This is a genomic window from Pseudomonas brassicacearum, assembly GCF_918698105.1.
GTDB classification, from domain to species: domain Bacteria; phylum Pseudomonadota; class Gammaproteobacteria; order Pseudomonadales; family Pseudomonadaceae; genus Aquipseudomonas; species Aquipseudomonas brassicacearum_F.
In genome coordinates, this window is the sequence record NZ_CAKKMI010000001.1 from 56,542 (window position 1) to 171,884 (window position 115,343).

The 115,343-nt window shown below is 60.0% G+C and carries 102 protein-coding genes (2 of these 102 only partly in view); 63 read left to right on the plus strand and 39 right to left on the minus strand.

What is annotated here, in order from left to right; translation table 11 throughout:
* The 3 genes from LQ215_RS00260 to LQ215_RS00270 form a co-directional block, all read left to right on the plus strand.
* A protein-coding gene (locus LQ215_RS00260; RefSeq protein WP_230146892.1) for a hypothetical protein crosses the window boundary here: on the plus strand, nt 1–140 show its 3' end. It extends 172 nt beyond the left edge of the window; 140 of the gene's 312 nt are visible here — the last part of the coding sequence; its start codon lies off the left edge, out of view; the stop codon is at nt 138–140.
* A gap of 465 nt (nt 141–605) precedes the next feature.
* Complete coding sequence (locus LQ215_RS00265; protein WP_230146893.1) at nt 606–1,025, plus strand: organic hydroperoxide resistance protein; 420 nt, start codon at nt 606–608, stop codon at nt 1,023–1,025.
* A gap of 49 nt (nt 1,026–1,074) precedes the next feature.
* A complete protein-coding gene (locus LQ215_RS00270; protein WP_230146894.1) occupies nt 1,075–1,365 on the plus strand; it encodes a hypothetical protein in 291 nt (96 codons plus the stop codon).
* Between the two features lie 116 nt (nt 1,366–1,481).
* Here LQ215_RS00270 and LQ215_RS00275 read toward each other — a convergent pair whose 3' ends face one another.
* The 6 genes from LQ215_RS00275 to LQ215_RS00300 all read right to left on the minus strand — a co-directional run bounded on the left by LQ215_RS00275 (nt 1,482) and on the right by LQ215_RS00300 (nt 8,402).
* The gene (locus LQ215_RS00275; protein WP_230146895.1) at nt 1,482–2,270 is read right to left on the minus strand and encodes an SDR family NAD(P)-dependent oxidoreductase; all 789 of its coding nucleotides are present in this window, start codon (nt 2,268–2,270) and stop codon (nt 1,482–1,484) included.
* Between the two features lie 164 nt (nt 2,271–2,434).
* Nucleotides 2,435–2,788, minus strand: coding sequence for a VOC family protein (locus LQ215_RS00280; RefSeq protein WP_230146896.1), 354 nt, complete (start codon nt 2,786–2,788; stop codon nt 2,435–2,437).
* Nucleotides 2,789–2,963: 175 nt separating this feature from the next.
* Nucleotides 2,964–4,520, minus strand: a complete 1,557-nt coding sequence (locus LQ215_RS00285; protein WP_230146897.1) for a methyl-accepting chemotaxis protein — start codon at nt 4,518–4,520, stop codon at nt 2,964–2,966.
* A 993-nt stretch (nt 4,521–5,513) separates the two neighbouring features.
* Nucleotides 5,514–6,560: an NAD(P)/FAD-dependent oxidoreductase gene (locus LQ215_RS00290; protein ID WP_230146898.1), complete on the minus strand. Its 1,047-nt coding sequence runs from the start codon at nt 6,558–6,560 to the stop codon at nt 5,514–5,516.
* A gap of 353 nt (nt 6,561–6,913) precedes the next feature.
* Nucleotides 6,914–7,801: a lysophospholipid acyltransferase gene (locus LQ215_RS00295; protein ID WP_003196168.1), complete on the minus strand. Its 888-nt coding sequence runs from the start codon at nt 7,799–7,801 to the stop codon at nt 6,914–6,916.
* Nucleotides 7,802–7,844: 43 nt separating this feature from the next.
* Nucleotides 7,845–8,402 (minus strand): DNA-3-methyladenine glycosylase I, encoded by a 558-nt coding sequence (locus tag LQ215_RS00300; RefSeq protein WP_030139014.1) that lies wholly within the window; start codon nt 8,400–8,402, stop codon nt 7,845–7,847.
* Between the two features lie 81 nt (nt 8,403–8,483).
* On the opposite strand from LQ215_RS00300, the gene glyQ reads away from it, so the two are divergent.
* From glyQ to LQ215_RS00320, 4 genes are all read left to right on the plus strand, one after another.
* Complete coding sequence (glyQ, locus tag LQ215_RS00305; protein WP_003177094.1) at nt 8,484–9,437, plus strand: glycine--tRNA ligase subunit alpha; 954 nt, start codon at nt 8,484–8,486, stop codon at nt 9,435–9,437.
* On the plus strand, nt 9,434–11,485 hold the full coding sequence (gene glyS, locus LQ215_RS00310) for a glycine--tRNA ligase subunit beta (RefSeq protein WP_230146899.1): 2,052 nt from the start codon (nt 9,434–9,436) through the stop codon (nt 11,483–11,485). Before glyQ ends, glyS begins: the two co-directional genes overlap by 4 nt.
* Before the next feature lie 4 nt (nt 11,486–11,489).
* Nucleotides 11,490–12,029 carry a D-glycero-beta-D-manno-heptose 1,7-bisphosphate 7-phosphatase gene (gene gmhB, locus LQ215_RS00315; RefSeq protein WP_230147013.1) on the plus strand — a complete coding sequence of 180 codons (540 nt, stop codon included), beginning with the start codon at nt 11,490–11,492 and terminating at the stop codon, nt 12,027–12,029.
* A gap of 80 nt (nt 12,030–12,109) precedes the next feature.
* The gene (locus tag LQ215_RS00320) at nt 12,110–12,889 is read left to right on the plus strand and encodes a lysophospholipid acyltransferase family protein (RefSeq protein ID WP_230146900.1); all 780 of its coding nucleotides are present in this window, start codon (nt 12,110–12,112) and stop codon (nt 12,887–12,889) included.
* Between the two features lie 201 nt (nt 12,890–13,090).
* On the opposite strand, the gene LQ215_RS29575 is transcribed toward LQ215_RS00320, so the two are convergent.
* Nucleotides 13,091–14,608, minus strand: coding sequence for an ATP-binding protein (locus tag LQ215_RS29575; RefSeq protein ID WP_436839551.1), 1,518 nt, complete (start codon nt 14,606–14,608; stop codon nt 13,091–13,093).
* A 208-nt stretch (nt 14,609–14,816) separates the two neighbouring features.
* Between LQ215_RS29575 and LQ215_RS00335 the strand changes: the two genes are divergently transcribed.
* Complete coding sequence (locus LQ215_RS00335; RefSeq protein ID WP_230146901.1) at nt 14,817–15,551, plus strand: response regulator transcription factor; 735 nt, start codon at nt 14,817–14,819, stop codon at nt 15,549–15,551.
* A 53-nt stretch (nt 15,552–15,604) separates the two neighbouring features.
* Here the strand turns inward: LQ215_RS00335 and gabP are convergent, their stop codons facing one another.
* From gabP to dnaA, 5 genes are all read right to left on the minus strand, one after another.
* The gene (gabP, locus tag LQ215_RS00340; RefSeq protein ID WP_230146902.1) at nt 15,605–16,999 is read right to left on the minus strand and encodes a GABA permease; all 1,395 of its coding nucleotides are present in this window, start codon (nt 16,997–16,999) and stop codon (nt 15,605–15,607) included.
* 301 nt (nt 17,000–17,300) lie between these two features.
* Nucleotides 17,301–19,718 (minus strand): DNA topoisomerase (ATP-hydrolyzing) subunit B, encoded by a 2,418-nt coding sequence (gene gyrB / locus LQ215_RS00345; RefSeq protein ID WP_230146903.1) that lies wholly within the window; start codon nt 19,716–19,718, stop codon nt 17,301–17,303.
* Between the two features lie 5 nt (nt 19,719–19,723).
* Nucleotides 19,724–20,827 carry a DNA replication/repair protein RecF gene (gene recF / locus LQ215_RS00350; RefSeq protein ID WP_003196148.1) on the minus strand — a complete coding sequence of 368 codons (1,104 nt, stop codon included), beginning with the start codon at nt 20,825–20,827 and terminating at the stop codon, nt 19,724–19,726.
* 9 nt (nt 20,828–20,836) lie between these two features.
* On the minus strand, nt 20,837–21,940 hold the full coding sequence (gene dnaN, locus LQ215_RS00355; RefSeq protein WP_003196145.1) for a DNA polymerase III subunit beta: 1,104 nt from the start codon (nt 21,938–21,940) through the stop codon (nt 20,837–20,839).
* Between the two features lie 39 nt (nt 21,941–21,979).
* On the minus strand, nt 21,980–23,506 hold the full coding sequence (gene dnaA / locus LQ215_RS00360) for a chromosomal replication initiator protein DnaA (protein WP_003196144.1): 1,527 nt from the start codon (nt 23,504–23,506) through the stop codon (nt 21,980–21,982).
* 566 nt (nt 23,507–24,072) lie between these two features.
* On the opposite strand from dnaA, the gene rpmH reads away from it, so the two are divergent.
* The 27 genes from rpmH to LQ215_RS00495 all read left to right on the plus strand — a co-directional run bounded on the left by rpmH (nt 24,073) and on the right by LQ215_RS00495 (nt 52,135).
* The gene (gene rpmH, locus LQ215_RS00365; RefSeq protein ID WP_003213577.1) at nt 24,073–24,207 is read left to right on the plus strand and encodes a 50S ribosomal protein L34; all 135 of its coding nucleotides are present in this window, start codon (nt 24,073–24,075) and stop codon (nt 24,205–24,207) included.
* 16 nt (nt 24,208–24,223) lie between these two features.
* Nucleotides 24,224–24,625: a ribonuclease P protein component gene (gene rnpA, locus LQ215_RS00370; protein WP_212800718.1), complete on the plus strand. Its 402-nt coding sequence runs from the start codon at nt 24,224–24,226 to the stop codon at nt 24,623–24,625.
* Entirely contained in the window at nt 24,618–24,863 is a 246-nt protein-coding gene (yidD, locus tag LQ215_RS00375) for a membrane protein insertion efficiency factor YidD (protein ID WP_010465488.1), read from the plus strand. Before rnpA ends, yidD begins: the two co-directional genes overlap by 8 nt.
* Nucleotides 24,864–24,865: 2 nt before the next feature.
* Nucleotides 24,866–26,548, plus strand: coding sequence for a membrane protein insertase YidC (gene yidC, locus LQ215_RS00380; protein WP_230146904.1), 1,683 nt, complete (start codon nt 24,866–24,868; stop codon nt 26,546–26,548).
* A gap of 79 nt (nt 26,549–26,627) precedes the next feature.
* Nucleotides 26,628–27,998 carry a tRNA uridine-5-carboxymethylaminomethyl(34) synthesis GTPase MnmE gene (gene mnmE / locus LQ215_RS00385; RefSeq protein ID WP_230146905.1) on the plus strand — a complete coding sequence of 457 codons (1,371 nt, stop codon included), beginning with the start codon at nt 26,628–26,630 and terminating at the stop codon, nt 27,996–27,998.
* Between the two features lie 564 nt (nt 27,999–28,562).
* Complete coding sequence (gene mnmG / locus LQ215_RS00390) at nt 28,563–30,461, plus strand: tRNA uridine-5-carboxymethylaminomethyl(34) synthesis enzyme MnmG (protein WP_122567681.1); 1,899 nt, start codon at nt 28,563–28,565, stop codon at nt 30,459–30,461.
* A gap of 5 nt (nt 30,462–30,466) precedes the next feature.
* Nucleotides 30,467–31,102 carry a 16S rRNA (guanine(527)-N(7))-methyltransferase RsmG gene (gene rsmG / locus LQ215_RS00395; protein ID WP_230147015.1) on the plus strand — a complete coding sequence of 212 codons (636 nt, stop codon included), beginning with the start codon at nt 30,467–30,469 and terminating at the stop codon, nt 31,100–31,102.
* 18 nt (nt 31,103–31,120) lie between these two features.
* Nucleotides 31,121–31,918 carry a ParA family protein gene (locus tag LQ215_RS00400; RefSeq protein WP_003207100.1) on the plus strand — a complete coding sequence of 266 codons (798 nt, stop codon included), beginning with the start codon at nt 31,121–31,123 and terminating at the stop codon, nt 31,916–31,918.
* A gap of 9 nt (nt 31,919–31,927) precedes the next feature.
* The gene (locus LQ215_RS00405) at nt 31,928–32,800 is read left to right on the plus strand and encodes a ParB/RepB/Spo0J family partition protein (RefSeq protein ID WP_003207098.1); all 873 of its coding nucleotides are present in this window, start codon (nt 31,928–31,930) and stop codon (nt 32,798–32,800) included.
* A gap of 148 nt (nt 32,801–32,948) precedes the next feature.
* Nucleotides 32,949–33,356, plus strand: a complete 408-nt coding sequence (locus tag LQ215_RS00410) for a F0F1 ATP synthase subunit I (protein WP_013694636.1) — start codon at nt 32,949–32,951, stop codon at nt 33,354–33,356.
* A 16-nt stretch (nt 33,357–33,372) separates the two neighbouring features.
* Nucleotides 33,373–34,242 carry a F0F1 ATP synthase subunit A gene (gene atpB / locus LQ215_RS00415; protein WP_003207096.1) on the plus strand — a complete coding sequence of 290 codons (870 nt, stop codon included), beginning with the start codon at nt 33,373–33,375 and terminating at the stop codon, nt 34,240–34,242.
* 131 nt (nt 34,243–34,373) lie between these two features.
* Nucleotides 34,374–34,631: a F0F1 ATP synthase subunit C gene (gene atpE / locus LQ215_RS00420; RefSeq protein ID WP_003097235.1), complete on the plus strand. Its 258-nt coding sequence runs from the start codon at nt 34,374–34,376 to the stop codon at nt 34,629–34,631.
* Nucleotides 34,632–34,689: 58 nt separating this feature from the next.
* A complete protein-coding gene (locus LQ215_RS00425; protein WP_003187193.1) occupies nt 34,690–35,160 on the plus strand; it encodes a F0F1 ATP synthase subunit B in 471 nt (156 codons plus the stop codon).
* A 12-nt stretch (nt 35,161–35,172) separates the two neighbouring features.
* Nucleotides 35,173–35,709 (plus strand): F0F1 ATP synthase subunit delta, encoded by a 537-nt coding sequence (locus tag LQ215_RS00430; protein ID WP_003207094.1) that lies wholly within the window; start codon nt 35,173–35,175, stop codon nt 35,707–35,709.
* Nucleotides 35,710–35,730: 21 nt separating this feature from the next.
* Nucleotides 35,731–37,275, plus strand: a complete 1,545-nt coding sequence (gene atpA / locus LQ215_RS00435; protein WP_003207093.1) for a F0F1 ATP synthase subunit alpha — start codon at nt 35,731–35,733, stop codon at nt 37,273–37,275.
* A gap of 50 nt (nt 37,276–37,325) precedes the next feature.
* The gene (gene atpG / locus LQ215_RS00440; protein ID WP_186611299.1) at nt 37,326–38,186 is read left to right on the plus strand and encodes a F0F1 ATP synthase subunit gamma; all 861 of its coding nucleotides are present in this window, start codon (nt 37,326–37,328) and stop codon (nt 38,184–38,186) included.
* Between the two features lie 27 nt (nt 38,187–38,213).
* Nucleotides 38,214–39,590 (plus strand): F0F1 ATP synthase subunit beta, encoded by a 1,377-nt coding sequence (gene atpD / locus LQ215_RS00445; RefSeq protein ID WP_003207089.1) that lies wholly within the window; start codon nt 38,214–38,216, stop codon nt 39,588–39,590.
* A gap of 45 nt (nt 39,591–39,635) precedes the next feature.
* A complete protein-coding gene (locus tag LQ215_RS00450) occupies nt 39,636–40,061 on the plus strand; it encodes a F0F1 ATP synthase subunit epsilon (RefSeq protein ID WP_157714416.1) in 426 nt (141 codons plus the stop codon).
* Nucleotides 40,062–40,176: 115 nt separating this feature from the next.
* The gene (gene glmU / locus LQ215_RS00455; RefSeq protein WP_230146906.1) at nt 40,177–41,544 is read left to right on the plus strand and encodes a bifunctional UDP-N-acetylglucosamine diphosphorylase/glucosamine-1-phosphate N-acetyltransferase GlmU; all 1,368 of its coding nucleotides are present in this window, start codon (nt 40,177–40,179) and stop codon (nt 41,542–41,544) included.
* A 209-nt stretch (nt 41,545–41,753) separates the two neighbouring features.
* On the plus strand, nt 41,754–42,530 hold the full coding sequence (locus tag LQ215_RS00460; RefSeq protein WP_058542459.1) for a DeoR/GlpR family DNA-binding transcription regulator: 777 nt from the start codon (nt 41,754–41,756) through the stop codon (nt 42,528–42,530).
* A 1-nt stretch (nt 42,531) separates the two neighbouring features.
* Nucleotides 42,532–44,364 carry a glutamine--fructose-6-phosphate transaminase (isomerizing) gene (gene glmS, locus LQ215_RS00465; protein ID WP_230146907.1) on the plus strand — a complete coding sequence of 611 codons (1,833 nt, stop codon included), beginning with the start codon at nt 42,532–42,534 and terminating at the stop codon, nt 44,362–44,364.
* Nucleotides 44,365–44,883: 519 nt separating this feature from the next.
* Complete coding sequence (locus LQ215_RS00470; protein WP_230146908.1) at nt 44,884–45,855, plus strand: tripartite tricarboxylate transporter substrate binding protein; 972 nt, start codon at nt 44,884–44,886, stop codon at nt 45,853–45,855.
* Between the two features lie 76 nt (nt 45,856–45,931).
* Nucleotides 45,932–46,405, plus strand: coding sequence for a tripartite tricarboxylate transporter TctB family protein (locus LQ215_RS00475; protein ID WP_230146909.1), 474 nt, complete (start codon nt 45,932–45,934; stop codon nt 46,403–46,405).
* A 9-nt stretch (nt 46,406–46,414) separates the two neighbouring features.
* Entirely contained in the window at nt 46,415–47,935 is a 1,521-nt protein-coding gene (locus LQ215_RS00480; protein ID WP_057449322.1) for a tripartite tricarboxylate transporter permease, read from the plus strand.
* Nucleotides 47,936–48,013: 78 nt separating this feature from the next.
* Complete coding sequence (locus LQ215_RS00485; RefSeq protein ID WP_230146910.1) at nt 48,014–49,171, plus strand: L-talarate/galactarate dehydratase; 1,158 nt, start codon at nt 48,014–48,016, stop codon at nt 49,169–49,171.
* Between the two features lie 9 nt (nt 49,172–49,180).
* Nucleotides 49,181–50,617 (plus strand): FAD-binding oxidoreductase, encoded by a 1,437-nt coding sequence (locus tag LQ215_RS00490; protein WP_230146911.1) that lies wholly within the window; start codon nt 49,181–49,183, stop codon nt 50,615–50,617.
* A gap of 360 nt (nt 50,618–50,977) precedes the next feature.
* Complete coding sequence (locus LQ215_RS00495) at nt 50,978–52,135, plus strand: ATP-binding protein (RefSeq protein ID WP_230146912.1); 1,158 nt, start codon at nt 50,978–50,980, stop codon at nt 52,133–52,135.
* A gap of 75 nt (nt 52,136–52,210) precedes the next feature.
* On the opposite strand, the gene LQ215_RS00500 is transcribed toward LQ215_RS00495, so the two are convergent.
* Both LQ215_RS00500 and LQ215_RS00505 read right to left on the minus strand, forming a co-directional pair.
* The gene (locus tag LQ215_RS00500; protein ID WP_230146913.1) at nt 52,211–52,918 is read right to left on the minus strand and encodes an NUDIX hydrolase; all 708 of its coding nucleotides are present in this window, start codon (nt 52,916–52,918) and stop codon (nt 52,211–52,213) included.
* Nucleotides 52,908–53,465: an adenylyltransferase/cytidyltransferase family protein gene (locus tag LQ215_RS00505; protein WP_230146914.1), complete on the minus strand. Its 558-nt coding sequence runs from the start codon at nt 53,463–53,465 to the stop codon at nt 52,908–52,910. The genes LQ215_RS00500 and LQ215_RS00505 overlap by 11 nt, the downstream gene beginning before the upstream one ends.
* A 182-nt stretch (nt 53,466–53,647) precedes the next feature.
* On the opposite strand from LQ215_RS00505, the gene LQ215_RS00510 reads away from it, so the two are divergent.
* The 4 genes from LQ215_RS00510 to nudK are packed head-to-tail and all read left to right on the plus strand — an operon-like array spanning nt 53,648 to nt 57,008.
* Complete coding sequence (locus LQ215_RS00510; RefSeq protein ID WP_230146915.1) at nt 53,648–54,295, plus strand: nicotinamidase; 648 nt, start codon at nt 53,648–53,650, stop codon at nt 54,293–54,295.
* 9 nt (nt 54,296–54,304) lie between these two features.
* A complete protein-coding gene (gene pncB, locus LQ215_RS00515) occupies nt 54,305–55,534 on the plus strand; it encodes a nicotinate phosphoribosyltransferase (RefSeq protein ID WP_230146916.1) in 1,230 nt (409 codons plus the stop codon).
* Between the two features lies 1 nt (nt 55,535).
* Nucleotides 55,536–56,369 carry an ammonia-dependent NAD(+) synthetase gene (gene nadE, locus LQ215_RS00520; protein WP_230146917.1) on the plus strand — a complete coding sequence of 278 codons (834 nt, stop codon included), beginning with the start codon at nt 55,536–55,538 and terminating at the stop codon, nt 56,367–56,369.
* Between the two features lie 42 nt (nt 56,370–56,411).
* Nucleotides 56,412–57,008: a GDP-mannose pyrophosphatase NudK gene (gene nudK, locus LQ215_RS00525; RefSeq protein ID WP_207963629.1), complete on the plus strand. Its 597-nt coding sequence runs from the start codon at nt 56,412–56,414 to the stop codon at nt 57,006–57,008.
* Nucleotides 57,009–57,021: 13 nt separating this feature from the next.
* Here nudK and LQ215_RS00530 read toward each other — a convergent pair whose 3' ends face one another.
* Entirely contained in the window at nt 57,022–59,235 is a 2,214-nt protein-coding gene (locus tag LQ215_RS00530; protein ID WP_230146918.1) for an LTA synthase family protein, read from the minus strand.
* Nucleotides 59,236–59,566: 331 nt separating this feature from the next.
* Here LQ215_RS00530 and LQ215_RS00535 point away from each other — a divergent pair, with 331 nt between their 5' ends.
* Nucleotides 59,567–60,469, plus strand: coding sequence for a LysR family transcriptional regulator (locus tag LQ215_RS00535; RefSeq protein ID WP_230146919.1), 903 nt, complete (start codon nt 59,567–59,569; stop codon nt 60,467–60,469).
* A 125-nt stretch (nt 60,470–60,594) separates the two neighbouring features.
* Entirely contained in the window at nt 60,595–61,221 is a 627-nt protein-coding gene (locus LQ215_RS00540; protein ID WP_230146920.1) for a glutathione S-transferase family protein, read from the plus strand.
* A gap of 129 nt (nt 61,222–61,350) precedes the next feature.
* Here LQ215_RS00540 and LQ215_RS00545 read toward each other — a convergent pair whose 3' ends face one another.
* Genes LQ215_RS00545 through LQ215_RS00580 form a run of 8 tightly spaced genes read right to left on the minus strand, consistent with a single transcriptional unit; the run spans nt 61,351 to nt 70,354 of the window.
* Nucleotides 61,351–62,481 (minus strand): glycosyltransferase family 4 protein, encoded by a 1,131-nt coding sequence (locus tag LQ215_RS00545; protein WP_230146921.1) that lies wholly within the window; start codon nt 62,479–62,481, stop codon nt 61,351–61,353.
* Nucleotides 62,482–63,612: a glycosyltransferase family 4 protein gene (locus LQ215_RS00550; protein ID WP_230146922.1), complete on the minus strand. Its 1,131-nt coding sequence runs from the start codon at nt 63,610–63,612 to the stop codon at nt 62,482–62,484.
* Nucleotides 63,603–64,970 carry a glycosyltransferase family 4 protein gene (locus tag LQ215_RS00555; RefSeq protein ID WP_230146923.1) on the minus strand — a complete coding sequence of 456 codons (1,368 nt, stop codon included), beginning with the start codon at nt 64,968–64,970 and terminating at the stop codon, nt 63,603–63,605. The genes LQ215_RS00550 and LQ215_RS00555 overlap by 10 nt, the downstream gene beginning before the upstream one ends.
* Nucleotides 64,967–66,232: an ABC transporter ATP-binding protein gene (locus LQ215_RS00560; RefSeq protein ID WP_230146924.1), complete on the minus strand. Its 1,266-nt coding sequence runs from the start codon at nt 66,230–66,232 to the stop codon at nt 64,967–64,969. Before LQ215_RS00560 ends, LQ215_RS00555 begins: the two co-directional genes overlap by 4 nt.
* Nucleotides 66,232–67,029, minus strand: a complete 798-nt coding sequence (locus tag LQ215_RS00565) for an ABC transporter permease (RefSeq protein WP_230146925.1) — start codon at nt 67,027–67,029, stop codon at nt 66,232–66,234. Before LQ215_RS00565 ends, LQ215_RS00560 begins: the two co-directional genes overlap by 1 nt.
* Nucleotides 67,029–68,471, minus strand: coding sequence for a mannose-1-phosphate guanylyltransferase/mannose-6-phosphate isomerase (locus LQ215_RS00570; RefSeq protein ID WP_230146926.1), 1,443 nt, complete (start codon nt 68,469–68,471; stop codon nt 67,029–67,031). Before LQ215_RS00570 ends, LQ215_RS00565 begins: the two co-directional genes overlap by 1 nt.
* Nucleotides 68,472–68,474: 3 nt before the next feature.
* Complete coding sequence (gene gmd, locus LQ215_RS00575) at nt 68,475–69,443, minus strand: GDP-mannose 4,6-dehydratase (protein WP_230146927.1); 969 nt, start codon at nt 69,441–69,443, stop codon at nt 68,475–68,477.
* Nucleotides 69,440–70,354, minus strand: a complete 915-nt coding sequence (locus LQ215_RS00580; protein WP_230146928.1) for a GDP-mannose 4,6-dehydratase — start codon at nt 70,352–70,354, stop codon at nt 69,440–69,442. Before LQ215_RS00580 ends, gmd begins: the two co-directional genes overlap by 4 nt.
* Nucleotides 70,355–70,782: 428 nt before the next feature.
* Between LQ215_RS00580 and LQ215_RS00585 the strand changes: the two genes are divergently transcribed.
* From LQ215_RS00585 to LQ215_RS00610, 6 genes are all read left to right on the plus strand, one after another.
* Complete coding sequence (locus tag LQ215_RS00585; RefSeq protein WP_230146929.1) at nt 70,783–72,357, plus strand: glycosyltransferase; 1,575 nt, start codon at nt 70,783–70,785, stop codon at nt 72,355–72,357.
* On the plus strand, nt 72,357–73,649 hold the full coding sequence (locus LQ215_RS00590; RefSeq protein WP_230146930.1) for a glycosyltransferase: 1,293 nt from the start codon (nt 72,357–72,359) through the stop codon (nt 73,647–73,649). Before LQ215_RS00585 ends, LQ215_RS00590 begins: the two co-directional genes overlap by 1 nt.
* Complete coding sequence (locus tag LQ215_RS00595; protein WP_230146931.1) at nt 73,646–74,506, plus strand: class I SAM-dependent methyltransferase; 861 nt, start codon at nt 73,646–73,648, stop codon at nt 74,504–74,506. Before LQ215_RS00590 ends, LQ215_RS00595 begins: the two co-directional genes overlap by 4 nt.
* A 178-nt stretch (nt 74,507–74,684) precedes the next feature.
* The gene (locus LQ215_RS00600) at nt 74,685–75,497 is read left to right on the plus strand and encodes a class I SAM-dependent methyltransferase (RefSeq protein WP_436839552.1); all 813 of its coding nucleotides are present in this window, start codon (nt 74,685–74,687) and stop codon (nt 75,495–75,497) included.
* Between the two features lie 161 nt (nt 75,498–75,658).
* Nucleotides 75,659–76,852 carry a DUF3142 domain-containing protein gene (locus LQ215_RS00605; RefSeq protein ID WP_230146932.1) on the plus strand — a complete coding sequence of 398 codons (1,194 nt, stop codon included), beginning with the start codon at nt 75,659–75,661 and terminating at the stop codon, nt 76,850–76,852.
* On the plus strand, nt 76,839–78,989 hold the full coding sequence (locus tag LQ215_RS00610; protein WP_230146933.1) for a hypothetical protein: 2,151 nt from the start codon (nt 76,839–76,841) through the stop codon (nt 78,987–78,989). Before LQ215_RS00605 ends, LQ215_RS00610 begins: the two co-directional genes overlap by 14 nt.
* Nucleotides 78,990–79,119: 130 nt before the next feature.
* Here LQ215_RS00610 and lpdA read toward each other — a convergent pair whose 3' ends face one another.
* Nucleotides 79,120–80,520 (minus strand): dihydrolipoyl dehydrogenase, encoded by a 1,401-nt coding sequence (lpdA, locus tag LQ215_RS00615; RefSeq protein ID WP_230146934.1) that lies wholly within the window; start codon nt 80,518–80,520, stop codon nt 79,120–79,122.
* A 222-nt stretch (nt 80,521–80,742) separates the two neighbouring features.
* Between lpdA and LQ215_RS00620 the strand changes: the two genes are divergently transcribed.
* The 5 genes from LQ215_RS00620 (at nt 80,743) to cfaB (ending at nt 88,079) form a co-directional block, all read left to right on the plus strand.
* Nucleotides 80,743–82,704: a protease modulator HflK gene (locus LQ215_RS00620; protein WP_230146935.1), complete on the plus strand. Its 1,962-nt coding sequence runs from the start codon at nt 80,743–80,745 to the stop codon at nt 82,702–82,704.
* Entirely contained in the window at nt 82,701–83,741 is a 1,041-nt protein-coding gene (hflC, locus tag LQ215_RS00625) for a protease modulator HflC (RefSeq protein WP_230146936.1), read from the plus strand. The genes LQ215_RS00620 and hflC overlap by 4 nt, the downstream gene beginning before the upstream one ends.
* Nucleotides 83,738–84,790 (plus strand): protease modulator HflK, encoded by a 1,053-nt coding sequence (gene hflK / locus LQ215_RS00630; RefSeq protein ID WP_230146937.1) that lies wholly within the window; start codon nt 83,738–83,740, stop codon nt 84,788–84,790. Before hflC ends, hflK begins: the two co-directional genes overlap by 4 nt.
* On the plus strand, nt 84,787–86,706 hold the full coding sequence (locus LQ215_RS00635; protein ID WP_230146938.1) for a heavy metal translocating P-type ATPase: 1,920 nt from the start codon (nt 84,787–84,789) through the stop codon (nt 86,704–86,706). The genes hflK and LQ215_RS00635 overlap by 4 nt, the downstream gene beginning before the upstream one ends.
* 185 nt (nt 86,707–86,891) lie before the next feature.
* On the plus strand, nt 86,892–88,079 hold the full coding sequence (gene cfaB, locus LQ215_RS00640) for a C17 cyclopropane fatty acid synthase CfaB (RefSeq protein ID WP_230146939.1): 1,188 nt from the start codon (nt 86,892–86,894) through the stop codon (nt 88,077–88,079).
* Here the strand turns inward: cfaB and cls are convergent.
* Nucleotides 88,076–89,515 (minus strand): cardiolipin synthase, encoded by a 1,440-nt coding sequence (gene cls / locus LQ215_RS00645; RefSeq protein WP_230146940.1) that lies wholly within the window; start codon nt 89,513–89,515, stop codon nt 88,076–88,078. The two genes, cfaB and cls, sit on opposite strands and share 4 nt — an antisense overlap.
* 141 nt (nt 89,516–89,656) lie before the next feature.
* Here cls and LQ215_RS00650 point away from each other — a divergent pair, with 141 nt between their 5' ends.
* Nucleotides 89,657–90,178, plus strand: a complete 522-nt coding sequence (locus LQ215_RS00650) for a DUF3617 domain-containing protein (RefSeq protein WP_230146941.1) — start codon at nt 89,657–89,659, stop codon at nt 90,176–90,178.
* A 157-nt stretch (nt 90,179–90,335) separates the two neighbouring features.
* Here the strand turns inward: LQ215_RS00650 and LQ215_RS00655 are convergent, their stop codons facing one another.
* The 5 genes from LQ215_RS00655 to LQ215_RS00675 all read right to left on the minus strand — a co-directional run bounded on the left by LQ215_RS00655 (nt 90,336) and on the right by LQ215_RS00675 (nt 94,157).
* Entirely contained in the window at nt 90,336–91,211 is an 876-nt protein-coding gene (locus tag LQ215_RS00655; RefSeq protein ID WP_230146942.1) for a metal ABC transporter substrate-binding protein, read from the minus strand.
* A gap of 11 nt (nt 91,212–91,222) precedes the next feature.
* The gene (locus LQ215_RS00660) at nt 91,223–92,089 is read right to left on the minus strand and encodes a metal ABC transporter permease (protein WP_230146943.1); all 867 of its coding nucleotides are present in this window, start codon (nt 92,087–92,089) and stop codon (nt 91,223–91,225) included.
* Nucleotides 92,089–92,757, minus strand: coding sequence for a metal ABC transporter ATP-binding protein (locus LQ215_RS00665; protein WP_230146944.1), 669 nt, complete (start codon nt 92,755–92,757; stop codon nt 92,089–92,091). The genes LQ215_RS00660 and LQ215_RS00665 overlap by 1 nt, the downstream gene beginning before the upstream one ends.
* Nucleotides 92,754–93,650, minus strand: a complete 897-nt coding sequence (gene folE2 / locus LQ215_RS00670) for a GTP cyclohydrolase FolE2 (protein WP_230147017.1) — start codon at nt 93,648–93,650, stop codon at nt 92,754–92,756. Before folE2 ends, LQ215_RS00665 begins: the two co-directional genes overlap by 4 nt.
* A 114-nt stretch (nt 93,651–93,764) precedes the next feature.
* Nucleotides 93,765–94,157 carry a glutamine synthetase gene (locus LQ215_RS00675; RefSeq protein ID WP_230146945.1) on the minus strand — a complete coding sequence of 131 codons (393 nt, stop codon included), beginning with the start codon at nt 94,155–94,157 and terminating at the stop codon, nt 93,765–93,767.
* A gap of 145 nt (nt 94,158–94,302) precedes the next feature.
* Between LQ215_RS00675 and zigA the strand changes: the two genes are divergently transcribed.
* Nucleotides 94,303–95,511, plus strand: coding sequence for a zinc metallochaperone GTPase ZigA (gene zigA, locus LQ215_RS00680; protein WP_230146946.1), 1,209 nt, complete (start codon nt 94,303–94,305; stop codon nt 95,509–95,511).
* Nucleotides 95,511–96,161 (plus strand): DUF1826 domain-containing protein, encoded by a 651-nt coding sequence (locus LQ215_RS00685; protein ID WP_230146947.1) that lies wholly within the window; start codon nt 95,511–95,513, stop codon nt 96,159–96,161. The genes zigA and LQ215_RS00685 overlap by 1 nt, the downstream gene beginning before the upstream one ends.
* Here LQ215_RS00685 and LQ215_RS00690 read toward each other — a convergent pair.
* Nucleotides 96,158–96,511, minus strand: a complete 354-nt coding sequence (locus tag LQ215_RS00690) for an NADH:ubiquinone oxidoreductase (RefSeq protein WP_230146948.1) — start codon at nt 96,509–96,511, stop codon at nt 96,158–96,160. The genes LQ215_RS00685 and LQ215_RS00690 overlap by 4 nt on opposite strands.
* A gap of 27 nt (nt 96,512–96,538) precedes the next feature.
* On the opposite strand from LQ215_RS00690, the gene LQ215_RS00695 reads away from it, so the two are divergent.
* Nucleotides 96,539–97,504 (plus strand): CobW family GTP-binding protein, encoded by a 966-nt coding sequence (locus LQ215_RS00695; protein WP_230146949.1) that lies wholly within the window; start codon nt 96,539–96,541, stop codon nt 97,502–97,504.
* A gap of 12 nt (nt 97,505–97,516) precedes the next feature.
* On the opposite strand, the gene LQ215_RS00700 is transcribed toward LQ215_RS00695, so the two are convergent.
* Entirely contained in the window at nt 97,517–97,939 is a 423-nt protein-coding gene (locus tag LQ215_RS00700; RefSeq protein WP_230146950.1) for a DUF3301 domain-containing protein, read from the minus strand.
* Nucleotides 97,940–98,058: 119 nt separating this feature from the next.
* On the opposite strand from LQ215_RS00700, the gene pdxY reads away from it, so the two are divergent.
* Entirely contained in the window at nt 98,059–98,931 is an 873-nt protein-coding gene (gene pdxY, locus LQ215_RS00705; RefSeq protein ID WP_230146951.1) for a pyridoxal kinase PdxY, read from the plus strand.
* A 138-nt stretch (nt 98,932–99,069) separates the two neighbouring features.
* On the opposite strand, the gene LQ215_RS00710 is transcribed toward pdxY, so the two are convergent.
* A complete protein-coding gene (locus LQ215_RS00710; RefSeq protein WP_116643559.1) occupies nt 99,070–99,555 on the minus strand; it encodes an acyl-CoA thioesterase in 486 nt (161 codons plus the stop codon).
* A gap of 279 nt (nt 99,556–99,834) precedes the next feature.
* On the opposite strand from LQ215_RS00710, the gene LQ215_RS00715 reads away from it, so the two are divergent.
* On the plus strand, nt 99,835–101,598 hold the full coding sequence (locus LQ215_RS00715; RefSeq protein ID WP_230146952.1) for a cation:proton antiporter: 1,764 nt from the start codon (nt 99,835–99,837) through the stop codon (nt 101,596–101,598).
* Between the two features lie 12 nt (nt 101,599–101,610).
* Here LQ215_RS00715 and LQ215_RS00720 read toward each other — a convergent pair whose 3' ends face one another.
* From LQ215_RS00720 to uvrD, 3 genes are all read right to left on the minus strand, one after another.
* A complete protein-coding gene (locus LQ215_RS00720) occupies nt 101,611–102,018 on the minus strand; it encodes an SMI1/KNR4 family protein (RefSeq protein WP_042731763.1) in 408 nt (135 codons plus the stop codon).
* Nucleotides 102,019–102,159: 141 nt separating this feature from the next.
* Complete coding sequence (locus LQ215_RS00725) at nt 102,160–103,035, minus strand: Tim44 domain-containing protein (RefSeq protein ID WP_230146953.1); 876 nt, start codon at nt 103,033–103,035, stop codon at nt 102,160–102,162.
* Nucleotides 103,036–103,349: 314 nt separating this feature from the next.
* Entirely contained in the window at nt 103,350–105,533 is a 2,184-nt protein-coding gene (gene uvrD, locus LQ215_RS00730) for a DNA helicase II (RefSeq protein ID WP_230146954.1), read from the minus strand.
* Between the two features lie 261 nt (nt 105,534–105,794).
* On the opposite strand from uvrD, the gene LQ215_RS00735 reads away from it, so the two are divergent.
* Nucleotides 105,795–108,671 (plus strand): putative bifunctional diguanylate cyclase/phosphodiesterase, encoded by a 2,877-nt coding sequence (locus LQ215_RS00735; RefSeq protein WP_230146955.1) that lies wholly within the window; start codon nt 105,795–105,797, stop codon nt 108,669–108,671.
* Nucleotides 108,672–108,725: 54 nt separating this feature from the next.
* Here LQ215_RS00735 and LQ215_RS00740 read toward each other — a convergent pair whose 3' ends face one another.
* Nucleotides 108,726–109,040 carry a hypothetical protein gene (locus LQ215_RS00740; RefSeq protein ID WP_230146956.1) on the minus strand — a complete coding sequence of 105 codons (315 nt, stop codon included), beginning with the start codon at nt 109,038–109,040 and terminating at the stop codon, nt 108,726–108,728.
* Between the two features lie 439 nt (nt 109,041–109,479).
* Here LQ215_RS00740 and hexR point away from each other — a divergent pair, with 439 nt between their 5' ends.
* Both hexR and LQ215_RS00750 read left to right on the plus strand, forming a co-directional pair.
* On the plus strand, nt 109,480–110,346 hold the full coding sequence (gene hexR / locus LQ215_RS00745) for a transcriptional regulator HexR (protein ID WP_003187110.1): 867 nt from the start codon (nt 109,480–109,482) through the stop codon (nt 110,344–110,346).
* 270 nt (nt 110,347–110,616) lie between these two features.
* Entirely contained in the window at nt 110,617–110,826 is a 210-nt protein-coding gene (locus tag LQ215_RS00750; protein ID WP_230146957.1) for a PA3496 family putative envelope integrity protein, read from the plus strand.
* Here LQ215_RS00750 and LQ215_RS00755 read toward each other — a convergent pair.
* On the minus strand, nt 110,768–111,730 hold the full coding sequence (locus LQ215_RS00755; protein WP_013694598.1) for a LysR family transcriptional regulator: 963 nt from the start codon (nt 111,728–111,730) through the stop codon (nt 110,768–110,770). The two genes, LQ215_RS00750 and LQ215_RS00755, sit on opposite strands and share 59 nt — an antisense overlap.
* A gap of 187 nt (nt 111,731–111,917) precedes the next feature.
* On the opposite strand from LQ215_RS00755, the gene LQ215_RS00760 reads away from it, so the two are divergent.
* Nucleotides 111,918–113,333 (plus strand): acetyl-CoA carboxylase biotin carboxylase subunit, encoded by a 1,416-nt coding sequence (locus LQ215_RS00760; RefSeq protein ID WP_003187105.1) that lies wholly within the window; start codon nt 111,918–111,920, stop codon nt 113,331–113,333.
* 12 nt (nt 113,334–113,345) lie between these two features.
* Nucleotides 113,346–115,154, plus strand: a complete 1,809-nt coding sequence (oadA, locus tag LQ215_RS00765; RefSeq protein WP_230146958.1) for a sodium-extruding oxaloacetate decarboxylase subunit alpha — start codon at nt 113,346–113,348, stop codon at nt 115,152–115,154.
* A 63-nt stretch (nt 115,155–115,217) separates the two neighbouring features.
* Here oadA and LQ215_RS00770 read toward each other — a convergent pair whose 3' ends face one another.
* A protein-coding gene (locus tag LQ215_RS00770) for an autotransporter outer membrane beta-barrel domain-containing protein (RefSeq protein WP_230146959.1) crosses the window boundary here: on the minus strand, nt 115,218–115,343 show its 3' end. The gene runs 2,010 nt beyond the window's last position; 126 of the gene's 2,136 nt are visible here — the last part of the coding sequence; the start codon falls outside the window, past its right edge; it ends in the stop codon at nt 115,218–115,220.

Below are 115,343 nucleotides of genomic sequence, written 5' to 3' on the forward strand. Positions count from 1 at the left end.
CAAGCGAGCGATCCGAGAACATCGTCCTCGGCTTGTCGATCTCCGCGGCGGCAGTTACTTTTCTGTGGAATCGGGTCATGACGAATGCGTGGTACAAAGCTTGGGGGAAGCGAATGCAAGAGACTGCTCCACGAGATTAGGCCCCACCGAAAGTATGCATGTTGACCTTGCACAGCCCTCATTGATCGTTCCCACGCTCTGCGTGGGCATGCATCCCGTGACGCTCTGCGTCACACCCCACAAGCGGAACGCGGAGCGTCCCTGGCGGCATTCCCACGCAGGAGCGTGGGAATGATCGAGAAGCCCATCATTCTGCTTTGAACTCCCTGTCTCCGAAGGGCCTGCAATTGCGCTGGCCCCCTGCTGATACCCCCCTAGCATCTCCTTCCCCTTGGCTCGCCTCGCGGCCCACACAAGCTGGCGACACTGCGAGCCCTAGAAATAAATTTCTTTTTAGATCAATTAGTTAATTCTGAATTAGCAATTTTTTAAAAATTTATCTTGCGCGCTAATTATTCATCAGTTAACTTTATCGCAACTGGTTAGCGCACAAACATTTAGCGCAGCCAATCTCGATCCAACCCATCAGCAATAGAGGAAACACCATGAACGTTCTCTACACCGCAGTCGCAACCTCCACCGGTGGCCGTGATGGCCGTGCTGTTTCCAGCGACAAGATTCTCGACGTGAAACTGGCCACTCCAAAAGCCTTGGGCGGCGCGGGTGGTGAAGCCACCAACCCCGAGCAGTTGTTCGCTGCCGGCTACTCCGCCTGCTTCATTGGCGCATTGAAGTTTGTCGCCAGCCAAAGCAAACGCAGCATTCCTGCTGATGCATCGATCACGGCACATGTCGGCATCGGCCAGATCCCTGGCGGTTTCGGCCTGGACATCGACCTGCACATCAACCTGCCGGGCCTGGATCAAGCCGATGCTCAAGCGCTGGTCGATGCGGCTCACCAGGTTTGCCCGTACTCCAACGCGACACGCGGCAATGTCGATGTCCGTTTGCACGTCACCGCCTAACTCACTAACTCACTAACTCACTTTATCTACGTATAAAAAGGATCAGAACATGAACACTCTCGGCAAAATTCTCGTTGGCTCGCTTCTGGCACTGTCGCTCGGCAATGCGTTCGCGACTTCTTCTGTTCAACCTACGTTCGCCGAAGGTGGTTCGGATCGCCTGATCGAAAGCCGTGTGGCTGAAGGCGGCTCCGATCGACTCATCGAAAACCGTGTGGCTGAAGGCGGCTCCGATCGCCTGATCGGAAACCGTGTGGCTGAAGGCGGCTCCGATCGACTGATCGAGAACCGTGTAGCCGAAGGCGGCTCGGATCGCCTGATGGAAAACAGAGTGGGCTGAACATCCCTTCACCACTCCAAAAGCCGGTCGAATCAACCCATGTTGCTTCCAAAACAAAAAACGCCGCTTATCTCTCATGAGCAAGCGGCGTTTTTTTTGCAACGTGTCATGGGATCCTAAACGATGCTATCCACCACCCCACCATCAACACGCAACGCCGCGCCAGTAGTGGCCGAGGCCTGTTCCGAGCTGGCGTAGATGATCATGTTGGCGACTTCCTCGACGCGTGCCGCGCGCTGGATGATCGAGGTACTGCGGTGCTCTTTGACGAAGTCTGCCGCGACCTTTTCCAGGCTTTCCCCGCTGCGATCGACGTCCGCCTGGAGCATCTGGGCAACGCCTTCGGAAAGCGTCGGTCCAGGCAACACCGAGTTCACCGTCACGCCCGTGCCAGCAAGGCGCTTGGCCAGGCCGCGAGCGATTGAGAGTTGGGCGGTCTTGGTGAAGCCGTAATGGATCATGTCCGCGGGAATGTTCACGCCCGATTCCGACGAGACAAACACAATCCGCCCCCAACCGCGCTCGACCATGCCCGGTGCGTAGGCCCTGGAAACACGCACGCCCGACATCACATTGGTCTCGAAGAAGCGCTGCCATTCGCTGTCCGGCGTCTCGAAAAAGTCTTCCAGTTTGAAAATGCCCAGGTTGTTGATGACGATATCGAAGCGTGGGTATTTGGCGATCAGTGCCTGGCAGCCCGGCGCGTTGCTCAGATCGCCAACAAAGCCATCGGCCCTTGAAGCGAGGGCGCCCAAGCGCTGCAACGCATCCTCCACGCTGCTTGCGCTGCGACCGTTGATAACCACTTGGGCGCCGGCTTCCAGAAAGCCTTTGGCTGTCGCGAACCCAATACCGCTGGTGGACCCAGTGACCAACACGTGACGGCCGGTGAAGTCGATGTTCATGAGGGGGACTCCTTGATTAATGAACCAGAGGAAGTGCGATATTTCTGACTGGACGGTAGTCCGACGGATTTAGAGATGGCTGTGCATCCCAACGTCGCCGATATCGCAGGCCCTTAATCATGGACACGATTGAGGCTTTGCGCCTCCTCGTGATCAATCAACCATCAGGAAGCCGACCACACCGCCAGCTCATAACCATCCGGATCGATAAAGTGGAAACGTCGGCCCCCCGGGAAAGCGAACACTTCACGGCTGATGGTCGCTCCTGTGGCCTTGAGCCTGAGTTGGGTAGCCTCAAGGTCATCCGCATACAAGATGATCAACGGGCCGCCCGGGCACACCGGTTCACCGGTCGTGAAGCCACCGGTCAGGCGACCGTCGCTGAATTCGGTATAAGTCGGGCCGTAGTCGACGAAACTCCAGCCGAACACGCTTGCATAGAAGGCTTTGCTGCGGGCGATGTCGCTGACATTGAACTCGATGTTATCGATCTGACGGTCTTTACCTTGAATGCCCATTGACGCTTCCTTGGCTGATTTGGGAGTAAGCGAGCTTAGGCCATTTCCCCCTCACCGAGCTTGGAAAAATCGATCCGGACGACAGGAGTTGAGGGCAGAGAAGGAACACAGCTGGCGCCGGTACCCGTGAAACCTGAGGCATTGCGGGTGCAATACGGCGCCATCTCTGCCACGTCTACACTTTAAAGCGTCCTACCAGTCTTTCCAGTTCATGACCCAGCCGGGCGAGTTCGGTACTTGAAGAAGCAGTTTCCTCGCAGGTGCTTGCCGTCTGCTCGGAGATGTCGCGAACGTTGATGACACTGCGGTTGATTTCCTCGGCGACTGCGCTTTGCTGCTCCGCTGCGGTGGCGATTTGCTGATTCATGGCCTGGATGATCGATACTTTACTCGTGATGTTTTCCAGGGCGATCACCGCGCGATGGGTAAATTCGACGCTGCTCTCGCCCAACAGTTGGCTGCTTTCCATGCCTGAGGCAACGGCATGAGTACCACTCTGTACACCGGCCACCAGACTTTCAATTTCTTCAGTTGAACGCTGGGTGCGTAAGGCAAGACTGCGCACCTCGTCTGCTACCACCGCAAAGCCACGGCCAGCCTCGCCGGCGCGTGCGGCTTCAATGGCCGCGTTCAGCGCCAGCAGATTGGTTTGCTGGGCCACCGCCTTTATCACATCGAGTACCCCACCGATTTTTTCACTTTGTTCCTGGAGATGACGTACAGCATCGGCCGACTGATTGAGTTCTTCGGCCAAGCGCTTGATCTGCGCTATGGCCTCATTCACGATTTGCTCTCCCTCAGAGGCTTGCTGATCCGCGGCGGACGCGGCAGTTGAGGCCTCTTCAGCATCGCGAGCGACGTTTTGCACCGTTGCGGTCATTTCGCTCATCGCGGTGGCGACATGATCCGTTTCGGTTTTCTGATTATTGACGCCCGCATTGGTTTGCTCGGTGACCGCCGACAGTTGTTCGGCAGCACTGGCAACCTGAATGACGCCGGATCGAATGCCCTCGATCAGTTCATGAAGGTTGAGCATCATCTGCTGAAGACCTGATTGCAGCTGACCCAACTCATCACGCCGGTTGACCTGCACAGGCTCACTCAAATCCCCCCTGGCAATACGATTCACGGCCTGCAGCGTGTACTGCAGTGGGTTAACGATTTGTTGGGTAATGATCCACGCAGCAAGTGCGCCCAGCAGCAACGTCAAGGCAGCGACAAGCCCCAGCAAAACCTTGGCAGACGCAGCGTCGGCATCGCGCTTGGTATTCTGCGAATCGATGAGTTTTTGCGTCGTATCGAGCAACAGATCACCGAGTTGCCCCATGCGTTTATAAATGGACACTTGGTCAGCATTGGGTTTGGCCAGATCAAGCAGCAGTTGGCCGTACTCTTTGACGGATGTGTGCTGTTGTTGAATCAGCTCCCGGTCAATCGGGGCAGTGAACTGGGTGTTGATGTTTTGCAAATGGGCTGCCAGGTTGTCCAGAATTTTCTGCAGCGGTTGATAGGCATCGGGTTGAGGGTTTGCACCTAGACGTAAACGACTGATTCGCAGGTCTTTGGTGTAATCGCTGATCTGAGCAATTTTCTCGATTTTAACGCCGCGGTCGGTCAACGTCGCAATGGCATACCAACCCGTGGAAGCGAGTAACAGCGCAAGCCCTAGTACCAGGCCGAAGCCCAAGCTTAATTTCGCGCTGACACGGATGTTGCTGATCCAGCCAAACATAGAGACTCCAGTCGTAACTCAGATTGATTGAACATGGCATTCGGAGTGTCGACCATGAGCCTGAATGCTTTAGTTTTAGAGCGGCAGAAAAAATACGCTGGAGGGCAAGTTAGCCTCATATGTAAAAAATATACTGTTGTCGAGGGCGACTCGATTAAGAGCTAGCTGAAAGGATACAGCGCCCAGCCTGCCGCCTGTTCCGGGAGAGGTCCACTCAGAAACTAAGGTGTCATTTCAAACACCCATAAACTGTCTAGTTCTTTAGTCGAATGTTCATGATCGTTCGGTTCTGCTGGGCCCATATTTATAGTGCAAGCACGAAAACAGTGCAGTGTGTGACGGAAGCTTTAAACCTCGATGGCTTGCTTCAGGTAAAAAAATAGCCGGTCTTGGCAGGCTCTGTATCGGGCTTCGAGGCCCTCGACCTCCCACATTCGAGCAATCCATACCTCATCACATGACGCGTCAATATCATTGACGGCGACGCTCCATACAACCTGAGCGTGTTGTGTGGCCCGTAGCAATTGCAATAACTCCTCAGTGATTGGAAGCGCTTTAGTCTTGACTTTTTTTAGCGACATAAACCATCCGTGATTAATTCAAGGTCGAGATTGTTTTTGCGTCGCGCACTATAAAGCTCAGTTTATGAAGGCTGTATTCGACTTATGGCTAGCAAGGCAGCGCAGAAATAGACTGCTCTTGGCAGTAGTTATTCATTGGGTTTATGACGCTTTAATTACTGACTGCTTTATGGTGAGGGGAGGGTATGGCGGGTCTGCATTTAAGGTCCGGTCGTCGACGATACCTATAATCTTTCAAGAAGAGCTAGCAGCTATAGCGGGAATACACCGAACTTACGTGAGTCCAATGGAACGCGAACTAAAGTACCTCAATGATGCCCAGTCTAATGAACGAAAGGTTTTGGTCAACGCGTTCAGGAGTATGACGCCTCCTTGGCTGATTTGGGAGTAAGCGAACTTAGGCCAACCCTCACTAAGCTTGGAAAAAACGATCCGGACGGCAGGGGTTGAGGGCAGAGCAAGCCTTGTCGCCGACGATCTCTTCACTGGCAAGACGACCCACAATCGCGGCCAAGGTAACGCCGGGGTGCATGACGCACACGTAGACGCCGCCGACCTGCGGAAGATAACCAATGATGGGGATGTCATCGGCAGGCATTGGTCTGTATCCGACACGAGCCGATTGCAGATCAAGGGTGACAACGCCGTGGAGCTCGCTTTTGACGGCGTTGGCGGTGCGCATCGCGATCTCCGATGGTTGGTTTTCCAAGGCGTTGTCCAGGTAGTCTTCGGCCGCCAGCAACGCACCCTCCGGGGTTTGCCTCACTTCCATTTCAGGGCTGGAGATGAGGGTGCGTACCAGGTTGGGTGGCGAGGTGTAGCGGATGAAAATTGCCGGGGAGGCGTCTATGGGCAGGCAGACTTCAAGCAGGTCGGTCAACTTCGTGATGCCTGTCCCGGCTGCCAATACGACGATATCGGCTTCGATGACGCCCGCGGCGGTTTCAACGCCCCACACGCTGGAACCCAGGGTTTTAAAGCCGAGAACCGGCGTTTGAGTGAGCACTTTCGCGCCGTTGGCCTGGGCGCCAGCGATCAGCGCATGGGTTGCTGCTACGGCGTCCAGCGCTCCTTCTTCTGCCGCATACGAAGCGTGTTGAGGAGGGTTCTTGAGGTTTGGCTCAAGTTCACGAATCTGTGATCGGGATATCCGGTTTGCCGAAGCTGTTGAACTCGGGCCGTAAGAGAGGGCGCCAGTCCATTGGATCTTCAGGCCGGGCAGTTGCGTTTCGAGTCGGCGGTATTCCTCGATGGCAGCGCCGCGCAATGGCGCAATGGGGTCGGGTTCGCCATGAGAGCTGTTGATCCAGGCGAATGAGCTGCCGGTCACGCCTGACGCGATGCCTTCGGCCTCGACCACCGTGACTTTCGCGCCATGGGTCGCCAGATGGTAGGCCAGGGATGCGCCGACGATGCCGGCACCGATGACGATGACGTGCTTGCCTGGAGCGTTATCCATTCGGCCTCCGTTGGGTTTGCCTGGGGGAATACGTTAGCCCGGTTGGGGCTGCTGCGCAGCCCGGCGGGAGCAAGCTCCCTCGCCACTGGAGGGTCGGGTCAGTTAGTTAGGCTGCGGCTGTCAGGGCGCTATCGCGAGCAGGCTCGCTCCCACAGGGATTTGTGGTGGATGCAGGGTCTGTGAACAATCCGAAAAAACTGTGGGAGCGAGCTTGCTCGCGATAGCGGTGGGTCTGCTTGCATCGATGTCGAGTGTGCCGCCGTCATCGCGAGCAAGCTCGCTCCCACAGGGGTTCTTGGGTGTTCACAGATCCTGCATTCACCACAATCCCACTCATAGGAGGCAACAGGCCTTCAGTACCACCGCGCCTCGCCCGGCGGGCGTTTCTTGAAGCGTTTCATGCTCCACATGTACTGGCTCGGGTAGGCCCGCACGTAGCGCTCCACCACTTGGCTCATGGCCGCGCAGGCGGTTTCGGTGTCGGTGCTGTACATCGCCTCCGGCGCGGCTTCGAGGATGACTTTGTAGCCGGAGCCGTCCGGCAGGCGCAGGGCGTGGAGGAAGACGCCGACCGCTTTGCCACCGGCGAGCATGTTCGGTACGAACTTGCTGGTCAGGGCCTGGGTGGCAAAGAAAGGCACGAAGATACCGGCGGATTCGGCCGGTTCCGGGTCGGCGGGGATGCCCACCTGGCCGCCCTTGCGCACTTCCTTGATGACGCTGAGGATGCCTTCCTTGGTGGATGCGGCGACTTTGTTGCCCAGTTGCACGCGCTGCTTGCGCAGCAGTTCATCCACCGCCTTGAGTTTGGGCGGGCGGTAGAAAATGATCGGTTTGCACTGGCTGCAATAGAAGTGGTTGAGCACTTCCCAGTTGCCCAGGTGGCTGGTGATGCCCACCACGCCTTTACCGGAGGCCAGCGCTTCTTTCAGCACCTCCAGACCTTCGACTTCACGCACCAGGTCGATGGAGCGTTGGGCCGGCCAGATCCAGGCGCAGGCGCTTTCGGTCAGGGACTTGCCGATGTCCTTGAGGCTCTGGCCCACCAGGCGTTCGCGCTCGGCCGGGTCCATCTCGGGAAAACATTTGGCGAGGTTGATCCGCACCACGTCGCGGGAGCGGTTGGGCAGCTTCCACATGAACCAGCCAATGGCCGAGCCCACCGCTTGCACCGCCCGCCAGGGCAGCAGCGCAAACAACCGCAGAGCGCCGACCAGCAAGGCGCCTTTCAACTTATCCACAGGTCACTCCTGAATGTATGGGCCGTGTTGCGAGCCGGCTATTCTAACCGCCGTTTACCAACTCGGCGTAGCGGTCGCAATCCTGGGTGTGGTCCATAACCATGCCCGAGGCCTGCATCAGCGCATAACAAATAGTCGGCCCGACGAAGGTAAACCCGGCTTTTTTCAAACCTTTGCTCATCGCCAGCGCCTCGGGCGTAATGGCCGGCACTTCGGTGCGGTCCTTGAAATGGTTGATGATGGGTTTGTCGCCCACGAACGACCAGAGAAACGCCACCGGGTCTTCCAACGCCAGCCAGGCCTGGGCGTTGCGGCGGGCCGCCTTGAGCTTGAGGCGGTTGCGGATGATGCCGGGGTCGAGCATCAGTTCATCGATTTCGGCGTCGCTCATCTGCGCCACCCGCTGCACATCGAAGCCATACAGCACCTCCCGGTAGCGCTCGCGTTTGCGCAAAACGGTGATCCAGGACAACCCGGCCTGGAACCCTTCGAGCAAAAGCAACTCGAACAAACCCTGCGCATCGCGCAGCGGCGTGCCCCACTCCTGATCGTGATAAGCCATGTACAACGGATCGTCAGAACACCAAAAGCAGCGTGGCATAAGGCTCCAGGGGGCGTGCGCACGAACGAATCGGGTATACTCCCGCTCTTTAAATCGCAGCCCAAGAAACAGGTGAATTTCGTGAGCCAGCCTACGCCAGCCGTGCGTACCTTCCAAGACTTGATCCTCGCCCTCCAGCAATACTGGGCCGAGCAAGGTTGCGTGGTACTTCAGCCCTACGATATGGAAGTAGGCGCCGGCACTTTCCACACTGCCACGTTTCTGCGTGCCATCGGCCCGGAAACCTGGAACGCCGCTTATGTGCAGCCCAGCCGCCGCCCGACTGACGGCCGCTACGGCGAAAACCCGAACCGTCTGCAGCACTACTACCAGTTCCAGGTCGTGCTGAAGCCGAACCCGGAAAACTTCCAGGAACTGTACCTGGGCTCGCTCAAGCACGTGGGCCTCGACCCGCTGGTGCATGACATTCGTTTCGTCGAAGACAACTGGGAATCGCCAACCCTGGGCGCCTGGGGCCTGGGCTGGGAAGTCTGGCTCAACGGCATGGAAGTGACCCAGTTCACCTACTTCCAGCAAGCGGGCGGCATCGAGTGCTACCCGGTCACCGGCGAAATCACCTACGGCCTGGAACGCCTGGCCATGTACCTGCAGGGTGTGGACTCGGTCTACGACCTGGTGTGGGCCGACGGCCCGTTCGGCAAAGTGACCTATGGCGATGTGTTCCACCAGAACGAAGTGGAGCAGTCGACCTACAACTTCGAACACGCCAACGTCGAGAAGCTGTTCGAGCTGTTCGATTTCTATGAAAGCGAAGCCAAGCGCCTGATCGAGCTGGACCAGCCGCTGCCGTTGCCGAGCTATGAAATGGTGTTGAAGGCGTCCCATACCTTCAACCTGCTGGACGCACGCCGGGCGATTTCCGTGACCGCGCGCCAGCAATACATCCTGCGTGTACGCACCCTGGCGCGTTCCGTTGCGCAAGCCTACCTGCTGGCCCGTGCCAAGCTGGGCTTCCCGATGGCGACCCCGGACCTGCGTGATGAAGTGTTGGCTAAGCTGGAGGCTGCACAATGAGTGCTCAAGATTTTCTGGTTGAACTGGGCACCGAAGAACTGCCACCCAAAGCCCTGAACACCCTGGCCGATGCGTTCCTGGCCGGTATCGACAAAGGCCTGCAAGCCGCCGGCCTGAGCTACGAAGCCAAACAGGTGTACGCCGCGCCGCGCCGCCTGGCCGTGCTGATTACCGCCCTGGCGACCCAGCAGCCAGACCGCAGCATCAACCTCGACGGCCCGCCACGCCAGGCCGCGTTCGATGCCGACGGCAACCCGACCCAAGCTGCCCTGGGCTTCGCCAAGAAGTGCGGCGTGGACCTGAGCGAAATCGACCAGAGCGGCCCGAAGCTGCGCTATAGCCAGAGCATCAAGGGCAAGCCGACCGCCAGCCTGTTGCCGACCATCGTCGAAGACTCCCTCAATGACTTGCCGATCCCCAAGCGCATGCGCTGGGCCGCGCGCAAGGAAGAGTTCGTGCGCCCGACCCAATGGCTGGTGATGTTGCTCGGTGACCAGGTCATCGATTGCACGATCCTGGCCCAGAAGGCCGGTCGCGATTCCCGCGGCCACCGCTTCCATCATCCGCAAAGCGTGCGCATCACCTCGCCGGCCAACTACCTGGCCGACCTGCGTGCCGCCTACGTGCTGGCCGACGCCAACGAGCGCCGCGAACTGATCAGCAAGCGCACCAAAGAGCTGGCCACCCTGCAGGAAGGCACCGCCATCGTGCCGGCCAACCTGCTGGACGAAGTGACCGCGCTGGTGGAATGGCCGGTGCCGCTGGTGTGCTCGTTCGAGGAACGTTTCCTTGAAGTGCCGCAGGAAGCGCTGATCACCACCATGCAGGACAACCAGAAGTACTTCTGCCTGCTGGACGCCGAAGGCAAGTTGCTGCCGCGCTTCATCACGGTCGCCAACATCGAAAGCAAGGACCCGCAGCAGATCATCGCCGGTAACGAAAAAGTCGTTCGCCCGCGCCTGACCGATGCCGAATTCTTCTTCAAGCAAGACAAGAAACAACCCCTGGAAAGCTTCAACGAGCGCCTGCGCAACGTGGTGTTCCAGGAAAAACTCGGCAGCGTCTACGACAAGGCCGAGCGCGTGTCGAAACTGGCGGCGTTCATCGCCCCACGCATCGGCGGCGACGCCCAGCGCGCGGCCCGTGCCGGTATCCTGTCCAAGTGCGACCTGTCCACCGAGATGGTCGGTGAGTTCCCGGAGATGCAAGGCGTCGCCGGTTACTACTACGCCCTCAACGATGGCGAGCCGCAAGACGTGGCCCTGGCCCTGAACGAGCAGTACATGCCGCGCGGTGCGGGCGCTGAGCTGCCGACCACCCTGACCGGTGCGGCCGTGGCGATCGCTGACAAGCTCGACACCCTGGTCGGCATCTTCGGTATCGGCATGCTGCCCACCGGCAGCAAAGACCCTTATGCCTTGCGTCGCGCGGCGCTGGGTGTGTTGCGGATCCTGATCGACAAGCAGCTGGACCTGGACCTGAACGACGCCGTGGCGTTCGCCGTCAATGCGTTCGGCAGCAAGGTCAAGGCTGCCGGCCTGGCCGATGCGGTGCTGGAATTCATCTTCGACCGCCTGCGTGCGCGTTATGAAGACGAAGGCGTCGACGTTGCGACCTACCTGTCGGTGCGTGCCCTGAAACCAGGTTCGGCCCTGGACTTCGACCAGCGCGTACAAGCGGTGCAGGCGTTCCGCAAATTGCCGGAAGCGGCAGCGTTGGCGTCGGTGAACAAGCGTGTGTCGAACCTGCTGAGCAAGGCCGAGCCTTCCGTCAAAGCCGTTGAAGCCCGTTACTTTGATAATGCCGCCGAGTTTTCGCTCAACTCGGCGATTCAACAGGCGTATGCGTCGGTGCAACCGCTGATGGAAAAACGCGAGTATGCCGAAGCACTGGCACGCCTGGCGGCACTGCGTGAGCCGGTCGATGCGTTCTTTGAAGCCGTGATGGTGAATGCGGACAACGAAGACGTTCGCAAGAATCGTTATGCATTGCTGGCACGCCTGCGCAGCCTGTTCCTCAATATTGCCGATATTTCCGTGCTGGGTTGAGGAGCTGCTGTTGAAACTGCTGATTCTCGATCGGGACGGGGTGATCAATCACGACTCCGACGCTTACATCAAATCGGTGGAGGAGTGGTTGCCGCTGCCCGGTTCGATCGAAGCCATCGCGCAGTTGAGCAAGGCCGGCTGGACGGTGGCGGTTGCCACCAACCAGTCGGGCATTGCCCGCGGTTACTATGACCTCGCCGTGCTCGAAGCCATGCACGAGCACCTGCGTGCATTGGTGGCGGAGCAGGGCGGGGAAGTCGGGCTGATCGTCTATTGCCCGCACGGTCCGGATGACGGTTGCGAATGCCGCAAGCCCAAGCCGGGCATGTTGAAAACCATTGCCGCGCATTACGATGTGGCATTGGCGGGGGTGTGGTTCGTCGGCGACAGCCTCGGTGACCTGGAGGCGGCCAAGGCCGTCGATTGTCAGCCAGTTTTGGTAAAGACCGGGAAAGGCGAAAAGACTCTGGGCAAGACCCTACCGGTGGGCACCTTGATTTTTGACGACTTGGCGGCGATTGCCGCTGAACTTATCCACAATTAGAGCTCCCAAGACAACCTGATCAAGGATTGTTCGGGAAGCGCTTGAACAGGCGGGCATTGCCCGCAACGGTAAATGCCGCTATGTCGATATTGCAGGCCATCAGAGCCTTTCTCTTTTACCTGCTGTTGGGCACCAGTTCCTTGCTGTGGTGCTCCCTGAGTTTTTTCATCGCGCCGTTCTTGCCATTTAAGGCGCGCTACCGATTCATCAATGTGTACTGGTGCCGCTGCGCACTGTGGTTGAGCAAGGTGTTCCTTGGCATCAGCTATGAAGTCAAAGGTGCCGAGAACGTGCCTGACCGGCCCTGCGTGATCCAGTCCAACCACCAGAGCACCTGGGAGACGTTCTTTCTCTCGGCCTATTTCGAACCGCTGAGCCAAGTGCTCAAGCGTGAACTGTTGTTCGTGCCGTTCTTCGGCTGGGCCATGGCGATGCTGCGCCCGATTGCCATCGACCGCGACAACCCCAAGGCGGCCCTCAAGCAGGTCGCGAAGAAGGGCGACGAACTGCTCAGAGATAACGTTTGGGTGCTGATCTTCCCCGAGGGCACCCGTGTTCCTTATGGAACCGTCGGCAAATTTTCCCGCAGCGGTTCGGCATTGGCCGTGAACGCCGATCTTCCCGTGCTGCCGATTGCACACAATGCCGGCAAATTCTGGCCCAAGGCTGGCTGGATCAGGAAACCGGGCGTCATTACCGTGGTGATCGGCGCACCGATGTATGCCGAAGGCACTGGGCCCCGCGCCATCGCCGAGCTCAATGACCGCGTACAAGCCTGGAATGAACAGACGCAACGGGAAATGGGCTCGCTGCCTCCTGGCCCTGTCACGGAAGTCCCCACGGAACAAGCCGCTATTTGAGATCTGTGGATAACCTGTGTACCGTTTTTTCGAAATTCGTTGCTTTTATGCTGTATGTCTTTGTTTTTAATACATATTTCCTAAACACATAAAACCGACAGTTAGGTGCATAAGTTTTTATAGCACCAAAAGATCGCAGCCTTCGGCAGCTCCTACAGGGATTGGTTTACGTCTGTAGGAGCTGCCGAAGGCTGCGATCTTTTATTCTTCCAGTAACGGGAAGCGCAGGCTGAACGTCGTGCCTTTACCCACTACGCTATGGCACTCGATCTGCCCCTCGTGATGATCAACCACGGCCTTGACCATCGATAATCCCAAGCCAATGCCATCGACACCCTGGGCCGACGAAAACCGTCGGTACTGCCTGAACAGGTCTGGCAGTTCTTCGGCGCTGATGCCCTTGCCCTGGTCGGCGATATTGCAGATCAGCCAGCCCGGAGGGCAATGAACCTGCAGCGAAATGCAGGTGTCGGGCGCGCTGTACTTGATGGCATTTTCCAGCAGATTGAACAGGGCACGGGTCAGCAACGGCTGATCCGTCCTCACCATCGCCTCTTCATCCTCTATTTCATGAATCAACTGGATGCGCTTGGCCTGGGCGATGGGCAGCGCCTGGTCGAGTACATCCAGCACCAGCATGGCGAACAGCGTCGGCTGGAATTGATACGCCTCGGATTCGGCCTTGGCCAGTTGCACGAAGCCCTCGGTCAGCTCCAGGGCGCGACGTACCTGGCGCTCGATCTGGTCGAACAATGGATTATCCCCAGCGACCTGGTGCCGCTGCACATCGAGCAATGCCAGGATCGCCGAGTGCGGGGCGCGCAAGTCGTGGGAGAGAAAACGCAGCATGACGCTGCGCTGTTCTTCAGCCTCACGTTCGGCGCTCAGGTCCGTGAGGCTCAACAACCAGCCAATCGGCGCATCGCCATCAACCGGCAACAAAGCCGCCCGTTCCAGGCGCAAGCTGCGCTCGCGAATGTCGCGAAACTCCACCAAGGGCAATGTGGATAACCGGTGACGCCCCCCATGCTCCAACCCTGGATAACCCAATCGCCCGAGATGCTCGAGCACGTCGCCGCCCGCCAAATCATGGCCGAACAGCTCGCGCGCCTTGCGATTGCCGAGCAACAGCATGCCTTGAGGATCGCTGATCATGGTTGCCACGGGCAGGTATTCCAGGCCATCGGCAATGAAGCGCCGGGTGTCGCGGGTTCGGCTCATGGCTTGTTCCAGGGCCATGATCTGACCCTGCAAACGGTCGCTGCCGGTGTAGGAGGCGCGGCGACGTTCCGGGAAGACCTTGGGCTCCGCATCCAGGCGTGCCAGCTCCCAGCCGAAATAGGCCAGCACCACGCTCAAGCGCCGCCAATTCCAGATCAGGTAGCCGAACATGATGCCCAGCACACTTGCCATGGGCGACCACCACCAGCCTCGCGCGCCCAGCATGGCACTGATCAACAAGGCCAAGCTCATGCCGCCCACTGTTGTCCACAGGGCCAGGCGCGGGCGCAGCAGCAACAAGCCCAATACACTGCCCACCAGGCCCACCGACAACAACGCGGCGCCCGAACGGTTGCCCGTTATTTGGCTGCTCAATGACAGCAAGGCCGTCAGCGGCAACAGCAACAGACTTATCCACAACCATTCCCGCACCAACTGACGAAACAACCGCTGGACCTGGGTCGGCTCACGACTTTCACGGCGACGCTGGTTACTCATAGGCCTCCTGGCCAACCTCAAGGACTGGGGATTTCTTCACAGGCCTGCAAAGCCCACGACTATAACGGACTCGATGGGTGGCGTACTGCTGCCTTTCCCTCTGTGCCGCGAGCCGGTATTGTCGCAGCCAGCGACAGGTCAATGACAACGAATCAGCCATTGCCACCTGAAGATGTCCGTTACTCTCGAGATCAAGGAATCGCATTTCATGCGTGTCGCCATACTGGACGATGAACCGGCCGAGCTGCGCCGGGTAGAACAGACCCTGCAACAGATCCCTGGCAGGGGCGAGCAAGCCTGGACCTTGCACAGCTTTGAGCGAGGCGAGGACTTGCTGCGGCAACTGCGCCGGGAAACCTTCGACCTGCTGATCCTCGACTGGCAACTGCCAGACTTCAGCGGGCTTTCGCTGCTGCGCTGGACCCGCGAACACATGGACTCGCCACCGGCGGCCATCATGCTGACCAGCCGTGACGGCGAGCACGATATCGTCCAGGCCCTCAACGCTGGTGCTGACGACTATGTGAGTAAACCCTTCCGGCCCAACGAGCTCAAGGCCCGGGTCACCGCTGTGCTGCGCCGTCACAACCTGCAGCGCGCGCCCGCCAGCGACGTGCTGGTGTTCAACGACCTGGCGTTCGACGACGCCGAGCTGACCATCACCCGCGCCGGCATTCCCATCAGCCTGACCGAGCGGGAATACCGCCTGGCCCGGTGCCTGTTCGCCAACCTGGGCCGGCCGCTGTCCCGGGAGTATTTCTACGAACGCTTCTGGACCCACGAGGAAATGACCTCGTCCCGCCCGCTCGACACCCACATCTATCGCCTGCGCAACAAGCTCGGCCTGACGGCAGACCGGGGTTGGCAACTGCTGACGATTTATGGGTATGGGTATCGGTTGGAAAGTGTGGCGGCGGGGAGCGAAGCGTCTGTGGCGAGCTAGGTGTTTGATTACATCCGTGGCGAGGGGATTTATCCCCTCGCCACAAATAGATATCAACCGATCGTCCGCACCAAGCTTCCTGCTCTTGCGAGCCGACGGCGTTGCACCAGCAACCCGGACGCGACGACCAGTACGCTGAGCAGCCCCGTCGCGAGAATTTCCACACGGTGGGCTTCCTGGAACAGCATGATGGTCAAGGCCCCGACGATGAAGACGATCACCGCGTAGGTCAGGCCGGGGAACAGCCACATGCTGAAGGCGACCTTTTCACCACGGGCCATGCGTTGTTTGCGCATACGCAGCTGCGAAATCGCGATGACCAGGTACACCAGCAACGCAATGGCGCCGGAGCTGGCCAGCAGGAATTCGAAGACCGCGGCCGGCGCCACATAGTTGGCGAACACGGCGAGGAAGGCCGCCCCGGTCGACAGCATCACCGCCCAGTAAGGCGTACCGCTCTTGTTGGTGCGCTGGGAAACGGCCGGCGCATCACCGCGCTTGCCCAACGAGAACATCATCCGCGAAGCCGTATACAGCGCCGAGTTCAGGCAGCTGGTGACCGCCACCAGGACCACGATGTCGACGATCAGCTTGGCATTGGGAATGCCCATGCGCTCCAGCACCGTCTGGTAGGAACCGACGCTGGCCAGGAGCGGATCGTTCCAAGGCACCAGGGCAACAACGATGAAGATGGACACGAGATAGAACAAGCCAATCCGCCAAATGACCGAGTTGGTCGCCTTGGAAATCTGCTGGCCCGGGTTCTTCGATTCGGCCGCCGCGATGGTCACGATCTCGGTGCCCATGAACGAAAACATGGTGGTCAGGATCGCCCCCAACACCGCGCCCATACCGTTGGGCAGGAAGCCCTGGGTGTCGAACAGGTGCGAAACACCGCTGACCTGGCTAGTCGGCAGCAAGCCGAAGATCGCCATCACACCCAGGCCGATGAAGCCGATGATCGCCACCACCTTGACCAAGGCGAACCAGAACTCGAACTCACCGTAATTCTTCACGCTGAACAGGTTGGTGACGGTCAGCAGCAGGGTGATGACCAAGGTGAAGGCCCAGATCGCCACATTCGGAAACCAGGCATGCAGGATCGTCGCGGCGGCGTTGGCCTCCAGCGGAATCACCAGGACCCAGAACCACCAGTAGAGCCAGCCGATGGTGAAACCGGCCCAATGACCAATCGCACGGTCAGCATAGGTCGAGAAGGAGCCAGTGTCCGGCGACGCCACCGCCATTTCGCCCAGCATCCGCATCACCAGCACCACCAGGGCACCCGCAGCAGCGTAAGCCAACAGAACGGCCGGACCAGCCGCTGCGATAGCGTGGCCGGAGCCCACGAAAAGACCAGCGCCGATGACTCCGGCGATGGATAGCATCGTCACATGCCGGGGTTTGAGCCCTTGCTCCAGATGATTGGAAGTTTGCGTACCGCTCATTGAGACTACCCTTGGAATTGGATTTATTCGTGTCACCTCGTACCCACCGCTTCCCTGTCAATTTAATGAAACGGAGTGTAAGTTATTTAACACGCAAGTTTTGCGCCAGAAAATCCGAGACCCCTGTTATCCGGGGCTCTCATCCAATTCCTAACCTATTGAACATGAAGGCTTTGTGCCAAGGTGTTACCGAGTTACACCACTTTTACCCACAGGCCTGAAAATGGTGCAGGTTTTTCAAACGTAAAAAAAAACCAACGCATGAGCGTTGGCTTTTTTTGGAGCAGACGTTGCTGAAGGATCAGAAATCCAGGTTGGACACCGCCAAGGCATTGCTCTCGATGAAGTCACGACGAGGCTCGACCGCATCACCCATCAGGGTGTTGAAGATCTGGTCCGCGCCAATGGCGTCTTCGATGGTGACTTTCAGCATCCGGCGCGAGCTTGGGTCCATGGTGGTTTCCCACAGCTGATCCGGGTTCATCTCGCCCAGACCTTTGTATCGCTGGATGGTGTGGCGCTTGGTGCTTTCGGCCATCAACCATTCAAGGGCTTCCTTGAACTCGGTCACGGCCTTCTTGCGTTCACCGCGTTGGATGTACGCACCTTCGTCCAGCAGCGTGCTCAGTTGCGCGCCCAGGGATACGACGGTCTTGTAGTCGTTGCTGCCGAAGAAGTCGCGGTTGAAGGTGACGTAGTTCGACAGGCCGTGGGAGATCAATTCGACCTCCGGCAGCCAGACGTTACGTTCACGGTCTTCGCGCAGGCTGGCTTTGTAGACCAGGCCGGATTTTTCGACGGTACGCAGGCGTACTTCGTACTGGGCCAGCCAATCTTGCATCGCTGCGTGATCGGACAGTTGCTCCAGGCTCACGGCCGGTAGGTAGATGAAGTGCTCGGTCAGTTCCTGCGGGTACAGGCGCGACAGACGCTTGAGGGTCTTCATCACCAGGCGGAAGTCATTCACCAGGCGCTCAAGGGCTTCACCGGAAATGCCTGGGGCATCTTCGTTCAGGTGCAGGCTCGCGTCTTCCAGGGCCGACTGCGTCATGTACTCTTCCATGGCGTCGTCGTCTTTGATGTATTGCTCTTGCTTGCCTTTCTTGACCTTGTACAGCGGCGGCTGGGCGATGTAGATGTAGCCGCGCTCGATCAACTCCGGCAGCTGACGGAAGAAGAAGGTCAGCAGCAGGGTACGGATGTGCGAACCGTCGACGTCAGCATCGGTCATGATGATGATGTTGTGATAGCGCAGCTTGTCGATGTTGTACTCTTCGCGGCCAATGCCGCAGCCCAACGCCGTGATCAAGGTGCCGACTTCCTGGGAGGAAATCATCTTGTCGAAGCGTGCCTTCTCGACGTTCAGGATCTTGCCCTTGAGCGGCAGGATGGCCTGGGTGCGGCGGTTGCGACCCTGCTTGGCGGAACCGCCAGCAGAGTCACCTTCCACCAGGTACAGCTCGGACAGGGCAGGGTCCTTTTCCTGGCAGTCGGCCAGTTTGCCCGGTAAGCCGGCGATGTCCAGCGCGCCTTTGCGGCGGGTCATCTCACGGGCCTTGCGCGCCGCTTCACGGGCACGGGCGGCGTCGATCATCTTGCCGACCACCAGCTTGGCTTCGTTCGGGTTTTCCAGCAGGAAGTCGGAGAAGTACTTGCCCATCTCCTGTTCAACTGCGGTCTTCACTTCGGAAGACACCAGCTTGTCCTTGGTCTGGGAGCTGAACTTCGGATCCGGCACCTTCACCGAAATGATCGCGGTCAGGCCTTCACGGGCATCGTCACCGGTGGTGGCGACTTTATGCTTCTTCGCCAGCCCTTCCTGTTCGATGTAGTTGTTCAGGTTACGAGTCAGCGCCGAACGGAAGCCCACCAGGTGGGTACCGCCGTCGCGCTGCGGGATGTTGTTGGTGAAGCACAACAGGTTCTCGTTGAAGCTGTCGTTCCACTGCAGGGCGATTTCCACGCCGATGCCGTCTTCACGCTGGACGTTAAAGTGGAACACCTGGTTGACCGGGGTCTTGTTGGTGTTCAGGTACTCAACGAACGCACGCAGGCCGCCTTCGTACTTGAACAGCTCTTCCTTGCCGCTGCGCTCGTCCTTGAGGACGATGCCGACACCGGAGTTGAGGAAGGACAGTTCACGAATCCGCTTGGCCAGGATGTCCCAGCTGAAGTGGATATTCTTGAAGGTGTCGCTCGACGCCTTGAAGTGGATCTGGGTGCCGGTGGACTCGCTGTCGCCAACGATCGCCATCGGTGCCTGAGGCACGCCGTGGACGTAGGTCTGTTCCCAGATTTTGCCGCTACGGCGAACAGTAAGGACCAGCTGTTCGGACAGGGCGTTCACCACCGATACACCTACGCCGTGCAGACCGCCGGATACCTTGTAGGAGTTGTCGTCAAACTTACCGCCTGCGTGGAGGACGGTCATGATGACCTCGGCGGCGGAAACGCCTTCCTCTTTATGCACGTCTACCGGGATGCCACGGCCGTTGTCGCGAACGGTGATGGACTCATCCGGGTGGATGATGATGCTGATGTCGTCGCAATGGCCGGCGAGGGCTTCGTCGATGGAGTTGTCGACCACCTCGAACACCATGTGGTGCAGGCCGCTACCATCGTCGGTGTCACCAATGTACATACCGGGACGTTTGCGTACGGCATCCAGGCCTTTCAGCACTTTAATGCTCGTTGAGTCGTACGTATTTTCTTCGCTCAATGCCTTCACTCCCGATGGTCGTGGGTCTGGGTGATACGGCCCTGTTCCACGTGGAACAGAGCGACTGGCGTTTCCGTCTGCCAGCCTTCCCTCAATAATTCGTGGTCTACACAAGTGATGAACACCTGGCAGCGTAAGTCTTCCAGCAAGCGGCATAGCGCGCGGCGGTGGGCTTCGTCCAGCTCGGACGGCAAGTCATCCACCAGATAAATACACTGACCGCGGCGGGCCTGGCTGACCAGATGCCCCTGGGCTATGCGCAAGGCACAGACCACCAACTTTTGCTGCCCCCGGGACAAGATGTCCGCGGCGTTATGTGCGCCCAATCTGAGACGCAAGTCAGCACGTTGTGGTCCGGCCTGGGTATGGCCCATCTGCTGGTCCCGCTGCAGCGAGCCAGCCAACACGGTGCTCAGTTCCCGGTCCTTGTCCCAGCCTCGGTAATAGCTGAGCGTCAGGCCCTCAAGCTCAACCAGCTCGCTCAAGGTCTGCTCGAAGACCGGTTTCAAGGCTTTGATGTAAGCGCGGCGGTATTCATCGATTTCAGCGCTGGCCTGGCACAGTTCCCTATCCCAAACCGCTTGCGAAACGGCGTCAAGTGTACCATGTCGCAGCCAAGAGTTTCGCTGGCGCAGCGCCTTCTGCAGGCGTTGCCAAGTGGTCATGAACCGCGGTTCCACGTGGAACACGCCCCAGTCGAGAAATTGTCGACGAATCTTCGGCGCGCCTTCCAACAGACGGAAGCTGTCCGGGTTGATCAACTGCAATGGCAGGATCTCGGCCAGCTGTGCCGCGCTGCGAGCGTTCTGCCCATCGATGCGGATCTGGAACTCGCCTTGCCGGTCCCGCGATATCCCCAGGGCGCTATGGCCGCCTTCTGCCAGTTCCACCTGCCCAAACACCGTACATGCCAGTTGATCGTACTGGATGACCGGTAACAGGCGGGTGCTGCGAAACGAACGGGCAAGCCCGAGCAGGTGCACGGCCTCCAGGACGCTGGTTTTGCCGCTGCCGTTGGCGCCGTAAAGGATATTGATGCGGGGGGAAGGGGAGAAGGTCACCGGGTGCAGATTGCGCACCGCGGTGACCGAGACGCGACTTAAGGACATCTAGTTTGATTACAGACGCATCGGCATGACAACGTAAGCCGAATCGTCGTTATCGGACTCTTGCACCAGCGCACTGCTGTTGGAGTCGGACAGGATCAGACGCACTTGCTCGGTGGTCATCACGCCCAGCACGTCGAGCAGGTAGCTGACGTTGAAGCCGATTTCCAGGGAGCCGCCGTTGTACTCAACGCCTACTTCTTCTTCCGCTTCTTCCTGCTCCGGGTTGTTCGCCTGGATCTTGAGCTGACCATTGGCCAGTTGCAGGCGGATACCACGGTACTTCTCGTTGGAGAGAATCGCGGTACGGCTGAAAGCTTCGCGCAGCGCCTGGCGATCGCCCAGGACCAGCTTGTCGCCGCCTTTTGGCAGTACGCGCTCGTAGTCCGGGAATTTGCCGTCTACCAGCTTCGACGTGAAGGTGAACTCGCCGGTGGTGGCGCGGATGTGGTGCTGGCCCAGCACGATGCTGACGTTGCCGTCCGGCTCGGTCAGCAGGCGGGCCAGTTCCAGGATACCTTTGCGCGGCACGATCACCTGGTGGCGATCCGGCTGACCGATATCGGCCTGCATCGAGCACATGGCCAGGCGGTGGCCGTCGGTGGCGACGGCGCGGATGACGCCGGCAGACACTTCCAGGAGCATGCCGTTGAGGTAATAACGCACGTCCTGCTGGGCCATGGCGAAACTGGTGCGTTCGATCAGGCGACGCAATTTGCTCTGGTCCAGGCTGCAGGTCAGCGAACCCGGGCCTTCTTCCACGGTCGGGAAATCATTGGCTGGCAGCGTGGACAAGGTGAAGCGGCTGCGACCGGCCTTGACCACGAGCTTCTGCTCATCGACCTTGATGTCGATCAGCGCGTCGTTGGGCAGGCTCTTGCAGATGTCCATCAGCTTGCGCGCCGGCACGGTGATGGAACCCGGATCGGCCGGTTCTTCAAGTTGCACACGACCGACCAGCTCGACTTCCAGGTCGGTACCGGTCAGCGACAATTGCTGGCCTTCGACAACCAGCAGCACGTTGGAAAGTACCGGCAAGGTCTGGCGGCGTTCGACGACGCCTGCGACCAGTTGCAGGGGTTTCAACAGGGCTTCGCGTTGAATGGTGAAATGCATGGTCTAGTCCCTTGCCTTAATAAGCTGCGCTGGTGGTCATCAAGTGGTCAGTGTACGCAGCAGGTTCTTGTAGTCCTCGCGGATGTCCGCGTCGGATTCCTTAAGTTCGTTGATCTTGCGGCAGGCGTGCAGCACGGTGGTGTGGTCGCGTCCGCCAAACACATCGCCAATTTCCGGCAGGCTGTGGTTGGTCAGTTCCTTGGACAGCGCCATCGCCACCTGACGCGGACGTGCCACCGAACGCGAACGGCGTTTGGACAGCAGGTCGGAAATCTTGATTTTGTAGTATTCCGCAACGGTTCGCTGAATGTTATCCACAGAAACCAATTTGTCCTGAAGTGCCAACAGGTCCTTCAACGACTCACGAATCAACTCGATGGTGATGTCGCGGCCCATGAAGTGCGAGTGAGCGATCACCCGCTTGAGGGCACCTTCGAGCTCACGCACGTTGGAGCGGATACGCTGGGCGATAAAGAACGCGGCGTCGTGAGGCAGCTCGACCTTGGCCTGGTCGGCTTTCTTCATCAGGATCGCGACCCGGGTTTCCAGCTCCGGCGGCTCGACGGCCACCGTCAGGCCCCAGCCGAAACGCGACTTGAGGCGCTCTTCAAGGCCTTCGATTTCTTTCGGGTAGCGGTCACTGGTGAGAATGACCTGCTGCCCGCCTTCAAGCAATGCGTTGAAGGTGTGGAAAAACTCTTCCTGGGAACGTTCCTTGCGGGCAAAGAACTGAATATCGTCGATCAGCAAGGCGTCCACCGAACGGTAGAAACGCTTGAACTCGTTGATCGCGTTCAGCTGCAGCGCCTTGACCATGTCGGCCACGAAACGCTCGGAATGCAGGTACACGACCTTGGCATTCGGATTCTTCTTTAATAGATGGTTGCCCACTGCGTGCATCAAGTGGGTCTTACCCAAGCCTACGCCGCCATAAAGGAACAGCGGGTTGTAGCCGTGCTTGGGATTGTCCGCGACCTGCCAGGCGGCCGCGCGGGCCAATTGGTTGGATTTACCTTCGACGAAATTCTCGAAGGTAAAGGTCCGGTTCAGGTAGCTGGTGTGCTTGAGCGCGCCTTCGACCTGGACGGTGCGCTGTTCGGCACGCACCGGCGCCTGCTGGGAGCTGGCACCGGCCATCGGGTCGAAGCTGTCCCGGGAGGGTTCTTCGCTGACCTCGGCGACCTTTTGTGCGTTGCGTTTGCTCGGGGCTGGCGCGGGTGCGGGGGCTGCGTGGTTGTTAACCGGCGCGGTTGCAGCCTGCTGAGCCTGTGACGCTGCGGCGGCCAGCGGCGCATTGGGCGCTGCACGCGGTGCCGAGCTGCGCTTGCTGCCTATTAATAAGGACAACGCAGGCGCCATGCCATTGCCATGCTCGTCGAGCAGTTCCATGACCCGGCCCAGGTACTTTTCATTGACCCAGTCGAGAACGAAACGGTTCGGTGCATAGACACGCAACTCGTCGCCTTCGGCTTCGACCTGTAGTGGACGGATCCAAGTGTTGAATTGTTGGGCAGGCAGCTCATCGCGCAAAAGCTCCACGCACTGCTGCCAAAGTTCCACTGACACGGATATCCCCTAAGTTGAAAGCCGGTGAGGCAAAAACAAGCGGCCATTGTAGCGATCAGACGCCCACTTATCCACATGCAGCTTGCTGATCGCCCATGATTTATCAATGCGTTAAGTGCAAAAAAGACGACGGGCGGTCGGTGGATAAGCTCTGTGGATAACCGGGCCTGAGGTCGTTGCACAAGTGGGGGCGAAAGTCGGTGGATAACCGGCCTGTGGATAACCACGCATTCCACACACAGCTTATCCGACAGCGCAGCACAGGCTAGCCACTGCTTTCCCCTGTAGTTGTCATTCTCTGTACATGGCGGATTACAAGGCCTTAGCATGGTTATCCACAGGCAGGCGACGGCCTTGCTTTTATAAGCTTTACAGAAAAGCTTTAAATAATTCCCTTCTTTATTTCTATATCTAGCGTCGTGTGTTGAATCCGCCCAAGCGCCTGGATATCTATTTAAAGGAAACGCTGGTTGGAAATTGACCTAGAGGCTTGCTTTCTCTAGAATCCCCGGTCTCTTAAAACGGGGGCCATTCCGGCCCGTTGTGGACGAACCAGGTAACACGACATGAAACGTACTTTCCAACCAAGCACTATCAAACGCGCTCGTACCCACGGTTTCCGTGCTCGCATGGCTACCAAGAACGGTCGTGCCGTCCTGTCGCGTCGTCGCGCCAAAGGTCGTGCGCGTCTGGCAGTTTGATAATCCGGCACTGGAGGTGAGTCAGGACTTCAGTCGGGAAAAGCGTCTGCTTACACCCCGGCATTTCAAGGCAGTCTTTGACTCCCCTACCGGCAAGGTTCCGGGGAAAAATCTCCTGCTCCTTGCGCGCAGTAACGATCTCGATCACCCCCGACTAGGGCTGGTTATCGGGAAAAAGAGCGTCAAGCTCTCTGTTCAGCGCAATCGCCTCAAACGTCTGATGCGCGAATCGTTTCGCCTGAACCAGGATTCACTGGTTGGATGGGACATTGTTATCGTCGCGCGCAAAGGTTTGGGTGACGTAGAAAGCCCCGAATTGATTCAGCATTTCGGCAAGCTCTGGAAGCGTCTGGCACGCAACAAGCCAGTACCAGCAGTCAACACCGAAACTGTAGGGGTAGACAGTCCTGATGCGTAAACTGGCACTCGTTCCGATCCAGTTTTACCGCTATGCCATTAGTCCTTTGATGGCCAGTCACTGTCGTTTCTACCCCAGTTGTTCCTGCTACGCGTACGAAGCCATAGAAAATCATGGCCTACTGCGCGGTGGCTGGCTGACCTTTCGTCGTTTAGGTCGCTGTCATCCGTGGAATCCCGGCGGTTATGACCCGGTTCCGCCTATCCCTACCTCCCGTTCTTCTTCGATGGCCGAGTAATCATGGATATCAAACGCACGATCCTGATCGTCGCCCTGGCAATCGTGTCCTACGTCATGGTCCTTAAATGGAACCAGGACTATGGCCAGGCTGCCCTGCCGACTCAGAATGTTGCAGCCAGCAATACCGCACCGAGCCTGCCGGATGCCCCAGTTGGCAACAACGCTGCCAGCAATGACGACATCCCGCGCGCGGCAAGCGATACCAGCGCTCCCGCCGAAGCCCCCGTGGCCGTAAGCAAGGATCTCATCCAGATCAAAACGGACGTGCTCGAGCTGGCAATCGATCCACAAGGTGGTGACGTCGCTCAGCTGAAGCTGCCGCTGTACCCGCGTCGCCAGGATCATCCGGAAATCCCGTTCCAGTTGTTCGACAACGGTAACGAGCGCACCTATCTGGCCCAAAGTGGCCTGATCGGTACCAACGGCCCGGATTCGAACCCGGCCGGTCGCCCGGTCTACTCCGCCGAGAAGAAGACTTATCAACTGGCTGATGGTCAGGACCAATTGGTCGTGGACCTGAAGTTCAGCAAGGATGGTGTCAACTACATCAAGCGTTTCACCTTGAAACGTGGCCTGTATGACGTAACCGTCTCTTACCTGATCGACAACCAGAGCGCACAGCCCTGGTCCGGTGCGATGTTCGCGCAATTGAAGCGCGACGCCAGCTCCGATCCTTCTTCGAGCACTGCCACCGGCACCGCGACTTACCTGGGCGCCGCCCTGTGGACAAGTTCGGAGCCGTACAAGAAAGTGTCGATGAAGGACATGGACAAGGGCCCGCTCAAGGAAACCGTCCAAGGTGGCTGGGTTGCCTGGCTGCAGCACTATTTTGTAACAGCCTGGATCCCGCAGAAAGGCGACAGCAACGTCGTCCAGACGCGTAAAGACAGCAAAGGCAACTTCATCATCGGTTACACCGGCCCGACATTGACTGCCGCGCCAGGGGCTAAAGCCGAAACCAGCGCCATTCTGTATGCCGGTCCTAAAAGCCAGGCCGTGCTGAAAGAGTTGTCCCCAGGCCTGGAACTGACCGTGGACTACGGTTTCCTGTGGTTCATTGCCCAGCCGATCTTCTGGCTGCTGCAACATATCCACAGCATCGTCGGTAACTGGGGCTGGTCGATCATTTTCCTGACCATGCTGATCAAGGGCCTGTTCTTCCCATTGTCGGCCGCCAGCTACAAATCCATGGCTCGCATGCGCGCTGTGGCCCCGAAACTGGCCGCGCTGAAAGAGCAACATGGCGATGACCGGCAGAAAATGTCCCAGTCCATGATGGAGTTGTACAAGAAAGAGAAGATCAACCCGCTGGGTGGATGCTTGCCGATTCTTGTACAGATGCCCGTGTTCCTGTCGCTCTACTGGGTGTTGCTGGAAAGCGTGGAGATGCGCCAGGCGCCATTCATGCTGTGGATTACCGACCTGTCGATCAAGGATCCGTTCTTCATCCTGCCGATCATCATGGGCGCGACCATGTTCATCCAGCAGCAGCTGAACCCAACGCCTCCGGATCCGATGCAGGCGAAGGTCATGAAAATGATGCCAATCATCTTCACCTTCTTCTTCCTGTGGTTCCCGGCTGGTCTTGTGCTGTACTGGGTTGTGAACAACGTGTTGTCCATCACTCAGCAGTGGTACATCACGCGTAAGATCGAAGCGGCTGCGAAAAAAGCCGAGGCGTAACTTGCTCTGTGGATAACCACACAAAACGCCCCCTAGTGGGGCGTTTTGCTATCTGCCACTTTTGTCTGGATACCGGTTTATGAGCGCTCCGCGTGAAACCATCGCCGCCGTTGCCACCGCCCAAGGTCGCGGTGGTGTCGGCATCGTCCGTATTTCGGGGCCCTTGGCCAGCGTCGCGGCCAAGGCTATCAGCGGTCGTGAACTCAAGCCGCGGTTTGCTCATTTCGGCCCGTTTTTCAGTGATGACCAGCAGGTGCTCGACGAGGGGCTGGCATTGTATTTCCCGGGGCCGAATTCGTTCACTGGCGAAGACGTACTGGAACTGCAAGGGCACGGCGGCCCCGTAGTGCTGGACATGCTGCTCAAGCGTTGCCTGGAACTGGGCTGTCGCCTGGCCCGGCCGGGTGAGTTCAGTGAACGGGCATTCCTCAACGACAAGCTCGACCTGGCCCAGGCCGAGGCGATCGCCGATTTGATCGAAGCCAGTTCGGCACAGGCGGCACGCAACGCGTTGCGGTCCTTGCAGGGCGCATTTTCCCAGCGTGTGCATAACCTCACCGAACAATTGATCGGCCTGCGGATCTACGTCGAGGCCGCGATTGATTTCCCGGAAGAGGAAATCGACTTCCTAGCCGATGGCCACGTGCTGAGCCTGCTGGATAAAGTGCGCGATGAGTTATCCACAGTACTGCGCGAAGCCGGGCAGGGTGCCTTGTTGCGCGATGGGATGACCGTGGTGATTGCTGGGCGGCCGAATGCCGGCAAGTCCAGTCTGTTGAATGCCCTGGCCGGTCGCGAGGCGGCGATTGTCACCGAGATCGCCGGCACCACCCGGGACATCCTGCGTGAACATATCCACATCGACGGCATGCCACTGCACGTAGTGGATACCGCCGGTTTGCGCGACACCGATGACCAGGTGGAAAAAATCGGCGTTGAACGGGCGCTCAAGGCCATCGGTGAAGCCGATCGGGTGCTGCTGGTGGTGGATGCCACCGCACCGGAGGCGGACGATCCATTTGCCTTGTGGCCTGAATTCCTCGAAGTCCGCCCGGATCCGGCAAAAGTCACCTTGATCCGCAACAAGGCCGACCTGACCGGGGAAGCGATTGTCCTTGAGGTCAGCAACGACGGTCATGTGACCATCAGCCTGAGCGCGAAGTCGGCGGGCGAAGGCCTGGAGTTGCTGCGTGAACATCTCAAGGCCTGCATGGGTTATGAGCAGACCGCGGAAAGCAGCTTCAGCGCCCGCCGGCGGCATCTTGAAGCCTTGCGCCATGCCAGCGCCGCCCTGGAACACGGTCGCGCGCAGCTGACCTTGGCGGGGGCGGGTGAGTTGTTGGCCGAAGACCTTCGCCAGGCCCAACATGCCCTTGGGGAAATTACTGGGGCCTTCAGTTCCGATGACCTGTTGGGGCGGATCTTCTCCAGCTTCTGCATCGGTAAATAACCCCGCTTTTCAAACCGGGTTTGCCCTCGAAGCCTCTCGAGTCCAACGCAAACCCGGTTCCTCTCCTCTGTTTTTGACATGATTGCCCTTGATGGCGGCTTGCCTGTGGACGCTGCGGCGGTCCATCGCGGCGGTTTTCTGTGGATTAAGCCCTGTGAATAACTGCCATTGAGGTCGGTTGATAAACCCCCTTCAAATCTGAAGATAATCGCCCCTGTGGATAACAGGCCCATTCATCCACAGGCTTACACCGGTTATCCAAGCCCCTCATTGCCACATGACCACAGGGTTTCGAATCTCTGTACACATTGAAAATAAAGGTCTGCGTAACGTTATCCACAGAAAGGTGGCTCAGTAAGAATAAACATAAAAACAAAGGTTTTATAAATTTCTTTCTTTTTAATTTCTTTAACCGCAGGTTTTCCACAGCTGGTTAAATTTTGTGCAAAGGGTTCTTTAGGAAAGGGGAAGTCCCTATACTTGCCGACCTGGCTCGAAAAACGCTCTGGCCAGGCTCAAGACCTATTTCCGAATTACCTGAATTAAGCAGGCACGAGGTGCGTGGTGGATTTCCCTTCCCGTTTTGAAGTGATCGTCATCGGCGGCGGTCATGCCGGTACCGAGGCAGCACTTGCATCAGCACGCATGGGCGCAAAAACCCTGTTGCTGACGCATAACGTGGAAACCCTCGGTGCCATGAGTTGCAACCCTGCCATTGGTGGGATCGGCAAAAGCCACCTGGTCAAGGAAATCGATGCACTAGGCGGCGCGATGGCCATGGCCACCGATAAAGGTGGTATCCAGTTTCGCGTATTGAACAGCCGCAAGGGCCCAGCCGTGCGCGCTACTCGCGCCCAGGCGGACCGAGTCCTGTACAAGGCCGCTGTCCGTGAAATCCTGGAAAACCAGCCGAACCTGTGGATATTTCAACAAGCGGCCGATGACCTGATCGTCGAGCAGGACCAGGTCCGTGGTGTCGTCACCCAAATGGGCCTGCGGTTCTTCGCCGATTCCGTGGTGTTGACCACCGGGACCTTCCTCGGCGGACTTATCCACATCGGTTTGCAGAATTTCTCCGGCGGTCGCGCCGGTGATCCGCCGTCGATTGCTCTGGCTCACCGTCTGCGTGAGTTGCCATTGCGTGTCGGGCGCCTGAAAACCGGTACGCCACCTCGCATCGACGGCAAGTCCGTGGATTTCTCGGTGATGACCGAGCAGCCTGGCGATACGCCGATCCCGGTAATGTCGTTCATGGGCAACAAGGAACAGCATCCACGGCAAGTCAGTTGCTGGATCACCCACACCAACGCCCGCACCCACGAAATCATCGCGGCGAACCTCGATCGTTCGCCGATGTATTCCGCTGCCGGTGAAATCGAAGGTGTCGGCCCGCGTTATTGCCCGTCGATCGAAGACAAGATCCATCGTTTTGCCGACAAGGAAAGCCATCAGGTGTTCATCGAACCGGAAGGTTTGACCACCCATGAGTTGTATCCGAACGGGATATCCACAAGTCTGCCGTTCGACGTGCAATTGCAGATCGTGCAATCGATCCGTGGCATGGAGAACGCGCACATCGTGCGTCCGGGTTATGCGATTGAGTACGACTACTTCGATCCGCGCGATTTGAAGTACAGCCTGGAAACCAAAGCTATCGGCGGTCTGTTCTTCGCCGGGCAGATCAACGGCACCACCGGCTACGAAGAGGCCGGCGCCCAGGGTTTGCTCGCAGGAGCCAACGCCGCACTGCTCGCCAAGGGCAAAGAAGCCTGGTGCCCGCGTCGCGATGAGGCATACATCGGTGTGCTAGTGGACGACCTGATTACCCTGGGAACCCAGGAACCGTATCGGATGTTCACCTCCCGGGCCGAATATCGCCTGATCCTGCGTGAAGACAACGCCGACCTGCGCTTGACCGAAAAAGGTCGCGAACTGGGGTTGGTGGATGACGTGCGCTGGGCTGCGTTCTGCAAGAAACGCGAGAGCATCGAGCTGGAAGAGCAGCGCCTGAAAAGCACCTGGGTTCGTCCCGGTACCGAGCAGGGCGATGCCATTGCGGCGAAATTCGGCACGCCGCTGACCCACGAATACAACCTGCTCAACCTCTTGAGCCGTCCGGAAATCGACTATGCCGGGCTGGTGGAAGTGACCGGCCAGGGCGCGGAAGATCCACAGGTGGCCGAACAGGTCGAGATCAAGACCAAATACGCCGGTTACATCGACCGCCAGCAGGACGAAATCGCCCGTCTGCGCGCCAGCGAAGACACCAAGCTGCCTGTGGATATCGATTACACCGGCATTTCCGGGTTGTCGAAAGAAATCCAGAGCAAGCTCGGTGCGACCCGTCCAGAGACCCTGGGCCAGGCGTCGCGCATCCCTGGCGTGACCCCAGCGGCAATTTCCCTGTTGATGATTCATTTGAAAAAACGCGGCGCCGGCCGCCAGTTGGAGCAAAGCGCTTGAGTTCGATGGTCACCTCGCAACACGCTGAAGAGTTATCCACAGGTGCCCGTCAGCTCGGCGTCAGCCTGACTGAAGCCCAGCATGCGCAATTGCTGGGTTATCTGGCGTTGTTGATCAAATGGAACAAGGCCTACAACCTGACCGCCGTGCGCGATCCGGACGAAATGGTCTCGCGCCATTTGCTCGACAGCCTCAGCGTCATGTCTTTTATCGAAAACGGTCGCTGGCTGGACGTTGGCAGTGGCGGCGGCATGCCGGGAATCCCGCTGGCGATCCTGTTTCCCGCCTCGCAAGTGACCTGCCTGGACAGCAATGGCAAAAAAACCCGCTTCCTGACCCAGGTCAAACTCGAACTCAAACTGGATAACTTGCAAGTTATCCACAGCCGCGTCGAAGCGTTCCAACCTGCCGAGCCGTTCAACGGGATCATCTCCCGAGCGTTCAGCAGCATGGAGAACTTCACTAACTGGACTCGCCACCTGGGCGACGCCGATACGCGCTGGCTGGCAATGAAGGGCGTTCATCCGGCCGATGAGCTGGTAGCATTGCCGGCAGACTTCCACCTCGATAGCGAACACGCCTTGGCCGTACCCGGTTGCCAAGGCCAACGCCATCTGCTGATACTGCGCCGCACGGCATGATTGGGAACACAAGCAAGAATGGCTAAGGTATTCGCGATAGCGAACCAGAAGGGTGGTGTGGGCAAGACCACCACCTGTATCAACCTCGCAGCATCCCTGGTCGCGACCAAGCGTCGGGTGCTGTTGATCGATCTCGATCCACAGGGCAACGCCACCATGGGTAGCGGTGTGGATAAACATGGCCTGGAAAACTCCATCTACGACGTCCTGATCGGCGAATGCGATCTGGGCCAGGCCATGCACTTCTCCGAGCACGGCGGTTATCAACTGCTGCCAGCCAACCGTGACCTGACGGCGGCCGAAGTGGTGCTGTTGGAAATGCAGATGAAGGAAAGCCGTCTGCGCAGCGCCTTGGCGCCGATCCGGGAAAACTACGATTACATCCTGATCGATTGCCCGCCGTCGCTGTCGATGCTGACCCTCAACGCCCTGGTGGCGGCCGATGGGGTCATTATCCCCATGCAGTGCGAATATTTCGCATTGGAAGGGTTGAGCGACCTTGTGGATAACATCAAGCGCATCGCCGAACTGCTGAACCCGGACCTGAAGGTCGAAGGCCTGTTGCGGACCATGTACGACCCGCGCCTGAGCCTGATGAACGACGTTTCGGCCCAGCTCAAGGAACACTTCGGCGAGCAGCTCTACGACACCGTCATCCCGCGTAATATCCGCCTGGCCGAAGCGCCGAGCTACGGGATGCCGGCCCTGGCCTACGACAAACAATCCCGTGGTGCGCTGGCTTACCTGGCCCTGGCGGGCGAGATGGTTCGCCGTCAGCGCCGCAACCCTCGCACCGCTGCAGCCCAGCCAACTTAAGGAAACCCCATGGCCGTCAAGAAACGAGGTCTCGGACGTGGACTGGATGCACTGCTCAGCGGTCCCACTGTCAGCTCGCTGGAAGAACAGGCCGTCCAGGTCGATCAGCGTGAGTTGCAGCACTTGCCGCTGGATCTGATCCAGCGCGGCAAATACCAGCCGCGCCGGGACATGGATCCACAGGCGCTGGAAGAACTGGCCCAGTCGATCAAGAGCCAGGGCGTGATGCAGCCGATCGTGGTCCGGCCGATCGCCAATGGACGCTTCGAGATCATTGCCGGTGAACGTCGCTGGCGCGCCAGCCAGCAGGCCGGCCAGGAAACCATCCCGGCAATGGTCCGCGATGTGCCGGATGAAACGGCCATCGCCATGGCGCTGATCGAGAACATCCAGCGTGAAGACCTCAACCCGATCGAGGAAGCCGTGGCCCTGCAGCGCTTGCAGCAGGAATTCCAGCTGACCCAGCAACAAGTTGCCGAGGCGGTGGGCAAGTCCCGTGTGACCGTGGCCAACCTGCTGCGCCTGATCGCATTGCCGGAAGTCATCAAGACCATGCTGTCCCATGGCGACCTGGAAATGGGTCATGCCCGTGCGTTGCTCGGTTTGCCGGAAAATCAACAGGTTGAAGGGGCGCGACATGTTGTCGCACGAGGCCTGACTGTGCGCCAAACCGAAGCACTGGTTCGCCAGTGGCTGAGCGGCAAACCGGCCCCTGTCGAAGCCCCCAAAACCGATCCTGATATCGCTCGCCTGGAACAGCGCCTGGCCGAGCGCCTGGGCTCTGCGGTGCAGATTCGCCACGGTAAGAAGGGCAAAGGGCAATTGGTGATCGGTTATAACTCCCTCGATGAGCTGCAAGGTGTCCTTGCACACATTCGCTGAAACAATTGCTCTTGTAGCGCGCAGTCGGAAATCACTACCTGGCAGTTGAATAGGGGCAGAACCGCCCCTATACTCTGCGCGCATTTTGTCGGCACAAATTATGCCAAGTTATTGAATTATGGCGGCCGACCATTGGAGAGCAAAAGCGATGGAAACCCGCACGCCAAACCGCTTGCCGTTCCATCGTCTGGCAGTTTTCCCGGTTTTGATGGCTCAATTCACCGTTGTACTGATCGCCGCATTGGCGCTCTGGCAATGGAAAGGAGTCGTCGCCGGATACTCAGGGCTTTGCGGAGGCCTGATAGCCTTGCTTCCCAATATTTACTTCGCTCACAGGGCCTTTCGGTTTTCCGGCGCCCGAGCAGCCCAGGCTATCGTCCGGTCTTTTTATGCCGGCGAGGCGGGGAAACTGATTTTGACGGCAGTGCTGTTTGCATTGACGTTCGCAGGTGTGAAGCCACTGGCGCCGCTGGCTGTATTCAGCGTCTTCGTGCTGACCCAACTGGTTAGCTGGTTCGCTCCCCTGCTAATGAGAACAAGACTTTCGAGACCTTAGGGCGTTTGAGGCAACCATGGCAGAGACAACCGCTTCGGGCTATATCCAGCACCACTTGCAGAACCTGACCTTCGGTCAGCTACCCAACGGCGGCTGGGGCTTTGCCCACACCGCAGCAGAAGCCAAGGAAATGGGCTTCTGGGCTTTCCACGTCGATACCCTCGGCTGGTCGGTCGCATTGGGTCTGATCTTCGTTCTTCTTTTCCGCATGGCGGCTAAGAAGGCGACTTCCGGTCAGCCTGGTGCACTGCAAAACTTCGTTGAAGTATTGGTCGAATTCGTCGATGGCAGCGTGAAAGACAGCTTCCATGGCCGTAGCCCGGTGATTGCACCGCTGGCACTGACCATCTTCGTCTGGGTGTTCCTGATGAACGCCGTAGACCTGGTGCCGGTCGACTGGATTCCTCAACTGGCCATCCTGATCTCCGGTGACCACCACATCCCATTCCGCGCGGTGTCGACCACTGACCCGAACGCGACCCTGGGCATGGCCTTCTCGGTCTTCGCACTGATCATTTTCTATAGCATCAAGGTCAAGGGCATCGGCGGCTTCATCGGCGAACTGACCCTGCACCCGTTCGGCAGCAAGAACATCCTGGTTCAAGCCCTGCTGATCCCGGTGAACTTCCTGCTCGAATTCGTGACCCTGATCGCCAAACCGATTTCTCTGGCACTGCGTCTGTTCGGCAACATGTATGCCGGCGAACTGGTGTTCATCCTGATCGCTGTGATGTTCGGCAGCGGCCTGCTGTGGCTCAGCGGCCTGGGTGTAGTCCTGCAATGGGCGTGGGCTGTGTTCCACATCCTGATCATCACCCTGCAGGCGTTCATCTTCATGATGCTGACCATCGTCTACCTGTCGATGGCGCACGAAGAAAACCATTAAGGCCAGTCTCGACTAGTCTGATGTCCTTCCCGGTCAAACGGGAAGGAGCCCGAACCGGGCTGAGAAACGATTTGTTTTACCGCTTTAATCTAAAAAACCTAAACCATACGACGTAAAAGTCGGGAGGAAAGATGGAAACTGTAGTTGGTCTAACCGCTATCGCTGTTGCACTGTTGATCGGCCTGGGCGCACTGGGTACCGCAATTGGTTTCGGCCTGTTGGGCGGCAAGTTCCTGGAAGGCGCAGCGCGTCAGCCAGAAATGGTTCCAATGCTGCAAGTCAAAATGTTCATCGTGGCCGGTCTGCTCGACGCCGTGACCATGATCGGTGTTGGTATCGCGCTGTTCTTCACCTTTGCGAACCCGTTCGTTGGTCAAATCGCTGGCTAATTACTCGGATGTCTCGAGTAGATTGGTGTGATGGACAACGTAACTGCGAGGTGTTGGCGTGAACATTAATGCGACCCTGATTGGCCAGTCCGTTGCGTTCCTGATTTTTGTACTGTTCTGCATGAAGTTCGTATGGCCTCCGGTCATTGCGGCATTGCACGAACGTCAAAAGAAGATCGCTGATGGTCTGGACGCTGCCAGCCGTGCAGCTCGCGACCTGGAGTTGGCCCATGAGAAAGTGGGTCAGCAACTGCGCGAAGCGAAAGCTCAGGCAGCTGAAATCATCGAGCAAGCCAAGAAACGCGGTACCCAGATTGTCGACGAAGCCCGTGAACAGGCTCGCGTCGAAGCTGACCGTGTGAAGGCTCAGGCTCAAGCCGAGATCGAACAGGAACTCAACAGTGTCAAAGACGCGCTGCGTGCCCAAGTGGGTGCCCTGGCCGTTGGCGGTGCTTCGAAGATCCTGGGTGCCACAATCGATCAAAACGCGCACGCAGAGCTGGTTAACCAACTGGCTGCTGAAATCTAAGCGAGGGCGATCATGGCAGAACTGACCACGTTGGCCCGACCTTACGCTAAGGCGGCCTTCGAGCACGCTCAGGCCCACCAGCAACTGGCCAATTGGTCAGCCATGCTCGGCCTGGCTGCAGCGGTGTCGCAAGACGACACCATGCAGCGCGTGCTCAAGGCCCCGCGACTGACGAGCGCAGAAAAGGCCGCCACGTTCATTGACGTGTGCGGCGACAAGTTCGATGCCAAGGCACAGAATTTCATTCATGTCGTTGCCGAAAACGACCGTCTCCTGCTTCTGCCGGAGATCGCCACTCTTTTCGACCTGTACAAGGCCGAGCAAGAGAAGTCGGTAGACGTGGAAGTGACCAGTGCTTTCGCATTGAACCAAGAACAGCAAGACAAACTCGCCAAGGTTCTCAGTGCACGACTCAACCGGGAAGTGCGCCTGCAAGTCGAGGAAGACAAGTCCCTGATAGGGGGCGTTGTAATCCGCGCCGGCGACCTGGTTATCGATGGCTCGATTCGCGGCAAAATCGCGAAACTTGCCGAAGCATTGAAATCTTGAGTTTGAAGGGGCAGCAGAGCAATGCAGCAACTCAATCCTTCCGAAATAAGTGAAATTATCAAGGGCCGCATCGACAAGCTCGATGTGACCTCCCAAGCCCGTAACGAAGGCACTGTCGTCAGCGTATCTGACGGTATCGTGCGGATTCACGGTCTGGCCGACGTCATGTACGGCGAGATGATCGAGTTTCCGGGCGGCGTCTACGGTATGGCCCTCAACCTGGAGCAAGACTCCGTAGGTGCCGTTGTACTGGGTTCCTACCAGTCGCTGGCCGAAGGCATGAGCGCCAAGTGCACCGGCCGCATCCTCGAAGTTCCGGTTGGTAAGGAACTGCTGGGTCGCGTTGTCGACGCACTGGGTAACCCTGTTGACGGCAAAGGTCCGCTGAACAACACCGAGACCGACGCGGTCGAGAAAGTTGCTCCTGGCGTGATCTGGCGTAAGTCGGTAGACCAGCCTGTACAGACTGGCTACAAGGCTGTCGATGCCATGATCCCAGTCGGCCGTGGCCAGCGTGAGCTGATCATCGGTGACCGTCAGATCGGTAAGACCGCTCTGGCGATCGACGCGATCATCAACCAGAAGAACAGCGGCATTTTCTGCGTCTACGTCGCCATCGGTCAGAAGCAATCGACCATTGCCAACGTGGTTCGCAAGCTGGAAGAAAACGGCGCCCTGGCCAACACGATCATCGTGGCGGCCAGTGCTTCGGAATCTCCTGCGCTGCAGTTCCTGGCACCGTACTCCGGTTGCACCATGGGCGAATACTTCCGCGACCGCGGTGAAGACGCGCTGATCGTTTATGACGATCTGTCCAAGCAGGCAGTGGCTTACCGCCAGATCTCCCTGCTGCTGCGCCGTCCACCAGGTCGTGAAGCCTACCCAGGCGACGTGTTCTATCTCCACTCCCGTCTGCTGGAGCGCGCATCCCGCGTTTCGGAAGAGTACGTAGAGAAGTTCACCAACGGCGCAGTGACCGGCAAGACCGGCTCCCTGACCGCTCTGCCGATCATCGAAACCCAGGCTGGCGACGTTTCCGCGTTCGTTCCGACCAACGTGATTTCCATCACCGACGGTCAGATCTTCCTGGAATCGGCCATGTTCAACTCCGGGATCCGTCCTGCTGTGAACGCCGGTGTTTCGGTATCCCGTGTGGGTGGTGCCGCTCAGACCAAGATCATCAAGAAGCTGTCCGGTGGTATCCGTACCGCCCTGGCCCAGTACCGTGAACTGGCGGCATTCGCCCAGTTCGCTTCTGACCTGGACGAAGCGACCCGTAAGCAACTTGAGCATGGTCAGCGCGTTACCGAGCTGATGAAGCAGAAGCAATACGCACCAATGTCGATCGCTGACATGGCGCTGTCGCTGTATGCCGCTGAGCGTGGGTTCCTGACTGACGTTGAAATCGCCAAGGTCGGCAGCTTTGAACAAGCGCTGATTGCTTACTTCAACCGCGATCACGCCGACTTGTTGGCCAAGATCAACGTGAAGGGTGACTTCAATGACGAAATCGACGCTGGCATGAAAGCCGGTATCGAGAAGTTCAAGGCCACCCAAACCTGGTAAGCCGCAGCGGGAGTCGCAAGGCTCCCGCTTGCTAACCTGATAGGTGTTACATGGCAGGCGCAAAAGAGATTCGCAGTAAGATTGCGAGCATCAAAAGCACGCAAAAGATTACCAGCGCCATGGAAAAAGTGGCGGTCAGCAAAATGCGCAAGGCACAAATGCGCATGGCTGCTAGCCGCCCTTATGCGGAGCGCATCCGCCAGGTGATTGGTCATCTGGCCAACGCCAACCCGGAATACCGCCACCCATTCATGATCGACCGCGCCGTCAAGCGCGTCGGTTACGTTGTGGTGAGCAGTGACCGTGGTCTGTGCGGTGGCTTGAACACCAACCTGTTCAAGGCCCTGGTCAAGGACATGGCTGTAAACCGCGAACAAGGCGTCGAGATCGATCTGTGCGTGATTGGTAGCAAGGGTGCGGCTTTCTTCCGCAACTTCGGCGGCAACGTCGTCGCTGCTATCAGCCACCTGGGTGAAGAGCCGTCGATCAATGACCTGATCGGCAGCGTCAAGGTGATGCTGGATGCTTACCTGGAAGGCCGGATTGACCGCCTGTCCGTGGTATCCAACAAGTTCATCAACACCATGACGCAACAGCCAACCGTGGAGCAATTGATCCCACTGGTGGCGACCCCGGAACAGGAACTCAAGCACCACTGGGACTATCTCTACGAACCGGATGCCAAGGAGCTGCTTGACGGCTTGATGGTCCGCTACGTGGAGTCGCAGGTCTACCAGGCGGTGGTCGAGAACAACGCAGCTGAACAAGCGGCGCGGATGATCGCGATGAAGAACGCTACCGACAACGCCGGTGATTTGATCAGCGATTTGCAGCTGATCTACAACAAGGCGCGTCAGGCTGCGATCACCCAAGAGATCTCGGAAATCGTCGGCGGCGCTGCCGCGGTTTAACGGTTCAAATATTCAGAGGATCCAGCTATGAGTAGCGGACGTATCGTTCAAATCATCGGCGCCGTTATCGACGTGGAATTTCCACGCGACAGCGTACCGAGCATCTACAACGCGCTGAAAGTACAAGGCGCGGAAACTACCCTGGAAGTTCAGCAGCAGCTGGGCGACGGCATCGTTCGTACCATTGCGATGGGTTCTACCGAAGGCTTGAAGCGCGGTCTGGACGTTATCGACTCTGGCGCTGCCATCTCCGTACCGGTCGGTAAAGCGACCCTGGGCCGGATCATGGACGTACTGGGCAACCCGATCGATGAAGCTGGCCCGATCGACACCGAAGAGCGCTGGGGCATTCACCGTCCTGCGCCATCCTTCGCTGAACAGGCGGGCGGCAACGACCTGCTGGAAACCGGCATCAAGGTTATCGACCTGGTTTGCCCGTTCGCCAAGGGCGGTAAAGTCGGTCTGTTCGGTGGTGCCGGTGTGGGCAAGACCGTAAACATGATGGAACTGATCCGTAACATCGCCATCGAGCACAGCGGTTATTCCGTGTTCGCCGGTGTGGGTGAGCGTACTCGTGAGGGTAACGACTTCTACCACGAGATGAAGGATTCCAACGTTCTGGACAAAGTGGCACTGGTCTACGGCCAGATGAACGAGCCGCCGGGAAACCGTCTGCGCGTAGCCCTGACCGGCCTGACCATGGCCGAGAAGTTCCGTGACGAAGGTAACGACGTTCTGCTGTTCGTCGACAACATCTACCGTTACACCCTGGCCGGTACCGAAGTATCCGCACTGCTGGGCCGTATGCCTTCGGCAGTAGGTTACCAGCCGACCCTGGCTGAAGAGATGGGCGTTCTGCAAGAACGTATCACTTCGACCAAGGAAGGTTCGATCACTTCGATCCAAGCGGTATACGTACCTGCGGATGACTTGACCGACCCGTCGCCAGCGACCACCTTTGCCCACTTGGACGCCACCGTCGTTCTGTCCCGTGACATCGCTTCCCTGGGTATCTACCCAGCGGTTGACCCACTGGACTCGACTTCGCGCCAGCTGGACCCGAACGTGATCGGCCAGGAGCACTACGACACCGCTCGCGGCGTCCAGTACGTGCTGCAGCGCTACAAAGAGCTGAAGGACATCATTGCGATCCTGGGTATGGACGAGCTGTCGGAAGCCGACAAGCAGTTGGTATCCCGCGCTCGTAAGATCCAGCGCTTCTTGTCGCAGCCGTTCTTCGTGGCTGAAGTCTTCACCGGTGCCTCGGGTAAATACGTTTCCCTGAAAGACACCATTGCTGGCTTCAAAGGCATCCTCAACGGTGACTACGACCACCTGCCAGAACAAGCGTTCTACATGGTCGGCGGCATCGAAGAAGCGATCGAGAAAGCCAAGAAACTGTAATCCCGGCGCCCGGCAACGGGCGCTAATTTAGGTTGAGGCAATCAGATGGCTATGACAGTCCATTGCGATATCGTCAGTGCGGAAGGGGAAATCTTCTCCGGTCTGGTCGAGATGGTGATTGCGCACGGTGCACTGGGTGATCTTGGTATCGCTCTGGGTCACGCGCCGTTGATCACTAATCTGAAACCAGGTCCGATCCGCTTGATCAAGCAGGGCGGGGAAGCCGAGGTGTTTTACATCTCGGGTGGTTTCCTCGAGGTTCAGCCGAACATGGTCAAGGTCCTTGCCGACACCGTGCAACGTGCTGCCGACCTGGACGAAGCCTCCGCTCAGGAAGCCGTCAAGGCTGCCGAGAAGGCCCTGCACGAGCGCGGCGCGGAGTTCGATTACGGTTCTGCTGCTGCACGTCTGGCCGAGGCTGCAGCCCAGCTGCGCACCGTCCAGCAGATCCGCAAGAAGTTCGGCGGTTAAGCCGTCTGCTTTCTGTGCGATTGATTAAAAAGGGTAGCCTCGGCTACCCTTTTTTCTTTTCCCGACACTCATCATCTGGTCGCAGCCGCTGACCACCCAGGATTGGTAGCCAGTCATGTCTCTCGAAATCGTTATCCTCGCGGCCGGCCAAGGCACCCGCATGCGTTCGGCGCTGCCCAAGGTCTTGCACCCGGTAGCCGGCAATTCCATGCTCGGCCATGTTATCCACAGCGCCCGGCAACTTGATCCACAGCGCATTCACGTGGTGATCGGCCACGGCGCCGATGCGGTGCGCGAACGCCTGGCCGCCGATGACCTGAATTTCGTCCTGCAGGACAAACAACTGGGCACCGGCCATGCAGTGGCCCAGGCCGTGCCGTTCGTCACGGCCGATACGGTGCTGATTCTCTACGGCGATGTGCCGCTGATCGAAGTCGACACCTTGCAACGCCTGCTCAAGCACGTCGCCCCACAGCAGTTGGGCCTGTTGACCGTCGAGCTGGACGACCCCACCGGTTATGGCCGCATCGTGCGTAACGACGACGGCCAAGTGATCGCCATCGTCGAGCAGAAGGACGCCAACCAAGCCCAGCGCGCGATCACTGAAGGCAACACCGGGATCCTGGCCGTACCGGCCGAGCGCCTGGGTGACTGGATGAGCCGCTTGTCGAACAACAATGCCCAGGGCGAGTACTACCTGACCGACGTGATTGCCATGGCCGTCAGCGACGGGCTGGTGGTCGCCACCGAGCAGCCGTTGGACGCCATGGAAGTGCAGGGCGCCAACGATCGCCGGCAACTGGCTGAGCTGGAGCGCCACTATCAATTGCGCGCCGCCCGCCGCCTGATGGCCCAAGGCGTGACCTTGCGCGATCCGGCCCGTTTCGACGTGCGTGGTGAAGTCAGCGTGGGCCGCGATGTGGTCATCGACATCAACGTCATCCTCGAAGGCAAGGTTGTCATCGAAGACGACGTGGTCATCGGCCCGAACTGCGTGATCAAGGACAGCACCCTGCGCAAAGGCGTGGTGATCAAAGCCAACAGCCATCTCGACGGTGCGGTCATGGGGGAGGGCAGCGACGCCGGCCCGTTTGCCCGCCTGCGTCCAGGCTCGGTGCTGGAAGCCCATGCCCATGTGGGTAACTTCGTTGAACTGAAGAATGCTCACCTGGGCGAAGGCGCCAAGGCCGGGCACCTGACCTACCTCGGTGACGCTGAAATCGGCGCCCGCACCAACATTGGCGCCGGGACCATCACCTGCAACTACGATGGCGCCAACAAGTACCGGACGACCATTGGAGAAGACGTGTTCATCGGCTCCAACAACTCGCTGGTCGCTCCAGTGACTATTGGTGATGGTTCAAACACCGCCGCAGGTTCAACGATCAATCAGGATGTGGATAAGTCCCAACTGGCTGTGGCTCGCGCCCGGCAGCGCAATATTGATGGCTGGAAGCGCCCGGAGAAAATCAAGAAGCCCTGAAGTTATCCACAACCCCCTGTGGGAGCGAGCTTGCTCGCGATAGCGGTGTATCAGGTAAAGCAGCATTGCCTGACCTGGCCCCTTCGCGAGCAAGCTCGCTCCCACATTGATTTAGGGGATTTCTGAATTTTTCTTCTCCTGCCTTGACGACATCCCTTCAATAGGTTTTGATTAGTTACGTTATCTTTCGAATCGAAACTTATCCCGCCATGTCGAAACGCAACACACCACAACGCCGTCACAATATCCTTGCCTTGCTCCAAGAGCAGGGCGAGGTCAGTGTGGATGCGCTGGCCAAGCGCTTCGAAACCTCGGAAGTTACGATTCGCAAGGATCTCGCCGCCCTGGAAACCAACGGCCTGCTGCTGCGTCGCTACGGTGGCGCGGTCCCGATGCCGCAGGAGTTGGTGGCTGATAACGGGCAAAGCGTCTCCAAGTACAAACTGGCCATTGCCCGGGCCGCGGTGAAGCGGATCCGCGAACACGCGCGCATCATCATCGACAGCGGCAGCACCACGGCGGCCATGATTCCGCAACTCGGCCAACAACCGGGCCTGGTGGTGATGACCAATTCCCTGCACGTCGCCAATGCCTTGAGCGAACTGGAGCACGAGCCGGTGCTGTTGATGACCGGCGGCACCTGGGACCCTCACTCCGAGTCGTTCCAAGGCCAGGTGGCCGAGCAGGTCCTGCGTTCCTATGACTTCGACCAGCTGTTCATCGGCGCCGACGGCATCGATCTGGTTCGAGGTACCACCACCTTCAACGAACTGTTGGGCTTGAGCCGCGTGATGGCTGAGGTTGCCCGGGAAGTGATCGTGATGGTGGAGGCCGACAAGATCGGCCGCAAGATCCCCAACCTGGAGCTGCCGTGGAGCAGCGTCCATACCCTCATTACCGATGATCGCCTGCCCGTAGAGGCCCGCGATCAGATTCAGGCCCGCGGCATCACCGTGATCTGCGCGCCTGTCAGCCAGGAGAAATAGTATGTGTGGAATTGTCGGCGCCGTTGCTGAACGCAACATCACTGCAATCTTGCTCGAAGGCCTCAAGCGCCTGGAATACCGCGGCTACGACAGCGCCGGTGTGGCGGTGTTTACCAACGACGGGAAGCTTGAGCGGATGCGTCGTCCCGGCAAGGTCAGCGAGCTGGAACGCGCCCTGGACGCTGAACCGCTGATCGGTCGCCTGGGCATTTCCCACACCCGTTGGGCCACCCATGGCGCACCGTGCGAGCGCAACGCCCATCCCCATTTCTCCGGCGATCTGGCGGTAGTGCACAACGGCATCATCGAGAACTATGAAGCCTTGCGCGAACAGCTCAAGGCGCTCGGCTACGTGTTCACCTCGGACACCGACACTGAAGTCATCGCCCATCTGCTCAATCACAAGCTCAAGGACCTGGTGGACCTGACCGTCGCCCTCAAGGCCACCGTCAAGGAACTGCACGGGGCTTATGGGCTGGCGGTCATCAGCACGAAACAACCGGATCGCCTGGTGGCGGCCCGCAGCGGCAGCCCATTGGTCATTGGCCTGGGCCTGGGGGAAAACTTCCTGGCGTCCGATCAGTTGGCGCTGCGCCAGGTCACTGACCGCTTCATGTACCTTGAAGAGGGCGATATCGCCGAAATTCGCCGCGACAGCGTGCAGATCTGGGACCTCGATGGCAAAGACGTGGTACGTGAAACCGTCCAGTACCGCGACGGTGCCGAAGCCGCCGACAAGGGCGAGTTCCGCCACTTCATGCTCAAGGAAATCCACGAACAACCGGCCGTGGTGCAACGCACCCTGGAAGGCCGCATGAGCCAGAGCCAAGTGCTGGTCCAGGCGTTCGGTCCACAGGCGGCCGAGTTGTTCGCCAAGGTCCGCAACGTACAGATCGTGGCCTGCGGCACCAGTTATCACGCCGGCATGGTCGCCCGTTACTGGCTGGAAGAACTGGCCGGTATTCCGTGCCAGGTCGAAGTCGCCAGCGAGTTCCGCTATCGCAAAGTGGTGGTGCAACCCGATTCGCTGTTCGTCACGATCTCCCAATCCGGCGAAACCGCCGACACCCTGGCTGCCCTGCGTAACGCCAAGGAATTGGGTTTCCTCGCCAGCCTGGCGATCTGCAACGTCGGCATCAGCTCGCTGGTGCGCGAATCCGACCTGACCCTGCTGACCCAGGCCGGTCGTGAGATCGGCGTGGCGTCGACCAAGGCGTTCACCACGCAACTGGTGGGACTGCTGTTGCTGACGCTGGCCCTGGGCCAAGTGCGCGGCACGCTGGGCAAGGGTGTCGAGGCCGAACTGGTGGAAGAACTGCGCCGCCTGCCGGCTCGCCTGGGCGAAGCCTTGGCAATGGACAGCACCGTGGAAAAAATCGCCGAGCTGTTCGCCGAGAAGAACCACACCCTGTTCCTGGGCCGTGGCGCGCAATTCCCGGTGGCGATGGAAGGCGCCTTGAAGCTCAAGGAGATTTCCTACATCCACGCCGAGGCCTATCCGGCCGGCGAGCTCAAGCACGGCCCGCTGGCGCTTGTGGATAACGATATGCCGGTGGTCACCGTCGCGCCGAACAACGAGCTGCTGGAAAAGCTCAAGTCCAACCTGCAGGAAGTGCGCGCCCGTGGCGGCCAGTTGATTGTCTTTGCCGACGAAAAGGCTGGCATGACCAATGGCGAAGGCACCCACGTGGTGCACATGCCGCACATCCACGACATCCTGTCGCCGATTCTCTACACCATCCCCTTGCAGTTGTTGTCGTACTACGTCGCTGTGCTCAAGGGCACCGATGTGGACCAGCCGCGTAACCTGGCGAAATCGGTAACAGTTGAGTAAAGGATGTAGCGCGGGCAACGGATCCAGCCTGCCAGCTTGGACCCGAAACGCTCACCGAAACCAACCCCCTGATTCAGGGGGTTTTTTTTTAGGGGCGCCTAGACTTCATACCGGTTCAGGCGGGAGACGAACGCCAGTTGCGCCTTGGTCGGCCAGCCCTGTTCGTCGTATTCAGGCCAGGCCGCCAAACAACTGCATTGACAACACGGGACATAGGTGATGATATCAAGTCATACGACAACGTATGACATAGAAAATAATAAAAACGAAAGGCGCAGTCATGTCTTCTACATCTACCGCCCAGCGATTTTGCAGGTCACCGGCCCCACGCGTCATCGCAGGGCGCCAGTTACCTTCCTCTCTTTGCGAAAAGCCCCGTGCGGGCTCGCAACTGCAATCCAATTCCTCGATTCCAACGTTCAGGCCCGCGCGTCTGCCTCATCAGGCGTCAGCGCTGGGCATGCTCGTTCTTTGCGCAACTTCAATCCCACAATGAATGGCTGCACCCGGAGAACAATAATGAAGAAAACACTCTGCGCCTCTTTGATCGCCTCTTTTCTGAGCCTGACCGCAGGCACGGCGATGGCCGCCGACGCCAGCGACTGGCCAAATCGTCCGGTGCAGGTGGTGGTGATCGCCAACGCCGGCGGTGACACCGATTTCAACGCACGGATGATGGCCAAGTACTTCACCAAGCTCACCGGAAAATCCATGGTGGTGACCAATATGGCCGGTGGGGGCGGGACGATTGCCGCCGATGCGGTCAAGAGCGCGGCGCCGGACGGCAATACCATCCTGTTCACTCACACCGGCCAGTTGATCGTCAACGAAGTCGCGGGGCTGTCGGAGGACCGTTTTGATGCGTTCGATATCTCCTGCATTGCCGGCGTCGACAAAGGCGCGGTGTTCGTCTCGGCGAAAAGCTCGGGCATCGACAGCCTCGACCAACTGATTGAAAAAGCCAAGGCCAAGCCCGGCACTATCACCTACGGCACCGAGATGGGCAACTTCTCTCACTTGCAGGGCCTGATGTTCGAGAAGCTCGCCGGCGTGAAACTGAAGATGGTCGACAGCGGCACGGTGTCCGAAAAAATCGTTGCCTTGCTGGGCAAGCGCATTGACCTCGGCGCCATCAGTTATGGTTCGGTCCAGGATTACATCAGCAGCGGCAAGATGACTGCCTTGGGCCAACCCAACGCTGAGCGCAACGCGCTGCTGGGCGACGTCAAGACCTTCAAGGAGCAAGGTGTGGACTTGATCCTGGACAAGCCTTACGTCGTCGCTTTCCCGAAAGGCACTGACCCGGCCATCGTCAAGAAAATGGCCGACACCATGAAGAAGATCACCGAACAGCCGGAATACGCCGAAGAGCTGAAAAAGTCCTTCAAGCAGCCGGTCAGCTTCCAGGGCACCGAAGAAGCGGTCGCTACCTTGAGCAAAACCCGCGACAGCTTCATGCAGTTCAAGGACGAGATGCGTAAAGCCAAATAATTTTACGTAACGGCTCGGGTGTGCGCCGCGTTGGCAAGCACCCGATCGCCAGTCCTTTCCAGCAAGAGGAGCCTGTATGGATTCCTATAAAAGAAACGAGCTGATTGCCGGCCTGGCCATGCTCGGCGCCGGCGTCGCTTATCTGGTATTGACCATGAACCTGCCGCGTCGCGGGACGGTCGATGCCGCTTTTGTGCCCTGGGTGCTCGCCGTCGCGTTGTGCCTGTTGGGCGCGTTGCAATTGTGGGCGTGGCGAAAGCTGCCGGACAAAAGTGCCGAGCCTGCGGAAAAGCCCGAGGCGATCGATTACCCAACGGTCATCAAATCCCTGGCATTGGTGCTGCTTTATACGGCGCTGATGGAGCCGATCGGTTTTCTAGTCATGACTGCGCTTTATCTCTATGCCCAGTTCATCGTGTTGACCCCTGCGGATGAAAAGGTCAAGCACCTGCGATACGCGCTGATCGCCGTCGTTTCGGCTGTCTTGATCTTTTACATCTTTCGCCATGGCTTCGACTTGCTCCTGCCAGTCGGTTTATTGGATTTCTAGGGGACGGCCATGATTGAACTCATGCAAACAGGCTTCGCGGCCGTACTGACACCCTACGTCTTTCTGCTGATCACCCTCGGCGTTGCGGTGGGGATCGTTTTTGGTGCGGTGCCCGGCCTCTCGGCCACCATGGCGATCGCACTGTGCTTGCCGCTGACGTACTCGATGGGGCCGGGCCCGGGCCTGGCGCTGCTGGTCGCGCTGTTCGTCGGCGCCACCTCGGGAGGGCTGATATCGGCGATATTGCTCAACATACCGGGAACGCCGGCCTCCATCGCCACGACGTTCGATGGTTGGCCGCTGATGAAACAAGGCCATGGCGTCAAGGCCCTTGGCATTGGCGTGGTGTTCTCGTTTCTTGGCACGATTTTCAGTATCGCCGCGCTGATGTTCATCGCCCCGATCCTGGCGGAACTGGCCCTGAGCTTTGGCCCGCACGAATACTTTTCCATCGCGATTTTCTCGCTGACGCTGATCGCTACGCTATCTACCGGCTCGCTGGTCAAAGGCTTGTTTGCCGGTGCTCTGGGCTTTGCCTTTTCCACCGTGGGGATTGCGCCGGTCGAGGCCATCCGTCGCTTTACCTTTGACCTGCCGAGCCTCAATGGCGGTTTCGCCATGCTGACGGTCATGATCGGTATGTTTGCGGTCGCCGAAGTACTGAAGTTTGCTGAGAGTGCGCGCCTGAGCCATCGGGCCAAACCCCAGCACGTCAGCATGAAAGGCGTGAAGGGTTTCGGTTTTTCGATGAAGGAATTTGTCGGCCAGTTGCCCAACGCCACTCGTTCCTCCCTGATCGGCCTGGGCATCGGTATCTTGCCTGGCATCGGTGCCGGTACGTCGAACATCGTCTCCTACATCGTGGCGAAGAAACGCTCCAAGACTCCTGAGGAGTTCGGCAAAGGGAAGATTGACGGCGTGGTGGCCAGCGAGACGGCCAACAATGCCGGCATCGGTGGTGCGATGATTCCATTGCTGACACTGGGCATTCCCGGCGATACCACCACGGCAGTGATGCTCGGTGGCTTCATGATCCACGGCATCCAGCCCGGGCCCCTGCTGTTCATCAGCCAGGCACCGCTGGTCTACACGATTTTCGCCGCGCTGATCCTCGCTTCGGTCCTGATGCTGGTGCTCGAGTTCTACGGCCTGCGCATGTTCATCAAGTTGCTGGCGGTACCCAAGCACATCTTGCTGCCCATCATCCTGGTGCTCTGTGTGGTTGGCGCCTTCGGCCTGAACAGCCGGATCTTCGATGTCTGGGCGGTGTTGCTGTTTGGCTTGCTGGGATACGGGTTCGTCAAAGCCGGTTTGCCGATTGCGCCGTTCATCATCGGTTTCATCCTCGGCCCCATGGCTGAAACCAACTTGCGCCGTGGCTTGATGCTGTCTGATGGCAACTTCGGCGGCTTCCTGACCAATCCCATCTCAGCCGGCTTTCTCATCCTGGCCGCCGCGTCCATCTCCTGGCACTTGGTCACGGTTATTCGCCACAGGAAAAGTGCGGCTATTGAATTGATGCGCAGCTAGCCCGCTGCTTTCGTCCGCATTCGCTGCTGCAACGCCACCCCGATTGCAGCAGCCGACCCAAACGTACGGAGCATAGCCATGCAAGACGCGCCTCAACTGTCTTCCGCCGACGACGACCGCATTGCCTGGGTGCGCGTGGCCTCGGTTTTCCTGCCGTTGGCCAACCCCATCAGCGATGCCAAGGTGCTGACCGGTCGGCAAAAGCCCATGACCGAAATCGCCATGTTGTTCGTGGAAATTGAAACCAGGGATGGCCACCGTGGCCTGGGGTTCAGCTATTCCAAGCGCGCCGGTGGCCCCGGGCAATTTGCCCACGCCCGGGAAGTTGCCCCCAGCCTCATCGGCGAAAACCCCAGCGACATTTCAAAACTGTGGGACAAGCTCTGCTGGGCGGGTGCCTCGGTGGGGCGCAGCGGCCTGGCAACCCAGGCGATCGGTGCGTTCGATGTCGCCCTGTGGGATCTGAAAGCCAAGCGGGCCAATCTTTCCCTGGCTCGCTTGCTCGGCGCCCATCGCGATTCGGTCCAGTGCTACAACACCTCCGGCGGGTTCCTGCACACGCCGCTTGATCAATTAATGATCAATACCGACCTCTCTCGGAACAAGGGCATTGGTGGTATCAAGCTCAAAGTGGGCCAGCCTGACCAGGCACTGGACCTGCACCGGGTCAGCACTATCCGCAAACACTTGGGCGATGACTTCCCATTGATGGTCGATGCCAACCAGCAATGGGACCGACCCACGGCGCAGCGCATGTGCCGCCAGCTGGAACAGTACAACCTGGTCTGGATCGAGGAACCGCTCGATTGCTATGACGCCGAAGGTCATGCCGCGCTGGCGCTGCAATTCGATACACCGATCGCGACCGGTGAAATGCTCACCAGCGTTGCCGAGCACTGGGAGTTCATCAAGCTGCGCGCGGCCGATTACCTGATGCCCGACGCGCCCCGTGTCGGTGGCATTACCCCTTACCTCAAGGTCCAGGCATTGGCCGAGCAAGCGGGGCTGATGATTGCGCCGCACTTTGCCATGGAACTGCACATTCATCTGGCCGCTACGTATAGCCGTGAGCCCTGGGTGGAACATTTCGAATGGCTGGAGCCGCTGTTCAACGAGCGCATGCAAACCCGGGACGGACGCATGCTCGTGCCGACCCGGCCAGGGCTTGGCCTGTCGCTCAGCGACCAAGTTGCCGGTTGGACTGCGCAACAAGTCGAGATTGGCCAGCGTGCTTGAGGAGTTACGATGTCGTCGCTGTTGAGTCATGAGTTGATCGAAAACATCGAGCGTTTGGTCGGTCCCGCCGGGCTGGTGCGCGATCCCGAACTCATGCAGGGCTACCTGACCGATTGGCGCAACGCTTATCAAGGCTTGGCCGCGTTGGTGGTGCGCCCTGGCAGCACCGAGGAAGTAGCGGCGGTGGTGCGCCTCTGCCATGACGCCGGGGTGGCGCTGGTACCCCAAGGAGGCAACACCGGGTTGTGCGGCGGTTCGATCCCGGACGCTTCCGGTCGACAGGTGGTGCTGTCCTTGACCCGGATGAAGCGCATCCGTGAAATCGACTTGGCCAATGAAACCATCACGGTCGAGGCCGGGGTGATCCTGCAGCAGTTGCAGGACGCCGCCACTCAGGTCGATCGTCTGTTCCCGCTGTCGCTGGGGGCGGAGGGCAGCTGCACGGTGGGCGGCAATCTGGCGACCAATGCCGGCGGGACCGCGGTGCTGCGTTACGGCAACATGCGTGAATTGACCCTCGGCCTGGAAGTGGTGCTGCCTGACGGACGCATCTGGAATGGCTTGCGGGGATTGCGTAAAGACAACACCGGCTACGACCTCAAGCATTTATTCATTGGCTCGGAGGGCACGCTGGGCATCATCACCGCGGCGGTGCTCAAACTGTTCCCGGCGACCCACAGCACGGCGACAGCCTGGGTCGCGCTGCCTTCGCCGCAGGCGGCGGTGGACTTGATCGGCCATGTTCGCAGCCTGTGCGCCGACCGCCTGACGGGCTTCGAGATGATGTCGCGCCAGAGCCTGGACTTTGTCCTGGACCATGTGGCCGGTTGCAGTGATCCGCTGGAAGCGAAGCACCCTTGGTACGCCTTGATCGAGCTGCGCGACACGGTGCCCGACGCGCCCTTGACGCTGCTGCTTGAAAACGGCCTGGCCCACGCCTTCGAGCACGGCTGGGTCATCGATGCGGTACTCGCCAGCAACCAGGCACAGGCGGCGGCGCTGTGGGCATTGCGTGAAGGTATTTCCGAGGCGCAAAACCATGAAGGCCCCAGCCTCAAGCACGACATCAGCGTGCCCGTGAGTCGGATACCGGAATTCATTGAGCGCACCGACAAAGCCCTGCAACAGGACTTCCCGGGCGTGCGCATCGTTTCCTATGGCCACATGGGCGACGGCAACCTGCACTACAACATCAGCAAGCCGGTCGGCGATGCGGACGCTTCGTTCAAGGCCCGCGAACACGCGATCATGCAAGTCATCTACCGGATGACGAGCACCTTCAACGGCAGCATCAGTGCCGAACATGGTCTGGGACAAGCCAAACCCGACGCGGCGGTGCGTTTCAAGGACCCTCTGGAGATCGAGTTGATGCGCGCCATCAAACGCACGCTGGACCCGGCCGGGCTGATGAACCCCGGCAAGGTTTTCACCGCCGGGTTGGAGTGACTGGAGGTATTTCTCGATTATTCTCGCAATTATGAAAAAATATTTTCATATGATGATCTGACCGACATTCACCGAAAGCTGGAAACCGCTAGAAAACAACAGCATTCATTGCAACGGGTGGCTGATGGCTGGCAGCGTTACCAAGCCTTGCAAGAGCAATTACATGAATTGAAGCGACAACGCTGCAACCGTCAACAGCTTTCGGGATCAGAAAAACTAGCGCTGGGCAGGTTCAGGGTGACCGGTCTATAGTCCCTCTATAATTGTCTATAAATTGCCAATGAGAACACGACGTCTCTTAAGAATAATTGATCTATAATCGCTCTATAATTTTCTATAGAATCCCGCCAGAGGTTCCCAATGGTCGAGATCGTTTACCACCGTCCCGTTTTGGCTGCCCGCCTATCAAAACTGATCATGCAGGTTGCCATTGGTAGCGCTGCCAGTTCGGGCGTCTTTCTGGCTGCTCCTCGGCGTACGGGAAAGTCCACCTTCGCTCGAGAAGATTTGCGGCCAGCATTGGAGGCAGCAGGAGCGATCGTACTGTATGCCGATCTTTGGAAAGACCTGACGAAAGATCCTGGCTTGGTCATCGTAGAGGCTGTCCGAGAAGCCTTTGGCCAGAGCGAAGGATTAGTAACCCGTCTCGCGAAAAGTGCTGGTATGGAGAAGGTGACGGTCGGCGGCCTGAGTTTCAGTCTGGACAAGATTGGGCTGGGCAAGGACATCGACTTGACCACCGCGCTTGCGGCGCTTTCGGATGAGTCGAAGAAGATCATCGTCCTGATGATCGACGAAGCTCAACATGCGATCACCACGGATGAAGGCGTTGCTGCGCTTTTCGCACTGAAAGCGGCAAGGGATGAACTCAACAGTTCGAAGCACCATGGTCTGCGCATCGTGTGCACCGGATCGAACCGGGACAAGCTCGCCATGCTCCGAAACAGTAAGGACCAAGCTTTCTTTGGGGCCTCCATGGTTCAATTTCCAACCCTGGATCAAGAGTTCATCAACTGGTTCTGCGCGAATATCGACCTCGCCCATCCGCTCGATACCTCTAATGTGTTCGAATTGTTCAGGGAGAGTGGTTATCGACCTGAGTTGCTAGGTGCCGCCGCAGATGAGATCAGGTTCGACTTTGCGTTGGACCCTGCAACCATTCCCGAGCGATTCGCATTGTTGGTTCGGGCGCAAGCTGATGAGCTCAACGCAAACCTTAAGAAAGTTATTCATAGCCTGACCCCTATTCAGTCCGCCGTTATCCGCGTCATGAGTGCCAAAGGCGATAACTATGCGCCCTTCGAGGCACCTACCATGGAGCTCTACGCGAAAGCGATGGAGCAGGCCGGTATCGCAGAGCGCGATATAAAGGTCGAAGTGCCGGGTGTTCAGCAAGCACTCATAGCCCTTCAGGAAAAGAAGCTGGTCTGGAAAGCCTCTCGTGGTGTCTACGCGGTTGATGAGCATGTCATCGTGGACCTACTGGGTGAGGCCGGATTGCTCGAAGGCCTCTCCTAAGCTGTTCTCGAATCCGGCAGAGCCCCCTAGCCTTTGGTGTCGGGGTCAGGAAGATGTGCTGGCTGCACGCACAAGTCACTCCAGAAAACAACGATCAAAAAGATAAACGCTGGTCGGCTTGAGATTTTCCACCGTGCGTTGCGGTCGGCCGCCGTCGCCGCTTTTTTTGCGACCGGTTTCCTGCAAATAACCGGCCTCGGTCATCTTCAGCAAACGCTGGCGCATGCTGGTCTTGAGCACCGGGCGATCGAGCACCACGGAGAAAATGCTCACCGCTTCCGGCGCGCTGAATTCCGGGCCCAGGAACATCAGCGGCAGGCTGCTGTAGAGGGCCTTGGACAATAACCGCTCTTGTACGGCAGCCACCAGGTTGTTGTGGTCGAAAGGAAGTTTGATCGAGGCGTCGGCCACATCCTTGAGCGGAAAAAATCCCTGGTGTTCGGCAAGCTGGACCGCCTCGCTGACAATCGCCAGGTAGAACGTCGAGGACGACCAGCAGCGCGGGTCGCGGAACGCGTCGCCGACGGTGCCGACCTGTTCGATCCAGGCCAGCGGCATGCCGACCTTGTTTGAGTTACGCAGGCGCTCCACGGCGTCGTTCAGCGTGAGATCTTCGACGTCACCGTTGACCACGATCCCGGGCAGCGCCCAATGGCCGGCGAACGGCTCGGCTTCCCGTCGGTTCAGGAGGATTTCCAGCGCCTGGGTTTCCCGGCAGAAGCGCAGCACACAGAGGTCGATGGTGTGCAGATAACCGCGTGCGGGGGCTGTGCTAGTGGGCATGTCGATTTCCGTGGATAGCGTAAAGGTCATAGTTTAACGGGTTCATGCCGGGTGCCATCCACTCGCTGGGAAGCGGCTTGCCCAAGGCCAGGCGGTCGCGAAGCACGGTGCTGCGTACATGGATCTTTTCCTCCACGCAAAGGATTGAAAAACGCTCCAGCAATTCTTGTCCGCGATAGAAGGTCGGCAGTTGATCCGCGACATCCCGGCCCACCACCAACGCGATTCGCTTGCCGTCCAGGGCCAGGCTGTCGGCGAGGTGGGCGAGCAGGGTATAGCTGTAGATGGCGCCTTCAACGCCACGGGCCACGACCTGTTCCACCCGGCTCGCACGCACTTCGGCGCAGCACAGTGGCTGAACGTTCTCGACGATCGATGCCAGCCAGTTCAGGCGCACCTCATAGTCGACCATTTGCTTGCCGTAGGGATGCCGCAAGCTGGGGGCCACCAGCACGCGTCTGGCCTGGCGTGAGGCCTCGATCATCACCTGGGCGTGACCGGCGTGTGGGGGATTGAAGGCGCCGCCATAAAGGGCAATCTCGAACATGGCACATCCTCTTTTGGTACATGACATGTACTCTATCAGCAAAATCTTTTTAGTGAAAACCCGCCTTGTGCTGAACCATAGCCATTAATTAAAGAAGACTTATCAAAAATATTTTCTGCGAGTGGCTTGTTATGAAAGTACACCTTGTGTACTCTCGTGGCCATGAAGAGGAGAAACCCAGCATGAACAGCCTGACCCGGAAAACAGCGTCCTTCGATGTCGATGCGCAAAAGAGCTTTACGCCGCTATGCCCCGATGAGCTTCCAGTGCCGGGCGGCGACCAGATTGGCGGTGAGCTGAATTTCATCGCGTCCCTGGCCAGCCTCCGCGTCGGCAGCAAGGACGCCCATACGCCCCTCGCCCCGTGGGTGGTCGCCGATCACTCACAGATGTTCGTGCCGACCGGGCTCGAGCACGCGGACATCACCTGGGTCAGCCACTGCGTCCCTGGTACCGAAGGTTTCGCCTTGCTGGACGAACTGCCGACGCCTTACGACTACGACTATTTCGTCTGGAAGGGTGTCGAGCCGGACTTGCACCCCTACGGCGCTTGCTACCACGACCTGCACGGCAAGCTGTCCACCGGAGTGATCGAGTACCTCAGAGGCCTGGGTGTGGAGCAGGTCATTGTGGGCGGGCTGGCCCTGGATTTCTGCGTCAAGACCACCGCGCTGCAACTGGCCGCCGCCGGTTTCAAGGTGATCATTCACCTCCCGGGTTGCCGGGCCATCAGTGAAGAGGGGGGCCTTCAAGCCATTCAAGACATGCAGCAAGCGGGCATCTCGGTTGCCGCGACTCGCGAAGACACCATCCGCCTGGCAAACGCCTGAGGAACAGACATGGACAGTGCATTCGATTCAACCAGCGGCACCATCCAGAGTCTTCTGGATACCGACTACTACACCTTCACCATGATGCAGGCGGTGTTGCACCAACACCCGAATGTCGAGGTGGAATACCAGTTCATCGTGCGTTCCAAGGAGCGGCTCGGTCACCTGATCCCGGACATTCGTGTCGAGCTTGAGAAGCTCGCTGGGCTGCAACTGCGCGAGGGGGAGCAGCGGTTTCTGTTCAACAAGCGTTTCCGCGAGTACCTGACGCCGGACTTCGAACAGTTCCTCGGCCTGTTTCGCTTCAATTTGCGCTACATCCACGTGTCGGAAGTCGACGGCCAACTGCACATCCGCGTCCGTGGGCCGATGCTGCACTGCATCATGTTCGAGCAACCGGTATTGGCGATGGTCAGCGAACTGCGCAACCGCGAGAAATACCCCGAAGTCGAGTTGGCCGACGTCACCCGCAAGCTGTACCAGAAGTTCGAATGGCTGGAGAAAAACGCCAGCCGTGAAGAACTTGCCGAGTTTCGCGTTTCAGACTTCTCCACCCGGCGGCGGCTGTCGTTCAGGGCCCAGCGTGAAGTGGTGAATGTCATGCGCAACGATTTTCCTGGCGTCTTTGTCGGCACCAGCAACGCTCACTTGGCTTACGAGTTTGATCTGCCCCTGATCGGCACCATGGCTCACCAATGGCTGATGGTGCATCAACAACTCGGGCGCTTGCGCGAGAGCCAGAACGCGGCGTTGGAAAACTGGGTGCGCGAATATCGTGGCCGCCTCGGTATCGCCCTGACGGACTGCATCAGCACCGACTTCTTCCTCAAGGATTTCGACCTGTACTTTGCCAAGCTCTATGACGGCCTGCGCCAGGATTCCGGTGACCCGATCGTCTGGGCGGACAAGGTGCTGGGGCGCTACCAGGAACTGGGCATCGACCCGCGCACCAAGGACCTGATGTTCTCCGATGGCCTCAATTTCGAAAAGTGCCTGCCGATCCTGCGTCATGTTCGCGGCAAGGCCAAATTCGGTTTTGGCATGGGCACCAGCCTGGCCTGCGATGTTGACGGTGTCGAACCGCTGAGCATCGTCATGAAACTGGTGCGGGTCCACGGCGAGCCGGTGGTGAAGTTCTCCGACGACCCGATCAAGAACGTCTGCGAGGATGTCTCGTTTCTGCGGTACGCCGCCCAAGTGTTCAACATCGCCCTGATCAACCCACAGCTGGGAGCCTGATATGACTACGCTTGTGCAAGAACGCATTGCCCGGGAACTGGGCATTGACCGTCAACTCACACGGGGTGGCGAAGCCACCGAGATTGCCCGTCGCATCGAATTCATCAAGCAGATCTTGCGCGAGTCGGGCTGCCAGTCCCTGGTCCTGGGGATCAGCGGCGGCGTCGACTCTCTCACCGCCGGCCGCCTATGCCAGTTGGCCGTGGAGCAATTGCGCAATGAAGACTATGCGGCGCGTTTTATCGCCGTCCGGTTGCCCTACAAGGCCCAGGCCGATGAGCATGACGCCCAGGCGTCCCTGGACTTCATCCGGCCGGACTTGATCACCACCAGCAACATCGCCGCTTGTGTTGACGGGCTGATGGGCAGTATCGCCATCGACGGCTTGCAGCCTGGCGCCGAGCTCATCGACTTTGCCAAAGGCAACGTCAAGGCCCGGGCCCGGATGCTGGCGCAATACGCCATTGCCAATCTGAGCAACGGGTTGGTGGTGGGCACCGATCATGGGGCGGAGGCGGTGATGGGATTTTTCACCAAATTTGGCGACGGCGCGTGCGACCTGGCCCCGCTGTCCGGGTTGACCAAGACCCAGGTGAGATTGTTGGCCGATGCGATGGGCGCCCCCGCGTACCTGGTGCGCAAGGCACCGACCGCTGATTTGGAAGACCTGGCACCCGGTAAGCTCGATGAAGTGGCGTATGGCTGCAGCTACGAGGAAATCGATGGGTACCTGATGGGCGAAGAGGTGTCGCCGCAGGCGCGACAGATCATTGAACGCGCCTACCTCAAGACGGCCCACAAGCGCGCATTGCCCCGCGTCCCGGTATCGTTGTAATAGGGTTTTAATGGGACCTTTGGTCTTGAACGGAGTGGGCAAATGACACAGGCAATCAGCATCAAGGATCGCGTGCGCATCAAGGACGTCGAAGTGCTCTCGGACGATTGGTACGTGCTGCGCAAGACCACCTACGACTACCTCGGTCGCAACGGCCAATGGCGCGAGCTGACGCGCGAGACCTACGACCGGGGCAACGGCGCCACCATCCTGCTGTACAGCAAGGCCAAGCAGACCGTGGTGTTGACCCGGCAATTCCGCTTCCCGGCCTTCGTCAACGGCCACGATGACCTGTTGATAGAAACCTGCGCCGGCCTGTTGGACAACGACGATCCGCACACCTGCATTCGCAAGGAAACCCAGGAGGAAACCGGCTATATCATCCAGGACGTGCGCAAGGTGTTCGACGCCTTCATGAGCCCGGGGTCGGTGACGGAGCGGGTGCATTTTTTTGTCGGCGAATATTTCGACGAAGACAAGCAGCACGAAGGCGGGGGTCTGGAAGCCGAGGGCGAAGAGATCGAAGTGCTGGAGCTGCCCCTCGACCAGGCCTTGGGCATGATCGAGACCGGGGAGATTTGCGACGGCAAGACCATCATGCTGTTGCAATACGCCAAGCTGCATCGGTTGCTGGATTAGTCGCGTTTTTCGTTCAGCTGGATTGGGCCTCGCTGTCTTCCTGCATATCGTCCAGGTATTGCGGCTGGTCGGTCGGGTCCGGCAATTCGGTCACGACGCTGAAGTCGCTGATCTCGATGGCGCCGACCCCGTGACCGAGCAGATGGAAGGAAAACGCCTTGCGCTGCTGCGGGTTGTCGAAACGGAGGCTCATCACCAGCGGCTGGTCGGGTGTCACCGCCACCTCGGTCGGCAGGTCCATTGGCACATCCTGTTCGAACTCCTTGGCCTTGAGGGAAATGTAGGCGGCATGGTCAGCCTCCACGGTGCGGATGGTCAGGCTGACGCGGGTCTGTGAGCCCTTGGGCATTTCCAGGTATTGGGCGCCGATCAGGTTGTCGGTCCAGTCGTTGGTGACCTGGGCCGGCAGTGGGATTTTCTCGGCGCTGCCGAACTGATAATGCTGGTTCAAGGGGGTGCGCAACAGGGTCTGGTCCAGGGCTGTGGCCCGGGCGCCGATCAGCCTGGCGCGCTGGCCGCTGTATTGCCCGCCATAGGTGGCGCGGTCGGCGATGAAGCCAGCGCTGGTGTAATAACGGCAATGCTGGAGGAAGTCGCACTCGGTAAAGGTGCCCTTGCCGTCGTGGTAGCGCAGCTTGCCGTTGGTGAACGACATGATTTCCCGGCCCGTCGGGTAATCCCTGAACATCGAGCGGCCGGACAACGACGTGGGCACCGTAAAGCCGAAGTAATCGAGAATCGAGGCGGTCAGGTCTACGTGGCCATAGGTGCCGGACTTGATTCTGGGCAACGGTTCCGGCGCCAGCGTCAGGTTGAACCCCCAGGACGAGGCCAGCCGCACGTCGTCGATGCCATGGGATTCGTCCGAGGTGATGACCACCAGGGTGTTGTCCAGGATGCCCTGGCGCTCCAGGCCCGCGAGGAAGTTTTCCAGCGCGTCGTCCAGGTAACCCACGGCCGCCTGTTTGGCGGTGTCGTAACGTTGCAGGTAGTCATCCGGTGCCGAGTAAGGCTGATGCGTGCCCACGGTCAGCAGGGTCAGCATCCAGGGTTTGTCCGCTTGTTGCAGTTGCCCGACGTAATCCAGCGCGCCTTCGAAGAAGGTCTTGTCGTCCTTGCCCCAAGGGAATTCCAGATAAGCGGGGCGAGTGAACCATTCCATGCCCAGGGTTGTATCGAAGCCAATGTGCGGCATGATCCGGTCCTTGGCCATGAACCGCAGGCCCGCGCCCTGCAGGAAATGCGTGGAAAAGCCATTCTGGCGCAACTGCGCCGGCAGGCAGGCCTGGTTGCGCTGGGTCTGGTTGAGCATTTCGACGCCTTTGGGCGTGCCGTTGTCGAGCTTGTCGTAGTCGCCACACAGCATCGCGTAGAGGCCGCGGATGGTCTGGTGGCTGTGCAGGACGTAATCGGGGGTGTTCATGCCGCGTTCGGCCCAGGCGCTGAGGTGCGGCATCAGGTTTTCCTGGTAGCTGCTTTTCAAGGCCTGGCGGTTGGCGCCCACGTAGGCGCCGGGAATTCCCTCCAGAGCGATGATCAGTACGTTGCGCGCGCGTCCCGGTTCGGCCAGCAGTCTGTTGCCATCGAGGTCCAGCCGGGTCAGCCCCTCCATCGGCGGGGCGGGGTCCACGGCATCGCCGTCGAGCCATTGCCGGGCGTGGTCCTGCCCGGTGGCGATACCCGCCGTGACGAGTTGGTGAGGCAGGTTGAACACGTTCCATTGGTCCGCCTCACTGGGGCGCCAGGCTTGCAGCGCGCCGTGGCCCAACAGGAGTAACACTGGCACGGCCCAGGCGTGGCGAGGCAAGGGTGGCGCCTGGCGTGGGCGGCGGGTCCACTGGGTGATCAGCCAGAACGCCAGCGCGGCCAACTGGAGCGCGGCCAGCCAGGGATGGGCGAAGCCGCCGCTGGTGGAATTTTCAACGAACTGTGGGTCGGCCAGATAATGAATGTCTGAAAGGCTGGGCATTCGCCCGACCGCGCTGACCAGCTCGATGCTGGCCAGCGTCAACGCGCTCCAAGCCAGCAATACCGGGAACGCCAGCCACCCGGGACGGCGATGGAGCAGCACGATCAGCAACCCGCCGATACCCAGGTCCGAAAGATAACCCAGCGGGTCGGACCAGCCCAGGGCGAGACGCAGGCCCATGGGGACGAGGAGTACGCAGCCAATCAGGGCGATGAGGGCGGCGCGGGGGTGGGTTGAAGTGCGATAAAGAACGTTCACAAAAGCAGGCCTTTCGGTTGAAACCATCTACTGAACGGACACGACCCCTGTGGGAGCGAGCTTGCTCGCGATAGCGCCGGATCAGCTGAATTCATCTTGACTGATACACCGCCGTCGCGAGCAAGCTCGCTCCCACAGTGGGGTTTTCCTTCGGTCATGAAACTGTCATGAGGAGGGATGGTACCAAGGGCAATCGCCCCTGGCCGAGCCAATGTCCTGCTGCCTGGCTGCGCTACGCTGTGGTTCACCGGCCCAGGCCTCTACAATGGCCGCGTAGCGCTGCTTTGAGACGCGCAGAAAACTTGTATCAGGATTTCTCATCGGGGGATGGATGGACAGGTTCCAGGAAATGCAGGTTTTCCTCGCCGTAGCTCAAGCGTCGGGGTTCTCGGCGGCGGCGCGGCGTCTGGGGTTGTCGGCGGCCAGCGTGACGCGGGCGGTGGCGGCGTTGGAGCAACGGATCGGCACACCCTTGCTGGTGCGCACCACCCGCAATGTGTACTTGAGCGAAGCCGGCCAGCGCTTTCTCGAGGATTGTCGCCGGATCCTGAGCGATCTGCAGGAAGCCGAGGATTCGGCGGCCGGCAGCCACGTCCGGCCCCGCGGGCAGTTGACGATTACCGCGCCGGTGCTGTTCGGTCAGTTGTTCGTCACGCCGCTGCTGGTGGATTACTTGCACCGGTTCCCCGAGGTCAGCATCAACGCCTTGTTGTTGGACCGCACGGTCAGCCTGGTGGAGGAGGGCATCGACGTTGCCCTGCGCATCGGCGAGCTGCCGGACAGCAACCTGCACGCCGTGCGTGTCGGTGAAGTGCGGCGGGTGGTGTGCGGGGCTCCTGATTTCTTCGCGCGCCACGGACGGCCCGAGCATCCTGAGGATTTGGAGCGAATGCCCGTGGTGGCCTCATCGGCCATTGGCCAGGTCAAAAGCTGGACCTTCGTCGATTCAGGCCAACCATTGGCCGTCCGGCCCGTGCCTCGGCTGGTGGTGACGGCCAACCAGGCGGCGATCACGGCAGCCTGCCAGGGGTTGGGGATGACGCGGGTCCTGTCTTACCAAGTGGCAGGCAACGTGGCGGCCGGGGAACTGGAAATCGTCCTGGCCGATTTCGAATTGCCGCCTCTGCCGATCCATGTGGTGTACCAGGGCGGGCGCAATGCGCCGGCGCGGGTGCGCAGTTTTGTCGATTTCGTCGTCAGTGCACTGCGCGAACATCCGGCCTTGAGCGGTTGAAGCATTGTTTCGCTGGCTGAAACAATGGATTGCATTTTTGGGTGATTCTCTTGTTTTTGCCTGGGGCGGAAGATGATCCCATCGACGCCGTTGTGCTGATGGCGTCACTTGCAGCGGAGTCGACCATGAACCCTATCAAGCACTATCACTTCCCGCTTTCCGGCCATTCCCATCGCGTTCAATTAATGCTTTCGTTGCTCGGGTTGCCTGTCGAAGAAGTCTTCGTCGACTTGGCCAAGGGCGCGCACAAACAGGCGGACTTCCTGGCGCTCAATGCGTTTGGCCAGGTACCGGTCATTGACGATGACGGCGTGGTGCTGGCGGACTCCAACGCGATCCTGGTGTACCTGGCGCACAAATATGGCAAGGGCCGCTGGCTGCCGACCGATCCGATCGGCGCCGCCAAGGTGCAGCGCTGGTTGTCGGCGGCGGCTGGGCCGATCCATGCGGGCCCGGCCACGGCGCGATTGATCACGGTGTTTGGTGCGGCCTACAACGCTGAGGACGTGATTGCCCGTTCCCACAACGTGCTGAAAGTCATTGATCAAGAATTGAGCAACCGTGCTTATCTGGCAGGTGACGCTGCGACTGTCGCGGACATCGCTGGCTACAGCTACATCGCCCACGCACCGGAAGGCAACGTGTCGTTGGAAGACTATGCCAATGTGCGGGCCTGGTTGGCGCGAATCGAAGCCTTGCCCGGTTTCGTGGGCATGCCGCGTACGGTTGTCGGGTTGCAAAAGCACGTCTGAAAAGGAACCCGGTGGTGAGGGGATTTATCTTCACTGTGGGAGCAGGGCTTGCCCGCGATGAAGGCTCTGCGGTCTTTGAGGGATCGAGGCGCCTGTTTCGCGAGCAAGCTTTGCTCCCACACGGCAGGTCTATGCGTAGGAAAGCGCCTTTTCCTCCAGCAGTTCCTCATACAACCGCACCCACTTGCGGCCCATCTCTTCAGATGTAAACAACTGTCGGTAACGGGCTTCGGCCCTGGCGCCCATTGCCTGGGCTTGTGCCGGGTTTTCCCACAGGGTGCGCATGGCCTCGCGAAAAGCCTCGGAATTGCTCGGTGGCACCACCAGGCCGGTTTCTTCGTGGATATTGATGTAGCTGGTGCCGGTGCCGATTTCGCTGGAGATCATCGGCTTGCCGAACATCGCGCCTTCGAGCAACGAGATACCAAAGGCTTCGGAGCGCAAGTGCGAAGGGAACACGATGGCATAACTGAGCTCCAGCAGCGCGACCTTGTCTTCATCCCCCAGGCGCCCGAGGAAATGCAGGTTGCGCAGGCCCAGTGCCGCCGCCTGGGCATGCAATTGTTTTTCCAGCGGGCCGGCACCCACGATGACCACGGGGTAATCCACGCCTTTAAGGGCGTCGAGCAGAATGTGCAGGCCTTTGTAGTAACGCATCACCCCCACGAACAAAAAGAAACGCTCGCCCAGTCTTGCCTTCCACCCCGCCATGCGTTCGGCATCAGGCTGTGGATAACTGGTCTTGTTCAGGCCGTAGGTGATGATTCGGGTCTTGGCGGGATATTCCTTGAGCACGTCGCTGGTATGCACATAGTTCGGCGACGCCGCGACGATGCGCTCGGCGCCGTTCAGAAAGCGCCGCATCAGGGGGCGATAGAGCTTGAGCAGGTGCCGCTGGCGAACGATGTCCGAATGGTAGGTCACCACGTAGGGTTTTTTCACGCAGGTGAAAAAATGCACCAGGTCCATGAACGGCCAGGGGAAATGGTAGTTGATCACGTCTGCTTCGGCGGCCAGCTCACGGAATTTCTTGAACACGCTGTAGGAGAAGCCGGTGGAGGCCAGTTGGAAGTCCATTCGCGCCTGATGAACGACATGCTGTCGGATCTTGATCGGTTCGGGCGCCGGCTGCGTGCTCAGGGCCAACACGGTGTTATCGATACCCAACTGGTCAGTGCTGTCGCATAGCTGGAAGATGACCTGTTCGATGCCGCCCATGGAGTCTGGCAAATAGGTTTTATAAAAGTGCAGGACTCGCATTCAACCTCCCAAGACCTGGCGATACGCTTGGGCGGTAACCTTCGCACAGCGTTCCCAGGAAAAAAGTGCCGCTTGTTGCAACCCCGCCTCGCGACACGCTTGCCAGTGCGGGTGATCTTCCATCAACCGGCCCATGGCGTCGCGCATGCCTTGCGAATCGTCCGGCTCGCAATAATTACCGGCCGGCCCCGCCACCTCGGGCATCGCCGAGCAACGGGTGGTAATCACCGGTGTGCCGCTGGCCATGGCTTCAAGCACCGGCAGGCCAAAGCCTTCGTAGTAAGACGGGAAAATCAGCGCCCGTGCCCCCGCCAATAGCTGGGCGACCTGTTCATCAGGCAGGTAACCCGCCAGACAAACATGACCGCCAGCCAGGGCGCGTTTCAACTCATCATTGAGCTGTGCCTGTTGCCATCCGCTCATTCCTACAATGAACAAAGGAAAGGTCTGACGTACGGATTCAGGAAGCCCGGCATGGGCGCGCAGGGCCAGCGACAAGTTCTTGCGTGGCTCCAGGGTGCCGACACACAGAAAGTATCGGCCGGGCTCCAGGCCATGGGCCTTGAGTACGGCGTCGATGGCGGCGGGTTCGCGCGGATGGAAACGCGCCGCCACCCCCAGTGGAGCGACCCGCAGGCGCTCGGCGGGGAGGCCGAAATGCTGTTGCACTTCGTCGGCGATGAACTGCGAGTCGGTCAGAATCAGGTGCGCCCGCTCCACCGCACGGCCGAGCCGTCGCTCGATTTCCTTCAGGCGTGCCGGTGGTTGCGTTTCGGGGTAGCGCAGGTGCGTGAGGTCATGGAGGGTGATCACCGTCGGCCCCTCGAAGGCCAGCGGCCAAAGGCTCGGTTCGTGATACAGGTCGATGGCCCTTGAACGGCCTTGATCGAAGCGTTTCTGCTCCAGCCAGCGCCGCGCCTGATAGGCTCCTGGAACCCGCCGAAGCCAGGGGCTTAGCTTTGAATAGCCAGGCGCGGCCGTTTGCGGCAACTGCGAGCTCCAACCCCAGCCGTGGAACAGCGCCAACTGCACATCCGGCTCCCGGGCCAGGGCAGTGGCCAGCTCCGCTACGTAATGGCCGATGCCGGTGCGTGGCGCTTGGAGGATGCGTGCGTTGAGGGCTATTCGCATGCTGTTTCCCGGTCGAGGGCCATTTCATTGATGTGGTACTCGATCCGCTCCACCAGTTGCGCACTGGCCTGGCGCCAGCTCAGCCATTGCCATTGATCCAGGTTGCGACTGGCGGGGAATATTCCGGTGCGCTCCATGTCGATGACCAGGTTCGCCAGGCTTTGGGGATCGTCCAGATCGAAATAGGCCATGAAGTCCCCGCCGATTTCCCGAAACACTTCAATGTCGCTGCCCATTGCCGGCAAGCCGCGCTGCATGGCTTCCACCAGTGGCAGGCCGAAGCCTTCCACGTAGGACGGGAACACCAGCGCCGTGGCGTTTCGATAGGCGTGTTCCAGGCTTTGGTCCGAGAGGTTGTTGAACATGAACAGGCGGCTGTCGAGTTGCGGATGACGCCGGATACGTTCGATCAAGGCCTCGCACTTCCAGCCGATTTTTCCGACGATGCACAGCCGCGCCTGGGAGCCGGCGGCCCAGGCCCGCTCGAATGCGTCGAGCAGGTAAGCGTGGTTTTTGCGCGGCTCGATGGTGCTGACCATCAGGAATACTGGCTCTGGTTGCTCAAACAACCGCAGCAAGTTCGGGTCTACGGGATGAGTGGCGTCAATCAGGTCCAGTTCGCTGCCAAGATGAAAATAGTCGAACCAGCGTTCGCGCACTTGCTGCTCGCCAATGCGCCGGACCATTTCCTGGCGAACCTGATCGCGAATGGTGGTGGAAATGGCGATAAAGCCGTCGGCGGTGCGGGCAATCCAATCGAACCAATGGTTGAACACCTTGACCAGTCCGGCGTCGCAGAATTGCGGATGGGTCAGGGGGATCAGGTCGTAGATCACCGAGATGATCCCGACGCCATCACGCTTGAGCTGTTCGGCCAGGGGAAAGAAGCCTGAGTGCCAGGAAGAGTCCAGCAACACCAGTTGATCGCCGGCCCGATGCTTCAGCGGTACGCTGCGTTCCGGGGCAGGCTCGCGTCTCAGGAGGCGATCAAGGATTCGAATGGGGAGGTTCAGGCATGCCAGGGCGAACAGTCGGCAGACAATGTACAAGAAGCGGCGAGCCCAGATCGACTGGTTGAAGGGGCGCCACCGTTCGAGGGTCCGCTGCCTGAGCCAGAACAGGTTGGCGAACTGCACCAACCGTGCCCGCAGGTCAGCCAGATCCAGCCCGTTCGAGGGCAGGGGGGCCAGGCTTTTCACTTCGTACAGCTTGCCCTGCAGCATCACCACGGGAATGCATTCGCGTTCCCCGTCTTTGACTGGCAATTCGCGAATGACGTTGCGCACCACTCGCTGAATGCCGGAGTTGTCATTCGGGTGGTCGTATACATAGGTGCAATCCACCAGCAGACGGGTCATGGCAACTCCTTTTGCGGCAACGCCTCGACGGCAGTCTGGCTCGAACGCTGGATACTGGTCCGGGCCTGGAGCCAGGAACAGCCGACGAAATCCTCCTGGCGATTATTGATCACGTGGAACACCAGCCCGTAGTCGCGCCATTCGAAATTACGGTCCAGGTGCGAGTCCAGCCGCGACAAGCTGAGCGCAACGGAGTAATTGCCCTTGCCCAGGCGCATGTCGAAGCTGAAGCGGAAGGTGATCTGTTCGCCGGCCTTGAGGTCGGTCACGGCTTTGTCCTGGCGATGGGTATTGATGCCGTACATGGGCTGGCCAAGGCGGTCCTTGATCAAAAAGCCCAGCACCAGCCGCTCGATGTCCTGGCGGACTTCAACCCGCACTTGCAACACCATTGGCTGGCCGATCTCGGCCACTTCCACCGACTGCCCCTGACTGTTGAGCAGTTGTACATCGATGATGCCGGCTTCGCCGGTGCCGGAGATCGTGCGCACCTGGCCGTTGGCGAGCATTTCCTGGCGAACCACCTGGCCTTCGCGCTGGGCCAGCATCGCGTTGTAGTAATCCATCACTTCTTCGGGCTTGCCGCGCATGGCCATGCGCCCGTGTTCGAGCAGGATGGCGGTGTCGCAGATCGACTGGATCGCTGAACGATCGTGGGACACGATCAGCAAAGTGGTGCCGGCCTTGCGGAAGCTGCGGATGCGCTCGAAGCTCTTGTGCTGGAAGTAGGCGTCGCCCACCGACAGCGCCTCGTCGACGATCAGGATGTCCGGGCGCCGGGCGGTGGCGACGCTGAAGGCCAGGCGCATCTGCATGCCGCTGGAGTAGGTGCGTACCGGTTGGTCGATGGCCTCACCGATTTCGGCGAACCCCTCGATCTCGGGCATCAAGGCTTCGATTTCTTCCACCTGCATGCCCAGCAACTGACCGGCCATGAACGCGTTCTGGCGGCCGGTGAAATCCGGATGAAAGCCCATGCCCAGTTCCAGCAACGCGGCGACGCGGCCCTGCAACTGGATGTGGCCGCAGGTGGGTTGGGTGGTGCCGGTGATCATCTTGAGCAACGTGCTTTTGCCGGCACCGTTGACCCCGACGATGCCGACGGCTTCCCCGGGCTGGATCTCGAAATCCACCCCTTGCAAAATCCAGTGCAATTGATGGCGTTGACGGGAAAAGGGGATCAACCATTCGAACAGCCGGCTCCAGCGGTTCGGATACTGTTTGTAGGCCTTGCCCAGGCCCGTGACGCGCAAATGCCCCATCAGAGTTCGTCCACCATTTCACCGCCACGCCGACGAAACATGCGCAAGCCCAAGGCGCATAACAGCAGGCCGATCACCAGCAACGGCACCAGAGAGCTCCAGACCGGCCATTGGTTGTACAGAAACAGGTTCTGGTAGCTCTGCATCAGGGCGGTCATGGGATTGAAGGCGAGCAGTTGCTGGATCGGCGGCGGCAGGATCGTCATCGGGTAAACGATCGGCGTGAGCCAGAACCAGAATTGCAGGCAAATGCCGAACAACTGCCCGACATCGCGGAAAAACACATTGAGGATGCCCAGCAGCATGCCCAGCCCGGCGGCGAACATCACTTGCAGGGCCAGCAATGGCACCAAGGCCAGCAAGGCCATGCCCGGCCAGCGCCCGGTGATCAACAGGAAACCGAGAAACAGCCCGAGGATGATCGCGAAGTTGATCCCGGCGTTGAACAGCACGATCACCGGCAGGCAGATCCGAGGAAAGCTAATCTTTTTCAGCAGGTTGGCGTTTTCCAGGAACATGCCCTGGCTGCGGGTGGTGATTTCCGCGAACAGTCCCCAGGTCAGCAGACCGGCGCAGAGATAGACGCTGTAGGCCATGCCATCTTCGACACCGGGCAGGCGGGCACGCATGATGTGGGAAAAAATCACTGTGTAGACAAGGATCATCGACAACGGGTTGAGCACCGTCCACAACGCGCCGAACAACGAGTTGCGATACCGCGCCTGGAACTCGCGCTTGACGCTGCCAAGGACGAAGCCGCGGTAGCTCCACAGTGTGCGCTGCAAGGCCAGCAGCATCAGACCGCCCTGCCATAGTGATCTTCGAAACGGACGATGTCGTCTTCCCCCAGGTATTCGCCGCTCTGGACCTCGATGATCACCAGATCGATCACGCCGGGATTCTCCAGGCGGTGCTTGTGGCCGGCGGGGATGAAAGTCGATTCGTTCTTGGCGACCAGGTGCGAACCCGAGCCGTTGTTGGTGACCTTGGCCATGCCTTCGACCACCACCCAGTGTTCGTTGCGGTGATGGTGCATTTGCAGCGACAGCGATGCGCCAGGCTTGACCACGATGCGCTTGATCTTGAAGCGTGGGCCCTCTTCGAGCACGGTATAACTGCCCCATGGACGGCTGACCGTCCGGTGCAGGCGATAGGCTTCGTGTTCCTTGTCCTTGAGTTGCCGGGCGACGCGACGCACATCCTGGGCGCGGTCGGCGTGGGCCACCAGCACGGCATCGGCGGTGTCGATGATGATCAGGTTTTCCACGCCCAGGGCAGCTACCAGGCGGCCGTCGCTCTGGACGAAGTTGTTCTGGCTGTCGATAAACAGGGCCTCGCCGGTGGTGCGGTTGTTTTGCCCGTCGGCGGGCACCAGGCCGGCGACGGCGTTCCAGGAGCCGATATCGCTCCAGTCGAATGCGGCGGGAATCACCACGACATTGGCGGAGCGTTCCATCAGGGCATAGTCGATGGAGATGTCTGGCATTTCGGCGAAATGCGCCGCGGACAATTCCTGCTGCACACACCCTGAGGTTTCCACCGCCGTACTGGCCGTGACACAGGCGCGCGCCTGTTCCAGCAGCTCGGGGGCGTGGGTTTGCAGCTCCGCCAGCAGGGTCTTGACCGAGAAGCAGAACATCCCTGAATTCCACAGGAAGCGGCCGCTTTCCAGATATTGCGTGGCGGTCTGCAGGTCGGGTTTTTCGACAAAGCGCACGACCTTGGCCGCGCCCTTGGTATCCAGGGGCTTGCCCCGTTCGATATAACCGAAGCCGGTTTCCGGCGCCGAGGGCAGTACGCCGAAGGTCACCAGGTGGCCGTTTTTGGCCAGTTCCACGGCGTGCGCCACGGACGCCTGGAAGGCGGCCTCGTCCTGGATCAGGTGGTCGGCAGGCATGACCACCAGGATTGCGTCGTCCCCGTGCAGGGCCTGTATCGCGAGGGTGGCCGTGGCGATGGCGGGCGCGGTGTTGCGGCCTGTCGGTTCGAGTACGAAGTGACCGCGATAACGCTCCAGATGGGCGCTTTGATAGTGGTCGCGGCTCTGGAAGTAGTACTCGCGATTGGTGACGGTGACGATGTCGCCCCGGCCGTCGAACAACCCTGCGGCGCGCCGATAGGTCTTGCCCAGCAGCGACTGGCCGTCGGGCAGGAGCATGAAAGGCTTGGGGTGGCCTTCGCGGGACACCGGCCACAATCTCGTCCCGGCACCACCGGAAAGAATCACGGGAATGAGCATGGCCTACTCCTTGGCGACGCGTTTCATGTCCGCATCCATCATCGTGCGGATCAGGGTGTCGAGGTCGGTCCGGGGCTTCCAGCCCAGGACGCGTTGTGCCTTGGCCGGGTTGCCGAGCAACACCTCGACTTCGGCTGGGCGGAAAAACGCCGGGTCGATCTTGACGAAGTCACGGTAGTCCAGGCCCACGTGTTCGAAGGCAATCCTGCACATCTCGCGCACAGTGGTGGTGACGCCGGTAGCCACTACGTAATCGTCGGGGGTGTCCTGTTGCAACATCAGCCACATGGCCTCGACGTAATCGCCGGCAAAGCCCCAGTCCCGTTTTGCGTCGATATTGCCCAGGCGCAACTCCTGTTGCTTGCCCTGCTTGATGCGCGCAGCGGCATCGGTGACCTTGCGGGTGACGAACTCGATGCCACGCAGCGGTGACTCGTGGTTGAACAGGATGCCGCTGCTGGCATGCAGGCCGAAGCTTTCCCGGTAGTTGACGGTGATCCAGTGGCCGTACAGTTTCGCCACGCCATAGGGGCTGCGTGGGTAGAACGGGGTGTGCTCGTCCTGTTGCTCGGCCTGGATCAGGCCGAACATTTCGCTGGTGGATGCCTGGTAGAAGCGCGTATGCATGCTGAACTGGCGAATGGCTTCGAGCAGGTGGGTGACCCCTAGCCCATCGACGATGCCGGTGGTCACCGGCTGGTCCCAGGAGGCCGCGACGAAACTTTGCGCGGCCAGGTTGTAGACCTCGTCCGGCGCCGACTTGATCACGGCCCGTTGCACCGAACAGGCATCGGCCATGTCACCGTCCAGATAAACAATGTCCTGTTCGATGCCCATCTCTCGCAGCCGCCAGCGCGAGTCGCTGCTTCGTCGCGCCACCAGGCCGTGGACCTTGTAACCCTTGTCGAGCAGCAACTTGGCCAGATACGCGCCGTCTTGACCGGTGATCCCTGTGATCAATGCACTTTTCATTCTTGTTGTACCCGTATCTCCCAGTCGGACAGGATCGCCCGCAAGGATTGTTGTGTTGTTGTTTCAGACGTCCATCCGGTGGCCTGTCGTAGCTTGGCTGGGCTACCACAGACGCGACGCTGTTCTGCGCGGCGAAGACGCGCAGGGTCCTGGATCAGTTGCACGTCGACCTGGGCGATATCGCCCAGTTGTTCGATGAGGCTGCGAATGCTCTGCTCGCGGCCCGAGCAGATGTTGTAGACCTGCCCTGGGACGCCTTTGTCCAGCAGGGCCAGGTAGGCCGAAATCACATCGCCGACATCAAGGAAGTCGCGGGTTACGTCGATATCGCCTACTTGCAGCCGGGCCGGTTGCAGGCCCAGCTTGATCCGGCTGATTTGCCGGGCGGCGCTGGCAATGACGAAGCTGTCCTTCTGCCCTGGACCGATGTGATTGAACGGGCGGGCCACCAGCACCGGCCAGCCCTCGCTCATGCCCCATTGCAGGCTCAGCAGTTCGGCCGACAGCTTGCTTACGGCATACGGGTTGCGCGGGGAGGGCAGTTGCAGTTCGGTAATCGGCAATCGGTCTTCGCTGACCTGGCCATAGACATCACCGGAGCTGACATAGAGGAATGTCCCGGTGAAACCCCGGGCCTTGAGGGCCTGGAGCAAGTTCAAGGTGCCCAGCAGGTTGATGTGCAGGGTGCGCGCCGGATCGCGGAAGGCTTCAGGGACAAACGTCTGGCCCGCCAGGTGGATCACGGCGTCGGGGATCTCGGGCCAGAGGCCTTCGAGGGTCTTGGCATCCGTCAGGTCGTAGCGGGCAGCGACAGGCATGACTTGCCACGCCGAATCATGACCGATCAGTCGAGATTTGAGGTGATGTCCAACAAAACCGCTGAGGCCCGTGACGAACAGACGTTTTTTCAAGCATCAACCCCTTTTTACGGTTGCTTCGTCTATCGCGAACTGAGTAGGAAATTTCCGTAAGATCGGGGAAAAACCACTCAACGATCAATCTAGAGAAGCATTTGTTGTAGTTGTTTGGTTGCCAATCTGTGCCAATTTCGAAGCAATTTCAACAGCGCAAACCGTGACCGGTCAGTTCTCATATGTATAGCGGGTTTATTCGCACCGAGCGGTTCACGAACCCTTGGTGGATGTGTTTAGAATGCCCCTCGTCACGATGTCCCTGGTTTCGATCTTCGGGGTCGAACCGCAGGGACGGGATCACAAAAAAAACAAGAACGAGACGGGTAGCAAGACGAACGACGAGTAACGGCCCGGGGCCGGCTCGATACGTGACTCGACCGTCATGAAGTGGGGCTGCCGGGATGGCAGCACCATGATGGGATGCCATGAATTTCATTCTTTACTCGGACGTAAACGATCACTCCATCAGCCAGAGCCTCGGCCGCCCTGAGTACAGCTATTACTTCGTGCTCAAGGCTTATCGCCCCGTGCTGGAAAGCCTGGGACCGGTGCATGTGGTGTCGTCGGTCGACGAGGTCGATCCGCTTTACCAAACGTTGCAGGCGGCCGGGCAGGACTGTTTGTTCCTTTCGTTCTCTCCTCCCTACAAGACTCCCGTCGATCTGTTATGTCCGACGCTCTGTGTGGTGGCCTGGGAGTTCGATTCGATCCCGGCCGAACACTGGGACGACGACCTGCGGCATGACTGGAGCCGCACGTTGGCCCGTCATGGCCGGGTGATTACCCTGTCCAGCCACACGGCCGAGGCGATCCGCCGGACCTTGGGCGAGGATTTCCCGGTGCTGGTGTTGCCCACGCCGCTGTGGGAGCGTTTCGCGGCGGTTCGCGAACAATACCCAAGCCTGCCGGTCAACCCGGGAACGACCTTGCGGATCAAGGGTTGCATCATCGATAGCCGGCCCCTGGGGCTGTCGGCTGACGGCTTGATCGCGCCGATCCTTGAAGAGCCGCCGGACCCGGACACCAAGCCGCAGCCCCTGACCTGGCGGCGGCGCGCATCCATTTCTCGCCATTACCTGCGCGAAGTCATCCGCGCCTTCAGCAGCAAGGCCGAGCAGGGTCCTGTGTGGCTGTTCAAGCACAACCTGTTGGGTTGGTATCGCGAGGCGGTCCGTGACCTGATTCCGGTGCCGGTTCGCGTTGTGGTCAGCAGGATCCTGCGGGGGCCGTCGCTGGCCGTCGAGGCCGCTCCAGAGCCAGCACCCTCGGAACACCCCCAGGCCGTCCTGCCGGACACCCACCGGGTGGTCGAGACAAAAGTCAGCGGGGTGGTGTACGTCAGTGTGTTAAACCCCGATGACGGGCGCAAGAACTGGCATCAATTGATTACCGCATTCTGTTGGGCCCTGCGCGACGTCGAGGACGCCACGCTGGTGCTGAAAATGACCCAGAACGATCTGTCGACCTACTACGTCCATTTGCTCACGCTACTGTCCCAGCTGTCGCCGTTCAGTTGTCGGGTAGTGGTCATGCATGGGTATCTGGATCATGAGCAGTTCGCCCGGCTTTATGGCGCGGCGAGCTTCTACGTCAATGCCTCCCGTTGCGAAGGGCTGTGCCTGCCGCTGATGGAGTTCATGTCGTGCGCGAGGCCAGTAATCGCACCCGACCACACGGCGATGCGTGACTACATCGATTCCGAGGTGGCTTTTATCGTCAAATCCAGCCGCGAACCGGCTATCTGGCCTCAAGATTCGCGCATTCTGTACCGCACCCTGCGCCATCGGCCCGATTGGGGCTCTTTGAAACTCGCCTACCAGCAGAGCTACGCCATGGCCAAGCACCAACCCCAGGCCTACCAGGCCATGGCCTTTGCCGCCAACGAACGGATGCGCCGCTATTGCGGCTTCGCCCCGGTGCAGCAGCGCCTGGCGGATTTCCTGGCTACGCCAGCCGGTGACGAAGGGCTGCCGCTCGCGGTCCAGGCAGGTACCGCTTAATGTTGATCATCATTTATTCGGAAACCAACCAGAGCAACATTCTGGAAAGCCTCGGCAAACCCGAGTACAGCTATTACTTCGTGCTCAAGGAGTTTCGTCCGGTGCTGGCGCGGTTGGGGCGGGTCGTCGAAGTGACTCGGCCTGACGAAGAGGTCGATCAGTTGTACGCCGATTGCCTGGCGCGCGGCGAGGGTTGCGTATTCCTGTCGTTCTCACCTCCTCATCGCACCGCCGCCCACTACGCCTGTCCGACGATTCCGGTGTTCGCCTGGGAGTTCAGCACCATTCCTACCGAAAGCTGGCAGGGCGAGCCCCGGCACGATTGGCGGGTGGTCCTGGGCGCAACCGGCATGGCGATTACCCATTCCAGCTTCACCGTCAAAGCCGTACGCGAAGTCATGGGGACGGATTTCCCTATCACCGCGATCGCGGCACCGGTATGGGATCGCTTTGCCGCTCGCGGCGCTGTGCTCGCCAAGAGGGCCGTGGTGGATCACCTGCGCCTGCAATTACGCGGATTGTTGATCGACAGCCGCCTCATCGACCTACAGCCCTACGGTCCTCCAGCGCATCGGGCCGGCACACCGTTGGGGCTTGAAGGCCCGCCTCGGGATCAGGAGTTGTTCCTGGACGGTGTGATCTATACCTCCGTGTTCAACCCCTATGATGGGCGCAAGAATTGGACTGACATGATCAGTGCTTTCTGTGCAACGTTCCGTGACGTCTTTGATGCAACGCTAGTGCTCAAGTTGACCCATCACGACATCACCGATGCGCTTAACGATATATTGCACCACCTCTACAAGAATCAACCGTTCCGCTGCCGCATCGTGCTGATTCACGGTTACCTGGCGGACGCGGACTACGAGCGACTGGTGGAAGCCACCCGGTACGTGGTCAACAGTTCCTACGGCGAAGGGCAGTGCCTGCCGTTGATGGAGTTCATGTCCTGCGGCCGCCCGGCGATTGCGCCGCTGAACACGGCGATGGCCGACTACATCGACCACGACAATGCCTTCGTGGTGGATTCGACCGAGGAACTGACCGCCTGGCCCCACGACCCGCGCGCGGCTTACCGGACCCTGCGTTATGTCACCGATTGGGACTCACTGTGCTCGGCCTATCGTGCCAGCTATGACGTGGCCAAAAACGACCCCGAGCGTTATCGCCGCATGTCGGCTCACGCCGTGCTCAGCCTGGAGAAATTCTGCAGCCAGGCGAACGCCGAGCGGGGTTTGCGGGCGTTTTTCGAGCAACTGTCCGAGCGTCGCCGGAACGCGGCGCAGCCATGATCCGACGATGGCTGGCCGAGCGCAGGCCAGCGGTGGAACCTTCGCCACCGCCGACGGCGGCCGTTTCGCCCCGGGATGTCGGCCTCTGCGACGCGATGCTTGATGGCTGGTTTCGCAGTGAAACCGGCGAACTGCTCAAGGGCTTTGCCATCACGGCCGACGATACCTTGCTGGACGTAGGGTGCGGCGAAGGTGTGGCGACGCTGTTTGCAATGCGCCAGGGCGCGTCGGTGATCTTTACCGACAGCGAACAGGACAAGGTGCGCGACCTGGCTCGCCAGGTCGAAGCGCAGACCGCCGCACCGTTCTTGGGCCTGGTCAGCAACAGCTTGCCGCTGCCCCTGGCCGATGGCTGTGCCAACAAGATCGTCTGCATGGAGGTGCTCGAGCATATCGATGAGCCAGCGCCATTCATGGCTGAACTGGTGCGCATGGGCCGCCCTGGGGCGCAGTACTTGCTCAGCGTGCCGGCCTCGGTGGGCGAGCATTTGCAGCAAGGCATCGCGCCGCCGGGCTACTTTCAGGCGCCCAACCACGTGCAGATTTTCAGTGCCGAACGATTTGCCGCGCTGGTGGAGGAGGCCGGGCTGGTGATCGAGCATCGCCAGGCCAGCGGATTTTTCTGGGTCATGGGCATGATTTTCTTCTGGGCCAGCGAACAGTCGGCTGGCCGAGACCTGGAGGGTGCGGTGCGCGACCGCATCCAGGCGCCGTATCCAGCGTTGATGGAGCGCTGGGCGAGCCTCTGGCAGGATTTGCTGACGCAACCTGATGGCTTGGCGATCAAGCAGGTGCTGGACCGGTTCATGCCCAAGAGCCAGGTCATCATTGCCCGCAAACCGGGGAATGCATCATGAGCAGCAAGCGAATCATGAACATCGAACAGCTGCTCGTTGTAATGGCAACGGTCCCTGATTGTGTTGTTGAGTGCACTCGATTATCGGCAGGCCAAACAAGGTTGGGCGCAATCCTGACGCTCAACGGATTGAAGCCTGTCCACCGCCTCGCCTTCCTTACCGTCTCTGGAGCGTATTGATGCTGAGCCTTTTAAAAAAACTCACCAAGGGCATGCCCGGGCCCACCGAGCCGGTGACTGACAAGATCGACCCTTATATGCTCGGGCTGCAGGATGCGATGCTCAGTGGCTGGTTCAACCAACAGACCAACGAGCTGTTCACCGGCTTCCCAGTGACACCTGAAGATACCTTGCTGGATGTTGGCTGTGGAGATGGCGGCAATGTGCATTATTGCGCGATGCGCGGGGCGAAGATCATCATCGCCGACATCGACGCGGCCAAGGTCGAGGCCACTCGCCAGCGCTTGAGCGACACCCCCGCGCGTGGCGTCGAGTGCCATGTGACCGACTGCAACCCGCTGCCCATTGCCGACGCCACGGCCACGCGGGTGGTGTCCACCGAAGTCATCGAACATGTCGACGACCCGGCGCAGTTCCTTGCCGAACTGGTACGGGTCGGCCAGCCCGGTGCGCTGTACCTGTTGAGCGTGCCGCACCCCAGCTCCGAAGACCTGCAAAAGGACATCGCCGCGCCGGAGTACTTCCGCAAGCCCAACCACATTCGCATCATCAGCGAAGAGCAGTTCAAGGCGATGGTCAGCGAGGCGGGGCTTACGGTGTTGAGCCACAGCCAATACGGTTTCTACTGGTCGATGTGGATGCTGTTGTTCTGGGAGGCCAAGGTCGATTTCAGCAACGCCGACCACCCGTTGCTCAATCATTGGGCCGACACCTGGCAAGCCGTGCTGAATTCGCCGCGCGGCCCGCAGATCAAGCAGGCGCTGGATGCGGTGGTGGCCAAGAGTCAGGTGATTATTGCTCGCAAACCTTGATGACGTCGGTAGACCTCCATCCTGTGGGAGCGAGCTTGCTCGCGATAGCGTTGGTTCAGCCGCCTATAGATTGACTGATACACCGCTATCGCGAGCAAGCTCGCTCCCACAATGATGCGCACGGCGTTAATCTGCACATCTTTTGCGCGCGGTAAGGCTTCATGATTGTTCTTTTCCGGCTCTCCCTGGCCCTCGCCGTGTTGTTTTTGGCGGGCTGCGAACAACCTCCACCCCCAGCCCTGGATCAACAGCTGTATATCTGGCAACGCCAATGGACCAAGGCCCACGAGCCGGCGCTGCGCCAGAGCCGTGGCGATTTCTCCAGCCTGCGGGTGCTGGCGTTGCAGGCTTTTCCCGGGGAGGGCTGGCGCCGTGCGCGGATCGATCCGGCCTTGCTCAAGGCTGACGGCCGTTCGCTGATCGCCGTGATTCGCCTGGACGGTCAGCTCAAGGCCTTGGACCAGGACGAGGTGATCGCGCAGATCCAGCAGGTGCTGGGCGATTGGCAAGCCCAAGGCCTGACCCCGGTGGGGATAGAAATCGACCACGATGCCGGCAACGCACGGTTGCCGGCCTATGGAAAATTCCTCGGCCAACTGCGGCAAGTCCTGCCGGCCAACCTGCGGCTGAGTATTACCGCGCTACCGGCCTGGCTCGACAGCCCGGCATTGCCGGGGTTGTTGGAAACGGTGGACAGCAGCGTGCTGCAGGTCCACGCGGTGAGCGATCCCCGGCAGGGATTGTTCGAGCCGAAACAGGCCCGGCGCTGGGCGCAACGTTGGAGCGACGTCACCACACGGCCGTTTTATCTGGCCCTGCCGGCGTACGGCGTGGCGCTGCTGACCCAGGAGAGTGGCGTTCCGGTGGTGGAAAGCGAAGTGCCGATCGATCGCGCTGGCGAGCGGCGGGAGTTGCTGGCCGATCCGCAACAAGTGGCCGGGCTTGTGGCAGATTTGCGTGCCGATCCGCCGCAACATCTCGCTGGGCTGATCTGGTTTCGCCTGCCGCTGGCCGGCGACCGACGGGCGTGGAGCCTGAACACGCTCGGCGCCGTCGCCCGGGGAGACAGCCTGGACAGTCGGCTGGCGTTGCAATGGACAGAGCAGGATGGTTTGTACGATATCCGCCTGGTTAACCAGGGCAATCTCGACAGCCCCTGGCCCCAGCGCCTGACGCTGGCTGTCGGCGTGTGTGACGGCGTCGATGCCTTGGCCGGTTATACGTTGCAACAAACCCCCGGACTGCTTACCTTCACCCGCATTCAGGAAGGCCGCTTGGCTGCTGGCGGCCAACGGGCAATCGGCTGGGCGCGCTGTACGAAAATCGACCAAGGAGGTTTCAATGTTTACCCGTAAGTGGCCTCGTCACCTACTGTGTCTGAGCCTTTGTCTGCCGCTGGGCCCGGCGCTGGCCTGCGGGCCGGATTTCCCGATGCGCTTGCTGGATAACCGCGCCCAGTCGCTGGCCGAATTGCCCGAAGGCAGCTTTCGCTTCGAGGTCAGCCGCCTCGGCCAGGCGATTGCCGGGCTCAAGCCGGCCACCGAGGCCACGCGCAACCCGGACTACAGCTATGACGACCTGCCTTCCTATGTTGAACAACGCAACCAGGCCGAGCAGATCGGCCTGAGCCCGCCGCAGCAAGCGGTGGTGGAGCGCCTGCGGGCCCTGACCGATATCGACCAGGTGGCAGCCGAAGCGGCCAACCTGCCTGATGAACTGCGCCTGTATGCAATTGGCGCGGCGGCTTTCAACGTTGGTGAGCATCAGCGCGCCGTGGAAGCATTCCAGCAATTGCTGGCGTTGCCGGCCGATCAACGTCGGTTGCGCAGCACCTGGGCCGCGTACTCCCTCGGCCGGGCCCTGTTCGCCGTGAGCACCGAGGCCGGCAGCGGCGACCCTGCGGTCTTGCAGGACCAGGCGCGAGCGGCGTTTCGCCAGGCCCGCGAGTTGAGCATTGCCGGCTTCAGCGATCCGCTGGAACTGGGCATCGCCAGCCTTGGCGAAGAAGCCCGGGTGGCCTACACCGCTGACGATTGGGACAGTGCCATCGGCCTGTATGCGACCCAGAACCTGCAAGGCTCCCCGGTGGGCTATAGCTCATTGCTGCAATTGGCCGGTGATTTGAGCGCCCAACCGGATGAGCGCTTGAGCGAATTGCTCAAGTCCAAGGCGGTGCAGCGATTGGTCACCGCCTACCTGCTCAGCCGCGTCGGCTGGTGGGACGGTGAAGAACCCTCTGGCGATAAAAGGCTGTTCGAACGGTTGCAAGCCAACGCCCGGGACAACCTGGACGATGCCGACCGTTTAGCGGCGGTGAGTTACCAGCACGGCGATTACGCCAGTGCTCAGGCTTTTGTGAAAAAGGCTTCCGACACCGGCCTGGCCTGGTGGGTGCGCGCCAAGCTGGCCCTGCGCGATGGTGACAAGGTTGCCGCAGCGGCGGCTTATGCCAAGGCTGCCCAGGCTTTCCCGAACGATGAATCCTGGGGCAGCCGGCGGACACCGGATTGGAACTTCGAGTCGGTGCAGCCCAAGTGCCGGGTCGAAGGTGAAAGCGCGATCCTGGCCTTGCAGCGCGGCGATTACCTGCAAGCCTTCGATCAGCTCTATCGCGGCCAGAGCAACTATTGGTACGACGCTGCTGCCGTCGCCGAGCGTGTGCTGACGGTGGATGAGCTCAAGCAGTACGTCGACGCCCAGGTTCCGGCGCCACCGGCGTTGAGCCAGGAGGATCGGGACAACTATGTGCCGCTGCCGGTGGCTGCGAGCCTGCGCAACCTGCTGGGTCGTCGTTTGCTGAGGGAAGGGCGCTTTGATGAGGCGCCAGCTTATTTCGATAACCCGGACCTGCAGGACAAGGCCCGCGCCTATGGCCAATTGCGCCAGGAGGCGGAGTCCAAATGGTGGCCAACCCGACGAGCCGAGGCGTATTTCAATGCGTCCAGGATGGCGCGCAAATGGGGCATGGAGTTGCTTGGCTATGAGATGGCGCCGGATTACGCCAGCCTGGGCGGCAGCTACAGCCTGGAACCGGTTGAGCTGAAGGTCGGGCCGCTGGTGGCCGAAGGCGAAGTGCAACGCCAGCAGGCCAGCGCGGCGCAGCCTGAGGTGCGTTACCACTATCGGTTTGTCGCCACGGCGCTGGCGAGCCAGGCGACGGATTATTTGCCGCATACCAGCCAGGCGTTTGCGGCAGTGCTGTGCAAAGCGGTGGGATACAACTCCAGCCTTGAGGAGCAAAGCGCGCTGTATCAACGGTATGTGAAGGAAGGTCCGTATGTGGAGTGGGCCGAGGATTTCGGTCATCAATGCCAGGAACCGGACTTTGGCAAGGCGAACAAACGCTATGTGACCCAGGCCCTGGACCCGATACGCTCGACGCTGCGACCTTACAAAGTGTGGTTGGAAGTGAGCGGGGCCGTGCTGGTGGTGGCGGTGGCGTTGGGATGGATCAGTCGTCGCCGGCGCAAGGCGCGGATGTCGGCCTCCTAAGCTGAATAACCCATTGTGGGAGCGAGCTTGCTCGCGATGACGGCATAGCAGACGCTACAAAGGCGTATGTGATTGCCCCATCGCGAGCAAGCTCGCTCCTACAGGGGGGTATCGCCAGTGGGGCGTGCCCCTACATCTGCGTCGCCATCCCCTCCACATCCATGGCCGCCTGGCGCAACGCCTCCGAGCGGGTAGGGTGTGGGTGGCAGGTCAGGGCAATGTCCTCGGCCGAGGCGCTGAATTCCATGGCCACGCAATATTCGCCGATCATCTCACTGACGCTCGGGCCTACCAGGTGTACGCCAAGGATCTCATCGGTGCGTTCATCGGCCAGGACCTTGGCGAACCCTTCGGTCTCATGGTTGATCTTGGCCCGGCTGTTGGCCGTGAAGGGAAACTTGCCGACCTTGTAGGCCCGGCCTTCGGCCTTGAGCTGTTCCTCGGTCTTGCCGACGCTGGCCAGTTCCGGACGGGTGTAGATGACGCTGGGGATCAGCGCATAGTTGACCTCGGCAGCCTTGCCGGCGATCTGTTCGATGCAGGCCATGGCTTCGTCTTCGGCCTTGTGGGCGAGCATCGGTCCGGACGTCACATCACCGATGACCCAGACGCCCGGTGCTTCGGTGCGGTGATGCTGGTTGGCGAGCATGCCGCGCGGGTCCGGGATCAGCCCGACGTTCTCCAGCCCCAACCCTTGTGTGTAAGGCCGACGACCGATAGCGACCAGCACGTAATCGGCGTCCAGGGTCTGTGCTTCGCCGCCCGTCGCTGGCTCGATCTGCAATTGCACGCCGCTGGCCGAGGTCGTGGCGCCGGTGACCTTCGAACTCAACTTGAACTGGATACCTTGTTTAGCCAAGGCCCGTTGCAGGGTCTTGCCGGCTTCGCCGTCCACCCCCGGGCAGATTCGATCGAGGTATTCCAGCACGGTCACCTGGGCACCCAGGCGCCGCCAGACTGAACCCAGTTCAAGGCCGATGACGCCGGCGCCGATCACCACCAGATGCCGGGGCACCTCACTCAAGGACAAGGCGCCGGTAGAGTCGAGGATGCGCTGGTTATCGATGGTCACGCCTGGCAACGGCATGGGTTCCGAGCCGGTGGCGATGACGATGTCCTTGGCGTTCAGTTCGGTCTTGCTACCATCGTCAGCGGTGACGGTCACCTTGCCCGGCCCGTCGATGCGGCCCCAGCCTTTGATCCAGTCGACCTTGTTCTTGCGAAACAGAAACTCGATGCCCTTGGTCAGGCCCGTCACGCTGTCGTCCTTTTGCTTCATCATTTGCGCAAGGTTGAGGGTGGGACTGACCTCAATGCCCAGGTTGGCGAATTCCGCTCCCGTGGCCGCTTCGTACAGTTCCGAGGCATGCAGCAAAGCCTTGGAGGGCATGCAGCCGACATTCAGGCAGGTGCCGCCCAGGGTGGCTCGGCCTTCGACGCAGGCCGCTTTCAACCCCAATTGCCCGGCCCGAATCGCCGCGTTATACCCGCCGGGTCCGCCGCCCAGAATGATCACGTCGTAGTCGCTCATCGCTGTTCTCCCGCTTGGCCCGATAAAAAATTATGTGCGTAATATGAGCGTTTCCAGAGATTTCGGTCAAGGCTTAAGTCAAGAGGCCAGCACCGGCTTTGGCATGAAGAATTCAAAACGAAAATTTCACAGGAATCGTTATAAGGTAACGGCATGTAACGAAGCGCCGGTGGCGTCTGTCCACGGGGCCCGGATTTTGATCGCCACGAATGCTGGGGTGGTATGCAAGTCGATCTTGATGTCGAGGGGGCACAGGTGGCCGAGTGGCCGCGTTTTCAGCGCGCGTCGTTTCAGGGGCGCCGTCTGAAGCAGATCGCCTTCGCCGTGGGAGGTGTGGCGGGCTTGGGCCTGGTACTGGCGTTTTTTATCGGGGTGTTTTCGCCACAGTCGCTATGGCCGGTCTTGCTGGTCAGCCAAGGCGCGGGACTCTTGGTGCTGGTGGCGGGTTTGCAATCGGCCTGGTGGGTCACGCAATGGCGTAGCAGGGCGCTGCTGCCGGCTGTGGATAACCTGCCTGCGGAAAACGCGCCTGTTGATAACCTGGGTTGGTATGAACGGTTGGTGGAGCGAATGGGCGCTCGCGGGGTCGGCCTGCTGAAACAGATCGGTGCGCCTGCGTTGTGGCTGGCCGGTTGGTCCGTGCTGGTATTGCTGGGCCTGGAGCAAGCCTGGAACTTGCAACTGCCGGCTGCCACCCTCGGCGTCTCGGCCAGTGTGGGGGCGGTGTTGTCGTTGTTGTTGGCGTTCGGGCTGTTGGTGTTCGAGCGGCAATTGGCTCAGCAATCGCCCGAGGAATGGCCGGAAGCGCCGCCGCTGGCGCAACTGACGCGGGTGACGATCATCGTGTTGGTGCTCGGCGCTGTGTGCTTGTTGTTCGCCGCAGAAACGTCCGTCTGGCCGCTGCGCCTGGCCGTGCTGATGGGACTATTGCCGGGCGTGGTAGCGGCGGAGTTGTTGCTGCGCGCCGTGCTGTCGTTATTCATCCCGCGCCGGGATTCCCTGGAACCGACGCTGTTGGGTCGAAGTGTCATCGCCGATCTGCTGCGCTGGCCCCCGCAACCGTTGCTGGCCTTGCAACATGAATTGCACAACCGTTTTGGCATCGACTTGCGCCAGATCTGGGCGTTCAGCTACATGCGCCGGGCTTTTTTACCGGTGTTGGCGCTGGTGGTGCTGGTGGGCTGGTTGTTGACGGGCGTGCACGAAGTGCCGCTGCAGGGGCGTGGCATCTATGAGCGTTTTGGCAAACCGGTGGAGGTGTTCGGCCCGGGCTTGCATGTCGCGTTGCCTTGGCCGTGGGGCAGGGTGCTCAACGTCGAGAATGGCGTTGTGCATGAACTGGCAACCAGCGTCGCGGAGAGTCGTGCGGTGGTCGAGGCTGAACCGGCGGAGGGCCCCGCGCCGGCAATCGCCAATCGGTTATGGGACGCCAGCCATGTGAACGACAAGTCCCAGGTCATTGCCAGTCGTCGTGCTGACCAGCAGAGCTTCCAGATCGTTAACATGGACGTGCGCTTCGTCTACCGCATCGGCCTGACGGACGCCGCGGCGTTGGCGGCGACCTACAACAGCGCCGATGTGCCGACGCTGATCCGCAGCACCGCGAGCCGCATCCTGGTGCATGAGTTTGCATCGCGCACGCTGGACGGTTTGCTGGGTGCGGACCGTGTCAGCCTCGCCGACGAAATCGGTCACGCCGTCCAGGCTGACTTGCGATCGCTCGACAGCGGTGTGGAAATCCTGGCGACGGTGGTGGAGGCGATTCACCCGCCGGCCGGTGCGGCCAATGCCTACCATGGCGTGCAGGCGGCGCAGATCGGCGCGCAGGCGTTGATCGCTCGAGAGCGCGGCGCGGCGGCGGAACAGACCAACCAGGCGCAATTGCAAGCCAGTGTCGCCCATGACCAAGCCACGGCCACTGCTCGGGAAATCAACGCAACCGCCCAGGCCGCTGACCTGCGTTTCAATGCCGAGCGCAAAGCCTACGCGACGGCGGGGCACGCTTTTGTGCTGGAGCACTACCTGGGCCAACTAAGCCAGGGCCTGGCCAATGGCCGTTTGCTGATTCTCGACCATCGACTGGGCGGCAGCGGCAACGCGCCGACCATCGACTTGCGCACCTTCACGCTGCCGGCAGACCCCGTGTCGCCGCGTAACCCTGTCCCGCCAGGAGCTGCCCATTGAGCCAGTCCTCTTCACACGATCACCACGACCACGCCGGCCACGATCACGGCCATGCCGGTCATCACCATGGCCATCATCACCACCATCATGGCGATTCGCAGCAGGCCGGTCCGTTCCCGTGGCGGCGGATAGGTTGGGCGGCGTTGCTGGTGGCGTTTGCCGTTGCGGCCGCAAGCCTGGTGCAAGTGCGCTCGGGTGAGGCCACGGTCATCACCCGTTTTGGCAATCCGGCGCGGGTGCTGCTGCAACCTGGCTTGGGTTGGCGCTGGCCGGCGCCGTTAGAGGCGGCGATCCCGGTGGACCTGCGGTTGCGCACCACGTCCAGCGGTCTGCAGGATGTTGGCACCCGTGATGGGCTGCGGATCATTGTCCAGGCCTACGTGGCTTGGCAGGTGCAGGGTGACCCGGAAAATGTGCAGCGTTTCATGCGCGCGGTGCAGAACCAACCCGACGAAGCCGCACGGCAGATTCGCACCTTCGTCGGCTCGGCGCTGGAAACCACGGCCGCGAGTTTTGACCTGGCGAACCTGGTCAACACCGATGCCAGCCAGGTGCGCATCGCCGATTTCGAAGCCCAGCTGCGCCAGCAGATCGATCAACAGTTGCTCACCACTTATGGCGTGCGCGTGTTGCAGGTCGGTGTCGAACGCCTGACCCTGCCCTCGGTGACACTGACGGCGACGGTGGATCGCATGCGCGCCGAGCGCGAGACCATCGCCACCGAGCGCACCGCCATCGGCAAACGCGAAGCGGCGCAGATTCGCTCCGCCGCAGAACGTGATGCGCGAGTCATGCAAGCCGATGCCACGGTGAAGGCCGCGGATATCGAAGCGCAGTCACGAGTAGAAGCGGCCGAGATTTATGGCCGGGCGTATGCCGGCTCCCCGCAGCTCTACAACCTGCTCCGTTCGCTGGACACCTTGGGCACCATTGTCAGCCCAGGCACGAAGTTGATTCTGCGAACCGATGCGGCGCCATTCCGTGTGCTGGTGGACGGTCCTGTTTCCGTGGAAGGCAAAGGTGGAACACAACCATGAGTTTGGTTCCACGTGGAACAAATGAGTTGTCCAGTCCGTGGATCCAGGCCGGACGCCTGGCGTTTCTTGCGCTTTACGCGGTCACGGTGTTGGCGGCGGTGGCCTGGGTCTTTTCCAACGTGCGGCAGATCGATCCGCAGAATCGTGCGGTGGTGCTGCACTTTGGCGCCTTGGATCGCATCCAGAATGCCGGCCTCTTGTTGGCTTGGCCGCGTCCTGTGGAACAAGTGGTGTTGCTGCCCGCTGCGGATCGGGTACTTGAACGGCGGGTGGAAAATCTGCTGCGCTCGGATGAGGCCCTGCAGGGCGATCGTGTCGCCAGTTTCGCCACGCCCATCAGCGATGCGCTGGCCGGCTCTGGTTATTTATTGACCGGTGATGCCGGCGTGGTGCAACTGGATGTGCGAGTGTTCTACAAAGTCACCGACCCTTACGCCTTCGTCTTGCAAGGTGAGCATGTCCTGCCGGCATTGGACCGGTTGGCGACCCGCAGTGCCGTGGCCCTGACCGCGGCCCGGGATTTGGACACCATTCTGGTGGCTCGCCCCGAACTGATGGGCAGCGACAACCAGGCGGCCGAACGCCGCGAACGCTTGCGTGGCGATCTGATGCAGGGGCTTAACCGACGCCTGGCTGACTTGGCAGCGACAGGGCAGGGGTTGGGTATCGAAGTGGTGCGGGTCGATGTGCAATCGAGTCTGCCGGGGCCGGCGGTCAGTGCCTTCAACGCGGTGCTGACGGCCAGTCAGCAGGCCGATAAAGCCGTGGCCAACGCCCGCACCGAAGCGGAAAAACTCACCCAGGCCGCCCGCCAAGACGCCGACCGTGCCGTGCAAGTCGCCCATGCCCAGGCCAGCGAACGACTCGCCAAGGCTTCGGCCGACACCGCCACGGTGCTGGGCCTGGCGAAGACCCAAGGCAGCGATCCGCAAATGTTGCTGCGTCTTTATCGCGAACGCATGCCTGCCATCCTTCGCCAGGCCGGTTCAGTGACCACGGTCGATCCGAAAGACGATGCCCGCCTGATCATCCAGGGAGCCGGACAATGACCGCCCAAACCAGTGCTGCACCGATGTTGTCCTCCGCGGAACAACGCCTCGCCGCCCGGCAACTGACCTTGGCGATGCTCGCCCTCGGCTTGCTCGCATTGGGCCTGGCATGGCGCGCCTGGTCGCCGGAGCAGAGCGGAGTCAGCCAACTGCTGTTGGGGTTTGCCTCGCTGTTGGTGGCGGTGCCGGTGATGCGTTCGGCTTGGTATAGCCTGCGTTATCCAAGCCTGCACGGGATTACCGATCAACTCATCGCCCTGGCGATGCTCGGTGCCTGGGCCACCGGTGATCTGCTGACAGCGGCGTTGTTGCCGATCATCATGATTTTCGGGCATGTGCTGGAAGAGCGCAGCGTCATTGGCTCCCAGGAGGCGATCCATGCCCTTGGCCAACTGACCCGCAGCCAAGGTCGCAAGGTGCAGGCCGACGGTTCGATCATTGATGTCGACAATGCGACGCTTCAGCCCGGCGATGTCGTGGAGGTGCGCGCTGGCGACCGGGTGCCGGCCGATGGTCGGGTGTTGTCCGGCCAGGCCAGCCTCGATACCGCGCCCATCACGGGTGAGTCGGTGCCGTTGGAGGCTGTGGTCGGCACTGAAGTCTTTGGTGGCGCGATCAACCTGGATGGGCTGCTGCGCCTGGAAGTGACCCGTACCGGCGAAGAATCGACCCTGGGTAAAGTCATCGCCCTGATGCAAAACGCCGAACGCTCCAAGCCGCCCATCACTCGTCTGCTGGAGCGCTATGCCGGCAGTTACCTGGTACTGGTGTTGTTGCTGGCGGCGGTGACCTGGTTCGTGACCAACGATGCCCAGGCGATGCTGGCGGTACTGGTCGCCGCCTGTCCTTGTGCGTTGGTGCTGTCGGCGCCGGCCACCGCCATTGCCGGAATCGCGGTGGCGGCGCGCCATGGGATCCTGATCCGCAGCTCGGCCTTCCTGGAAGAACTGGCGGACCTGACATCGTTGGTTGTCGACAAGACCGGCACCCTGACCTACGGTGTCCTGCGCCTGCAATCCATTGAGCATGCCCAGGATGCTCCCTCATCGTTGCTGCTGCCTTTGGCTGCCAGCCTCGGTTCGGCCAGCAGTCATCCGGTCAGTCGTGCGTTGGCGGGGCTGGTGGCACAGGAAGACTGCCTGGCGCTGACGGACATTCATGAGCGCCAAGGCCTGGGGGTCGTCGCAATGACCGCCCAGGGCGAAGCGGCGCTTGGGCGGCCGGAGTTGTTTGCACAGCTGGGCATTCAAACGTCAGCCGTCCCGGAGCACGACGGCCCGATTGCCGGCCTGGCCCTGGACGGGCAATTCCTCGCCTGGCTGTTGCTGGCCGACAGCGTCAAGCCGGAAGCACGGGCTGCCATGGCCGAGCTGCGCGAGCTCGGCTTGGGGCGACAGTTGCTGTTGACCGGCGACCGCCAGAGCGTGGCCACGACCCTGGCTCGGGAGGTCGGCATCGGCGACCTGCAAGCCCAGGCCCTGCCGGAAGACAAGCTCAAGCGGGTCATGGCCGAGATCGACCATGGGTTCCGCCCCATGGTGGTGGGCGATGGCATCAACGATTCCCTGGCGCTCAAGGCTGGGGTGGTGGGCGTTGCCATGGGCGCCGGCGGTGCGGACATCGCCCTGGCGTCGGCAGACATCGTGCTGATCGGCAGCGACCTGCGGCGCCTCGGCACTTGCGTGCGATTGAGCCGCCAGTGCCGGCGCACGTTGCAGGTCAATGTGATCATTGGCCTGGGCTGGACGCTGGCAATCGTCGCCTTTGCCGCCTTCGGTTGGCTCGGCGCGGCGGGGGCGATGATCGCTGCGTTGCTGCACAATCTCAGTACCCTGCTAGTGTTAGGTAATGCAGGGAGATTGCTGCGGTTCCAAGAGCCACTCCTGAAAATTCAAGCGAAGGGAGCCGTTGGATAACCCTTGGCGAACTGTGCCTCACCCTTGCAGTCTCTGTTGGAGAGGGCGTACCCATACTGGCAGTACCCGGCACAAGGAGTGAATTTGGGACAGTGATAGAAAAAGGCTATAAATTCGATAGCCTGCTATTTTTCTACGATGGTCTACCCTCATTTTCAGACGTCTGAAACAAGGGGGGATTTTTCATGCTCGCGCAACTTCCACCGGCCTTACAGAATCTGCATCTACCGCTTCGGTTGCGGCTCTGGGATGGCCATGAGTTTTCACTGGGTGACGACCCCAGTGTCACGATCGTGGTCAAGGACCCACAAATGGTCGCGCAATTCACCCATCCCAGCCTGGATGCGCTGGGTGCGGCATTCGTCGAAGGCAAACTGGAACTCGAAGGTTCGATTCACGAAGTCATTCGTGTCTGCGATGAATGGAGCCAGGCCTTGATCGAAGATGACGCCGACAACCTGCCGGTGCGATCGCTCCACGACAAGGAAACCGACGCCAAGGCGATTTCTTACCACTACGATCTTTCCAACGCGTTCTATCAGCTGTGGCTCGACAGTGACATGGCCTATTCCTGCGCCTATTTCGAGACGGGCAGTGAAACCCTCGAACAGGCCCAGCAAGCCAAATTCCGCCACTTGTGCCGCAAGCTGCGATTGCAGCCGGGTGACTATCTGCTGGATGTTGGTTGCGGCTGGGGTGGTCTGGCGCGTTACGCTGCGCGCGAGTTCGGTGCCAAGGTCTTCGGGATTACCCTGAGTAAGGCGCAGCTGACGCTGGCTCAAGAACGGGTCAAGGCAGAGGGCCTGGAGGATCTGGTCGAATTGCAATTGTTGGACTATCGCGACCTGCCCCAGGACGGTCGCTTCGACAAAGTGGTCAGTGTGGGGATGTTCGAGCACGTCGGCCATGCCAATCTCGAGCAGTACTGCAAGACGCTGTTCGGCGCGGTGCGTGAGGGCGGCCTGGTGATGAACCATGGCATCACTGCCAAGCACACCGACGGCCGTCCAGTCGGTCGTGGCGCAGGCGAATTCATCGAGAAGTATGTGTTCCCCAACGGCGAGCTGCCGCACCTGTCGATGATCTCTGCCGAGATCAGCGAAGCGGGGCTGGAGATCGTCGACGTGGAAAGCCTGCGCCTGCATTACGCGCGCACGCTCGATCACTGGAGTGAACGCCTGGAGGACAATCTCGAGGCCGCCGCGAAGGAAGTGCCGGAACAGGCATTGCGGATCTGGCGCCTGTACCTGGCCGGCTGTGCCTACGCGTTCGCCAAGGGCTGGATCAACCTGCACCAGATCCTGGCAGTGAAGGCCCACGCCGACGGTAGCCATGAACTGCCCTGGACCCGCGACGACATCTACACCCCTTAGAGAATCGGGGAAATGAGCCGGGCGATCCGCATGCCGACCTTCTGCAGGCGGTGGGTCTCCCGGCTTTCCTGTTTGTCGATTTCCACGGCTTGGGCGAAGTCCCGCTCAAGCATCTGCTCGACCTCGGTGGCAAACGGGATATCCACCGTGAGCAGCATGACCTCGAAATTCAGGCGGAACGAACGGTTGTCCAGGTTCGCACTGCCGATGGCGCTGATTTCCCGGTCGATCAGCACCACTTTCTGATGCAGGAAGCCCGGCGTGTAACGGAACATCCGCACACCGGCCCGCACCGCCTCAAACGCATACAGGCTGGACGCAGCGTAGACGATCTTGTGGTCCGGCCGCGAGGGCAGCAGGATGCGCACATCCACCCCGCGCAGCACCGCCAGGCGCAAGGCTGCGAACACCGCTTCGTCAGGGATGAAGTAAGGCGTTGTGATCCAGACGCGCTCACTGGCCGCATGGATCGCCTCGACGAAAAACAGCGAACAGGTTTCGTAGGCATCCGCCGGGCCGCTGGTCAGCAACTGGCAGAGCACACCGTCGTCCGGGTAGGTGTCTGGCAGGATCAGCGGTGGCAGCGAACGGGCCGCCCAGAACCAGTCCTCGGCAAACGACTCTTGCATGCTCCCCACCACCGGCCCGCAGACTTCGACATGGGTGTCACGCCACGGCGCCAGGGGCGGCTTTTCGCCCATGTATTCATCGCCCACGTTGTGCCCGCCAACGAAGCCTAGAACGCCATCCACCGCCACGATCTTGCGGTGGTTGCGAAAGTTGACCTGGAACCGATTGAGCCAGCCGCTGCGGGTGGCAAAGGCTTTCACATGCACACCTCCGTCACGCAGCGCCTGGACGTAGCGGTGGGGCAGGGAGTGGCTGCCAATGCGGTCATAAAGCAGATACACCGCCACGCCTTCGGCGGCTTTTTTCAGCAGCAGTGTCTGCAGGCGTAGGCCGAGGCGGTCGTCGTGGATGATGAAAAATTGAATCAGCACGGCCTGTCGGGCGTTCTCGATGGCCTGGAAGATCGCCTCGAATGTGGCCTGCCCATTGACGAGCAAGCGCACCTGGTTGTTAGCCAGGCACGGTGTGCGCCCCAGCTTGGGCATGGCCCGTAGCGAGTCGTAGGCCTGGGAAGCGCGGGCGGTCAGAGCCTCTTCGACCCATGGCCGCCAGTTCAACTCGGAGATCGCCTTGCGCATCTCTTCGTTGGCCTGTCGGCGCGCCTTGATGTAGCCATCAAAGGTGCTGCGCCCGAAAACCAGGTAAGGGATCAAAGTGAGGTAGGGGATGAACAGCAGCGACAGGGCCCAAGCGATCGAGCCTTGGGCCGTGCGCACCGTCAGGACGGCGTGGACGGCGGCAATGGAACCCAGGGTGTGGAGCAGCGCGATCAGGTAACCGAAAACATGCGGGCCGAAATAATCCATGGGGCATTCTTGCTCCGGAGGTTTCAATGCTTAACAGACCATGTTCCATGGCGAATGTCGCTATTTAATTCACTCGTCCCGGGCCTGAACCGAAGCCTGTGGGCGGCGTCTAACGGCCACTTGTCCTCTGGAGTTTATGCAATGAATGTTCGTCTGCTGGGTGTGGCCTTGGCAATGGGGTTGTCGGTTCCGATGGCGGCTCAGGCGCAGATGCTTCAGCCGGGTTTGTGGGAGCTGACCACCAGCAACATGAAGGTCGATAACCAGAACCTGCCGGACCTGCAACTGATCCTGGGCCAGGTGCAGAACCAGATGACGCCGGAGCAACGGGCGATGCTGGAGAAGCAGGGCATCACCATGGGCGGTAAAGGCATCCGTGTCTGCCTGACCCCGGAGCAGGTGCAAACCAATGACATTCCGCTGCAAGACCCGCAATCGGGTTGCAAGCAGCAGATCACCGAGCGCACCGGCAATCAGTGGAAGTTTCGCTTCAGTTGCCCGAAAGCCCAGGGTAATGGTGTCGCGACGTTCCAGAGCGATCGCGAGTTCACCACCAAGGTCAACGGCACGTTCAATGCCACCGGCATCCAGCAGAACGGCAGCCTCGACACTCGCGCAGTGTGGCTGGGGCAGGATTGCGGAACGGTCAAGCCGAGGGCTTGAAGCGGAATGAACTAATCGTTTGGAGATCTGTGGGAGCAAAGCTTGCTGGCGATGCGGGCAGCTTGGTCAATCGTCAAGCGCGTTATCGTTCATCGCGGGCAAGCCTTGCTCCCACAAGTGCTCGATCAGGGCAAGCCTTGCTCCCACAAATGTTCTATCAAGGCCGACTCAGCGCCTCATACAGGGTATTGAGGTTGTATTCGAACAGACCCGTAAAGGTACTGGCCGGTCCGCTGGCCGCGAGTGCATCGGAATACAGCGTACCGCCGATGTGCGCACCGCTCTCGTCGGCGATCTGCTTGAGCAGGCGTGCGTCCTTGATGTTTTCCATGAACACCGCTTTGACCTTCGCCTGACGAATCTGCGTAATCAGCGCCGCAACTTCTGCCGCCGACGGTTCACGTTCGGTGGATAAACCCTGGGGTGCCATGAACTCGATGCCGTAGGCCTGGCCCAGGTAACCGAATGCATCGTGGGAGGTCACGATCCTGCGATTACCGGCGGGCAATGCACCGAGCTTGGCCTTGGCTTCGGCGAGCAGGGCGTAGATTTTCTTCAGGTACGCCTGGCTGTTGCGTTCGTAGTCGGCCTTGTTCGCCGGGTCGGCAGCTTCCAATGCCTTGGTGATGTTGCTGACATACAGCTCGGCGTTCGCCAGGTTGTGCCACGCGTGGGGGTCGGGGATGGTCTCGCCATCCTCATCCAGTGAGCGCGGGATGACGCCGCGACTGGCGCTGATCACCGGAGCCGTGGTTTCAGTGCTGGTCACCAGGCGATCCAACCACGGCTCGAAGCCCAGTCCATTCTTGATGATCAATTTTGCCTTGAGCAATGCCTTGGCGTCGTCTGGCGTGGGTTCGTAGGTGTGTGCATCGGCATCCGGCCCGACCATGTTGGTGATGTGGATGTGCTCACCGCCGACCTGTCGGGTCATGTCGGCAAGGATGCTGAAGCTGGTCACCACCTGGAGCTTTTCGGCGGCGGACAGGGACATGGACAGCATCAGACTGAACAGCACGAGCAGAACGCGCATCGGGAAACACCTCATTGGGATGTGAGCAAAGGCGGGCGGCGCAGCAAACCGTGCACCGGACCGAATACCACCGACAGCAGATAAAACGCGCCCGCCACCAGCACGATGGACGGCCCGCTGGGCAGTGAGTAATAGAAGGACAACAACAGGCCAAGCCACACCGAGAGGCAACCGAGCAGCGCCGCGATCAGCATCAGCAGAGGCAGGCGTCGGCTCCAGAATCTCGCCGCGGCTGCCGGCAGCATCATCAGGCCGACCACCATGAGCGCACCGATGGCCTGGAAGCCGATCACCAGGTTCAACACCACCAGGGTCAGGAACACACCATGGGCCAAAGGGCCGAGACGACTGACGGTTTGCAGGAACAGAGGGTCCAGCGTATCGAGCAGTAACGGTCGATAAATCAACGCCATCGCCAACAGGCTGGCACCGGATACCCAGAGCATGCCGGTGAGTGTCGGGCCATCTACCGCCAGGGCCGAGCCGAACAGCAGGTGAAGCAAGTCCAGGCGTTTGCCCGCCATGCCGAGGATCAACACACCGGCCGCCAGGGAAATGGGATAAATCGCCGCGAGGCTGGCGTCCTCCCGCAGGCCAGTGCGCCGGGTGATCCAGGCAGCGAGGCCGGCCATGCTCAGGCCCGCGCCCAGGCCGCCAACGGTCAAGGCGGGCAGGCTCAGCCCGGCAAACCAGAAACCCAGGGCGGCGCCAGGCAGAATGCCATGCGCCACGGCGTCACCAATCAGGCTCATGCGCCGAAGGATCAGGAATACACCCAATGGTGCCGTGCTGCACGCCAGCACCAGGCCGCCGAGCAAGGCCCGGCGCATGAAGACAAACTCTTGAAACGGTTGCCAGAGATGAGTGGCCGCAAGCATCAGGCCACCCACGTTTGGGGTTGTTGAGCGATCAAGTCGAGGCTACGGCCCAGCACGCAGCCGGTGTTGCTGATCAGCAGCGTATGGGGGATATGTTGGCGCACCGCTGCCAGATCATGGCACACCACCACGACGGTTCTGCCCGCAGCATGCCAGCGATGGATGTGTTTCCACAGCAGCGCCTGGCCCTGTTCGTCGAGGGCGGCATGGGGTTCGTCGAGCAACAGCAGTGGCGCTTCGGCCAGGCTCAGGCGAGCGAGCAGGGCGCGTTGCAGCTCGCCCCCTGACAGCGCCATTAGCGGACGATGTTCGAGGCCGGTCAGGGCCCAGTCGGCCAGTACGGTCTGAAGCAATTGCCTTCGCATGGCTGGCGTGTGTCGATTGCCCCAGGAACCGGCGGCCACCAATTCTTGCAAACTGATGGGGAATTGCCGATCCAGATGCTGCTGCTGCGGCATGAACGAAATCCCACCACGGCGTGGAACATCCAGGGAGACTTTGCCGGAGAGTGGTTTTTGCAGCCCCGCCAGCACTTTCAACAGGCTGCTTTTGCCCGAGCCGTTGGCGCCGATGATGGCGGTGAGACTCCCGGTCGGTCGCTGCATCGATAGTGGCGGTGTGAGGGGTTGTCCGGGTGCGCCCCAGCGCAGCGCTTGGCAACTGATCATGATGCTTCCCGGGTCCAGCTGCTTTGCGCCACGGCGTCATGAGCGTGCAGGCTTTCGGCGTGAACGACGCGTACATTCAGCGCAACGATGTCGGGTGATCGGCTCAGAGCCGTGCTTAATCGCCGCGCGGCGTCCTCACAGAACATCAGGTTTTGACCGTTGGCCAGGGCGAAGGCCTGTTCATCGGCACGTTTGACGGCGGTCTGCACCGCGGTGCCAAGGGCTGCTTCGGCTTCGTTGATGAAAGACTGCAGCGGCAAATCGTCGGCATCGGCGTTCAAGCGTAGGGTCAGCGTCGCCGTACTGCGTTGGCTATGAGGGGTGGCGACAATGCCGTTCGATGAACCTAGCCAGGCCAGGATTTCGGCGTGCTCAGGTTTCTTGTTAGCGAAGTCGTCGACGAATTGCTGTTGGATCAATTGTCGGGCAAGTGCGGCCGAACAAGGGCAAGTCGAGGAATAAGCAATCTGGATTTTCAGTTCCACGTGGAACACTGCGTTTTTCAACTGGGCTTCGATGCTTACCGGGTAGCGTTTCCAGCCCTCCAGCGGGCTGATGAGTGCCGGGCGCTTGAGCAGCAGATCGGTATGCACGCTGAGTGATGCCGCCTGCGACAGGCCTTCATGGCTATCGAGAAATTGCCGCAGGATTCGGCGCAACAACGCTGGCGACAGCGTCGTCTCTTCGAGCCGCTCCAGCGCCAGGTATAAGCGTGACATGTGAATGCCGCGCGCCTCCCCGTCATCAAGGCTGACACCCGCGTCGGCCACTGCACTGAGACGCTGGCCGTCAATCAACACGGGTGTTGCGATGCCACACATACCCACCCAATCAAGGGGCAGGGTTTGACGTGAAGCCTGCGCTGCGATGTCGGGCAGGGTTAACGCGTTCATGGTCAAGGTCCATCGAAGGTTCAAAATTAGATGTTATAGTATAACAACTCATTTAAAGAAACCTTTTCCATGAAAGGAGTTTCATCTCCCCAACGTCACGTTCCACGTGAAACATCAGCGCGATGAATCCTGGCAACCGTTCATGCGTCCGCATACAAATACACCCGCACTACCACCAGAGCTCGAGAAACGATTGAGGGTCGTCCACCCCACACGCCGGCTGTATCCGACCCAACTTTCTCCATCCGATGCCAAACCAGTAAAGAAGGTGAGCTGACCGTAACGGCTATTGGTTTGCGCCCAATAACGACGACTGGCTGCTTCAAAACCTCGTAGATAAAGGATGTTTCCAGCCGTCGCAACGCTGTAGGCATTGCCCTGAATGTCCACGCACGCCAGCAGATTTGCACTGCGGGTGCAGTTCGCCAGGAGCGGGGTTTGGGCCGAAGCGCTTAACACCCACAGTAACAACGGGCTCGCCAATACGAATTTCAGATGATTGCGCATGGAGTGATCTCAGATCAATGAGGGTGGCGAGGGGGCTGGTTGAATTGCGTTGTTATACTATAACATCAAGCGACGCACCCCTGAACCTAGCCAAACCCTGGAAACGAGCCGTAGTCGCAGCGGCCGCCCGATGAGGATGTACCTGATGCCCAATCGTCTTCCCGTAACCGTTCTTTCCGGATTTCTCGGTGCCGGTAAAAGCACGGTGCTCAACCACGTTTTGCGTAATCGCGACAATCTGCGAGTTGCGGTGATCGTCAACGATATGAGCGAGATCAACATCGATGGCAGCGAAGTCCAGCGAGATGTCTCCCTGAGTCGCTCCGAAGAGAAACTGGTGGAAATGAGCAACGGCTGCATCTGCTGCACGTTGCGCGAAGACTTGCTCGAAGAGGTCGGCCAACTCGCCAGGGAAGGGCGTTTCGATTACCTGTTGATCGAATCCACAGGCATTTCCGAACCGTTGCCCGTGGCAGAAACCTTCACGTTTCGTGACGAAGAAGGTCGAAGCCTGGCCGATGTGGCGCGGCTCGACACCATGGTGACGGTGGTCGACGGGGTGAACTTCCTGCTGGATTACCAAGCCGCCGAAAGCCTTGCGTCACGGGGTGAAACCCTGGGTGAGGATGATGAGCGCTCGATCACCGACCTGCTGATCGAACAGATCGAGTTTGCCGACGTGATTTTGATCAGCAAGATCGACCTGATCAGCCAGCATGATCGGGAAGAATTGATCGCGATTTTGCAGCGCCTTAATGCCCAGGCGCAGATCCTCCCCATGGTCATGGGGCAGGTGCCGCTGGGCAGAATCCTTGACACCGGCCTTTTCGACTTCGAACGCGCCGCCCAGGCCCCTGGCTGGCTACAGGAACTGCGTGGCGAGCACGTGCCAGAAACCGAGGAATATGGCATCGCCTCGACCGCCTACCGAGCACGCCGGCCGTTTCATCCCGAGCGGTTCTTCAATTTCATCGACCGTCCCTGGCCCAATGGCAAACTCCTGCGCTCCAAGGGTTTCTTCTGGCTGGCCAGCAAACCTGAGGAAGCGGGCAGTTGGTCCCAGGCCGGAGGCTTGATGCGGCATGGCTTCGCCGGGCGCTGGTGGCGGTTTGTGCCGAAAAACCAATGGCCGCAAGATGAGGAAAGTACAGCCGCGATCATGAAGAACTGGCTTGCCGCCACAGGCGATTGCCGCCAGGAGCTGGTCTTTATTGGCCAGGACATCGACTTCAGCCAGCTCACCGCTGAACTGGACGCTTGCCTGCTCACTGACGCGGAAATGGCCCTCGGTGTTGAAAGTTGGCGCCGGTTGCCGGATCCGTTCGGCCCGTGGCATGACGAGGTCGCGGCGTGATGCCGGCGCCTAGTCTGAAAAGGGCAGAGCAAGCACGACAGGTCCAAGATGATACGCCAGGGGTATTCACGCAGATCCTGGACGACGGCACCAACCTGGCGGTCTGGCAGCGTCAGCTTCCTGCGCATATCAGCGATTTTGCGGCCATGGTGCTGGCGATGGACCAGTCGCTCGCCGAATCACGCGTGCTTGAGTTGCCGGAGGAAGACACGCAGCCGGCGTTGCAGGGCTTGGCCGCAGGTTTCAGCGACCTGCAAGGCTATGAAGGCTTTGTCGCCGATGTCTCCTGGCTCGTCAGTGCATTTGCCTGCCTATTGGGTGCGCAACGTGTCGGCCTGCGCCTGCGCACGCTGGACAAGGCCATGTGCCCGCGCTTTCACGTCGACCACGTGCCGGTGCGGTTGCTGACCACCTATGCAGGCGTCGGCAGCCAGTGGCTCAAGGAAGGTGTCATGGACCGTCGACGACTTGCCGAGCCTGAGGCTGAGCCCGGTGATCCGCGCGTGATCCAGCAGTTTCGTTGCGGTGATGTGGGTTTGCTTAAAGGCGAAAAATGGCACGGTAACGAAGGCCTCGGCCTGATCCATCGCTCGCCGGAGCCCGCGCCGGGAGAGCGTCGATTGATTCTCACGCTGGATTGGCTGGCTTAAGGCTTGAGCCAAGTGCCCTGGCTTTGCCCTTCGCAAAATGGCTGCAGGTAAGCGGCATCGGTCGCTACGCCGTAATAGTGAATATCCTGGCGGTAAGGCATATTGGCGACTTGGGCGTTGCTGCAGATGCCGAACGCGCCGCCGGGGCATTGATCGACGTATTGCACCTCGACGTTCTGACCGGCAAGGTTTGGCTGGCAGAAACCGTCGGCGAACAGCTTCTGCGGGATGTTGCGGTTCTGCTGGCAGACCTTCACATCCAGCCGTTCCGCCTGGCTGTGGACCACACAAGCCTGGGCCAATGCCTGGTTCGACGTCAGTGCCAGTAACAACCAACCGATCATTCGCATATTCACCTCCATCGAAAGCCGTCGATTATGTTGCAGCACATTCCCACCCATGTCATCGCCGGTCCCTTGGGCGCCGGCAAGACCAGCCTGATCAGGCATCTGCTGGCCCAGCGCCCGGCTAATGAACGCTGGGCGGTGCTGATCAATGAGTTCGGTCAGATCGGCCTGGATGCCGCGTTGCTGACCCAGGCTGGCGATGGTATCGCACTGGGCGAAGTGGCCGGTGGCTGTTTGTGCTGCGTCAATGGCGCGCCGTTTCAGATCGGTCTTGGGCGTTTGCTGCGCAAGGCCAAGCCGGATCGGTTGTTCATCGAGCCCTCGGGCCTGGGGCATCCGGCGCAGTTGATGCGACAACTGCACCAAGCGCCATGGCTCGGCGTACTGGCGGTGCAACCCTGTGTGCTGGTATTGGATGCCCGGGCGATGGCGGACGGCAAGCCTTTGCCCGACGCGCAGCAACAAATCCTGGCGGATGGCGGACTGCTGGTGCTGAACAAGTCCGAGACCCTTACACAAGCCGATCGCGAACGGCTGGAGGCGCAACTCTCAGGGCTTGCGTTGTACTGGACGCAGCAGGCTGCGCTGCCGATCGAGCGATTGCCAGGCCTTGCGGCTCGGGGCAGTGGGGCTGTGGATAACTTGAATCTGCCGAAGAGCTTGGGCCAGATACCGGCCATTTGGTCCGACCCGACGCTGCCGATCTGCCTGTATCAGCAGCAGGAGGGTGGCTGGAGTATTGGTTGGCGCTGGCACCCCAGCCAGCAATTCGACGCAGCGGCATTGACGCGATGGCTACAGGGCGGAGGCTGGAAACGGGCGAAGATGGTTATCCACAGCGTCGACGGCTGGGTTTCAGCCAATGCGCTGGAGGGGGCGGCGCTGGGCTGGCAAGCCAGTGAGTGGCGCCAGGATTCTCGGATCGAGCTGATTTTCGATCAGCCGCAAGACGTTGATAACCTGCAAGCTGGGCTGGCGAAGTGTCGGTGTCGCTGAGTCAGTCCTGCCTCAAGGCTTCCATTTGTTGTGTTCCTGGCGCCACTGGCTCAACTCGATGACTTCAGCCCTGGGCCTGGTGTGGGCCGGTTCAATGGGGGGTGGCGGTGTTTCTTCGAAGGGCATCGGGTAGGGCGCCAGCTCGATCTGCGCGCTGTGGGCGCCAAACTGGGTGATGGTGCCTGAATGGCGGCTTTCGCCGGTGACGGTGAACTCGAAGGTATAGACGCGTGCCAGGCGTCGGCGTCCGCTGGCGTCCTTCACGAAACCGATTTTTTTCAACGCCACATTGCCGTCCAGCAACTCGATCTTGAGGTTGGCGCAATGCTGCATGACCCTCGCCAACGCCCGTTCGCGCAAGCCATGGTTGTGCCACAGCCAAGCGCCGCCGGTAGCCAGCAGCATCAGCACGAAAATGTTTCCGAGGGTCAGCATGAACGAAGTGCTCCAACAAGTTGCTGCCAGCTTAACTGTCTCGCCGGTCTGTCGTACAGGCTGTGTTTAGTCGCATACTGCGCGGCTTGAATTTCAATCGTTTTACGGAAACTTCCCGCATGAAACGTACGCCTCATCTGCTTGCCATTCAGTCCCACGTGGTGTTCGGTCACGCTGGCAATAGTGCCGCGGTGTTTGCGATGCAGCGGGTCGGAGTGAACGTTTGGCCGCTCAATACCGTGCAATTTTCCAATCACACCCAATACGGCCAATGGACCGGTGAGGTGCTTGCACCGGAGCAGATACCGGCATTGGTGGAAGGCATTGCGGCCATCGGTGAGCTGGGGCAATGCGATGCGGTGTTGTCCGGTTACCTGGGCAGCGCGGCTCAAGGGCGGGCGATCCTGACGGGCGTGGCGCGGATCAAGGCCGCCAATCCGAAGGCGCTATACCTGTGTGACCCAGTCATGGGGCATCCAGAGAAGGGCTGTATCGTGGCGCCCGAGGTGAGTGAATTTCTCCTGGAAGAAGCCGCCGCCGTTGCGGACCTCATGTGCCCGAACCAACTGGAACTGGACAGTTTTTCGGGGCGCAAGGCGCAGTCTTTGCTCGATTGCCTGGCCATGGCCCGAGCATTGCTGGCCCGTGGGCCGAAGGCGGTGCTGGTCAAGCACCTGGCCTACCCTGGCAAACCCGATGACAGCTTCGAAATGCTGTTGGTGACTGCCGACGGTAGCTGGCACCTGCGCCGTCCGCTGTTGGCGTTCCCGCGCCAGCCGGTGGGCGTGGGTGACCTGACCTCGGGGCTGCTCCTGGCACGGATACTGTTGGGGGACAGCCTGGTGGCGGCGCTCGAATTCACTGCCGCGGCGGTGCATGAAGTGCTGCTGGAAACCCAGGCCTGCACCAGCTATGAGCTGGAACTGGTCCGCGCCCAAGACCGGATCGCCCATCCACGGGTGCGGTTCGAGGCTGTGCCGATCAGTCTCTGATCGCACCGTGGAAATGCTGCAAAATCCCTGTGGGAGCGAGCTTGCTCGCGATAGCGGTGTGTCAGTCAGCATCAATATTGGCTGATCGATCGCCATCGCGAGCAAGCTCGCTCCCACAGTTGAATCTTCGGCGGTCCGTTAAGGCCCGTCTGCCTTGATGTCCTGATAACGCTTTTCCAGCTCCTGGCGAATCTGCCGGCGTTGCTGGGCTTGTTCGTAGCGGCGTTTTTCTTCGCTGTTGTGCGGCTGCAAGGGCGGCACGGCGGCGGGTTTACGCTGATCATCCACCGCAACCATGGTGAAGAAGCAACTGTTGGTGTGGCGCACCGAGCGTTCGCGAATATTTTCGGTCACGACTTTGATGCCCACTTCCATCGACGTGTTGCCGGTGTAGTTCACCGAGGCCAGGAAGGTCACCAGCTCGCCGACATGAATCGGTTCACGGAAGATGACCTGGTCTACCGACAGGGTCACCACGTAGCGCCCGGCGTAGCGGCTGGCGCAGGCGTAGGCGACTTCGTCGAGGTATTTGAGCAAGGTGCCGCCATGGACATTGCCAGAGAAGTTGGCCATATCGGGGGTCATCAACACCGTCATCGACAGCTGGGCATTTCCGGGTTCCATAACGTACTCACGGTTCAAGGCAGCAATTCGGGAGTGCACCTCTGCGGGTGCTGGTGGGTGGCCTGCAAACAGGTCACCAGGTTTTAAAAACCACCGATATCGGGACGCTGCGCCTGTGGTTGCCGTCACGCGCCGATGGATCTGTTTCCATATATTGCACCGTCTTTTCGTCTGAAGTCGCGGTGTTACCCTTCAAAAGCCCGTTATGAGGGCAATTCCTACAGAGGAAATGGATTTCTCCAGCTCTGCGATGGAGTCATTTGAACAGGGAGCCCCGACATGCATGCCATCAGTTTCATTCAAGACTTGGCGATCATCATGATGGCTGCGGGGCTGGTAACCGTACTCTTTCATCGTTTCAAGCAACCGGTGGTACTGGGCTACATCGTGGCCGGCTTCATCATTGGTCCGCATACGCCGCCGTTCGGTTTTATCCACGACGAAGACACGATCAAGACCCTGGCCGAGCTCGGGGTGATCTTCCTGATGTTTTGCCTGGGCCTGGAGTTCAGCCTGCGCAAACTGTTCAAGGTCGGGGCCACGGCTTTCATCGCGGCGTTCCTCGAAATCGTGCTGATGATCTGGATCGGTTATGAAATCGGCCGCTGGTTCGAGTGGAGCACCATGGACTCGCTGTTCCTCGGCGCGATCCTGGCCATTTCCTCCACCACCATCATCGTCAAGGCCCTCAATGACCTGAAGATGAAGAACGAGCGCTTCGCGCAGCTGATTTTCGGGGTGTTGATCGTCGAGGACATCCTCGGTATCGGCATCATCGCCTTGTTGTCGAGCATTGCCGTCAGCGGCACTGTGAGCTCCGGCGAGGTGTTTTCCACGGTCGGCAAGTTGTCGCTGTTCATGATCGTCGCGTTGGTCGTCGGTATTCTGCTGGTGCCGAGGGTGCTGGCCTACGTGGCGAAGTTCGACAGCAACGAAATGTTGCTGATTACCGTGCTGGGCCTGTGTTTCGGCTTCTGTCTGCTGGTGGTGAAGCTGGAATACAGCATGGTGCTCGGGGCGTTCCTGATCGGTGCGATCATGGCCGAGTCCCGGCAACTGCTGAAAATCGAGCGGCTGGTGGAACCGGTGCGCGATTTGTTCAGCGCGATCTTCTTCGTCGCCATCGGGCTGATGCTCGACCCGGCGATATTGCTGCAATACGCCTGGCCGATTGCTGTGATCACGGGTGCAGTGGTGCTCGGCAAGATGTTGTCTTGCGGCCTCGGTGCCTTTATCGCTGGCAACGACGGACGCACCTCGCTACGCGTTGGGATGGGCCTTTCGCAGATCGGCGAATTCTCCTTCATCATCGCGTCGTTGGGGATGACCCTGCAGGTCACCAGCGATTTTCTCTATCCAGTAGCGGTCGCCGTCTCGGTGTTGACCACACTGCTGACGCCGTACCTGATCCGGGCCGCCGACCCGTTGTCCATCAAGTTGGCGACGGTCATGCCGCAACGACTGACGCGGGTATTGGGGATGTATGGCGAATGGCTGCGTAGCATCCAGCCCCACGGAGAGGGGGCGGTGGTGGCGTCGATGATCAGGCGGATTTTGCTGCAGGTTGGAGTCAACCTGGCGCTGGTCATCGCGATTTTTGTTTCGGGCGGCTATTTCGCCGAGCGGATGTCGGTTTACCTGCAAGCATGGATCAGCGACCCGAGCGGACAGAAAGCATTGATCTGGGGCGGGGCGTTGCTGCTGTCGCTACCGTTCCTGATCGCCGCCTATCGCAAGCTCAAGGCGCTGTCGATGCTGCTGGCGGAGATGGGCGTGAAGCCGGAGATGGCTGGTCGGCACACCCAGCGTGTGCGTCGGGTGATCGCCGAAGTGATCCCGATTCTCTCGCTGCTGGTGATTTTCCTGCTATTGGCAGCCTTGTCGGCCAGCATTCTGCCGACCAACAAGTTGCTGATACTGATCGCCGTGGTGGCGACTGCCGTGGCGGCATTGCTCTGGCGCTGGTTCATCCGCCTGCATACGCGGATGCAGGTGGCCTTGCTAGAAACCCTGGACAATCACAAGGACTCGTCCGGGCATTGACCGGCCGTGGGCTCAGCTTTCCAGCCAGACGTCCCGCGCCCAGTGCCAGACCGATTCCCAGGTTTCTTCGGCGATCAGTTCTTCCTCGGCCTGCCACAGCACCACAGTGCCGTCTTCTTCGACGCAATAATAATCGTCGCCGTCCTGGCAGATTGGAATCAGGCTGCGGTCGACACCGGCATCCCAGGCATTGGCGGCCACTTCCGGCAGGTAGGTGTGGGATTGTGGATCGGTGACGGTCACCGGTTCCAGGCTGCCATAGACGACATCGCTGACGGTCAGCAAAAATTCCCTGAAGACGAATGGGATATCGATGAACAGCTGCTCTTCGATCTCTACCAGCAAGTCTTCGTCGGGCAACTCCAGCGGGACCGGTACGGGCTCGTTGGCTTCACGCAATTGTTCGATGATTTCTTCCACGTCCGGGGATCCTCTTTCTCGATGGCGCGGTTTTATATGGAGCGGTTTATACAGTAGCTCGCTATAGATGCAACCGCGAAAATAGAAAACCCCGGCCTGAGCCGGGGTTCTTTTATTTCAACATGCAAAACGGGCAAAGGTTCAACCGTTCTGGCGGATACCGGCCACCAGCCAAGGCTGGTCATCGCCCTGGGCACGTTCCATGTTCCAGCTTTCGCTGAACGCTTCACCCTTGTCGAAGCGAGAATCCTTCGACACACCGCTGAAGGTCAGGGTGGCGATGGTCTTGTCGGCGCGATCGTCGACGCCGTCCAGCTGCACTTGCAGGTTATCGATGTAGGTGGACTGGAAGCCATCACCCAGTTCGGCCCGCTCGCGCTTGAGGAACTCCAGCAGTTGCGGGGTCACGAACTCAGAGATCTTGTCCATTTCGTTCGCGTCCCAATGTTGCTGCAGGGACATGAAGTGGCTGCGCGCCGCTTCGATGAAGCGTTGCTCGTTGAACCAGGCCGGTGCATTGATGACCGGACGAGCGGCCACAGGCGCTGCCGAACCACCGAAGATCGAACCGCTGGCAGGCGGCTGGTTGAACACTTCACGCTGCATCGGCGCGTGGCCGGCTGGAGCGAGTTGCTCCTGCTGCTTGCGACGACGGGCGGCAATGAAGCGGAAGACCAGGAAGGCGATGACCGCCATGATCAGGATGTCGAAGATCTGCATGCCCTGGAAGCCGTCGCCCATGAACATGGAGGCGAGCAGGCCACCGGCGGCGATGCCGGCCAGGGGGCCGAGCCAGCGCGAAGCACCGCTGGCCTTGGTGGCAGCGCCCGCGGCACCGGCCGCGCCTGCGGTGGCAGCGGTGGAGCCGGCGGCAGAAGACGGCGCCATCTGGCTGGTCTGGTGAGTCGGGGCTGCTCCCGAGCTTTTACCACCGCCAAAGCGCTTGGCGGCATTGGCGTCGATGGCCATCGTCAGGCCGATGCACAACGCCATGGCGATGCTAAGAAAACGTTTCATATAAAGGCATTCCCATTTGTGGATAGCACGCGCGCCATGTTGCACAGCTGAACTGTTGCTGGCTAGCGACAGAGTGTTTCGGGCTTTTGCGTGACAGCTGAGGTTCAGCTTCAGCTGTGCAAGAAGGCCTGTTCGCTTTGGGCTGTAGGAAAGGGGGACAAGTTCTATCAGAAACTACAATGTGGGTGGGGTGCGATACCTGTGGAAAGCAAGGCTTGCCCGCGATAGCGATCGGTCTGACGCATTTATGTCAAATCTGCCGCCGCCTCGCGGGCAAGCCTTGCTCCCACAGCAAGGTGCTTCTGACGAAATCTTTAGATCGCTTCGAGCTTGGCATACCCCAGCATCAGCCACTTGCTGCCTTCGCTGAAGTTCACCTGCACCCGGGCCTGGGCGCCGGCGCCTTCGAAATTGAGGATCACGCCGTCGCCGAATACCGAATGCCGCACGGTCTGGCCGAGGCTGAAGCCCGTTTCCGGGATGTCGCTGCCGCCGAACAGGCTGCTGGTGCTTTGCTGCTGGCCGCCACCGAACGGACGGCTGACACTGTTGGACAGCCGCACTTCCTGGATCAGGCCTTTCGGTACTTCGCGTACGAAGCGCGACACCTTGTTGTAGGTCTCGCTGCCATACAAACGTCGGGTTTCGGCGTAGGTCAGCACCAGATTCTGCATGGCACGGGTGATACCGACGTAGGCCAGGCGCCGTTCCTCCTCCAGGCGTCCCGGTTCTTCCAGGCTCATCTTGTGAGGGAACAGGCCTTCTTCCATGCCCACCAGGAACACGTAGGGGAATTCCAGGCCCTTGGCGCTGTGCAGGGTCATCAGCTGGATGCTGTCTTCATGTTCGTCGGCCTGGGTGTCACCGGCCTCCAGGGAAGCGTGACCGAGGAAGGCCGACAGCGGCGACAGGTCTGCGTCTTCTTCGGTGCTTTCGAAGTTGCGCGCGGCGCTGACCAGTTCCTCAAGGTTTTCCACCCGGGCCTGGCCTTTCTCGCCTTTTTCCGCTTCGTGGTAGGCGATCAGGCCGGACTGCTCGATGACGGTCTGGGTCATCAAGTGCAGGGGCATTTCCCCGCACTTGGCGGCCAGGTCTTCGATCAGGTCCATGAAGGCCTTCAGGGCGCCAGCGGCGCGACCGGTCATGCCTTTGTTGGCGACCAGTTGGTGCATGGCTTCCCACATGGACACATGGCTGTGGCGCGCGTGATCGCGAATCGCCTCGACGGTTTTCTCACCGATGCCCCGCGTCGGCACGTTGATCACCCGTTCCAGGGCCGCGTCGTTGCCGCGTCCTTCGATCAAGCGCAGGTAGGCCATGGCGTTCTTGATTTCAGCACGCTCGAAGAAGCGCTGGCCGCCATAGATGCGGTAGGGGATTCGCTCGCGCAGCAAGGCCTCTTCCAGCACCCGCGACTGGGCGTTGGAGCGGTACAGGATGGCGATGTCGCTGCGGGCCAGGCCGGTTTTCAGCGCGCTTTCGATGGTTTCCACCACGTAACGGGCTTCGTCGTGTTCGTTGAAGGCGGCGTAGAGGTTGATTGCCTCGCCTTCGCCGCCGTCGGTCCACAATTCCTTGCCCAGGCGCCCGGTATTGTTGGCGATCAGGGCGTTGGCGGCCTTGAGGATGCCAGCGGTGGAGCGGTAGTTCTGTTCCAGGCGGATGACTTCGGCGTCGGGAAAATCCGCCGAATACTGGTGAATGTTCTCGATCTTGGCGCCGCGCCAACCGTAGATCGACTGGTCATCGTCACCCACCACCATCAGGCTGTCGCCGCCCTTGGCGAGCAGGCGCAACCAGGCGTATTGCACGGCGTTGGTGTCCTGGAATTCGTCCACCAGTACATGCCGGAAGCGCTTTTGGTAGTGGGCCAGCAGGCCTGGGTGGTCACGCCACAGGTCCAGCGCCCGTAGCAGCAGCTCGGAAAAGTCGATTACCCCGGCACGCTGGCACGCCGCCTCGTAGGCTTCATAGATGCTGCGCATGGTCGCCAGGAACAGGTCGCCGCTGGCCTGGATGTGCTGCGGGCGCAGGCCTTCGTCTTTCTGGCCGTTGATGAACCATTGGGCCTGGCGGGCGGGCCAGCGCTGCTCGTCCAGGCCCAGCTCGCGGATCACCCGCTTGACCAGGCGCTGCTGGTCGTCGCTGTCCAGGATCTGGAAGGTCTGGCTCAGCCCGGCCTCCTGCCAATGCGCCCGCAACAAGCGGTGCGCCAGGCCGTGGAACGTGCCGACCCACATGCCGGCAGGATTGATGCCCATCAGTTGTTCGATGCGATGGCGCATCTCGGCCGCGGCCTTGTTGGTGAACGTCACCGACAGGATCGAATGGGGCGAGGCGTTCTCGACCTGGATCAACCAGGCGATACGGTGCACCAGCACTCGGGTTTTACCGGAGCCGGCACCGGCCAGGACCAACTGACGACCCACAGAGGCGGCTACGGCCTGACGTTGGGCATCGTTGAGGGAGTTCAGCAGAAGGGAGAGATCATCGCGCATCGGGGCATTCTAGGGCGCGGCGCCAGCCCGGGCAAACCGAGCTTTGCATCAGCCGATAAAAGACCGCTTGATGATGACTGGTTGGTCATGGGCTACAGGCGTTGGCGGGACTCGCTCGAGGGGGTCATCACCCAATGAAATCGCGACTTTTTTCCGTATTTTTATGAGCTGGGGCAGTGTGGGATGGCCCATGGCTTGTGTATGCTCGGTGCTTGTTTCGGGTTCTCCACGCTCCACTGAATAAGAACAAAAACAGTGCCAATGACCCTCAATTCCGATCCGGCGGGCCCCTGTGTGGAGCCGCGGGTCATCTGCAAGCAGTACGCCATGGAGATGGCGGTAGAGCGCACACGTCTGTTGTATCAAGGCTCGCTGCTGCCCACGCTGTTCATGTTGCTCAACGGTCTGGTCTGCGCCGCACTGTTATGGGAGCCGCGGCGCTATTTCCTGGTCAGCGTCTGGCTCGTCTGGTTGTTGTCGCTGGTGGCGTTGCGGGTGATCCAGGTGGCGGCTTTCGATTCGGCGATGCCGAGCCGCCAGGCACACCCGATCTGGTTGCGTATGTTTTTGCTGGGCTCGGCAATGACCGGCCTGACGCTGGCTGGGGCCGGTATTGCGCTGGTCCCGGCTGACAGTTTCCAGCAACAGGCTTGGGTGTTCGGCCTGATTGGCGCCGCCGCGCTGTCGGCCAGCGTGGCCTACGCGGTGAGCCTTCCCGCATTCCTGTCCTTTGCCTTGCCCTGTCTGTTACCGGCCATCGGCTACCTCTTTTGGGGCGGCGATGAGCAGCAGCGCGGATGGGGCTGGCTTGGGCTGATCGTGCTGGTTTCGCTGAGCGTGGTGGCTTGGCAAGTGAACCGCTTGATCCAAAGCAGCCTGTTGCGACGCTTCCAGAACCAGGCGTTGATCGAGCATCTGCAGCAAGCACAAACCCGCAGCGCCCAGCTCAACGACGCGCTGGCCCGGGAGGTCGAGCAACGCCGCAGCGCCGAGGAAAAACTGCGAGCGGCCCAGGTTGGCCTGGAGGCACGGGTCGCGCAGCGCAGTCTTGAACTGGAGGTGGCGAGCCAGGCCCTGAGCAAGAGTGAGGCGCGTCTGGCCCTGGCGCTCAAGGCCAGTGAGCTGGGGTTGTGGGATTGGAACCTGCAGACTGACGAAGTCCATCACACGCAACTCAAGGAACTCTTCGGCCTGGAGCCCGAATTCGTCACGGCGATGCTCAGCCACCTCACTCCGCGCCTGCATCCTCAAGACCTGCCGGCGCTCAAGCGGGCCTTGGTCGAACACCTCAAGGGCCGCAGCGAGGATTACCAGATCGAATACCGCGTGCGTCACGGCGATGGTCACTGGGTCTGGATCGAAGACCGCGGCCGGGCCGTGGAACGCAGCGCGAGCGGGCGGGTGCTGCGCATGGTTGGCACCCGGCGAGACATCAGCGCCAGCAAGGAACTCGAGCAGCAACGGCAACTGGCGGCCACGGTGTTCGAAGCCGCCAGCGAAGGTATCGTGATTTTCGACCCCCACTACGTGCTACTCGCTGCCAATCAGGCGTTCACGCGGGTCACCGGTTTCAATATCGATGACATGCTCGGGCGCAACGTGGTGGACCTGCCGTGCAGTCGCGACGCGCGCCGGCATTACCCCATCATTCGCCAAGCGCTCAAGCAACACGGCACCTGGCAAGGTGAGTTGGTGGAGGCGCGGGCCAACGGTGAGTTGTATCCGCAATGGCTGCAACTGAACGTCGTGCGTAATGCTCGGGGAAATGTCAGCCATATCGTGGGCTTCTTCGCCGATCTTTCGGCGCGACGCGAATCCGAAGAGCGGATGCGCTACCTGACCCATTACGACGAATTGACCGGGCTGGCCAATCGCTCGCTATTTCGCGAGCGCTTGCACGAGGCTCATCAGCGCGTGCGCCAGGGCGGACGGCGCAGCCTGGCGTTGCTGCATATCAACCTGGACCGTTTCAAATTGCTCAACGATAGCCTCGGCCATGACGTCGCCGACCAGTTGTTGCAGAAAATGGCACGACGCCTGATCAACGCACTGCCCGAGGCAGATACCATCGCCCGGCTATCAGGCGACGAGTTTGCGGTGTTGTTCGATGCCTATGGCAACCTTTCGAGCCTGGCGCGGGTGGCGACTCGGCTGGCCGCCAAGTTGCGTGTGCCACTGACCATTGAAGGCCATGAACTGGTGCTCAGTGCTTCCATCGGCATCAGCCTGTTGCCCGACAACACGCGGGAAGTTGCCATGCTGGTCAGCCAGGCGAACATGGCCATGCAACATGCCAAGCATTTGGGGGGCAACAATTTCCAGTTCTACACCGACAGCCTCCAAGCCAGCACGCTGGAGCGCCTGCAACTGGAAAATCAGCTGCGCAAGGCCTTGGAAGAGCAACAACTGAAGGTTTTTTATCAACCAAAACTGTGCCTGGCGACCGGTCGCCTGAACGCCGCCGAGGCGTTGGTGCGTTGGGATCATCCGGCCATGGGCCGGGTGCCGCCGGGGGATTTCATCGGCCTGGCCGAAGAGACCGGGTTGATCGGGCCGATCGGCGAGTTCGTATTGCGCCAGGCTTGTTGGCAGGCATGCGAATGGCAGCGCCAGGGGCTCGCGCCGATCAGGGTGTCGGTCAATCTGTCGGTGCATCAATTGCGCCAGGGCAAGCTGGTCAGCCTGGTGCGGCAGGTGCTGGAAGAAACCGGCCTGGCCCCGCAATACCTGGAACTGGAGCTGACCGAGAGCCAGTTGCTTGACAGCGTCGAGCACATCATCGCCACGTTCCAGCAATTGCGTGACCTGGGGGTCAAGCTGGCCATCGACGATTTCGGCACCGGCTACTCATCCCTGAGTTACCTCAAGCGTATCCCGGTGGATTACGTGAAGATCGACCAGGCGTTCATTCGCGGGTTGGGTGAGGGGAGCGTGGATGCGGCAATTACTCGGGCAATCATTGCAATGGCCCATGGGTTGTCGCTCAAGGTAGTGGCTGAAGGCGTTGAGCGGCAGGAGCAGCTTGAATTCCTCAGGCATGAAGGTTGCGATGAAGTTCAAGGGTATTTGATCAGCCGGCCGGTGGGAGCCGAGAGGCTGGCTGCATTGTTACGGGCACAATACTCCGCGCCACAATAACTTCCCGTCAAACTACGAAACTGTCTGACGGGAAGTTGCAGGAAACGTGGTTGTTTAGTGAGTAATCTTCACTTCGTTGATAGTGTGCAGTAACTGATCTTCGAAATAAATACTTACGCTAGAGACGTGGGAGTCGCCCAGCTCTTTATATTCGACGAACTTATCTGTCAGTACTTGTAGCGAAACGCCGTCGGAGTCTTGAAGTTTCAAGTCCAGTCGCAGATCAAAAGATTTGTCCTGTTTGTCGCTTCGTACCAAGATTGGGGTAACGCCGGAATTTGCCACGGTTACGGTGCCAAAGGTGCGGAAAGACGCGGCGCCGGGCATGCGATCAATTTGTGCGGTCCAGTTTTTAGTCGAGATTTGCATAGTAATTAACTCCTGTAGTTAGTTGTTTGCGTCCTGCGAGAGCCAATATATAGACTTTGATTTGAGAGTCCATGGGTAGGTAATCTTGAGATTGTAAGATTAAGTAATTCGCCCATAAGTCGTCAGCGTTTGCTGGCGGTCTGTTGTCTATGAGTGGCGGGGAGTTAATGGGCCGATACGCAGTAACTAAGTGTTAACTAAGCCAGCGGATAAATGGCTTCCCAAAAGTTGGCAGCCTCCCTGCGCGCGTAAATCAATGGAAAAGTAGCGAGGGCGGCTTGGGCGATGGCAAAGGCTGCTACATCTAGCGATCTTCGGCCAAAACAAAGGGCCTGGGAGGCAGTCCTGTTGCGTTTTGGACGGGCAAAAAGCCAATTCTTGTAGTATAACTACAAGCTTGCTACATCCCGGCATCTGCCCATAACAAGAGTCCAGCCCCTTGAACCTGTTGCAACACATCGCCCAGTCACGCCACTTGCTACGCAAGTCGGAGCTGAAAGTCGCCGATCACGTACTGCTTGATCCTGCGGCCGTGATGCATAGCTCCATGGCCGATCTTGCCCACAGTGTCGGTATCAGCGAACCGACCATCGTGCGTTTCTGCCGGGCCATCGGTTGCTCGGGCTTCCAGGACCTTAAACTCAAGCTCGCGCAAAGCCTTGCTGCCGGCGCGAGCTTCGGTCAGTTTGCGATCCACGAAGACGATTCAGTGGCGGACTACAGCCTGAAAATCTTCGACACGACCCTGCATACGCTGATGGAGGTTCGCGAGAAGCTCGACCCGGTGGCGCTGCAAAAAGCCGTCACGGCCATGTCCCAGGCCCAGCGTGTCGAGTTTTATGGCTTCGGCGCCTCGGGCGCAGTGGCGGCCGATGCCCAGCACAAGTTTTTCCGATTGCTGCTGACGGCTGCGGCTTATTCCGACCCGCACATGCAGGCCATGTCAGCGGTGACCTTGAAACCCACCGATGTGGCGATCTGCATTTCCCAGTCGGGGCGCTCCAAGGATTTGCTGATCACCGCGAACCTGGTACGCGAAAGCGGTGCCTCACTGATCACCTTGTGCCCGAGCCAGACGCCATTGGCGGAACTGTCCACGGTGAACCTGGCCATCGACGTGCACGAAGACACCGAGATCTACACGCCGCTGACCTCGCGCATCGCCCACCTGGTGGTGATCGACGTGCTGGCAATGGGTGTCGCCATGGCGCGTGGTCCAAGCCTGGTCAACCACCTCAAGAGCGTGAAGCGCAGCCTTCGCAGCTTGCGGTTGTCGCCCAAGTCGGTGAAGGCGTTGGACGACTGAGTCGGTCTTGACGTGCCGGGCTCCCGCTGGGCTCTGTAGGCGCTGGCGAAGGCTGCGATCTTTTGATCTTTCGCTGGAGATTCAAGTGTCTGGGGAAAGATCGCAGCCTCGTTGCACTCGACAGCTCCTACACAGCTCCTACGGCCCAGCGGGAGCTCCCTCGCCACAGGATCATTTGCCTGAATTCATCGTTCTGTAACGCACGCGCCGCCAAACCGTCATCCCAAGCCGTCATCGTAAAACTCCCGTATACGTCTTGGGAGTCTCGACATGACCCAGTCCTACGAAGAACGCAGCGCCGTCAAAACCCGTCGTCAGCAGGAAGACCAGCGCCGCATGGCGTTCCGTCGTGCCATCGAAGACCGCTATGAACAGCGCCAGCTCCTGGCTGAGATCAGCGAATTTCCTGACGCGACAGAGTTCAATTACTGGCAGGCAGCGCCGGCGGCTTCCCGTCGAAACGCTCAACCAGGCCAATGATCTGAGCGCGCTCACCGCGAACGAATGCCAGGAAGGCGTGAGCCACCGGTGACAGGCGTTTGGCCCGGGCCTGCACCAGGCACCAGCTGCGGTACAGCGGCAATTCCTCCACCGGCAACTCGATGAGTGCGCCGGAAGACAGTTCCCGGCTCACGGCGTGGCGCGTCAACAGTGCCACGCCCAGCCCGGCCACCACGCACTCGCGCTGGGCCTCCGCCGACGCTACCTCCAGTGTCTGGGTGAAATGCACCCGTTTCTCCTTGAAGTACTCCTCGCAGGCCAGTCGCGTGCCGGACCCCGGTTCGCGCAACAGCAGCGTATAAGGCTCCAGGTCCTGCAAGCGCAGCGGGCCCATGTGGCACAGCGGATGATCGGGTGGCGCCACGGCGACGATTGGATTGTTCAGAAAGGGCAGGAATTCCAGTCCCATGTCCTGGGGCACCATGGACATGATCACCAGGTCGTCACGGTTGTCCGAGAGCCGGCGGATGACCTGGCCGCGATTGACCACCGTGAGGTTCAGATTGACCTCCGGATGCTGGCGCTTGAACGCGGCGAACAGATGCGGGACGAAGTACTTGGCGCTGGACTCCACCGCCAGCTTCAATTGGCCTTGCAGCGAACCCTGCATGTCCGAGAGCTGCATATCGAGGTTTTCCAGGCGTCCGAAGATGTCCCGGCTGGCACGTTGCAGGGCTTCGGCGGCTTCGGTCATGTAGAGTTTTTTGCCGACGTACTCGAATAACGGCTGGCCAATCAGCTCTTCCAGGGAGCGAATCTGTAGGCTGACGGCCGGTTGTGTGAGAGACATTTCGTCGGCTGCTCGGCTGTAGGACCTCAGGTCGCACACTTCATTGAAAATTTGTAATTGACGCAATGTCATACGCATCAATGACTTACGCATTTTCTAAGCACTCTGGAACGGGGCGGGAAGCGCAACTATAAGTCTTTACTTATGGCTGGCCCAATAATTATTCATTTTTGTTAATCCACAGCCAGGGCTAGTGTGGGGCTGCGACCAATTGTTACATCTGGTCACGCGTCGGCCTGGACCCCAGGCCGTGGTATCACCGGCTCAAGGGAACCTCCAATTGATAACAAAGATCTTGATCGCCAACCGTGGTGAGATTGCCGTCCGCATCGTGCGCGCTTGCGCCGAGATGGGCATTCGCTCGGTCGCGGTCTACTCCGACGCGGACCGCCATGCGCTGCATGTCAAGCGTGCGGACGAGGCCCACAGCATCGGCGCCGATCCGCTGGCCGGCTATCTGAACCCGCGCAAACTGGTGAACCTGGCGGTGGAAACCGGCTGCGATGCCTTGCACCCCGGCTACGGTTTCCTCTCGGAAAACGCCGAACTGGCAGACATCTGCGCTGAACGCGGAATCAAATTCATTGGCCCCTCGGCAGAAGTCATTCGCCGCATGGGCGACAAGACCGAAGCGCGCCGCAGCATGATCAAGGCCGGTGTGCCGGTCACGCCGGGCACCGAAGGCAACGTCGCGGGCATTGAAGAAGCGCTGACCGAAGGTGACCGGATCGGTTACCCGGTGATGCTCAAGGCCACGTCCGGCGGCGGCGGTCGTGGTATCCGTCGCTGCAACAGCCGCGAAGAACTCGAACAGGCTTTTCCGCGGGTCATTTCCGAAGCCACCAAGGCATTCGGTTCGGCGGAAGTGTTCCTGGAAAAATGCATCGTCAATCCCAAGCACATCGAAGCGCAGATCCTGGGCGACAGTTTCGGCAACGTGGTGCACCTGTTCGAGCGTGACTGCTCGATCCAGCGCCGCAACCAGAAGCTGATCGAAATTGCTCCGAGCCCGCAGCTGACCCCCGAGCAGCGCGCCTACATCGGCGACCTGTCGGTGCGCGCCGCCAAGGCCGTGGGCTACGAGAATGCCGGCACCGTGGAGTTCCTGCTCGCCGAGGGCGAGGTGTACTTCATGGAGATGAACACCCGGGTGCAGGTGGAACACACCATCACCGAAGAAATCACCGGTATCGACATCGTTCGTGAACAGATCCGCATTGCCTCCGGGCTGCCGCTGTCGGTCAAGCAGGAAGACATCCAGCACCGTGGCTTTGCGTTGCAGTTCCGCATCAACGCCGAGGACCCGAAAAACAACTTCCTGCCCAGCTTCGGCAAGATCACTCGCTACTACGCCCCTGGCGGCCCGGGTGTGCGCACCGACACGGCGATCTACACCGGCTACACCATTCCGCCGTTCTACGATTCGATGTGCCTGAAGCTGGTGGTCTGGGCGTTGACCTGGGAAGAAGCGATGGACCGTGGCCTGCGGGCCCTGGATGACATGCGCCTGCAGGGGGTCAAGACCACCGCCGCGTATTACCAGGAGATTCTGCGCAATCCGGAATTCCGCAGCGGCCAGTTCAATACCAGCTTCGTTGAAAGCCACCCTGAACTGACCAACTACTCGATCAAGCGCAAACCCGAAGAGCTGGCCCTGGCCATCGCCGCCGCCATTGCCGCCCACGCAGGCCTGTAAGGAAGTATGACCATGTCCAAGAAGATCTTTGTTACCGACACAATCCTGCGCGACGCCCACCAATCGCTGCTCGCCACTCGCATGCGCACCGAAGACATGCTGCCGATCTGCGACAAGCTCGACAAAGTCGGCTATTGGTCGCTGGAAGTCTGGGGTGGCGCGACATTCGACGCCTGCGTGCGCTTCCTGAAGGAAGACCCGTGGGAGCGCCTGCGCCAACTGCGCGCTGCGCTGCCCAACACCCGTCTGCAAATGCTCCTGCGCGGCCAGAACCTGCTGGGCTACCGTCATTACAGCGATGACGTGGTCAAGGCGTTCGTCGCCAAGGCCGCCGTCAACGGCATCGACGTGTTCCGTATTTTCGATGCGATGAATGACGTGCGTAACCTGAAGGTCGCCATCGAAGCGGTGAAGGCCGCGGGCAAGCACGCCCAGGGCACCATCGCCTACACCACCAGCCCGGTGCACACCATCGACGCGTTCGTCGCCCAGGCCAAGCAGATGGAAGCCATGGGTTGCGACTCGGTGGCGATCAAGGACATGGCCGGTCTGTTGACCCCATACGCCACCGGCGAACTGGTCAAAGCGCTGAAGTCCGAGCAATCGTTGCCGGTGTTCATCCACTCCCACGATACCGCCGGCCTGGCCGCGATGTGCCAGCTCAAGGCCATCGAAAACGGCGCCGATCACATCGATACCGCGATCTCCAGCTTCGCCTGGGGCACCAGCCATCCGGGTACCGAGTCGATGGTCGCGGCCCTTAAGGGCAGTGAGTTCGACACCGGCCTGGATCTGGAATTGCTCCAGGAAATCGGCCTGTACTTCTATGCCGTGCGCAAGAAATACCATCAGTTCGAAAGCGAGTTCACCGCCGTGGACACCCGCGTCCAAGTCAACCAGGTGCCGGGCGGGATGATCTCCAACCTCGCCAACCAGTTGAAAGAGCAGGGCGCACTGAACCGCATGAACGAAGTACTGGCGGAGATCCCGCGCGTGCGCGAGGACCTCGGCTTCCCGCCGCTGGTGACCCCGACTTCGCAGATCGTCGGCACCCAGGCGTTCTTCAACGTGTTGGCCGGTGAGCGCTACAAGACCATCACCAACGAAGTGAAGCTCTATCTGCAGGGCGGCTACGGCAAGGCGCCGGGCTCGGTGAGTGAAAAGTTGCGTCGCCAGGCCATCGGCAGCGAAGAGGTGATCGACGTGCGTCCGGCCGATTTGCTCAAGCCGGAAATGACCAAGCTGCGTGGCGAAATCGGCGCGCTGGCCAAGTCCGAAGAGGACGTGCTGACCTACGCGATGTTCCCGGACATCGGTCGCAAGTTCCTCGAAGAACGCGACGCCGGCACCCTGACCCCGGAAGTGCTGCTGCCAATCCCTGAGGCCGGCAGTGTGGGCTCGGTCGGCGGCGAAGGTGTACCGACCGAGTTCGTCATCGACGTCCACGGCGAAACCTACCGCGTCGACATCACCGGTGTGGGCGTCAAGGCCGAGGGCAAGCGTCACTTCTACCTGTCCATCGATGGCATGCCGGAAGAAGTTGTATTCGAACCGCTCAATGAATTCGTCGGCGGCGGCGGCAGCAAGCGCAAGCAAGCCACTGCGCCGGGCCATGTCAGCACCACCATGCCGGGCAACATCGTCGATGTCCTGGTCAAGGAAGGCGACTTGGTGAAGGCCGGCCAAGCGGTGCTGATCACCGAAGCCATGAAGATGGAAACCGAAGTGCAGGCGGCCATCGCCGGCAAGGTCACCGCCATTCATGTGGCCAAGGGCGACCGGGTCAACCCGGGCGAGATCCTGATCGAGATCGAAGGCTGATTGAACAGCCTCGATACAACGTTTTAACCTCGGGGGGGCATGTGCCCCCCTTTTTTTTGCCTGTCAGAACATCATTCGCCACTGGCCCATCAGCGCACCGTTGCGGTTGTCCTGGCCCGTTTCAGCGTTGTAGCTCAATCCCAGGGTATGACGTGGCGATATGGCCAGGTCCAGCCCCGCTTGTAGAAT

Bases quoted from the DNA above. Each gene is read 5' to 3' on its own strand.
- LQ215_RS00635 (WP_230146938.1), top strand. From the start codon at position 84,787: ATGACCGCCCAAACCAGTGCTGCACCGATGTTGTCCTCCGCGGAACAA.
- LQ215_RS00275 (WP_230146895.1), bottom strand. From the start codon at position 2,270: ATGAACATCGACTTCACCGGCCGTCACGTGTTGGTCACTGGGTCCACC.
- LQ215_RS00495 (WP_230146912.1), top strand. From the start codon at position 50,978: ATGGTCGAGATCGTTTACCACCGTCCCGTTTTGGCTGCCCGCCTATCA.
- LQ215_RS00585 (WP_230146929.1), top strand. From the start codon at position 70,783: ATGAATTTCATTCTTTACTCGGACGTAAACGATCACTCCATCAGCCAG.
- atpA (WP_003207093.1), top strand. From the start codon at position 35,731: ATGCAGCAACTCAATCCTTCCGAAATAAGTGAAATTATCAAGGGCCGC.
- yidC (WP_230146904.1), top strand. From the start codon at position 24,866: ATGGATATCAAACGCACGATCCTGATCGTCGCCCTGGCAATCGTGTCC.
- LQ215_RS00335 (WP_230146901.1), top strand. From the start codon at position 14,817: ATGCGTGTCGCCATACTGGACGATGAACCGGCCGAGCTGCGCCGGGTA.
- LQ215_RS00485 (WP_230146910.1), top strand. From the start codon at position 48,014: ATGCAAGACGCGCCTCAACTGTCTTCCGCCGACGACGACCGCATTGCC.
- LQ215_RS00285 (WP_230146897.1), bottom strand. From the start codon at position 4,520: ATGTTTGGCTGGATCAGCAACATCCGTGTCAGCGCGAAATTAAGCTTG.
- atpD (WP_003207089.1), top strand. From the start codon at position 38,214: ATGAGTAGCGGACGTATCGTTCAAATCATCGGCGCCGTTATCGACGTG.
- LQ215_RS00605 (WP_230146932.1), top strand. From the start codon at position 75,659: ATGATTGTTCTTTTCCGGCTCTCCCTGGCCCTCGCCGTGTTGTTTTTG.
- gabP (WP_230146902.1), bottom strand. From the start codon at position 16,999: ATGAGCGGTACGCAAACTTCCAATCATCTGGAGCAAGGGCTCAAACCC.
- LQ215_RS00595 (WP_230146931.1), top strand. From the start codon at position 73,646: ATGATCCGACGATGGCTGGCCGAGCGCAGGCCAGCGGTGGAACCTTCG.
- zigA (WP_230146946.1), top strand. From the start codon at position 94,303: ATGCCCAATCGTCTTCCCGTAACCGTTCTTTCCGGATTTCTCGGTGCC.
- gmd (WP_230146927.1), bottom strand. From the start codon at position 69,443: ATGAAAAGTGCATTGATCACAGGGATCACCGGTCAAGACGGCGCGTAT.
- LQ215_RS00265 (WP_230146893.1), top strand. From the start codon at position 606: ATGAACGTTCTCTACACCGCAGTCGCAACCTCCACCGGTGGCCGTGAT.
- LQ215_RS00660 (WP_230146943.1), bottom strand. From the start codon at position 92,089: ATGCTTGCGGCCACTCATCTCTGGCAACCGTTTCAAGAGTTTGTCTTC.
- folE2 (WP_230147017.1), bottom strand. From the start codon at position 93,650: ATGAACGCGTTAACCCTGCCCGACATCGCAGCGCAGGCTTCACGTCAA.
- LQ215_RS00735 (WP_230146955.1), top strand. From the start codon at position 105,795: ATGACCCTCAATTCCGATCCGGCGGGCCCCTGTGTGGAGCCGCGGGTC.
- rsmG (WP_230147015.1), top strand. From the start codon at position 30,467: ATGGTCACCTCGCAACACGCTGAAGAGTTATCCACAGGTGCCCGTCAG.
- rpmH (WP_003213577.1), top strand. From the start codon at position 24,073: ATGAAACGTACTTTCCAACCAAGCACTATCAAACGCGCTCGTACCCAC.
- LQ215_RS00460 (WP_058542459.1), top strand. From the start codon at position 41,754: ATGTCGAAACGCAACACACCACAACGCCGTCACAATATCCTTGCCTTG.
- LQ215_RS00665 (WP_230146944.1), bottom strand. From the start codon at position 92,757: ATGATCAGTTGCCAAGCGCTGCGCTGGGGCGCACCCGGACAACCCCTC.
- atpG (WP_186611299.1), top strand. From the start codon at position 37,326: ATGGCAGGCGCAAAAGAGATTCGCAGTAAGATTGCGAGCATCAAAAGC.
- LQ215_RS00590 (WP_230146930.1), top strand. From the start codon at position 72,357: ATGTTGATCATCATTTATTCGGAAACCAACCAGAGCAACATTCTGGAA.
- lpdA (WP_230146934.1), bottom strand. From the start codon at position 80,520: ATGAGCGACTACGACGTGATCATTCTGGGCGGCGGACCCGGCGGGTAT.
- yidD (WP_010465488.1), top strand. From the start codon at position 24,618: ATGCGTAAACTGGCACTCGTTCCGATCCAGTTTTACCGCTATGCCATT.
- LQ215_RS00650 (WP_230146941.1), top strand. From the start codon at position 89,657: ATGAATGTTCGTCTGCTGGGTGTGGCCTTGGCAATGGGGTTGTCGGTT.
- LQ215_RS00300 (WP_030139014.1), bottom strand. From the start codon at position 8,402: ATGCCACGCTGCTTTTGGTGTTCTGACGATCCGTTGTACATGGCTTAT.
- LQ215_RS00430 (WP_003207094.1), top strand. From the start codon at position 35,173: ATGGCAGAACTGACCACGTTGGCCCGACCTTACGCTAAGGCGGCCTTC.
- LQ215_RS00715 (WP_230146952.1), top strand. From the start codon at position 99,835: ATGCATGCCATCAGTTTCATTCAAGACTTGGCGATCATCATGATGGCT.
- LQ215_RS00410 (WP_013694636.1), top strand. From the start codon at position 32,949: ATGGAAACCCGCACGCCAAACCGCTTGCCGTTCCATCGTCTGGCAGTT.
- LQ215_RS00610 (WP_230146933.1), top strand. From the start codon at position 76,839: ATGTTTACCCGTAAGTGGCCTCGTCACCTACTGTGTCTGAGCCTTTGT.
- LQ215_RS00505 (WP_230146914.1), bottom strand. From the start codon at position 53,465: ATGTTCGAGATTGCCCTTTATGGCGGCGCCTTCAATCCCCCACACGCC.
- LQ215_RS00550 (WP_230146922.1), bottom strand. From the start codon at position 63,612: ATGCGAATAGCCCTCAACGCACGCATCCTCCAAGCGCCACGCACCGGC.
- LQ215_RS00690 (WP_230146948.1), bottom strand. From the start codon at position 96,511: ATGCGAATGATCGGTTGGTTGTTACTGGCACTGACGTCGAACCAGGCA.
- LQ215_RS00555 (WP_230146923.1), bottom strand. From the start codon at position 64,970: ATGACCCGTCTGCTGGTGGATTGCACCTATGTATACGACCACCCGAAT.
- pncB (WP_230146916.1), top strand. From the start codon at position 54,305: ATGGACAGTGCATTCGATTCAACCAGCGGCACCATCCAGAGTCTTCTG.
- cls (WP_230146940.1), bottom strand. From the start codon at position 89,515: ATGGATTATTTCGGCCCGCATGTTTTCGGTTACCTGATCGCGCTGCTC.
- cfaB (WP_230146939.1), top strand. From the start codon at position 86,892: ATGCTCGCGCAACTTCCACCGGCCTTACAGAATCTGCATCTACCGCTT.
- glmU (WP_230146906.1), top strand. From the start codon at position 40,177: ATGTCTCTCGAAATCGTTATCCTCGCGGCCGGCCAAGGCACCCGCATG.
- LQ215_RS00480 (WP_057449322.1), top strand. From the start codon at position 46,415: ATGATTGAACTCATGCAAACAGGCTTCGCGGCCGTACTGACACCCTAC.
- LQ215_RS00535 (WP_230146919.1), top strand. From the start codon at position 59,567: ATGGACAGGTTCCAGGAAATGCAGGTTTTCCTCGCCGTAGCTCAAGCG.
- LQ215_RS00400 (WP_003207100.1), top strand. From the start codon at position 31,121: ATGGCTAAGGTATTCGCGATAGCGAACCAGAAGGGTGGTGTGGGCAAG.
- LQ215_RS00475 (WP_230146909.1), top strand. From the start codon at position 45,932: ATGGATTCCTATAAAAGAAACGAGCTGATTGCCGGCCTGGCCATGCTC.
- atpB (WP_003207096.1), top strand. From the start codon at position 33,373: ATGGCAGAGACAACCGCTTCGGGCTATATCCAGCACCACTTGCAGAAC.
- LQ215_RS00545 (WP_230146921.1), bottom strand. From the start codon at position 62,481: ATGCGAGTCCTGCACTTTTATAAAACCTATTTGCCAGACTCCATGGGC.
- LQ215_RS00675 (WP_230146945.1), bottom strand. From the start codon at position 94,157: ATGCGCAATCATCTGAAATTCGTATTGGCGAGCCCGTTGTTACTGTGG.
- LQ215_RS29575 (WP_436839551.1), bottom strand. From the start codon at position 14,608: ATGAGTAACCAGCGTCGCCGTGAAAGTCGTGAGCCGACCCAGGTCCAG.
- glmS (WP_230146907.1), top strand. From the start codon at position 42,532: ATGTGTGGAATTGTCGGCGCCGTTGCTGAACGCAACATCACTGCAATC.
- LQ215_RS00560 (WP_230146924.1), bottom strand. From the start codon at position 66,232: ATGGGGCATTTGCGCGTCACGGGCCTGGGCAAGGCCTACAAACAGTAT.
- LQ215_RS00510 (WP_230146915.1), top strand. From the start codon at position 53,648: ATGAACAGCCTGACCCGGAAAACAGCGTCCTTCGATGTCGATGCGCAA.
- LQ215_RS00540 (WP_230146920.1), top strand. From the start codon at position 60,595: ATGAACCCTATCAAGCACTATCACTTCCCGCTTTCCGGCCATTCCCAT.
- oadA (WP_230146958.1), top strand. From the start codon at position 113,346: ATGTCCAAGAAGATCTTTGTTACCGACACAATCCTGCGCGACGCCCAC.
- glyS (WP_230146899.1), top strand. From the start codon at position 9,434: ATGAGTGCTCAAGATTTTCTGGTTGAACTGGGCACCGAAGAACTGCCA.
- mnmE (WP_230146905.1), top strand. From the start codon at position 26,628: ATGAGCGCTCCGCGTGAAACCATCGCCGCCGTTGCCACCGCCCAAGGT.
- LQ215_RS00685 (WP_230146947.1), top strand. From the start codon at position 95,511: ATGCCGGCGCCTAGTCTGAAAAGGGCAGAGCAAGCACGACAGGTCCAA.
- LQ215_RS00755 (WP_013694598.1), bottom strand. From the start codon at position 111,730: ATGCGTAAGTCATTGATGCGTATGACATTGCGTCAATTACAAATTTTC.
- nadE (WP_230146917.1), top strand. From the start codon at position 55,536: ATGACTACGCTTGTGCAAGAACGCATTGCCCGGGAACTGGGCATTGAC.
- LQ215_RS00740 (WP_230146956.1), bottom strand. From the start codon at position 109,040: ATGCAAATCTCGACTAAAAACTGGACCGCACAAATTGATCGCATGCCC.
- LQ215_RS00620 (WP_230146935.1), top strand. From the start codon at position 80,743: ATGCAAGTCGATCTTGATGTCGAGGGGGCACAGGTGGCCGAGTGGCCG.
- LQ215_RS00750 (WP_230146957.1), top strand. From the start codon at position 110,617: ATGACCCAGTCCTACGAAGAACGCAGCGCCGTCAAAACCCGTCGTCAG.
- LQ215_RS00565 (WP_230146925.1), bottom strand. From the start codon at position 67,029: ATGCTGCTGGCCTTGCAGCGCACACTGTGGAGCTACCGCGGCTTCGTC.
- LQ215_RS00470 (WP_230146908.1), top strand. From the start codon at position 44,884: ATGAAGAAAACACTCTGCGCCTCTTTGATCGCCTCTTTTCTGAGCCTG.
- hflK (WP_230146937.1), top strand. From the start codon at position 83,738: ATGAGTTTGGTTCCACGTGGAACAAATGAGTTGTCCAGTCCGTGGATC.
- LQ215_RS00725 (WP_230146953.1), bottom strand. From the start codon at position 103,035: ATGAAACGTTTTCTTAGCATCGCCATGGCGTTGTGCATCGGCCTGACG.
- LQ215_RS00320 (WP_230146900.1), top strand. From the start codon at position 12,110: ATGTCGATATTGCAGGCCATCAGAGCCTTTCTCTTTTACCTGCTGTTG.
- LQ215_RS00280 (WP_230146896.1), bottom strand. From the start codon at position 2,788: ATGGGCATTCAAGGTAAAGACCGTCAGATCGATAACATCGAGTTCAAT.
- LQ215_RS00500 (WP_230146913.1), bottom strand. From the start codon at position 52,918: ATGCCCACTAGCACAGCCCCCGCACGCGGTTATCTGCACACCATCGAC.
- LQ215_RS00600 (WP_436839552.1), top strand. From the start codon at position 74,685: ATGCTGAGCCTTTTAAAAAAACTCACCAAGGGCATGCCCGGGCCCACC.
- LQ215_RS00695 (WP_230146949.1), top strand. From the start codon at position 96,539: ATGTTGCAGCACATTCCCACCCATGTCATCGCCGGTCCCTTGGGCGCC.
- atpE (WP_003097235.1), top strand. From the start codon at position 34,374: ATGGAAACTGTAGTTGGTCTAACCGCTATCGCTGTTGCACTGTTGATC.
- LQ215_RS00270 (WP_230146894.1), top strand. From the start codon at position 1,075: ATGAACACTCTCGGCAAAATTCTCGTTGGCTCGCTTCTGGCACTGTCG.
- LQ215_RS00655 (WP_230146942.1), bottom strand. From the start codon at position 91,211: ATGCGCGTTCTGCTCGTGCTGTTCAGTCTGATGCTGTCCATGTCCCTG.
- uvrD (WP_230146954.1), bottom strand. From the start codon at position 105,533: ATGCGCGATGATCTCTCCCTTCTGCTGAACTCCCTCAACGATGCCCAA.
- nudK (WP_207963629.1), top strand. From the start codon at position 56,412: ATGACACAGGCAATCAGCATCAAGGATCGCGTGCGCATCAAGGACGTC.
- pdxY (WP_230146951.1), top strand. From the start codon at position 98,059: ATGAAACGTACGCCTCATCTGCTTGCCATTCAGTCCCACGTGGTGTTC.
- recF (WP_003196148.1), bottom strand. From the start codon at position 20,827: ATGTCCTTAAGTCGCGTCTCGGTCACCGCGGTGCGCAATCTGCACCCG.
- LQ215_RS00710 (WP_116643559.1), bottom strand. From the start codon at position 99,555: ATGGAACCCGGAAATGCCCAGCTGTCGATGACGGTGTTGATGACCCCC.
- dnaN (WP_003196145.1), bottom strand. From the start codon at position 21,940: ATGCATTTCACCATTCAACGCGAAGCCCTGTTGAAACCCCTGCAACTG.
- LQ215_RS00450 (WP_157714416.1), top strand. From the start codon at position 39,636: ATGGCTATGACAGTCCATTGCGATATCGTCAGTGCGGAAGGGGAAATC.
- LQ215_RS00570 (WP_230146926.1), bottom strand. From the start codon at position 68,471: ATGCTCATTCCCGTGATTCTTTCCGGTGGTGCCGGGACGAGATTGTGG.
- LQ215_RS00290 (WP_230146898.1), bottom strand. From the start codon at position 6,560: ATGGATAACGCTCCAGGCAAGCACGTCATCGTCATCGGTGCCGGCATC.
- LQ215_RS00490 (WP_230146911.1), top strand. From the start codon at position 49,181: ATGTCGTCGCTGTTGAGTCATGAGTTGATCGAAAACATCGAGCGTTTG.
- LQ215_RS00700 (WP_230146950.1), bottom strand. From the start codon at position 97,939: ATGCTGACCCTCGGAAACATTTTCGTGCTGATGCTGCTGGCTACCGGC.
- LQ215_RS00405 (WP_003207098.1), top strand. From the start codon at position 31,928: ATGGCCGTCAAGAAACGAGGTCTCGGACGTGGACTGGATGCACTGCTC.